We start from the raw sequence: 115343 nt of genomic DNA on the forward strand, positions 1-115343 counted from the left end.
TAGTTATCAAATAACTCTATCATAAAAATTTATTTCTATTTTAAAAGAGTATATAGATTAAAATAAAATGATATAAAAAAACTATCTTGAAAAAATAAATAATCTTCAAGATAGCTTTAAATTATTAAAAATAGAATATTTTATTATTTAGCGTCAGCAACTTTATCAGCTAATTTTTTTCCAACTTTGAATTTTACTACTTTTTTAGCATCTATTTTGATTGGTTTCCCAGTTGAAGGGTTTCTTCCTTCTCTAGCCGCTCTTTCTTTTACTTCAAAAGTTCCCCAACCTACAAATTGGATACTTTCACCTTTTACTAAAAATTCTTCTGCCGTTCCTAAAAAAGCGTTTACTAACTCTTCTGCCCTTTTCTTAGTTTCTCCAGTTGCTTTTGCATAAGCATCTACAAATTCTTTTTTTGACATCGCATCTCCTCCAGACATTTTTAATTACATTATTTATTATATGTTACCACATTTTACTCATTTGTCAAGTTATTTATTTAGCTAAGAATTGAAAAAAGTCTCAACTATGAAAAAAATATTCTGACAAATCTCTCCCTTTCTGACTGGAAATTTTTATATTTTAATCTTCCATAGCTTTATGAGTTTCAAAAATTCTCTCCATTGTTTTTTTGAATGTTGGAGAACCTACTAAATCATATTGCTTTTGTGTAGGTCTTTTACATACTGCCGCATAGTAAAACTCATGAATTTTATCTTTTCCTCCATGAATATCACGAAGTCCAGTTTCACCTAGCATTTCATTAAATTGTTTAATTCCTTTTTGTACTTCTGCTAAAGTATGTGTCATTTTCTTACCATCTTTTATGTAGCTTTCTTCCATAATTATAGATCCAATTGGCACACAGGCGGCTACTTCCTGACCATCTTTATTGTAAAATTCTGTCCATTCCTCCTCACTCATAAACAGCACACCTCTTTCATCTCTATAAGGTTCTGCCATTCCAAAAGCTGAAAATGCCAATAATCCCAATAAAATAAGTTTTTTCATTGCAAATCTCTCCTTTTTATAATTTTTTTAGTAATTTTAAAATAATTTTACTGTTCTTCTAAGGTAATTATACCACACGTTATACAAATTTCCAAATGCTCAGATTTAAATTCTATTAACAATTTTTCTATTTCCAGTAAGAATTAATCAATTCCAAAACAGGATCATCCCTATCTTCATTATAAACTATATAATCAATAAATATCTGCTCTACTTCCGTATTATTCTTCATATTAACTAAAAAATTATATATTACTAATTTCAACTTATTAGAAATTTCTTGTTTTAAACTCGCTTTAGCATATCGGACTGCAAAATTTTTTGCTTTTTCCACATCCAAAAATTCTAAATTATTAAAAATTTTTCGTGCTTTTATTTGGCTATCCTCATCAAAATTTGTAAGACAATGATTAATCAGTTTATCTGTTATTTCTATACTGTCATAAATTAAATCGTCAACTTTAGTTGCGTATTCTATAAGGCTAGGATATTTTTTTGATGAATTTGTATATTTATTTTCCCATTGCCTTTTATTTACAGTTCCTTCATTTATAATCATTGATCCCCAATTTTTCTCTTTTTCCTTTAAAAATGGCTGATATTTTATTGGAATATCTTCTTTTCTTATATTTGAACTTAAAAAGTTTAAAAAAATTTGATTATCTTCGCCATAATTTTGAGAATATTCACCCTTTATAATCAACAGGCACTTCAAAGGTTTTCCAAGCAAAGCCGCCGCACATGCCTTATGGTGTCCATCAATTACAAAATTTATAAAACCGCCAAAATTATACACAATCGCTCTTGGTTCATTATTATCTTCATTATTGAATTTATCAATATAATATTCTACTCTTTCTTCATTATAACAATCTGTTGTCTGTGTTGGATAAAGATAAACTGGCTGATTAAATACATAAGATGTGTCTGTATCACTGTCTTTTAAATATGCTAAACCTGTTGCTGGAGAATCCGTAAATTCATTTGGAACATTCCAGAAAAAATTTCCATTTCCATCAGTTGGATAACATTCCGCCTCTGCTATCAAATAAAATCCTGTTTCAAAAAGTTTTAATAATGACTCCATTGCTTTTATAGAATTTTCCAGTGAAATGAAATCAGTATTAATTTCTTTCTGTATTTCCATAAGTTCCTGACATTTTGCATTTTCTATTCCATAACCAGTTGCAAGTAAAGAATTGCTAGTAGGACAATATGGAGAATTTATTCGAACAAGAGGAATACCATTAAGTCTTATTTTAGTTGGGTAATAGCCGTCCGAAAAAAAAGTTTTAAGTTTCCCTGCACCATTTATATAAATCACTCTTGAATCTTTAATATTAATCATTTCAGATGTGTCAACTGCCATATCTAGCAGTTCAACTGACAATTTTTCCTCATTTTTTCCAGAAAACATAATTTATCACCTTTTTATTTCATTCTTGATTTTATTATACCCCAAAATAGTTTAAATTTCAAAATCTACCTTTACATTCTTTTTAAATAAAGCTATAATAATAAAATGATATTAAATTATGGAGGATTTTAAATGAAAAAAAAGATTTTTTTAATTTTACAATTTTTGTTACTTTCAGTTATTTTAAGTGCTGACAATGCTCAAACTTACAATAATTTTGAAAAATTTAATGTACGAATGTCAACTGCAACTTTACCCTTTACAACTGTTGTTAATGCTTCTAAAGACAAAGAAGCATACTTTGCACAGTTAAATGCTGGAAACTATTTAGCTTTTATTCCAACACGACTTGCTATTATTAATTACTATGAATTTTTTTCTGATGTGTTAAAAAAGGATTTTAAAGTTTATGAAACAAATAAAAAAGGGAAAATAAAATATTCAAGCGATGTAATTCGTTATGATGAAAATGATTTTTACTCCAATTATAAAAAAAATGTAAAAGCTGACAGAGCTGAATCAAAAAATAATTTAAACATAGTAGGAGGCGACACTAAACTAATAAGTCCAGATACTTACAAAATAACAAATTATGCAACAGATAGAGGATTTTTAGTAGTTATTCCAATGAATATGGCATTTTATGTAAAACAAATAAATGATAATAAATTTATCTGGTCGCTCACCAATGATTTCAAAAAAATAGAATACACTTTTACTCTTGAAAATAATAAATTAATAGTAAGAAATAATAAAAACCAGATTACTTTTACAATTTACAAAAAGGACAATTCATTATTTTTAGAAGAACCTAAAAATATATGGGAATACAGAGTTAATAAAGATTTATCTCAATTTGAATATTATAAAAATTCAAAACTTACTAGTACAGAAAAATATCAAATTACCAATTAATTTTTTTGTAATAAATATTTGATATTTACACAAAAATATTCAAAAAACTATTGCTAAAAATTCAAAAAAAATATACAATACAAGCATTACAGTACAATAAAATTAAATATAGAAGGAGAAAATATGAGATTATCAAGAGCATTTTTAAAAACATATAAGGAAGCACCAAAAGAGGCTCAAATTGTGAGCCACCAGCTTATGCTTAGAGCATTTATGATTAAGCAGCTTACGAGAGGGGTTTATACTTATTTACCATTTGGATATAGAGTTCTAAAAAAAATAGAAAATATTACAAGAGAAGAAATGGATAGAGCAGGAGCTCAGGAACTTCTTATGCCTGTACTGCAGCCTGCTTCACTTTGGGAAGAATCTGGGCGTTGGTTTGCCTATGGACCTGAACTTATGAGATTAAAAGATAGAAACGAAAGGGAATTTTCGCTTGGGCCTACTCATGAAGAAGTTATTACAGATGTTGTAAGAGATTCAATTTCATCGTATAAGGAACTGCCTTTTAACGTTTATCAGATTCAGACAAAATTTAGGGATGAAATGCGTCCAAGATTTGGGCTTATGCGTGGAAGAGAATTTGTAATGAAGGATGCTTACAGTTTTCATTTGACACAGGAATCACTTGACGAGGAATATTTGAATATGAAAGATACTTATTCTAGAATTTTGGAAAAAATGGGACTTAATTACAGGGCAGTCGAGGCTGATACTGGCTCTATTGGAGGTGATGCTTCACACGAATTTATGGTGCTTGCAGAAAGCGGAGAAGATGATATTTTATACAGCGACTCTTCAGATTATGCGGCAAACGTTGAAAAAGCAACAAGCATTATTGAATTAAAGGAAAGCTATGAAGAAAAACTTCCAAAAGAATTAGTTGAAACTCCAAATGCAAAAACAATTGAAGAGCTGGCTAATTTCTTGAATATCCCTAAAGAAAAAACTGTAAAGGCGGTAATGTTAAAAGAAGTTCTTGAAGATGGGGAAAAATTTGTACTGGCTCTAATTAGAGGAGATTTGGATGTAAATCCTATAAAATTAAAAAATGTAATTGGAGCTTCTACAGAACTTGAAATGATGAGCGAGGAAGAATGTGAAAAATTCGGACTGGTTGCTGGATATGCAGGCTCTTATGAGAAAAAAGAAGGCTTATACGTTGTAATTGACGAAACTGTAAAATATATAAGAAACTTTGCTTTAGGTGCTAATAAAGCTGATTATCACTATGTAAACGTAAATATTGAAGACTTGGCATACGACTTAGCTGCAGACATCAGAACTGCGAGAGCTGGAGATATTTCCCCTGATGGAAAAGGTATCCTAAAAATTGCACGTGGAATAGAAGTTGGGCATATTTTCAAACTTGGGGAAAAATATTCAAAAGCCTTAAATGCTACTGTTCTTGATGAAAATGGAAAACAGGCAGTTATGAAAATGGGATGTTACGGAATGGGAATGTCAAGAATCATTTCAGCCGCAATTGAACAGAACCACGATGAATACGGTATAATCTGGCCAAAAGCAATAGCCCCTTACCATGTTGATGTAGTAATTGCCAATATGAAAGATGAAACACAGGTAAATATAGGTGAAAAATTGTATAATGAACTAAATCAAAATAAAATTGAAGCAGTATTAGATGACAGAAATGAAAGAGCAGGATTCAAATTTAAAGATGCCGACTTAATCGGTTTTCCACTAAAAATAGTCGTTGGAAAAGGTGCAGCTGATGGAACTGTGGAAGTGAAAGATAGAAAAACTGGAGAAAGTACGGATGTGAAAGTTGAGGACGTTTTAAAGTTTGTGAATAATTTTATGGCTGAGTAAAAATCTTTGACACATAAATTCTATATCTAAGAAGAATGTACATTATGTGCAACAGATTAAAATACCTGTTTAAAAGGAAAAATATTAATTAGGATTGGGAGAAAGAAATGAAAATATTGAAAGAAAAGTTAAAAAACAGTTATATCTCTATTCTTGATTATTTCAATGAAGCATTTAAACTATTCTGGTATTTTATAAAAAAAGAAAAAAGGTGGATTTTTTTAATTTTTTCTATTTTACTGATTTCTGCAATGTTGGAAAATAAACTACAAACTGATGTGGAATTAGATTTAAAAGAAAATACTAAATATATATTTTATAATCATTTTTTAACATACCCACTATATGCAACATACTGGGTTTTATACAGAAAAATTATTTTTAAGCTGACTGATAAAAAAGAAAACTATAATATTTTAAAATCTTATATAAGAGCATTTATTACAGTAATTATAATTTCAATACCTATTTTAATTATAACGATATGCAATTTTTATATGAATTTTTTTCAATATAATTATTCTTATCTATTATTTCTATTAACCAGTCAAATATTATTAATTACACTAATTTTTACAGCCATTATGGTTTGTGTATTTATTTATTTCTTACAAGTTCATATGTCGAAAGATTTATCTTTGAGAAAAACATTGAAATACACTTTAAAAGTTTCCAAATCAAACAGATGGCGATATATAGTCTGTTTTTTAATTGAAAATATTGCTTTTGTTATTATAAAAGAAATAATTAAAATAGTAGTAGCGTTCTTTATAATTTGGTTGCATATAGACATTAAAAATATAGGAATGTTAGTATTTAAAGCATTTATAGAAAATTTTATCCCAGCTTTGTCCGCAATATATTCTATATCTTTAATATCAATTATTTTTGTAAATGTCGATTATCAAAAACAGAAAGAAAATATAAAATAAAAAATAGTTAGAGGTGCAAACAAAATGGAAAATATAAATTCTAAAAAAATAAAAAATATAGTATTTGATTTAGGAAATGTTTTAATAAATTTTGACAAAGATACGTATTTAGAAGAAAAATTACCTAAAGAAAAAAGAGAGGCATTTCATGAAAATGTAATTAATACAAAGGAATGGTTAATGCTTGACAGGGGAACTTTGACTTATCCTGAAGCCAAGAAAATTTTTAAGGAAAGAAGTCCACATTTGGCTGCTGAAATTGATAATTTTTTTGACAAGGACTTTTTTGAATTGTTAAAGCCTATAAAAGAAAATATTGAACTTCTTTACAAATTAAGAGATCATTATGAATACAAATTATATGTACTTTCAAATTTTCACAAGGACTCATACGAATATGTCTTTAAACACAACGATTTCTTTAAATTATTTGAAGGCTGCCTAGTTTCATGCTATTTCAAGCTTTTAAAGCCAGAAGAAAAAATTTATGACACTCTTCTTTATGAATTTGGATTAATTCCAGAAGAAACATTGTTTATTGATGATATAAAGGAAAATATTGAAGCTGCTGAAAATAAAGGAATCAGAGGACTTCATCTGCCAGATTACACTAAATTAGAAGCAGAGTTGAAAAATATTTTGAAAATTTAATAAATTTAAAAATCAGGGAGTTACCTCAAACATTAGATTTGAATAATTTTCTGATTTTTACTTTAAATTTCCTATTGACTTTGTGAAAAAATACACTATAATATTATTAAACAAATTTAAATTTTATAGGAGATGATTTTTATGACAAAGATTATTAATTCACCATCAAAATACATTCAAGGGAAAGATGAAATTGCCAATTTGGCAACTTATTACAAGTTACGTGGTGACAGCGGAGCATATCTTTTAGTAGATAAATTTATTTTTGATAATTTTAAGGATAAAATTGTTGAAAGTTTTGAAAAAGAAGGCGTAAACTACCATATCGAAGTTTTTGGCGGAGAATGTTCAAAAAATGAAATTAACCGAAATATTGATATTTTAAAAGAAAAAAAATGTGATGCAGTATTTGGAATCGGTGGAGGAAAAACTCTTGATGCGGCAAAAGCAGTATCGTATTACGAAAATATTCCTGTCTTCATCATTCCGACAATTGCTTCAACAGATGCACCATGCAGCGCTTTGTCAGTAATCTACACTCCAAATGGAGAATTTGAAGAATACCTGTTCTTAAAGGCAAATCCTGATATGGTAATAATGGATACCGATGTAATAGTAAATGCGCCTGCCAGACTTCTTGTTGCTGGAATTGGAGATGCACTTGCCACTTACTATGAAGCCAAAGCCTGTGTTGATTCAAATGCCTCTTCAATCGCTGGAGGAGGAATTACAAAAGCCGCTATTGCAATTGCAGAATTGTGTAAAAATACTCTGTTCCAAGATGGTTTAAAAGCTAAAATTGCGGTGGAAAATAAAGTAGTTACACAAGCTGTTGAAAATATAATCGAAGCAAATACTTATTTAAGTGGAATTGGATTTGAAAGTGGAGGACTTGCGGCAGCTCACGCTATTCACAACGGACTTACAATTCTCGAAGAAGGACACCATATGTATCATGGAGAAAAAGTTGCATTCGGAACAATTACGCAATTAGTTCTGGAAAACAGATGTCTGTGTGAAATCAAAAAAGTTGTAGAGTTCTGTAAGAGTGTAGGGCTTCCAACAACATTGGATGAATTGGGAATGGGAAGTGTTTCTAAAGAACGACTGTATGAAGTAGCAAAGGCAAGTACAGCCGAAGGTGAAACAATCCATAATATGCCATTCAAAGTTACTGCTGATGATGTTTTTGCAGCTATTTTAGTAGCAGATGAACTTGGTAAAAATTAATAACTAACAATAAAATATTTGATTTTTAATTTTTAAATTCACTTTTTCGTACGGAGCGTCGTTATGGCGCTCCATTATTTTTAGTTACTTATAAAAAAATAGGAAGCACCGTTTCTGATACTTCCTTACTTTTCCCAAAAAAACACTTTAAAGTTTTATTCAATTCCTAATTTATTTCTTCACATCGTAAATTAATTTTTCCCCATCACTATCCAGCACAACTGTACTATTTTCAGGTACTTCGTTGCTTAAAATCATTTTTGATAAGTTAGTTTCTATATCTTTTTGAACAAAACGTTTTAGAGGTCTTGCTCCGTAAGCTGGATCATAAGCCTCGTTTACGATGTAGTCCAGAGCTTTGTCTGTAAATTCAATTTTTATGTATTGTTCCTTTAATTTATCGTTTATTTCATCAAGGATAAGTGAGATAATATTTTTTACGCTTTCTTTTCCTAATGCTTTAAATACGATAATATCGTCAATTCTGTTCAAGAATTCTGGCTTAAATCTATGTTTCATTTCATTTAATACAGCTTCTTTTGTTGGCTCTGAAACTTGCGGATCTTCTAATATGATTTCACTTCCAATATTTGAAGTCATAATGATAATTGTGTTCTTAAAGTCTACAACTTTCCCTTTACCATCTGTAAGCCTTCCATCGTCAAGTAGCTGCAACAGAATATTAAATACATCTGGATGAGCCTTTTCAATTTCGTCAAACAGGATTACTGAATAAGGTTTTCTTCTTACAGCTTCTGTCAACTGACCACCTTCTTCGTATCCTACATACCCTGGAGGCGCTCCGATTAATCTTGTGGTGCTGAATTTATCCATGTATTCACTCATATCAATTCTAATAATATTGCTTTCATCGTCAAACAGGTTAAATGCAAGAGTTTTTGTCAAATAAGTCTTACCAACACCTGTTGGTCCTAAGAAAATGAATGAACCAATTGGACGGTTTGGATCTTTTAATCCAGCACGTGAACGAATTATTGTGTCACTTATTGTTGTGATTGCTTCATCTTGTCCGATTACTCTTTTCATCATCTGTTCTGCAAGATGTAAGATTTTTTCACGTTCTCCCTGTAATAATTTTGAAACTGGTATTCCAGTCCATTTTCCAACAATTTCTGCTATTTCTTCACTGTCAATTTCCTGTTTTAATAATTTATTTGCATCCGGATTTTGATTTTTGGCTTTTTCTTCTTCATCTGCCCTTTGTTTTTCCAGTGCTGGCAATTTACCGTATTGCAGTTCAGCCAGTTTGTTATAGTCATTTTTTCTTTGTGCATCAGCAATTTGAAGCTTAACTTTTTCAATTTCTGTATTAATATTTTGAATTTTTTCAACTTCCTGCTTTTCACTTTCCCATTGTGCCTTAAATGCAGCCTTTTTCTCATTAAGTTCTGCCAATTCTTTTTCCAATGTAACAAGTCTATCCTTAGAAGCCTGATCTTTTTCCTTCTCAAGTGCCACTTTTTCAATTTCAAGCTGCATAACACGTCTTGTAACTTCATCAAGTTCTGTCGGCATCGAATTAATTTCAGTCTTCACTTTTGCAGCCGCCTCGTCAATCAAATCAATCGCCTTATCTGGTAAAAATCTGTCATTTATATATCTGTCACTCATTGTAGCCGCAGTAACTATAGCATTGTCCGTAATTCTAATTCCATGGAAAATTTCAAATTTTTCTTTCAATCCACGTAAAATTGAAATTGTATCTTCCACAGTCGGCTCATCTACCATTACAGGCTGAAATCTACGCTCAAGCGCCGCATCCTTTTCAATATATTTTCTATATTCATCAATCGTAGTAGCCCCAATAACCTTTATTTCCCCACGTGCAAGCATTGGCTTCAAAAGGTTTCCAGCATCCATAGATCCCTCTGTTTTCCCTGCTCCCACAATATTATGTACTTCATCAATGAAAAGAATTATTCTTCCTTCACTTTTTTCAATTTCTTCTAGTACCGCTTTTAATCTTTCCTCAAATTCACCACGATATTTCGCTCCTGCAACCAAGGCACCCATATCAAGCGAGAAAATTGTCTTGTCCTTCAAATTTTCTGGCACATCGCCTTTTAGTATTCTTTGTGCAATCCCTTCTGCAATAGCTGTTTTCCCAACTCCAGGCTCACCAATCAGAATCGGATTATTTTTATTTCTTCTTGATAAAATCTGTATAGCCCGTCGGATTTCATTATCTCTTCCAATAATTGGATCAAGTTTACCTTTTCGAGCCAGTTCAACCAGATCTTTTCCAAATTTATCTAATGCTTCGTATGTACTTTCTGGATTATCTGTCATAATTTTTCTACCTCCTCTTACATTTTCAAGTACAGTTTCAAACTGTTTCTTATTTATTCCATAATCTTTTAAAAAGCTGTTATTATCATAACTTGCCAAAAACAAATGTTCTGTACTAATATAGCTGTCTCCCATTTTCTTTGCAATATCTCTTGCTCCAACGAGAACTCTATTTAATTCACTATTCGCTCTTGGCTCACTATTTCCGCCTTCAATCTTAGGAAAACTTTCCAGTTTGCTCTCAATTTTCCTAATCATATCAGTCGTATCAATCCCCATTTTCTTAAGCACACTAGGAATCAATCCATCCATCTGCCCCACAAGAGCAAGCAGCAAATGTTCCACCTTTATATCAGAATGTCTATATCTAATCGCAAAGTTATTAGCCTCTGAAATAGCCTCAATACTTTTTTGCGTAAAGTTCTGTTCCATACACATCACCTTCTTTTTTAGTTTAAATTATTTTTATTTATTAGCACTCTTCTTGTATGATTGCTAATAAATATAATATATCACTATTTAATATTTTTGTCAATCTTTTTTTGAAAATTTTTTTACATTTTTTTCAAAAAATTTATAATATACTTACCAAATACTGTAATTAAGGTATTCAGAAAATATAAAATATTTTTTAAAATTTATAATAATAAAAAAATTATAGCTGAATTACTAGCTATCTGAACTTTTTTGTATAGCAAATTATATAAATTTGCTTTATAATTGCTACATAGTATATTATATTTGAAAAAAGACGGTTTTATGCACAAATTAATTTACGAATTGATGATACCATCAAGAAAAATGCTGAACAGACATGTTCTGATATGGGATTTTCTTTATCAGCCGCTATAACAATCTATTTAAAAAAATTAGGTTCTGAAAAACGGATACCATTTGAAATAACCCCAGATCCATTTTATAGCAAACAAAATATGGAACGCCTAAATCAATCAATCCAAAATGTAAAAGAGGGAAAAACTACATTAAAAGAACACGAATTAATTGAGGTGGAATAGTGAAAAAAGTATGCTGCTGAAACATAGTAAGAATATCTATATTGGCAAACTCAGGACAAAAAAATTATAAGAAAAATAAATAATTTAATTAAAGATATAGACAGGAATGGGGATCATTGTACAGGAAAACCTGAACAATTATCTGGAAATCTTGCTGGATATTGGAGTGTCAGAATTGATGAAGCAAACCGAATTGTTTTTAAAATTGTAAATATACTCAAACCTATTTTAAATTAAACTGCTAAAATTATATAAATTTATGGTTTGAGTAAAATAGTCATAGCTTTTGAGTTTTGTTTTAAATAAGTTTTACTATGATACATTAGAAATATGGCAATGTGGTTCACATTATCGAGATAAATAAAAAATTTAGGAGCTTTAAAGGCTCCTTTTTTAATTATAGTTCTCTTTCACAACTTCCACAGCCTTAATAGCTGAAAGTGATACAATTATATCAGAAATATCAATTTTTTCATCCATATTCACAGTAAAAATTGCTGTATTCTCAGCTTGATTTTTATCTATTTGTGTTATTTTTATCAACTTCTGATTAAATACTTCGTATGTTGCCAAAAGACCTTTGGCATAATTTTGATTTTCCATGAATTTTACTTCAAATTTTAAAACTTTTATTTTTTTTACAATTTTAGGTTCAAATTTTTTAAATATCACTATTATTACAAGCATAAATACTATTGCTGGAATTGCTAAATTATAAAATCCCCATCCTATTCCAAGTCCTGCACAGCCTGTTGCCCATATTCCAGCGGCAGTTGTCATTCCTCCAACAGTTTCCCCCTTTTCTTTCATTATGCTTCCTGCACCTAGAAATCCTATTCCACTTACAACTTGAGAACCTAGTCTTCCCAAATCTGTTTTTATAACCCCAGATAATTTTAAATTTACGCTGGCAAGTTCCAGAATATTAAGTCTCAACTGATCCTGTACCATAGAAATAATTGCCGCTCCAAAACATACCAATATATGCGTTCTAAATCCTGCAGGTTTATTATCTTTTTCACGTGTATATCCAACAATTCCACCAAAAACAACTGCCAGCAGCAATCTAAGAGAAACAACTTCTACAGTTAGTTCATTTACAAAACTATTTTTAAAAAGTTCGTTCGTTATTTTTATAAAATCAATCATTATGTATCGTCTCCTTTTTATTTTTTAATAAAAATAATATTTGTAATATCAAACAGAAAATTAAACTCAATATCCAAAAAATTCTTCTCTTTTTTATTCTTTTTTGCGTCCTTTATATCTTTCTCATCCTTTAATTTACTCTGTGGCAGTTTATAAGAATATTTATTCCAATTTGACAATTCTCTGTCCGTCCCAATCTTATCTACAAAAAATCTAGGATTTTTTAAACTTAATTTTTTTAAATTAAATTTTCTCACTATTTCTTCTTTTGTCAAATGATATTTCATTTCATTTGAAGTTACATAAAAATATCCTGAATGTTTATTTACATATTCTTTCACTGCCAATTCATCTCCATTTGGTGGATTGCTAGCATAAGCTGGACTTTCTTCCATAATTTCATCAAAAGAATAAACATAACCTATCCATGCATCTCGATTTTTCATCAATCCTTTCACATACGCTCTTCCTGCATCATCCTGCTCTTCCCCGCCAAAATTAATATTAAATAATAAATCACTGCTCTTAACAATCGGATCAATTGTATTTGGAATCAATCTTCTATAAACTTTTTTATTGTGCAAGGATAAACTCATATTTTCAGTTATTGGAAATTTATAAAAATGCCAAATCGTAATCCACAATAAAATTACATTTATTCCTAAGAATACTTTTTTCATAATAATTTCTCCATTTCTAAAAAAATTTACTACTTTCAAAATCTAAAAAACTATTCTCAAATTTTTTATATCAAACTATTAAAATCAAATAATTTTCAAATCTACGCAAAATTTATAATTTCTATTTTTTAACAAAGTTTACTACAAAATAATTTTACCACATTTTTATAAATAATAAAGAAATAATTGTAAAACAAAAAAACTTGAATTTCGTAAATTTACTACTCTTCAAGTTTTTATCATAATTTATTTTTTATTAATTTTCTTCATTTTCAGTATATTCTTTTGCAACTTCATCAACTTTATATTCTTCAGCAATTTTGTTAATTAAGTTGTTTCTTTCTTCAATTGCCTTTTTATTTAATAATCCGTTAGCAATTTGTTGATAAGCACTATTTGGAGTTACGTTTCCTAATTTTGCTTTTTCATTTTCATAGATTTGTGTAATTTCTTCTTGAGTAACTTTTACATTTTTTCTTACTTCTAAATCTAAGTAATAATTTATGTATACACTGTCTTTGATAATTTCAAGATCTTTTTTATTTTGTTCCTGTTCTTCAAATTTCTCATCAGCCATTTTCTTACCAATTATTTTACCAACAATTATAGTTTTAATTACTTCAGGATTTCCTTTTGAGAATAATAATTCTTTCTTTGTAATTTCTACACTGTCACCCATTTCTTCAACCAATTTGTTCAATTCTTCTGCCTCTAATTCAGCAACTTGCTGATTTAACAAGTCTCTTTGAATAATTTCCCTTGCTTGAGAGAACGGAATATTTTGTGCATCAAAGCTAGCTTTATTGTCAGTATATAATTTTGTAACATCATTTTCGTTTACAGAAATTTTATCTTCAATTGCTTTTGCAACAAAGAATTTATGTTTTTCATTTTCAACGAAATAGTCAAACTCTTCCTGCTCTTCATCAGTAAATTTATATTTTTTAGCAGCTTCTAAAATAGCTTTATTAGTTAAAACCCTTTTTATTCCCTCGTTGTCTAATCCTTCTCTTTCTTCATCCGTTAAAGTTAATTTAATATCTTCAGCTTTCTTCTTTGCCATTTTTTCTCCTTAATTCTAATAATTTTTTATTTTTAGTTTTTTTTAACTTTTATTATTTTACACTATTTTCTAAAAAATTTCAAGGAATATTTTTAGTTTTAATACTTTTTTAGTATTAATTTATAAATACTCCCAAGTTATTTACTTAGTATTCTGCTCAAAAATTCCTTAGTTCTTTCATGCTTTGGATTTTCAAAGATATTTTCAGGCTTGTCATCTTCCACAATTACACCTTGATCCATAAACACAACTCGGCTCGAAACATCATGGGCAAAATCCATTTCATGCGTTACCACAATCATTGTAAGTCCACTTTTTGCCAAATCTTTCATTACTTTCAGAACTTCTCCAACCATTTCAGGATCTAGCGCTGATGTCGGCTCGTCAAACAGTAAAACTTCTGGCTGCATTGCCAATGCTCTCGCTATTGCCACCCGTTGCTTCTGACCGCCCGAAATTTGATTTGGCTTTGCATGAACAAAACGTTCCATTCCTACTTTTGCCAAAAATTCTTTTGCTATTTTTTCGGCTTCTTCACGTGATTTCTTTAAGACTTTCATTTGTCCAATTACACAGTTTTCCAGAACACTTAAATTATTAAACAAATTAAACTGCTGAAACACCATTCCTACTTTTTCCCGCAATGCCACAAGCGACACATCTCCTGCCATCGCATCTTTTCCATGAATTAAGACTTGTCCGCTAGTAGGCTTTTCAAGTAAGTTTATACATCTTAAAAGTGTTGATTTTCCACTTCCAGACGAACCAATTATACTTACAACTTCCTTTTCATAAACATCAAAGTTTACATCCTTTAAAACTGTTCTCTTTCCAAAATCTTTTCTAATATTTTTTATTTCAATAACTTTTTTACTCATTATTTCTCCTCCCCATTAGCATCATCCAAAAATTCAAAATGTTGAGGACCGTCAATTCGTTTTTCGATTTGTTTTAAGATTAATGATAATGTAAACGTTAAGAAGAAGTAAATCACACTTGTTATAATAAATACTTCATAATAACGTGAATAAGTTCCCACAACAGAATTTGAAATAAAGAACAGTTCAGTAACACTTATTACATTTAATACAGATGTATCTTTAATATTTACAATAAGCTCATTTCCAATCATTGGTAAAATATTTCTAAACATCTGTGGAAAAATGATACTTTGCATCAACTGAAAATTTGTCATTCCAATAGCTTTTGCCGCTTCAAACTGTCCGTTATCAATGGAATCAATTCCTCCACGTATAATTTCACTCATATATGCACCTGTATTTATTGATACAATAAACAGTGCCGCTACCATTGGTGACAGATTAATATGAAATACTTGTGATAATCCGTAATAAATTACCATTGACTGTACTATCATTGGGGTTCCTCTAAATACAGCAATATAAATTGAAGAAAGCCAGTTTAAAAATTTTAATCCAGTTTTTTTATACTTATGAGACTGTCCATCAATTTCTGCTTCTGAATACCTTAATAATGCAACCAGTAATCCAATGAAAAATCCAACTACTGTACCCGTAATTGAAATATACAGTGTTGAAACTGTACCTTTCACAAATGTCATCCAGTCATTTTTAATAAAAAATATTACCCATCCAAAAAATGAACGCGAGGCTTCATTTGGCTGATTTTGTATAGACTTTTCCATAATACGTTGACGTGCTTTAGGAGTTAAATCTTCATCTAATATTTTATTGATTTTTTCCTCCAGCTCTGTATTTCCTAATTTCATTCCAATAGCTACATTCACTTCTTCCGTATCGTATTTAAATCCTGTATTCTTATCAAATGAAATGAATTTTAAATTAGGATTTGAAAACTGAGCTGCCATAGCTCCAGGTCTTTCTGATATGTATCCGTCTATTTTCCCTGAATTTAATGCTACTATCATAGCTGGAAAACTTTCCATTGCAGTTTGCTTCTGTACGCCTTTCATCTGATCAATAACATCATAGTGAAGTGTGTTTAATTGCCCTGTAATTTTTGCTCCTGCAAAATCATTAATTGATTTGGCATTTGCATATTTTCCATTCTTTTTCACAACTACTACTAAATCTGATTCATAATATGGTTTTGAAAATGTCAGACTTTGACGTCTTTCGGGCGTTGCAGACATTCCCGCTATAACTAAATCAACTTTTCCAGAAGTCAGTGCAGGACCAAGCAATGCTTCCCATTTCGTTTTTACAATTACCAAATTTTTATTCAATTTTTTTGCAATAACTTTGGCTATTTCAACGTCATATCCGCCACAATAACCTCCATCAACTTTTACAGCACCATTTTTAGCATCATTTTGAAACCAGTTGAAAGGAGCATATCCACACTCCATCCCAACTTTTATATCATCACTATAGCCTGTTATGAAAGTTGCAACAAAAACTAATAATACTAATATTTTATTTTTTATTGTACTGAATTTCATATTTTATTATAATGCTCCTTTTTTTATTAAAGTTTCAGCTATTTGAATTGTGTTTGTAGCGGCGCCTTTTCTTATATTATCTGCCACAACCCACAAGTTAAGGGCATTATCTGCTGAAAAATCTCTTCTGATTCTTCCAACATAAACTTCATCGGTATCCTGAGCATTTATCGGCATTGGATAAACGTTGTCCTTGCCATCATTCTGCACTACAATTCCTTCTTTTTCTTCAAATGCACGAATTACATCTTCCAGTTCAAATGGTCTTTCTAATTCCACATTTACAGATACTGCATGCCCATATCTAACTGGCACTCTTACACAAGTTGCAGTTACTTTTAAATCTGGCAAATTCAATATTTTTCTAGTTTCATTGATCATTTTTTCTTCTTCTTTTGTATATCCATTATCTAAGAAAACATCAATATGCGGCAATGCATTAAATGCAATTTGATGAGGATACCCTTTTGAAGGCTCTCCTTTTAGATTAGCTTCCAAATCATCAAGTCCTCTCTGTCCAGAACCTGCCACGGCCTGATAAGTTGAGTAGATTACTCTTTTTAATCCATATTTTTCCTGTAAAACTTTTAATACAGGCATTACCTGAATTGTCGAACAGTTTGGATTTGCAATAATTCCTGGATGATTTTCTAGTGCTTCCGGATTTGCTTCAGGAACTATTAACGGAATATTTTCATCCATTCTCCAAGCACTGCTGTTATCTATAACAACTGCACCTTTTGCTTTAAATTTTGGAGCATATTCAAGCGATACTCCTCCACCAGCCGAAAATAAAGCCACATCAATATCATCAGCTATTGTGTCATCTTTTAGTTCAATAACAGTATATTCTGTTCCATTAAATTCAATTTTTTTACCAGCTGAATTTTTCGAAGCATAAAGGTATAATTTTTCTACTGGAAAGTTTCTTTCTTTCAGCACTTTTAAAAATGTTCTTCCAACAAGTCCAGTTGCTCCAATAATTGCTACTTTGTAATTTTTCATTATTTTTCCTCCTAAAAACTTTTTGATTAAGGCTTATCTACCTAAGAATTAATTATTTTATTATTAATTACCCTAAATCTAATGTATATATAATACACTATTCTCGCGTCTTTTTCAACATGAAAAATAAAATAATAAAAAATATGTATCTAAAAATACATATTTCTTAAATTTTATTAAACTTCTCTTATTCTCACACCGTATTTAAAGTATTTATTCCAGTATGTGTTTTCCAAAGTCGAAATTACAACTCCTTTTGAAGCTGATGCATTGATAAAAAGCGTATCTCCTAAATAAACTGCTGTATGATTATTTTTTTCCTCTGGTCTAAAAAACACAATATCTCCAGGTTTCAGATTTTCTTTTGAAACATGAGCTCCTACTTTTACTTGCTGTACGGTTTGTCTTGGAAGCTCGTATCCATAAACTTCACGATAAACTCTACGTGTTAATGCTGAGCAGTCCATTCCGTCTTCAGAATCTCCTCCAAGTGAGTATTTTGTACCTTTCCAGTTGCTGTATGACTTTAACAGCTGATTTTGCAGCTTTACTGTCTTTTTTTGACTAAAAGTTCCATTTAGCAGTATTTCCTGATGCTTTCTCTTTAATTCAGATAATTTTTGTAATACCAGCTGTGAATTTGGCATTGAACGGTCTACTAATTTATTTTCATCAAATAGCCTTGTAACTTTCAAATCATCTATTTTTTCATTCAAATCACTATGTTTATCAAGTTTTTTTTCAGGTTTTCTTACTGCATCTTCGCTTTTATTCGTTCTTCTTCTTTGTTCCGAACTATTACTTGAAGCAGAATAATCACTCTCTGCTTTTTCTTTCTTTCCTCCTACAATTTCAACAACAATATTTTCATTTCCTGCATTATTTTTAGGCGAAAAATCGTTATTGCTTCTTTCTCCTGTTTTTACTTTGCTTGCTTCATTTGTCTGTAAATTAGCGCATCCTACAGTCATCAGCATACATGCCATAGTAAACGTTGATTTTCTTACCATTTTTTCTCCTCTCTCAAAATTATTTTGAATCAATTATCAAATTTACAGGTCCGTCATTTTCAGAAACAATTCTCATATACTGTCCAAATTCCCCAGTTTCAAATCTAACTCCTGTCTGCTCCAGTTTTTTTACAAAAAGATTATAAATTTCCTGGGCTTCGTTAACTGCCGCCGAATCAGTATAGCTTGGTCTTCTTCCTTTTTTTGTATTTCCATAAATTGTAAAATTACTCACAATTAATAATTCTCCTCTTATATCTTTTACTGATAAATTCAGCTTACCATTCTCATCATCAAAAATTCTCAGATTAATCAGTTTATCAATACAAAAATCAATATCCTTTACAGAATCCCCGTTAGCAACTCCAATATACGCAACTATTCCCTTTTGAATTTTCCCTTTAAATTTATTGTTTACAAATATTTCTGCAAAATTTACTCTTTGAATTATTATTTTCATTTTTTCCCTTAATTTCTAAATTATAATTTTAATAGTATCTTCTTTCTTCTCCAATTGCAGTATCGAATCCATGTCCCGGATATACCCTCACATCTTCATCCAATGCTAACAATTTCTTTAACGATTTTCCCATCTGAATCGGATCGCTTGTAGGCAAATCTACCCTTCCATAGGTTCCAGCAAACATTGTGTCTCCAGAAATTAACGTCTTGTTAGCCCTGTCATAATAGCAAATATCCCCTCTGCTATGCCCTGGTGTTTCAATTATTTCAAAGTTAAATTCTGAGCAGTTTTCAAGAATTTTTCCTTCTTTTCCAACTTTATCATTTTCTTTTAATGTTACAATTTGAATATTTTCCTTATCTAATTCAAATTCTCCCTCTCTCCAGGCAAAAAGTGACAACTCTGAATTAAACAGGAATTCATATCCGCCTTCACTAACATAAACTGGCACTTTTTTGTATTCCAGCATTGTTGGAATACCCAATATGTGATCCCAGTGTCCGTGAGTCAAAAGAATCGCAATCAAATTCAGGTTATTTTCCTTAATGTAGCCAATAACTTCTGTCATTTTCTCCTCCCCAGGATCCACAACATAACAATAGTTCTCGTAAGAAATTACATAGCAGTTGCTTTGCGCTAAATTGTCATTCAAAAATCTCCTTATTTCCATTTTTTCTCCTTTTATTTTTTATCTGCTTTTTCAATTATTTTATATGTTATTCAAATTTTTTACACCTAATTAACAAAAGTAAAGAGTATTTGAATTAAAAATTTTTATTTAATTCTTTACTATATGCACATCCATTTGCGGATAAGGTATTTCAATTCCAGCCTTGTCAAACTCGGTCTTAATTTTTTCATTTAATTTTAACTTTAAAGCTAAATAATTTTCTGAACGTGTATAAACATAGATGTAGAAAATTATCGCAGACTCAGCTAATCGCCCAACTCCAATAATAGAAGCCTTTGAAGCCAAAATCATTTTTTTATTTTTATTTACACTTTTTTCAGATATTTCAGTATTTTGTATGTTCTCAGCAGTTTTACAACCTTCCTCCTCCATTTCCTTACTTGCCTTATCTTCAGCTTCTTTCATTTTTTCCCCAGAAAAAATTGTTGAAAAGAGATTGATTTTGCTTATTTCCTTTTTTTCTAAAATTGTATTCTGAATTTTTGCAAGCAAGTTATTCTTAATTTTAGTTTCTTCTACTTCATTCATCGTTTCAGCTTTCACTATTCTTTCCAAAACTTTTTTTACCTTCTGAATATCGCTCTTGTATGAGACACCGATTTCCAAATCAAGCCTACGTTCCCCATCTTGCTTAATATTCCGAATTTCCGTATTTGTAATTATTCCATTTGGAATTATCACAAGCTCATTTTGCGGATTCAACATTTTTGTATAAAAAAATTCAATTTTTTTGACTGTTCCAATATAATTATTATACTCAATTGTGTCTCCCACTCGAAATGGCTTAAACGTAAGAATTATAAGCCCGCCACAAAAATTACCCAACGTTTCCTTAAAAGCAATCCCTAAGACTATCCCAGCTGCCCCTAGAAAAGTTGTAATAGAAGATATATTAATTCCAAGAATACCGATAGAAGAATAAATCAGAATAAAATAATACAGAATAGAATAAATAGAAATCAAAAATGAAGCCACACTTTTATCAACATTTGACTTTTCCATTATAATTTTCAATATTTTTTCAATTCTAGTCTTAAATATTCCTCCAATTTTTATAATTAAAAAAATTATAAATAACCTGAATATATTAGTTTTCAAAAATTTGATTATGTTATCCAGTTCTAAAAATTTTTGTAAATCCTTCACAAATCCCTGTATGACAATATATAAAAATTATATAAATATCATACACTCCTTTCTTTAAATTTTATTTCCCTGCTTTAACTTAATACAGTTATTTTAAAATTATCCTATAAGATAACATAATTTTAAACTTTTTATTTTTAAAATTACTTTGATTGTACAGTAAAATGACTTAGAAATAAAATTATATCTCAGGAATACAAAATAAATTCTATTTTATAAAATTTTACCAGCTTTTATACTTTTAACTATAATTAAAATTTATAGTCTCTAAAAATGAGCTTAAATATTACTCGCAAGAGGTTAATCCAGGTTGTTAGGGATAAAGATATTAAGCATCCGAACAAGTCTATTCTAGTTAAACCTTAAACGCATTTGTTTTTAACAGATTTGATTTATTAAAAAATACAGTATGTATTTTGTTTCTAATAATTTGATTTCAAAAAAATTTGAATAAGCAATGAAAATTATTAAAGATTTCAGGTTTTTTTATTATAACACGTTTTTTTTATTCTGTCTATGAAATATTTCAATTTTTATTGTTTGTTAAGCAAAAATACAAATGTAATTGGTAAATTAAAAAATCCCATTAAAAGATACACTGCACTGAAACACACATGTGTCCTTTTGTATGATGGCAGTGGAAAAACTGGGTCTAAACCTATTATCAACAGCTGCAACACTTATTCTTAATTTTCCAAATTCTGCTTCATCTTCAAACATCAGTCTTACTTTCTTATTAAAATTTCCTATTTTTGCCTTCTGCACCAGATTAGAATTTTTTTTGGGCTTTTCAATGCTTCATTACCTGATTTGAAAATCTGCTTATACTAAACTCCATTTAAAAAAAAGAAATAAGATTCTATAATAATTAATTTGATAACCTTGTAAAAAAATTAAAGAGCAGAAAAAATTCTACTCTTTAGTTATTTATCTACAGTATTTTTTTATTATATCTAATTACCCTCTTTTTATTTTTTACTTTTTAGCAAAATACCCTAAATATTCAAATTTTTTTATACTTTCAGGAAAATATTCATCAGCAGTTATTTGAATTCTTTTTCCATCATCTAAAATTCTATATATAGTAGTTTCTGATAATTCTTTTATAGCTTTTTTTTCTGTTTTAGGTTCTGACAAAATATCTGCAACAATTACATCTACATCTGTCAACTCATTAACAACTTCATTTCTAGAATTACCTATACCTATTAAACCTGCTCCTTCTCCAACAATTAACGTTCTTAAATAATTTCTGATTTTTTCTGGTATATAAACATTATTTGCTTTATATGGAACTCGTTCGATTTCATAATTCAAAAATTTAATTTTTGAATTAATCATGCTATTTAAAATAAATTTTCTTAGATTCATTATAACTTCAGCTGCTTTTTCTTCTTTTTCCCCTTTTTTTAACTTGGAATTTTTGTTCCAAAATTCCATTGCTTCCTCAACTGTAAAGCTTTTATCTGTAGTTTCAGCTAAATGCAACATTATTAATTTTACATTTTCCTCATTTAATGTTTCTAATTCTTCCTTTGTGTAATCTAATCTGTATTTAAATGAATCTAAAATTTCGTTTGGAAATATTTCAGAAAAATTAAGTTTGTCTGCTTGACTTTTTTTACAAATTACTGCTCTTCTAAACTTTGTATCCAATATAAAATCAAGACATTGTTCTTTTATTACATGATTACCTTGTGATAATTGTTGTAATTTTTCTATTGTACTATCAGTATAAACTCCAGAAATGGATAACCTTAATCCAATATCCGACACATATTCCAAATTTTCTTTTTGAAGCATATCTACAAATTCATGTAAATACATTGGATCGTTAATATTTTCCAACTGTTCATGACCTACATAATAATCCTGCATTCCTATAACTTCTTCTATATGTCTTATAAAATCTCCTTTTTTCTCTGAAATATCTGTATAACTCTTCATTTGTTCGGCTACTATCGAAAGAAACGCTTTCCCTCTTTGAACTTTATCCCCCTGTGTTACATTAGGAAAATATTTGTTAGCATAAAGCATCATTTCTCTAACTTTATCAGGTTCTTTCCATCCAGGATATGTATTATATGAAATATACGCAATACCTTCTTCAGTCAAATTTTCATTACAAATCTTAATAATTTTTTCTTTCACATTATCAGGAACCCATGAAAATACACCATGAACAATAATATAATCAAATTTTCCAAAATCCTCATTTATATCCAAAATATTTTTTTCAATTAACTTAATGTTTTGTAATCCAATTTTTTCAATAACCTCATTTCCTTTTTTTACTTGTTCCGCTGTTAAATCAACTCCAATAAATTCAGCTTCAGGATTATACAATGCCTGTGATATAATATTTCCTCCAAATGATGACCCCAACTCCAAGACTCTAGCTTTTCTTGAGTCTTTTGGCGTTAATCCATACAAACGTCCATAAGCTTCTAGTAATGCTGGAGCTGTATAATGAAACGGGTTTGATTTATAAAGTAGTTCGTTATAGGTATTTTTATTTTCCATAATTTTTGTATAAGAATTTTTGAAACATGATTTATAATTTTATAAATGTAATTTCCAAAAATATTCTTAAAATATCTCCTTTCAATATTTTATTAATTTAAATTTTTATTTAACTTTTTTTATTTCGATATACTTGATATTCATGCTATGCTTGCTCAAGAACATTTCCTCAAATTCAGTTTTGATATTTTCATCCGATTTTTCTGAATTATGCAAATCTCTCGTATGATAGACAGTTTCATAATTGGCAAGCCTGTCCACCAATTCCAGGACATCTTCATAATACTGCTCATGATCGGTCTTGAAAAACAGCACTCCACCAGATTTCATTATAATGTCAAGCCTTGCAAACAAGCTTTCATTTATTACCCTTTTCTTCTCCTCGCCTTCCCAAGGATCAGGAAAATTGATGTAAACTCCTGCTATCTCATTTTCTCCAATAAAATCCAGTATGGTTTCTGCTCTTTTCCTTATAAACAGAATATTACTCAAATTTCTTTTTTTAGATTTTTTAGCTCCCAGAACAAGTCTTTTAAACCGTAATTCCAAAGCGATATAATTTCTATCTTTAAATTTTTGTGCATTTTTAACGGTAAAATTTCCACTTCCGCAACCAATTTCTAAATAAATATCATTATTGTTTTGAAAAAATTCATTCCATTTTCCACAGTATTCATCAACATCTTTATTATTATACATCAAATACTCAGGAAATTCAAGCATTTCATACATATATTTGTTATAATTTTTTTTTGGCTTTTCAAAAAAATATTTCCAAATTTCCTTTTCATTTATAATTTTACTTTTCTCAGCATTAATTTTTTTAAGTTCATCATTCACTTTCTTTATTTTATTTCTTCGTTCCTGTTCAGCTTCTGTAATCTTTATTTTTTGTCCATTTTTCCCAATAATTTCAATTTTATTATTATTCTCCATTTTCTAATTGCTTTCCTTAAACTTTTATTTTTATAATTGTTATATTTTTTACAATTTAGCTAATATATTTCGTTCAATATTTTATCAATCTCATTATTTTTTTCAAAAAACTCTCTTGTGTCAATATTTTCAGATTTTTTCAAATATTCAATAATTTCATCCTTATTTTTTACAATTTCCACAAATCCTAGTTCTTTGGCATCTTTTACTATTTCTTCTATATTCTGAAAATATTCACCAATAATTGGCTTTTTCCCATAATACAACGGCTCTAGAATAGAATGCCCTCCAATGTCAACAAGTGTCCCGCCAACAAAAACAAAATCTGCTAGCTGATAAAAATCTGTCAAGACTCCCATTTTATCAACTACAATTATTTTTTTCCAATCTTGAGTTTTAAAATTTATTTTTTCTTTTTCAATTTGTGTAATTAATGAATAATCATCTTTTGAAAACTTTTCCAAAATAATATTCTCAATTTCGCCAAGTCTCTCCAGATGTCTAGGAACTAGCACTAATTGATATTCATTATCAATATTTATCATCTTAAAGACCTCAAGCCAGATTTTTTCCTCATTAGGACGCGTACTTCCACACACGATTACTTTCTTATTTTTATTTATAATTGTATCAAAATAATATTTTTTCTGTTCGTTAGAAATTTTATTATATTTAATTGAATATTTTAAATTCTTGTAAACTTTAATTTTATTTTTATCAATTCCCAGCCTTTCATATCTTTCCTTGTCTGGAATACTTTGGACCATTATTTTCGTAGCACAATTTAATGTTTTTCTTATAAGCCATCCAAATTTTAAATACGACTTCAATTTCTTTTCGGTCAGCCTTCCATTTACGATAAATAATTGACCATTTTTTTGAGCAAAATAATACAAATTTGGCCAAATTTCAGTTTCCACAACTATTGTTTTTTCTATTTTATATTTTTTATAAATTTTTTTCATTGCAAAAAAATCATCAAGTGGAAAATAAAATATTTTTACATTTTTATCTTCAGAATATATTTTACTAACTGCAGAAAATCCAGTATCTGTCATAACAGAAAGTATCACCTTTTGATTTTTCTCACCTTTCCTGGCTTGTAATATTTTTTCAATTAATTCTTTTGATAAATTAAATTCTCCAACTGATGAGAAATGAACAAGTATTGCTTTTTCATTATTGTTTAGGAATTTGTTATTTTCCATTTTCTGAAACAGACGTGTTTTAAAAAAATTTAATAGTTTTTTATTGAAAATTGATAAAATCATTATTATAAAATATAACAAAACTCTTAATAAATTATATAAAATCATATTTTTCCTATCTGTAAATTTTATATTTTATGCAAAAAGACTATCTCTTAATGATTTTTCATTTAGAAATAGCCTTTCCATTAGTTTGTGAAGTAAAAATTATTTTCCTTCTGCTACGCTGTCAGCTAATTTTTTACCTACTTTAAACTTAACAACTTTTTTTGCAGGTATTTTAATTTCTTTTTTAGTTTGCGGATTAATTCCTGTTCTTGCTGCTCTTTCTTTTACTTCAAATGTTCCCCATCCAACAAATTGAACTGAATCTCCGTTTAATAAAGTTTTTTCAACTGTTTCTAAAAATTGGTTTACCAATTCTTCAGATCTTTTTTTAGTTTCTCCAGTTGCTTTTGCGTAAGCATCTACAAATTCTTTTTTTGACATATTAATCAAACCTCCAATTTTTTTCTTCTTGCAAATTACTAAACTATTATACACTATTTTAAATATTTGTCTAGTGTTTTTTTTAAAATTTTTCATTTTTTTCTATTTTTTTACATTTCTATGAATTTTCTAATTTAAAAAAAATACAAATTATGCTAATTTTTATACTTAAAAAAATTATATATATGGATAAAATAAGTTTTTGTTTTTGAATTAAATTTATATTATCGTATAATAATTTTTATAAAAATACAAATTAAGTATTCAAATAATTAATTATATTCAAAATTTCATTTTTTACTTCCTCAATATTTTTAGAAGTTGTATCCACTTCAATTGCGTTATCCGCTTTTTTTAATGGACTTTCTTTTCTTGTAGAATCAATTTCGTCCCTTTTCAAAATATTTTCATAAATTTCTTCAATTCTAACATTTTCGCCTTTTGCAACAAGTTCCTTGTATCGTCTATTTGCCCTTTCCTTCGCATCTGCCACCAAAAATATTTTTACATCTGCATTTGGAAAAACAACTGTTCCAATATCGCGTCCATCCAGAATAACATTTTTCGATTCTGAAAATTTTCTCTGTAAATCCACCATTTTCTCACGAACCTCACGTATCGCCGCAATATCAGATACATTTTCCGAAACAACAGGCTTTCTAATTTCCTCGCTTACATCAATATCATCCAAATAAAAGCCATTTTCTTTAATATCAATGTTCAAATTATCCAGCATTTTTATAATTTTGTCTAAATTACCCAAAATCCCATCATTTAAAGCCTTTAACGTAACAAGCCTATACATTGCCCCTGTATCAAGATAAACAAGTTCCAGATCCTCAGCAATCAATTTTGCGATGGTACTTTTCCCGCTTCCAGCAGGACCATCAATAGCAATTATCATATTTTCCTACTTTCTATTTTCTATTTTTACATTTTAATTATTTTAAAATTGAAAATTTTGACTATTTCACAAAAATAACGAGATTTTTCAACTTTAAATCAATTAGTTTTTATATTTAAAAACGAGTGACACCCAGTTATTTTTTTCTTTTCTGTCAATTTGTTCTAAATTATAATTCTCAGCCTTTTTCACAAATGTCTCTTCTTTTTCGCTCAAAATTCCAGAAAAAATAACAGTTGCACCTTTTTCTAGAGTTTTTTCTATATCTTCAAGCAATTTTTCCAAAACATCCACCAAAATATTTGACACAACTAAATCATATTTTTCTCTGACATCATCTACCAAATTTCCAATTATCACTTCAAAATTATCATTTATATCATTTTTAGAAAAATTTTCTAAAACCACATCTCGAACTTTTTCATCAATATCAATTCCAACAACTTTCTTAACCCCTAATTTTTTCCCAATTAACATTAAAATACCTGAACCACATCCTATATCCAGTAATTTCTTTTTACTTTTGCAATATTTTTCCAAAAACTCCACACACAACGATGTCGTTTCATGTGTACCTGTCCCAAAAGCAAGACCTGGATCAATTTCAATTACAATTTCATTATTTTCTTGTTCATACTTATCCCAACTTGGTTTTATAACAATATTGTCAGTTATGTTTACAGTGTGAAAATATTTTTTCCATTCATCTTGCCAGTCTTCGTCATTACATTTAGCTGTATAAATTTCATACATAAACTCTGCATCTGAGTTCTGAAATTCTTTTAAATTATTAAAAATAATATTTAATTTTGTATTTGCAAATCTATTGTCAACAATATATCCAATAATACTCCAAACCTCATTTTTTAGAGAAAAATTAGCATTATAATCAAGTACATTTTCAGAAAAATAATCAATAACTTCTATCTGTTTAATTCCAATTTCATCAAACATATTTACTAATTTTGTCTTCGTTTCTTCTAAATTATCTGAAAAATAATCTACTTTTACTTTTATCCATTTCATTTTTTTATTTTCCTTTTTTATATTTCGTCATATCCCATATTTAAACGTTTAATTGATACTGCCTTGCCAGTCTTTTCATTTACTTCCAGTTCAATACCATTAATTCTTAAATTTTCTTCACATACAGAGTATCTTGTTGGCATTCCATCCTTAAATCTTTGTATACTTTCCCTTCTATTCATTCCCAGAATACCATCATGTCCTCCAGTCATCCCTATATCTGAAATATAGGCAGTTCCTCCAGGTAAAATTCTCTCATCTGCCGTCTGTGTATGTGTATGTGTTCCGTAAACTGCCGACACTTTCCCAGACAGATTCCATCCCATTGCCTGCTTTTCTGAAGTAGCTTCTCCATGAAAATCAAGAATAATGATATCCGTTTCTTCCTTAATCTTCGGTAAAACTTCCTCTACTGCCAAAAATGGGCAAGCAATCGGAGGCATGAATACTTTGCATTGTGCATTTATAACTGCCACTTTCACTCCATTTTTTTCAACAATTGTATAACCGTTTCCTGGTGCTTCCTTCGTATAATTTATTGGTCTAATCAGATTTCTTTGCTCATTGATATAAGCGTAAATTTCCCTTTTATCCCAGCTATGATTTCCAAGAGTGATAACATCTGCTCCTCGCTCAAACATTTCCTTTGCAATCTTTACATTTATTCCAAATCCACCAGCTGAATTTTCTCCATTTACAATGATAAAGTCATAATTCTGTCTTCGTTTTTCCAAGTATTTAAACAATGTAGTTCTGCCTGGTTTACCGACAATATCACCAATTATTAAAAATTTCATGTAAAATCATCCCTTTGCATCTCAAATTTATCTAATATTTATTATACTACATATTATCATTTTTTTATAGTTTTTCTTAATTTATTTTTTCTATATTTTAATTTTTCAATTTTAATCTTATTTTATTATAAAAAGAGCCCCCAGAATAAAAATTATCTCAAAGATATTTTTAACGGATAAGCTCTCTTTTTAATTAGTTTTTATTTATTTTGCATATTCTACAGCTCTAGTTTCTCTAATAACCGTAACTTTTATCTGTCCTGGATATTGCATCTTTTCTTCAATTTCTTTTGCTACATCTCTAGCAAGTATCGTAGCTTTATCATCATCAATATTATCTGGATGAACAATTAATCTTAGTTCTCTACCAGCCTGAATCGCATACGAACTTTCAATTCCTTCATGGCTATTAGCAATTTCTTCCAATTGTTCCAGACGTTTTAAATAATTTGATAATGTTTCACGTCTTGCTCCTGGTCTTGATGCTGAAATAGAATCGGCCGCTTGTACTAATACAGCTTCTATGCTTAACTGCTCAACTTCATTATGGTGAGCTTCTACAGCATTTATTACAATTTCACTTTCTTTTGAAAATTTTCTTAAAAATTCTCCACCGTTTAAGGCGTGAGAACCTTCCTGCTCGTGTGAAAAGGCTTTTCCAATATCATGCAGCAATGCGGCTCTTTTAGCAATATCAACATTTGCTCCTATTTCTGCGGCTAAAGCTGATGCTATATGGGCTACTTCTATAGAATGCTGTAAAATATTTTGCCCGAAAGATGTTCTGAATTTCAAACGTCCAAATACTTTTAATACTTCACGTGGCAATGTTGGAATACCCACTTCTAAAATAGCCTGTTCTGCCGCGTCCAGAATGCTTTCGTCCACTTCATGCTGTGCTTTTACTACAACTTCCTCTATTTTTGTAGGATGAATTCGTCCGTCTGAAATCAATTTTTCAAGCGCAATTTTAGCTACCTCTCTTCTTACGCCATCAAAAGAAGACAGTACAACTGCTTCAGGGGTATCGTCGATTATTAAATCAACTCCCGTTGCAGCTTCAATAGCTCTTATATTTCTTCCTTCACGTCCAATAATTCTACCTTTCATTTCTTCATTTGGCAGCTGAATAACTGAAATTGTAGAATCTACAACATAATCTGAAGCCGCTTTTCCAATTGCAGTTGAAATAATCCTTTTGGAAATCCTGTCTTTATCCCTGTCCAAATTATGCTCATAATCTCTTATTAATACAGCTTTATCATGATCCAGTTCATTTTCCAGCTTGGTTAAAATGATTTTTCTTGCATCTTCCTGTGTCAGTTCTGAAATTCTTTCCAGCTCTTTTTCTTCATTTGCAATCATTTCTTCGAGTTCTTTTTCTCTTCGGAACAATTTTTCACGGTATTTCTCATTTTTAGCTTCTCTTTCTTCCAGCCGTTCCATTTTTGTTTCTAAAGTTTCTTCTTTTTTGGCAATTCTTTCTTCTTTTGTAGCAAGTTCTGATTTCATTTTCTTTATTTCGTCATCTGCTATTTTTTTCTCATTTAACAATTCTTCTTTTACTTTTAGTGTTTCTTCTTTTCTAAACGATTCAATTTCTCTTTCAACTTCTTTTTTTGATGTCTCAAGTCTTCTTTTAGCATCAACGATTTTTAATTCCAGTTCGTTCAAATCTCCGTATTTTTTCTTAAAAATTGAACTCCCAAAAAAATAAGCTATAAAAAAAGTTAAAAAAGAAAAAATAACAATCAACAAAACCGTTATTGATATGCTCATTTTTCTCCCTTCTTATTTTTTTTCAGCTACATTTGAAATCTTCCAAGTATTATCATCTGTTTTTTTCCATGTTAGTTTATAATAATTGCTTGCTGTGGCAAAATTAATTACCATTACGCTATTTGCCTTATTTTTAGATACGACATTAACATCGGAAAAAACAAATGTCAATCCAGAAAGATCGTATTCTTGCATTTTTTTTACAATAATATTATTTTTAAATGTAGGTAAAAAAACTTCTTTTAATTTATTATATTCATTTGAACTGGCAGCTTCCTTCAGCTCGTCTGTAACTTTCATTATTTGAGAGCTAATTGCATTAGCTTCAATTTGAGTTACTTTTTTTCCAGAGGCAGTTAGGCTGGTACAGCTCATAAGAATCAACAAAATAAATAGACATAAATATTTTTTCATATTTTCCTCCAAAAACTTCGTCATTTAATTTTAACATACTTTTTTCACATATTCAAGTTAGAAAAAATAAATTTTTTCTTTTTTCTTCCACTATTTTTTCTTATTTCTCCATCTCTTATGCTGCCACATGTACTGTTCTGGATACTCCCTGATAATTTCTTCAAATTCATGGTAAATTTTTTGCATATTATACTGCATTGTTTCCTTCAGCTTTGCCTGTTTTTCAATTTCAATAATTTTTTTATTCTTAACACGGATTACATCCCCGTCAAATATAGCATAAGCCAGCACTACCGGTATCTTATGTTTCATTGAAAGTAGCACAGGTCCTGCTACCCCTGTTGTTTCTCTTTCAAAAAAAGTTACATCCACATCTTTTCCATAATGATCTGAGGCAAGAGCAATAATTGATTTTTCATTTATGGCACTTCTTAGTGCATCACTATCATGCAATGGTAATGAATTAAGCCCTCCTTTTTCACGCCATTTTGACATCAAGTCATTTATTTTTCTATTTTTCTGATTTCTAAATACTGCATAAAACTTTCTAATGTCCCTCATTCTGCTTCCAGCTTCAAATCCCCCGAGGTGAAGCGAAACAATCAAAACAGCCTTTTCATTATTTTCACAAGCCTGTCTCATCAGCTCCTCATTTTCTACAACAGTATTTCCATCTCGTGTAACCTCTTCCAAAAAAATAGAAGTCATAATCATTTTTCCCATCGTCTTATATGATTCTTTTGCAATTTTCTCAATGTCTTTATCATTTTTTTCAGGAAAAGCATTTTTTATATTATCTATTGCCAGCATCCGTCTCTTTTTTATAAGGTAATATGCCGCTATCCCAAAACCTTCAAAAATTCTATACCTAGTTTTAAGAGAAAAAATTGACAAAATCTTTTTTAATAAAATAACAAAAAAGCCTGTTATTTCTTCACTTATTTTATATTTCATCCTATTTTTAAGCTCCTTAAAAATTTTTTCAAAAAAAGAGCATACATAAAATACGCTCTTCTATCCTAATTACTATTTTCTAATTCCTAATTTTTCAATTAATGATCTGTAATCATCAACATTTCTATTTTTAATGTAGTTTAATAGTCTTCTTCTTTTACCAACCATTTTTAATAATCCTACTCTTGAGTGAACATCTTTAGGATGTGTTTTCAAGTGTGCTGTTAAATGACTGATTCTATCTGTAAGAAGTGCAACTTGTACTTCAGCAGATCCTGTATCTTGAGCATTTTTTCCGTATGCTTCAATAATTTCTTTTTTTGGTTTTAATGCCATTGTATTTCCTCCTAATAATTATTATTTAAACCAAGAATATAGCGGCAAACTTATATTCATAGTATAAATTCAAGTGTTATTCTATCACATATTTCTCTATTTGTAAAGGCTTCCATCTTCATTTTTTCAAAAATTGCCTATTTTGCAAACGAAGCTGTTAATGAATCAAAGTCAACTGGCAACTCAAGCTTTTCTTCAACTTTACCATTGTTTATTTTTAAATTGTACGGAAATCCTTCAACTGCAAACCCACGTGCAATCGAACCGCTTTCATCATAGTAGGCTGGGAATGTGTATTCATTATCCTTTACATAAGTCCGTGTTTTCCCTAAATCAGTCTGGGAATTTGAAAATACTACAACTACGTTGATTTTATCCTTATTTGCATCATAAAATCTTTGAACTTCAGGCAGCTCTTCCTTACAATGTGGACACCATTCAGCAGCTACAATAAACAGCGTTTTTTTACCATTGTTCATTAATTTTTCGGCATTAACAGTTTTATTGCTGTTTAGCTCCTTTAATTCAAAGCTAGGTATCTTCCCTTTGCCATCCACATCAACACTAAATTCCTTTGAACCTCCGCAAGATACTGCAAATAACAGAAGTAACGACATCATTAAAATTATTTTTTTCATTTTCTCTCCTTAAATTTATTTTTTATTGCTTAAAACAATATTTTATCGTACAATTATACAATACTATTATTAGAATTCCCTATAAAAATATTTATTTTTACTTATCTAATCCAAGTGTTAAAATAGAGATAAGCTCTAAATTCTTTTCTCCATTCAGAACCCAGTTATTTCCCTGTTTTTCCAATATTACATCTATTGTTTTTTCACTATAGGATAGCTTATTTTCTTTAATTTTTTCATTGAAAAATTTAGTTGCTTCCTGAATAACTATTTTATTAACTTCTGCTTTTGAAGATATATTTGAAGATTTGTATTTTTCAGTAATCATATTATGAAATTCATTTCCAAAAATACTGTAATCAGGATATTTTATAGTTACATTTATTGTAGCCGTTTTATCTTTTGTTTCAACTTTGTTTATTTTGTAGGTAATTTTTTTAAATCCTTCAAGTACAATCCCAATTTCGGGAGTGTTCATCGATGCATCCCATTTTTTTATCTTGTTCATGTCTCCAGACTGAATGATTTTCATATGTTCTTCAAACATTCTTTTAGCGACGGCATCTTTTCCACAACTGATAGTCAGCAGAATCATGCTTAACAATAGTAAGACGTATTTTTTCATAAATTCTCTCCCTCTAGTTCATTAAGTAAGCATCAAAAATTTCTCCAATATCATAGCCATTTTCCTTAGCAACTTTAAAATAAAATTTTGATTTTTGCTTATTTTTTTGATTGTAGTAATAGACTCCTAGATTATAAAAGGCTGTTGTATTAAGTTTTGCAGCCGCTTTTAGATTCAGAATCCTTACCATTTTATCAGTTTCAGGATAATAAAGGCTCAGATCCACCATTGAATAATCATCTCCGCTGTTTGCAAGCCTCTCAAGTATTTTCTTAGCTTCCTTGCTTTGTTTTACCTGGTCTTCTTCAGCTTTCGCAGGATTTTTCTCCTTTTCCATATCTTCCAGAATATAGGCAAGTTTGTATCCAGCTGAAATTGAACCTAGCAAATATGCCTTGTTATAAATATTTCTTGCTTTTTTTATTTCCTTTTGAGTTTCGTACAGACGACCTAGATAGTTCATTGCATCAATATCATTCTTGTTTGCGGCTTTTTGATAAAATTCTTCAGCTTTTGCAAAATCCTTTAAGTTTTCGTAGATAAATCCTTTATATCCAAGAATTAAAACTTCATCTGAATTTGTATCTTCCAGTATTTTTAATGCAAGATCATAGTTCTTTTCACCTTTTACAAGTCTAGATGCAAGCTCAAATGCCGCAAGATAATATTTATTCTGTGAAAATATCTGATTATAAATTTGTACTGCCTCTTCTTCCTTATCATCATTTTCCAAAAGTTTTGCTTTTGCATACAGTGCTGGCGAATAATTTTCAGAAAGAAAGTCCTTTAGGATGTCGTATGCTTTTTCAGGATTTGAAACTTTTTCTAAAACTAATGTTCCTAGCTCCTTTTTTTCTTCGATTGAGATTGTTCCATCGTTTAATTTTTTATTTAATTCTTCTATACGTTTATAAAAATTCATTAGATTTTTATTATATTCATAGGAGTAAAGAGCATAAATTTCTCCAGCATCCTTACCTTTTTTTAAATATTCCTGCGCTTTTGTAAACTCCAGCTTATTTTCATAAATGTTTCCAATCATATAATACGCTTTTATATTCCCCTGCTTTGTAGCGCTTTCTAGTAAATCTAGAATTTGAGTTTCATCTCCGTTAGTCTGCTGCAGTAAAAGTGCCTGATAATATTCGGCAATACCCTTACTTTTTTTCATGTATTTATTAAAAAACATAGTTCCATTTTCAGCAAGGTAGGTATAGGCAAGTCCATAAACATCCTCATTCCCAGCTTTTGCTGAATCATTTATATTTTTCATTATATATTCATAATCCTTTTTTTCAAGGATTCCGATAAGTCCCTTTTCAAGTGCATCATAGCCGCTGTCTGTTTTTGAACAAGCCACTAAAAGTAACGATGCAAATAATATGTATATCCATTTTTTCATATTTTTATCACATTTCCTATTCGTAAAAAAATTGTCCCCCTCTTTTACTCCAACTCTGACAAATTCTGGAATACATTGATTTTAGCACTATTATCTTACTGTAGTTCCAATTTTTACCTCATCATTTATAATTACCAATTTGGTTTTTTTCTTTTCTGTAGTTGTTAAAAGCATTCCTTGCGACAATTCACCTTTTAACTCAACTGGATTTAAATTCAATACAGCCTGTGCTTTTTTCCCGACTAATTCCTGCTCATTCGGATACCATTTTGCAATCCCAGAAATAATCTGCCTCTTCTCTTTCCCTGTATTTACAATGAATTTTAATAATTTATCCGCATTTTCAATTTTCTCTACTTTTTCAATTTGAACGACTTTTATTTCAATTTTATTAAAATCATCTATTGTAATTGGATTTTCAATTTTCAAGTTTTCATTGTAGTCTTTTTTAGGCTCTTCTTCCAGCTCAATTCTCGGAAATAATGGAACTGCTTCATTCAATTTATTTCCAGCAGGATAGCTTTTCCATTCTCTTATGTCGTCCAGATGTAATTTTGTCACATCCTTGTCAAGTCCTAGCTGATTTATCATTTTTTGTGCAGTTTCAGGCATAAATGGCGAAATCAGCACTGCAATTTTGTAAAGTGAATCGACTAAGTTGTACATAACAGTTGATAGCCTGTCCTTTCGGCTTTCATCCTTTGAAAGTTTCCAAGGCTCGCATTCATCAATATATTTATTCATCCTTGAAATAAATTTCCAAATGTCTTTCAGCGCTTCAGAAAATTGATAATTATTTACATGCTTATCCAGATCAACCAATATATTTTTCCACAATTCCTTAATTTCAATATCAAAATTTTCTTCAGCTTCATTTAACATAACTTCTGAATTAAAATATTTCTTTTGCATTCCAATCGTTCTATTAAGTAAATTTCCCAAATCATTTGCCAAATCGGCATTTATTCTCTGAACCATTGCCTTTTTAGAATAATCGGCATCCTGCCCAAAAGTCGCCTCTCTCATCAGATAATATCTAAAAGCATCCAATCCGTATTTTTCAACTTCTTCCTCTGGATTAACAACATTTCCAAGTGATTTTGACATTTTTTCACCTTCTACAGTCCACCAGCCATGCGCCGCAATCGTATCAGGAAGCTTTATTCCAGCTGACATAAGCATCGCTGGCCAGATTATAGCATGGAATCTCAAAATATCCTTCCCAACAACATGATTTACAGTTCCATTCGTCCAGAACTTATCAAACTGCTCTGTATCAGTTGAAAACCCTGCTCCAGTAAGATAAATATTCAAAGCGTCAAACCATACATAGATTATGTGTCCTTCTTCAAGTTCCAGAGGTATTCCCCAGTCAAATGTAGTTCTTGAAATTGATAAATCTTGAAGCCCTTGCCTTATAAAGGCAATTACTTCATTTTTCTTACCTTCAGGCTTTATAAAATCAGGATTTTTTTCAATATGTTCCAATAACGCATTTTCATATTTGGATAACTTAAAAAAATACGAAGTTTCCTTTACATCAATAACTTCCTTTCCCATATACTTTCCATCAACAAGCTGATTTTCAGGAACAAAAGTTTCTTCAGAAACGCTGTATTTACCAACATACTCCCCTCTATAAATATCTCCCTTGTCATGAACCCTTTTTATTATTTCTCTTACAGTTTTCAAATGTCTTTCCTGCGTTGTTCTTAAAAAATCTGTATTTGAAATATTTAACTTTTCCCATAAAGTTGTGAAATTAAGAGACATTTTATCTACCCACTGCTGTGGTGTAAATCCGTTTTTTTCAGCTGCTTCCTGAATTTTCTGCCCGTGTTCATCAACTCCAGTCATAAAGCCAACTTCTTCCCCAGCTAATCTTTTGTATCTGGCTACAACGTCACAAATTATTGTTGTGTAAGCTGTTCCTACGTGTGGTGCCGCATTAGGATAGTAAATTGGCGTTGTTATGTAAAACGGTTTCGACATATTTTTTCCTCCTTCTGATTTTATAATTTATTTATGTCTGCAGTTTTATATTTTTAAAGTCATTATTTATGTAAAACTTTCTTCTTTAAATTCAATATTTTTACTTTTATTATATTTTTTATTATAAATTTCAAATGCCTTATTTCCAGCTTCATGTATCTTTTCCTTCACTAATTTTACTGAATCCTCTAAAGAAGTTTCCCGTGTCAAGTAAAATGGCTCTGCAACGTAATGAACACACTTTGCAAAAGGTATCGGTATTTCCAGCTTGTCCCACATATTCTTAAAAATCCACTTTTTACTGCAATAGGAACTGACTGGAACGATTGGCATTCCTGTTTTCTGCGCTATAAAAATCGCACCTGCCTTAGGCTCAAAAATAGGTCCTTTTGGTCCATCGATTGCAATTCCAAGAGCATAATTTTTTTTGGCATATTTCATAGCTTCCTTCAAACTTTTTATGTTATCCCTGTTTGATGAGCCTCGAATAAGCTCATTTCCTTCTCTTTTAAGAAGTTCAGCCAATATCTCGCCATCTTTTGATGCGCTCACAATAGATGCTTTTTTCTTAATAATTCTCGTTGCATTACATACTGTAAAAATTTTCCTATGCCAGAAAACAACAATATTCGGATTATTCATTTCTACTCCGTCAGCATAAAAATACTCCTTTCGTGTCATAAAGCTAAGTATTCTGTATACAATGTGAAGAATTGCACCTAAAAATTTATATTTGTTCATTTTTTCTCCCATTATTTTTAAATTGCACTCAAATCCCCGAATAAATTAAGAGTTCAGGATCAAGTAAAATAACATTTTTATATTTGCATTTTAAAATGTTTTGCTATTTCTGAAATTTTATTTTCTATCACTTTGTTAGTCTCATTTTTTCTATAATTGTCATCAAGTCTTGTACAAAGCATTGTTGCATAGCCAAACAAAAAATACCATATTTTATTTACAACATTTTTAGCCTCCTCTTCCTCTAAAGCAGGAAAACTTTCCAGCAGGTTCTCTTTCGTCAGAAGTTCCCTAAGTGTCACTTCATAAAGCTTTTCAAATCTTTCTGTTGTATCAAGAAAAATTGTCCTAAATAATTCCTTTTCTTCTCTAGCGAATATCACAAAACCAATTGCTCCACTCAATATTTTTCTTTCAGCATAATTTCCATATAAGTATTTTTTTAATTTTTCCTTACACTTATCTATAATTTCTTCCTTTAATTCATCCACTGTATTAAAGTTAAAATAGATAGGCGCTGTAGAGCATTTCAAGTAATTGGCTATTTTTCTGACACTTACATTTTGAAAGCCTTCTTTTTTCATTAACTCATATCCAGCCTCAATTATCACTTCTTTTGTAAACTTAAGCCTAGGCATTGCTTTCTCCTTTTCAGATTTTCATCTGTTCTATCCATTAATTTTTTCATAAATGCAAAATTTCCAGCCATCATGATTTTCTTCTGTCAAAGTTATCCATTTATCCAAATCTATCTTTGGAAAATAAGCATCTGCCTCAGTATCAGAAAAATCAACATGGCTCATATAAATCCTTTTTACAATTCCCATTTCAAGAGATTTTTTGTAAATCTCCCCTCCGCCAATAATAAAAATTTCTTCTGTCAAATCTTTATACTTTTCAATAACTTTTTGAAAATCGTCATAAAATTCCAGCTTCGTAGTTTCATTTTCATATTTTTTTTTATTTTCTTTAAATTTCTCATCTGTTTTAAAAAAATCCCTAGATAAAACTATATTTGTTCGGTTTGGTAAAGCCCTACCTATGCTTTTATAAGTATTTCTTCCCATAATAACCGTCTTTCCTGTCGTTATTTTCTTAAAGTTTTTTAAATCTTCAGGAATATGCCACAAAAGCTGATTATTTTTCCCAATTTCATTATTTTTCCCAACAGCGACTATTAAGCTAAACATCAACATCACCTTTCTGCTGTATCTTATTTTTTATACTAAAACTGCTCTAAAATCCAAATAAAAATTTAATTTGATTTCCACTTAGGTTTTAAAGAAGTTTTAGTATAAATTTTTGATTAAACCGCAACTTCAAATTTAATTACAGGATGGCTTTCATAATCTTCCAGCGTAATATCCTCGAATGTCAATTCATTAAATGGCTTGTCTGCAATCTTGATTTTTGGAAGTTTTAACGGCTCTCTTGTCAATTGCTCCTTTAGGCCTTCAATGTGATTTTCATAAATGTGAGCATCAATTATTGTGTGAGCAAATTCTCCAGCTTCATATCCGCATTCTTTTCCAATCATCATTGTAAGCAATGAGTAACAAGCTAGATTAAATGGTATCCCAAGTGCAATATCCCCACTTCTTTGAGTCAAGTGGCAGTTAAGTTTATTCCCAAGAACATTAAACGCAAAAGTATAATGGCATGGCGGCAACTTACTGATTGTTGCATTTCCTGGATTCCAAGCTAAAACTATCATTCTTCTTCCATTTTTGTGATTAGGATTTGTTTTCATCTCCTTCAGAGTGTCAATAATATACTGAATCTGGTCAAATACAAGCTGCCCATTTTCTTCTCTAGTTACCCAAGGATTATTCTCATCGGCAAAAACTTCTCCATCTAATGAAATTTCAGGTACAGGATATCTTCTCCAGAATCTTCCATAAGCCGTTTCCAGCCTTCCTTCCTCATCTGCCCAGGCATCCCATATTTTCGTCTTTTTTCGCAAGTTTTTAATATGCTCTTCTCCTGATAAATACCAGAACAGCTCGTGCAGCATTGAGTTAAAATACATTTTTTTTGTTGTCAAAAGGGGATAACCTTTGCCCAAATCTACTTTATATGAATAAGCAAAAGTAGAAATTGTATCAACTCCTGTCCTATTTTCTTTTTTTATTCCATTGTCAAGTACATACTTAACCATATCCAGATATTGTTTCATTTTATCTCCTAAATTTATTTAAATTAATATTCAAAATTATTCTGTCTCAAAGCCTCAAACAGAACAATCGCCACAGCATTGGACAAATTCAGCGAACGTCCAAGGGGAAGCATTGGAATCGTGATATTGTTTTCCTTGTATCTATTTAATATTTCTTCAGGTATCCCACGTGATTCAGGCCCAAACATTATATAATCGTTGTCATCAAATTTCACATCCGTGTATCTCTGTTTTATTTTTGTTGTTGCAAAATAGATTTTTGCATTACTGTTTTCGATGTTTTCCTGCCAGAAGTGTTCCCAGTTTTCCCATACGAAAAGCTGTACATCTTTCCAGTAGTCCAGTCCTGCACGTTTTATTTTCTTATCATCCAGTTCAAAACCGAGAGGTTTTATTAAATGTAATTTTGTGTTTGTTAAGACACAAGTTCTTCCTATATTTCCTGTATTTACGTGAATTTCTGGATTTAATAGAACTATGTTCATTTTATCTACCATTCTTTCTATTCAAGTTTATTTTACCATACAAATCTATTTATTTCATCAATTTTTTGTAATCTTCCAGTTTTATTCGGTTAGAAGTAATTTTATTTAATTTTTTGGTAATGTTATCTCCTCTATCAAAACCACCAAATCCTATTTTGGAATTAATATGAGTAATTGCTATGGCAAGTGCATCTGCGGCATCATCAGGCTTTGGAATTTCTTCCAATTTTAATATTAATTTTACCATTTCCTGAATTTGCTTTTTTTCAGCTCTACCATAACTTGCAATTCCCATTTTTACTTGAAGCGGAGTGTAACTGTATAAATTCAGCTTATTTTTCTGCCCTGCTAAAGTTATGACTCCACGAGCCTGTCCTACTTTTATTACCGTCTTCTGATTTTTAAAGAAAAATAAGTCTTCAATTGCCATATCTGTTGGCTTCCAAAGCTTTATAATATTTTCCAGTCCATCATAAATTTTTTCCAGCCTTACTGGCATATCCTCATCTTTATCCGTAAAAATACAGCCATAATCAAGTGGCACATATTTACCATTTTCATAATCTACAATGGCGTATCCCACTATTGCTGTACCGGGATCGACCCCTAAAATCCTCATGTTTCTCCTATTTATTTACTTTCTTATTTCTTTATTTTTTATTATATCACACCTAAAGGTTGTATGCAAGATTTCCGTATACGCTATTCAAAATATTTTTGTATATAGTTCCGAGTATAGTCAACATAGCTTCTTAAGTCAATATCATCATAATTGACAAAGTCTTTTACATTTGTTTCAACTTTTCTTATTTTGTATAAATTGCTGTTTATATCTCCAAAACCGTATTTTTCATAATACTTTTCCTGCTTCTGCATAACTGCCTTATACAGTCCTGTCTTTGAAAAATACAGCCGGTATTTCCTAAACTTAGACAGCACTTCGTCACTTTCAAACCTTATTTGCCCATTTTCGTCACAAGCATAAATATCTTCATAAACAGAGGCATACATAAAGAATATGTCTGGGTTTTTTGCAAAAATTTCCTCCACAGCTTCTAAGATTTCCTTTTTTTCCCAAAAATGCAATTTTAAAACTTCTGATATCCAGACATGATTTCTTGGCATAATTAACTTGCTGTAATAATATTCGTTGGTTCCTGTAACTTCATTGCCTATCCTGTATAAAAGAGAACTTTTATTTTTCAGGAAGTTATTGACATCCCTTATATCGAAAATATTTTTATATTGAACAGCTATCTTCTTTTTTATTTTATGCAGAATATTGCCATTTATATTTGTGATGAAAATATCATTTTCCGAAACCGCAACCATTTCTATATTTTCTTTTGCAAAAATTCTTTTTAACCGTTTTACAATACTTGTTTTATACCTGTTTAAGGTATGTTTTGCAAATGATGAATTTAAAAGCATGTCTCTTGGTATTTTTTTTATTATATTTTTGTCCTTTTCAATAAAAAGTTTGCTTTCAAGCAGCCATTCGTACAGATAATCTTTCTGAATTGATAATTTATATACCTTTTTTTGAAGATAATTGTCATAATCATCCATATTTACTTTTTTTGAATAGTTTATCCCAGACTGGCTGGCATTTGTAAATCCATTATCTAAAAGCAAGGTTATCAGCTTGTCGTTACTGTAATTCAAATACTTTATTTTCTTTTTAAGCTTCATATTGTTACTGTAACTTCCATTTGTAATTATATTCAAAAGGTTTTCCTTTTCATCCCAGTTACTTTTTTCTTTTATTATAAAATTGTACATTTTTTCTGTTGCCAGTACATCCTGCAGGCAATAGTCAATCACTTTATCCACAATTTCATCATATATATTTTTTTTAATTACGTAATTAAAATTGGCAAAATCCTGTTCCTCAATATTATCCCCGCAATTAAACTCAAATCCTTTTACACCTAGATTAAGGTTGTATTCGTAAGCCAGGTCATAAGAGTAAAATTCATGATTTTCACTTTTATATTCATCCTTTGGCATATTTCTTATTATTTTTATTTCACTATTTAATTTATTCCTGTTTACATTTGAATTTCTGTATTTTAAAAGGTTATTAATCACAATGTCATCAAATCCGTGTCCTGCATACGAAATTAAAACATTTTTAGAAATTATGTCAAATAAAAGTTTTTTCTGACGATTAAAATTATCCGAATCAATAATCAATATTTTATCATCATTTAACTTTTTTAACACAATACAGAAATAATTTGGAAAAACTTCAATATCAAATACATATTTATTTGACTTCTTCATATATTATTATCACCACTTTTCAGTTCTGCAAGTTACAAAAAGTACTTATCTCTTTTCAAATAAATCCTATCTCCCCTAATATTTACAATCTTCACAATCCCCTTAAATTCTCTTGCATTTGTGTTTTTATTTCTCACATATATCTTAAATTTCTGATTTTCTCTTACATTTGCCCCTTTACTGGCTTCCTTGCTTATATTTTCAAATTTTTTAAACGTATCAATTACTGTCATCCCATTTTTCAGCTTTCCATACTTCACATTTGAAACATTTATTCCGTAATAGTCCAGCACATACTCTATTTCCACAAAACAAACTATTTCCCGAATTTTTTCAGCCCTTGTATCTGAATCACTTTTTGTAGCCCAGAAAGACTCATTTTCTCTTTTGGATTCTATAAGATTCTTCAATTTATCAATTTCAGCTTTAGCCTTTTCCAAAGTAATCGCATCTTCAATCTCAAATCTTCCAATTTTAGTCCTCACAAGTCTTGTCATTGTGGCAAAAACTCCTAATTTTTCTCCAATATCGTAAACTAATGAACGGATATAGGTTCCACTGCTGACTTTTGCATAAAATGAAATTTTAATATTTTGAGCATATTCTGAATTTTTATCTGGATGCATTACCTTTATTTCTCTAATTTCTGATATTTCTACATTCCTTTCGGCTCTTTCCACTTCGATCCCTTTTCTTGCCAGATCATAAAGCTTCTGCCCTTCAATCTTTATTGCGGAATACATCGGCGGGACTTGCTTTATCTTGCCTTTGAAACTATTTACAGCCTGTATTATTTCAGAATCACTTATATTAATTTCAGAATCATATTTTGCAATAACTGTCCCTTCCAGGTCGTAAGTGTCTGTTTTGTATCCAAGCTCCATTTCTACATAATATTCCTTGTCTTTTTTCATTAAATTATCAGAAAATTTTGTAGCTTCATTAATCATAACAATCATAAGTCCCTCAGCCATTGGATCAAGGGTTCCAGCATGTCCTACTTTTTTAGCCTTTATCACTTTTTTCAAATGATTTATTGCCCCAAACGAACTTACTCCCTTGCTTTTATTTAAAAGAATAAGTCCATCCTTAGTAAAATTTTTTTCCATTTTACTCCCTTCCTTCCTACAATTGCTATAATTTATTTACATTATTGGTGAAATCAGTTTAAACACAGAGTTTCTGAGTCGTTTCATAAAAGTCACCTTTTTTAATCTTGCCTCATCGAACCTTTCACATGCTTCCAAATCCTCTATAAATTGTGTCTTCAAGTCCTTGCTAATATTTTCATTATAAAATACCGAATTTACCTCGTAATTTATTTCAAAGCTCCGCATATCAAAGTTACACGTTCCAAGTGTTGATATTTTTTCATCCACAATAATATTTTTACTGTGTAAAAATCCCGCTGTATAACGGTAAATCTCAATGCCTGCTTCAATTAATTCTGCAAAATAAGTTTCTGCTATCCAGTAAGGCATTTTCTTATCCGGCACTCCTGTAACCATTATCTTTATCTTCACTCCAGAAAGAGCCGCCATTTTCAGTTGTGAAATCAAATCATAATCAGGTACAAAATATGGACTTTGAATCAGCACTTCCTCCTTCGCCGTTGCAATCATTTTAGAATACAGATATTTCAAAGTTGTCCATTCGGTGTCAGGCCCGCTTGAGGAAACCTGCATCAGATATTTCAGTTTTTCTTGTTTATCTATTGGCTTTTGCTCTTCCAGTTCGTGAACTGCCTCTTTTTTTATATCTTCAATAAAATCGTCTTTCCCGCCGCTGTTTAGCCAATCTGTAACAAAAATTGCCAGATACTGCCCAATTATTTCTCCTGTAATCCGAATATTCGTATCCCTCCAGCTGTCAAACCTTTTTCCACCGTCTATATATTCCTGCCCTACATTCATACCGCCAGTATGTACTATATTATTGTCAATCAAAGCTATTTTTCTATGATTACGATAATTCATCTTGGAAATAAAAAATTTCACATCTAAAAACCATCTTATCTCAATTCCAGCGTTTCTAAGTTCCTTTTTATATTTTCTAGGCAATTTCCAAGTTCCCACTCCGTCAAAAAGCAGTTTTATTTTAACTCCTTCCTTAGCCTTTTTCAAAAGTGCATTTTTTATTCTTTCCCCAAGCTCATCAGCCTTCCAAATAAAATATTCCATATAAATGGTACTTTTTGCATTTTCTATATCACAAATAATCGAATCAAATGCCTCTTTCCCATGAAAAAACAATTTATACGAATCATTATTGGTCAAAAAGGTTCCTTCAGCCTTATACAGCATTTTTACAAGTTCACTTTGCTGACTGCCTAAATTAATATTTTTTATCATTGTATCAATCTGATTCCGTATTGTAGCTTTTATTTCAGTTTCACTCATTTTTTCGGTATTTCCGTCTACATTTTCAAGGCGATTGTAATAAAAAAAGTCCTGTGATCTAAAAATATCCGACACATCCCGCTGCATAAAATTAAAAATCCTTGAATACAGCTTTTTTTCTTCCCCCTTCATCTTCTTAGAAATTACCTTATTCCTTCTCCAGTTAATCCCAAACAAAAGATACAGAACCGCTCCACCAAGTGGAAATGTAAAAATTGTAAAAATCCAGGCAAGCATCGCATTCGGCGATTTATCCGACAAAAGCACCGATACTGTCAAAACAATAATTATCAAATAATGTAGCCTTTCAAACGGAATTATCCAGGTTGAAATAATTATAGCCAGTCCATGCAGCATATTATCTCCTTCATTTTTTATTTATTAAATTAATCTATCTTTTAGCATTATATCTATAATTTTATCACTTTTAACAAAGATTTTCAATCATTCTTATTGAACAAATTCTAAAAACACAACATAACGAATTAAAATTAAAAAGTACATACATTATGTAAAAAAAGCAGTTCATAATTTATTAAATTAGTTAATTTTCTTATGTTAAAAATTTAAATTCCAGCTGTTTTTCCATTCCTTCCATTCTTTCGGCGTTACTGTTGCCAAATCAAAATCTTTCATAAAATCATATGGATCTTCATATTTTTCAAGAGGTGTTATATCTATCAATTCTTTTGGTGCCACTTCATGGTCTATTTCTAAATCTATTCCATGATATAATGCTATTTTGGCATATATTATGACATACACATGTAAATAAAACTCATAATCTGGATTACAGTCATTTGAAAATTTTCTTGCCACTTTCTGTTCCATCATCCCGTCTATCGCTTTTTTCATCCCATCAATATTTTTCTCTGCCAGAGCCTTTAAAAATTCATAATGCAGTTCTCCGTATTTATAATAACTGTCTTTCAATGGTTTTTCCAAATATGCACCACATCTTTTTTTCACTTCTTCAAAATCTCCTCTTATTGCATGAAGAATTACACGAATTAAGAAAAATGATCCATAATCATTTTTTAAATATCCATATTTATTTTTTTCACTATCATAATCATCAGGCATTATCATATCCATATTATTTTTAAAAAATGTTATAAAATCAGGATTATTAGACATCAGCATTTCAAACATTTGAGAAGTCTGAGTGAATAACCTGCTATCTCTATCGCAACCTAATATTTGTAACTTTCCACCTATATAACAATTTAATCTGTGTTCTTTGATATTTTTTTCTATTAATAAATTTTTAGATGATAATTGTAAAAAACCTCTTGAAAGACTTTTCATACAAGAAAATTGATCCCCTTTTTTATTTTGTATATAATTCAAAGGTTCTTCACTTTCTTCTTTTGATATATTTGTTTTCTCTAATCTTTCCAAACCTCTTTGATATTTTAATTTTCCTGCTACTAAACTCATATTTTTATTCCTTTCTCATTAATTATTTATTTTGTATTTCTACAGGTATAAATATTAAATCCTCATTATTTTTATCAACACCAATCCATCCTATTTTTATTTTCAAAGATACCTTTTAATTTCAAATCAAATATCTTATACTAAACCCCATTTAAATAACTAATTTATTACAAACTTTTCCAATATAAAGATAAAAAACTAGTATTTCAAAATAATTAAAATATAATTTTTTCTTTTAATAAACCGACGGAGCTTTTATTTGTTCAGCTACGACTGTTTGACGACTGCAAGGAGGAGTTTCGGAGATGGACAAATAAAAGACGGAGTCTAGCCATGGTTGTAGGATTTGCGGCAATGAGCAATCCTACGAAAATAAAAAAGATAACTTCAAGTTTCCCTAAAGTCATCTGTTTCATTTAAAAATTATTCTCCAAAATAAGCTATTGCTTCAATTTCCACCAAAACTCCTTTTGGCAATTTGTCTACTGCAAAGGCTGATCTTGCTGGATATGGTTCAGTAAAGTATTCTGCATAAATGTTGTTTACTGCTCCGAAGTCGTTGATGTTGTCTAATAGTACAGTTGTTTTTATAACGTTTTTTGTTGTTAATCCGTTGTTTTCTAAGATTGCCTTCAAGTTTTCAAGAACTTGTCTTGCCTGTTCTTCTACTGTAACAGCTTCAATTTGCTGATTTTCAGGATTTATTGCGATTTGTCCTGAGATGTACAAAAAGTCGCCTGCTTTTCTAAAGGCTGAATATGGTCCAACTGCTTCTGGTATTTTTTTCATTTCTTCCTCCTAATTTTTCGTATTTTTTAAATTTTACAATTTTATTCTATCATATTTTTTCAATATCAAAAAGATTTTTCTTTCACTTTGCTTACTATTCCCAAAATTATTATTCTGGCGAATATCCAAAGTTTATAATGTATCTCCAACTTTCTCCCGGAACTTTTGCAAATCCAAAGTAAAGCGGAATTGACAAGGCTTTTACTCCAAGACCAAATTTATAGCTTTCCTTTTCTTCAGTTCCAAAGCTGTAGGCTTTTTGAGAAATGTTTGCCCTTGAGTAAGTTGTATCTAAATATACAAGTTTTGACAAATTATATTGAGCTTTTAGGCTTCCAATAAAAATACTGTTCCCACGAATTTTATCTGCTGGCATTCCAGCAAATTCCAATGAATTGTCAGCTGTTCGGATTCCTCCCATTTTTGGTCTGTAAGTTTCTGGAATATTGCTTCCATCTGTTGTCAAATAAGATACTCTTGGAGTAATTGTTATTTTTTCGCCAATCGGTATATTAATTTCTCCACCTGCATTTAATGAGTTAAATTTAGCCTCTTTTGAATTTGCCAAAGTATAATTTGAGAAAAAGTAAATACCTTTTGTTGCAAAATTAAGGCTGTCTCTTGTATCATAATTTAGCTTAGCTTCATAATATGGAAAGGCTTTTCTTACATTTTCAGCATTATTCTGATGTTTTGTCACATCTGAAATTTGATAGCCTCCACCAATTGAGAATAACAGATTTTTATACATTTCAAATCCAATTCCTGCTCCAATTTTGAATTTTCTGTTTTCAAAGCTGAAATATCCGTTATTGTATTTCTGATTTTTTATAATATCACGTTTGTATTCAAATTCGCTGTAAATCAAGGCTTTTGAATCTTTTCCAAGTTCCATAGTTGCCTTACCTCTTGCCCCATATTCATTTGCAACCGTTCCAGTTACTGAATATCTTACATTCGTATTATTTATAATTTTACTTCCCTGAAAGCCAACATTTACTGTTGCCAAGTCCTCGTTATTTATATTTCCTGAAAGTGTCAAATAGTCACTTGGTTTTTCTTGAACATTTATTACTAGATCATTGTCCTTCACTTCGTAGTAAACCGTTGTAAAATCACCATTCTGATAAATATTATTAATTATTTTCTCCATATCCAGCCTGCTTAAAACACCAAGTTTCTTAGGTAAAAATTTATCAAAATATTCTTTTTTATATTTTTTGTTCCCTTCTATTACAACTCCAGAAATATTATACTCATCCTTCCAAGTTCGTCTAAACTCTTTCCTTTTTTCTTCCAATTTTTCAAAAAGTTCAGGATTTGATAATTTTCTAATTTCATCTATATTTTCTCTTGCAATTTTCTCTCCAGCCGCAATAAGTTCTTTTACCTTTGAAAAATCATAAGACTCAAACTTTTCCAAATCTGGTTTCATATACAAGTCAAGCATACGAATTTGCCGTTCCACTTCCTGCCTTCCAGCAATTGTTGTCGAATCTGAAATTACATCAATCAAGTTCATTTTAGACTCGTCTCTTTTTGTAAATCCATCTCCTACATTCACTCCAATTGTATAATCAGCCCCAAGCACCTTCACATCCTGCACAGGTAAGTTCCGTGTAACTCCTCCGTCAATGTAAAGCCTTTTTCCATCTCGAATTGGCGCAAAAATTGACGGCAACGATAAACTTTCCCTAATTGCCGTCGCAATCGACCCCTTGTCAATCATAACTCCTTCTCCAGATTCCAGATCAGTCGCAACAGCCGCAAATTTTCTAGGAAATTTTCTAAAATCCTGTACTCTTAATGCTCCATAAAAAATTTCATTCAGCCTTTGGCTCGCAGTTTTCCCACCAACAACTCCACTAGGCAGTTTTGGCATAAAATTTTTCATTGGAATTACCGTACTATTTCTATCTTCAATTGAATTTCTTATAGCCCCCTTGTCCTTTCTCTCGATTTTATCGCTAAAAAGCCCCATCCAATCCATACTAATTGCAATTTCCTCAATTTCCTGCGGAGTATATCCGACGCTATACATTCCTGCAATAATGCTTCCCATACTCGTTCCAGTCGCATATTCCACAGGCACCTTCTCTTCATCCAGAACCTTCAATATCCCAATATGAGCAAGCCCTTTCGCTGTTCCCCCGCTAAGCACCAGCCCAATTCTCTTATTCTCCTGAGAAGTTATCTCTTTTTTATTTTCTAATTTTTTTTCTTTATTTAAAATATCCCTGTCCAATTCTATTTTAACTTCATTTTCCAAAACTTCTTTTTCGCTGTCTTTTTTACTTTCCATCAAATTTTGTTCATCTTTTTTTAGCACAAAATAATTTTCATCTCTTAAATTTTCAGAAATCCCAAAACTATTTACCAAAAGAAAAATAATTAAAAATAAAAATCTTTTTCTTTTTTCAGTCATCTACATTATCCTCCTTTTTCACTTATTTTTTATTAAACTTAATTTATAAAAATTTATCTATAATTCATTAATACAGCTCACTTTTTAATTAATTTTATATCAGATAATTGACCCTCTAGTCATTTTACTACAAAAAATTTTTATTTTTCTTATAAATTTACTAAATTTTTAAATAAATTTATAATATTTCAAACATCAAATTTTGTGTTTGAGTAATCTAAATCAACATAAAATTTGAAGTTAGTTTTTCATTCTATTTATTTTAAAACACTTATTACAGTATTTACTTTATAATTTGCATAAATATTTAATTTTCTAAGAAAATCTGTTAATTCCTCGTTTGTATTAAAGCGTGTTTCTAGCATATAACAAGTATCGCCTGAAATTCTATAATGATTTATAACATTTTTAGAATATTTTTCAACAAAATTCAAATAATTTTTGTGAGACATCTGAATCATTTTAACATGTATAAACTGATGTATAGACATTCCTAAAGCATTATAATTAATCTTTATTGTAAATACATCTATAACTCCTGATTCTTCAAGTTTTATAATCCGCTGTGAAATAGCAGGTGCTGACATATTCACAATTTGTGCTATTTCTTTGACTTTTATACGGCTATTTTTCTTTAATAAATCAACTATTGTCTTATCTACACTGTCCAATTTTTTCTCCTTCTTCTGAAAATAAAGTAATTTTTCATTTTTGCTTTTTTTAAATTATTCACGAACAAAAAAAATAGTGATACAATTATATCATAATTTAATTAAAAAATTAATTTTAAATATTATTGGAGGGATTTATGGAAGTAACACAAATAAGAAATGCAACTTTAAAATTAAATTATGGAGGAAAAACTTTTCTAATTGATCCAATGTTATCAAAGAAAGGTGAATTACCATCATTCGCACCACCAATAGCACCTATGCCAATGTCTGGAAATACTGCAAAAAATCCACTAGTGGAATTACCAATGTCAGTAAATGAAATTTTAAAAGGAGTTGATGCAGTGATTGTAACACATTTACATGCTGACCATTGGGATTTAGCAGCTATTCAAACTATTGATAAAAATATAACTTTGTTTTCTCAAAATGAGAACGATGAAAAAAAATTACGTGAACAAGGATTTAAAAATGTCTTTATCTTAGGAGAAAACATAAAATTTGGTGAAATTACAATGACTTATGTTGAAGGGCAACATGGGAGTACCCCTGAATTGCTTGAAATAGCTGGAAAATCCTGTGGGGTTATATTTCAGAATAAAAATGAAAAAACTCTTTATCTATCAGGCGATACTGTGTGGTTTAGTGAAGTTGAAAAAACATTAAAACAACATAAACCTGAAGTTGTCATTATTAATGCAGGAAACAATCAATTTATAGAAGGCGGTCCATTAATTATGGGAGCTGATGATGTTTTAAAAGTACATAAAACTTTACCTGAAGCACAACTTATGGCAACACATATGGAAGCTGTAAACCATGCATATCTGACACGTAAAGAATTAAAAAAATTTGCCATTAAGCATAATTTTTATGAAAAATTAAATATTCCTGAAGACGGAGAAACTTTAAAATACTAATACTATTCTTGATTTAAATAGCAAATATTTAATAAATTTTGAATTATATGCCAGATTAGCAAAAAATTAAAACTTTCTGTCCTTAGCATAGTTCTATTTTTTTATAGAATTTTAGTATTAAATTGTTTTGTTTAATAACAGTTTTTACTATTTTTATTATATTTTTTACAGGATTGCTCGTTGCCACAAATCCTTATCTTGCAGTAAAGAGCTATCCTGATAATTATAATTGTGAAAAGATTACTACGCAAATTCGCTTAATTCCAAAACTTCTGCTTTCAATCGCCAAACAGTTGTAGTTGAATAAATGAAAGTTTCGTTAGTCTACTAACATAAAAAAATTATACTTTAATTATTTAAAAATACTAAATTTTTATTCACCTCTGAAAAAAATTGAAATAATTTGATTATTTAAAAGGAGTTTAGCATTAACTATAACTCCAATATAAAATTTATAATATTTCAAACAGCTCTTCCAACTTTCTCACTTCATACTTTGGAACTATCCCAGTATTATTTACATTATTTCGTAAATTTACCCAGCAAGTATCAATTCCAGCGTTTTGTCCACCTTTTATATCAGCTCCTAATGAATCACCTATCATTATAACTTGAGATTTATCCATTATTTCAAAATAATTCATTGCATATTCAAATATTCGTTTATCAGGCTTATTTACACCAACTTCATCAGAAATGATAATTTTATCAATGTATTTTGCAATTTTTGAATTTTCTATTCGTGAATGCTGTACTTCCTTTATTCCGTTAGTTACAATTCCAACTTTGTATTTTGAATGTAAGTATTTACACAGTTTTTCAGCTGCTTCAAATGGAAAAATCCCTTCTCCCAGTTTTTTCAGGTAAAGCTCGCTCATTTTATACGGATTATATTTCAAATCAAACTCCTCAATTATTTTTTCAAATCTTACAACCTTTAATCTATCCTTATCCACAGCCCCTTTTTCCAAATCCTTCCACAACTGCAAATTCACATCTTTATATCTGTCTTTTATCTTTTCATAAATTTCTTCTTTTTTCGCATTACCTAATTCACTTTCCACAAAAAATCCCAATTCTTTGAAAGTGTTCCTAAATGCCGCTTCTTCTGTTTTAAGATAATCAAAAAGTGTGTCATCCAAGTCTATTAATACAAGTTTGTAACTCATTTTTCGCTCCTTTATTTAGAATTTTCTCAAACTATTTAAATTTTAGAAAATTTGTTATTTTTTTATTTGTGATAAATAATTAAAAATTTCAAAATACAATTAATTAACTTCAAAAAATCAAATTAAAAAACTAATATGATTTATAAAGTATACAACAAAAAGAAAAAAAGGGCAACATTTAAAATTAATAAAGCGAAGCATAAAAAATAGAAATAACTACTCTAAAAATTTGCTCTTAATTAAAACTTTTTTTTAAAAAGTTCTTACTATATCCCAAATTATTTTCTCCTTTACTTAGATATACAAATATGATAAGATTATATATAACTTAAAATAGGAGAGTGACATAATGAATTCAAATAAAATTTTTGAAAAATATACATTAAATAATGGAGTAGAGATTAAAAATAGACTTGTAGTGACCCCTATGACTCTATTTGTTGCCAATGAAGACGGAACTTTCTCAGAAGAAGATCTTAAATTTATGAGTAAACGTGGAGAAAATATAGGAATGTTCATAGTAGAAGCTACTTTAGTTGCTGATGGGGGAAAAGCTTTCACAAGACAGCCCGAAGCTATCAATGAAACACATTTGCCATCTTTAAGAAAAGTAGCAGAAATTCTACGTAATCAAGGTACAAAGGCAATTTTACAAATACATCATGGCGGAAGACTTGCCCTTCCAAATATAAATAAAAATGACATAATTGCTCCTAGCTATGATAGCGAAACAAAAGCAAGAGAAATAACTACTGATGAAATAGATAAACTTATACAGGCGTTTGGAAATGCTGCTGATTTAGCTATTCAGGCTGGATTTGACGGAGTGGAAATTCATGGTGCAAACAGATATCTTATCCAGCAGTTTTATTCAGGAATAACTAATAGAAGAACTGACGAATGGGGAGGAAATATAGAAAAAAGAATGAAATTTTCTTTAGCTGTTATAGATGAAGTAAATAAAGTTAAAAATAAACATAACGCTGACAAATTCATCATAGGATACCGTTTTTCACCTGAAGAGCCAGGAGAAAATGGTTTGACAATGGTTGAAACTTTCGCATTGATTGATGAACTTGTAAAAAAACCACTACAATATCTACACGTTTCACTTCCAGATTTTTATATAAATGCTTATCGTGGAGGAGATACTAAAAAACCTGCAATACAGCAGATTCATGATAGAATAAACGGAAAACTTCCATTAATTGGAGTGGGTAATCTATACAAAGGAGAACAGATAGCTAAAGCTCTTGATACAGGATGGGCAGAATTTACTGCTTTAGGAAAAACTGTCATTTTAAATCATAATATAGGAACTCTTATACTTGAAAAAAGAGAAAATGAAATTGAAACTGAACTGGATCTGGAAAAAGAGGATAAATACGATTTAGGTGAATTTTTATGGGAACGTGCAAAAGAAAAAAGCCCCTTGCTTCCTCCAATAAAAAATAAAAAATAACAATACAGTTTTATGTAAAATTATTTATAATAAGTGAACTGAAATAAAAAATGCTATTTTATTAGGAGCAGCCATGATTTTAATAGCTATAATCATAATTTTATATATTCTCTTTGGGAATATTAATAAAAAAAATGCTAATATTTCAAAATTAAATAAAAAACTTGAAGATCTAGATGAAAAAGAGCAGGAAAAAGAAAAACAGATAAAGAAACACCAATTAAAAGAGAAAATACGAAAATTAAAAAAAGAAATCCATGAAATCGAAAAAGAAATGTATGATGAAGAATTAGAAGTAGAAAGTCCTTATTTTAAAGATCTATGTGATCAAGCAGCAGATTTACAAATGGAACTATACGATTATGAATTTGAACTAGAATGGATTGATAAAAATTAGATCACAATCTTTTTAAAAAAAATCAATACAATTTATAATTTTGCAAAAAAATACGCCAAATTTATGGCGTATTTTATATTTTATAAGGAGATTAAATTCATATTTTTTATTATTCTTTCTCTTTCTGATACTGCGGTATTGTTTTCCCTGTCCATTTTTTAAATGCCCGATAAAAGGAAGAAGTTTCAGTATATCCAACCAGATAGGCTATTTCATCTATTGAAAGTTCCTTTGCTTCTAAATAGTTGAAGGTCATCATTTTTTGAATATCTTTTACCATCTGATTAAAACTGGTATTTTCTGCTGACAGATTTCTTTGAAGAGTCCTTCCACTTATCCCAAACTCTTCTGCTACATTTTCTAAGCCAAACTGTCCACTAGGAATAAGCTGAAAAAATTTCATATTTCTATTTTTCCCTTCTTCTTTTTATTGCCTTATACTGTTCCGGAAATGCAATTCCAAATAAAGTAATATAAACACTTATCATCATTGCAGGCGGATAAAATATACACGATATTATTAACCCAATTATTTTTATACTTATATCAACTTTTATCCATCTTATCATTGTTTTTAATGATTCCTGCAATTCTTTATCATGTTTATTCACCTTTTCTATCAGATACAACGAGATTATATTGCAGAATGTAACAGTCAGAACTATTACCCCATAAAATCCTTGCGCTACACTACTGTTATAATATGAAGTGACAAAAGAAGTCACATATGGAAAAAATGAGGAAAAGAAAAGTAGTACTACATTTACCCAGACAATTAACGGTGTAATATATTTTATTTTATGCCATTCATTATGCAGATTTACCCACATTGTTCCAAGCCAGAAAAATGAAAGCGTATATGCAAAAAAATCTACTCTCAGATTCCAAAGTGCTTTTAAAGTTGCTGTTTCAGGTTTTTTCAGTTCTAATATAAGAATTGTCATAATAATTGCAAGTACAGCATCCATAAAAGCTGCCAATCTTTCTTTATTCATAGTTAAACTCCATTCCATGATTTTATAATAATACAATTATATCATAAATCAGTAAGGAATTTAAATTTTTAGTTTTTCATATATAATCTTCTTCATTTTCTTATTTTTATTTCCTTATCTTCATGTAGTTATAATACTAAAATTTAAGATAAAAGTACAATACCGTTTATAAAATGTGCTATAATTAAAATGCATACTAGAAATAAAAATTATATGAGGTGATTTATATGATAGAATTGGAACAACTTAAACAGCTTATCGCGTTTGCAAAATATGGAACATTATCAAAAGCTGCTGAAGAATTGTATATTTCACAGCCTGCCCTTTCCCGTTCGATACAAAAGCTGGAAAAAACTTTAGGGATTGAACTTTTTGACAGGAAAAAAAATAAGATGGAATTAAATGAAAATGGAAAAACTGTTATCCAGTACGCAGAAAAAATATTGAATCTTGTAGATGAAATGGAAGAAAAAGTTAATAAAAATAATCAGGTTCAAAATAATTTTTCAATTGGTTCATGTGCTCCAGCTCCATTGTGGGATATGATTTCATTATTTGCAAGATTTTATCCTGAAAAATACATTCTTCATAAAATAGAAAATCATCTTCAGTTATTTGAAAAACTTAAAAATGACATTTATCAGATGATCATACTTTCTAAACCTATTGATAATTCTGAATTTTTCTGCATAAAATACAAAACTGAACAATTATTTTTATCAGTTCCTTTGCAGCATCCGCTGGCTAAAAAGAAGGAAATACATTTTTCAGATATTACAGATGACAGAATGCTCTTATTCAATCCAATCGGAATATGGAAGGATATAGTTTTAGAAAAAATGCCTAATATGAACTTCCTTATTCAAAGTGACAGGATTATTTATCAGGAATTAGCTGAAATGCAAAATTTACTGCATTTCCGTTCAAATTTCACACTTGAACGTGAAGACAATTTCAAAAATAATATTTCAATCCCAATTGCTGACAAGGAAGCAAAAATGACTTTCTACTGTGTCTGTAAGAAAAATATAAAAAATGAAATTGAGAAACTTTTTGATAGTTTTAGTAAAAATTCTTAAAAAATATGAGGGTGCATTTCCCTCATATCTTTATATACTCACATTTTCATCAGTTTATCATATAGCCGTTTTTTCTGAAAATCAAGAAAATTAAATTTTTGATTTCAAAACTCTTATTATAGTTTCCTTCCATTAAGCCATTTTACTATTTCTACATCATCATGGTTTAAAAATAAACTTTCCTTTTTATCAAGTTCAGATATTTTTCCCATATCCTCGCTGTTCAATTCAAAGTCAAATACATTAAAATTTTCTTCAATTCTGTCTTTTCTTGTTGATTTAGGTATTGCAACTATATTTCTCTGAATTAGCCATCTTAAAATTACCTGAGCCACAGATTTGTTGTATTTTTTACCAATTTCAGACAAAATTTCATTTGCAAATATTCCATTTTTTCCTTCTGCAAAAGGTCCCCATGATTCTATTTGAACCCCATATTCCTTCATTATTTCATTTGCTTTAACCTGCTGATTGAAAGGATGTGTTTCCACCTGATTTACAGCTGGCACTACTTCATTATTCATAATAAAATCAACCAGTCTGTCAGGATAGAAGTTACTTACACCAATTGCTTTTATTTTCCCTTCCTTATACAGCTCTGTCATCGCTCTCCAAGCTCCATATACATCATTAAATGGCTGATGTATCAGATATAAATCAATATATTCCAAATCCAATTTTTTTAAAGATGTTTCAAATGCCAATTTTGCCTTTTCATAATTTGCATCACTTACCCATAATTTTGTTGTAACAAAAATTTCTTCTCTAGGTATACCGCTTCTTTTTATAGCTCTTCCCACAGCTTCTTCGTTTCTGTAGGACGCAGCTGTATCAATTAATCTATATCCTGCTTTTAACGCATTGTAAACCGCTTCCTCACATTCTTTCATATCATCAATCTGAAATACTCCGAATCCTAATATAGGCATTTTTACTCCATTGTTTAAAGTTACGTATTTCATAATATTTCCTCCTAATTTTATATATCCGTTTTCTAAATTATAGTTACACTATCAATCTTCTTGAACATATTTTACAAAAAAATTTTCCTAAAGTACAATATCAATTTTGTAATCCACTATAACCAAAATGCATACTAAAGGAATGAAGCAGAAAAATAAATTAACGTTTAAACATCGTATCTTTTCCTCCTTCATCGCCTACTTTCTCTCTTCTTCCGTCAATTCTCTTATCACTTTAGCAGGAATCCCTCCTGCAATACTGTATTTTGGAATATCTTTCGTAACCACTACCCCAGCTGCTACAATAGAGCCTTTTCCGATGGTAACGCCAGATGTGACTGTAACATTTGCTCCAATCCATACATTATCTTCAATAATAATTGGCGCTGCAAACAGTTCAGCTCTTTTACTCACACAAATGTTATGATCCAATGTAGCTAGAACGACATTATGCCCTATTAAAACATTATCTCCTATTGCAATTCCCCCTTGATCCTGAAACTTGCACCCGGCATTTATAAACACATTTTTACCAAAAGTAATATTTTTTCCATAATCTGTATTAAACGGCGGAAAAAGAGCAAAACTTTTATCAACTTCTTTACCTGTAATTTTTGACATAAGCTCCACAATTTCCTGTGCCGAATTATATTTTGTATTAAGTTCAAGAGTAAGTTTCATAACATCTCTACTATTTTCCCTCATTTTTTCGATTTCTTCTTTTCCAATTTTAATTTTCTCTTTCATAAAAACCATCATCCCTTCACAATCTAAATTTCTTCCATCGTCAAATCCACAATATTCCCTTTCACTACTTCAATCAGCTTTTTTGTTTCCACTTCCATCTGTAATCCTCTTCTTCCAGCTGAAACCATTATTTTGTCAAATTTTTCAACTTCCTTGTCAAAAAAAGTCCTGAACAGTTTCTTCATTCCCACAGGAGAACATCCTCCTCGAATATATCCTGTTTCCTTCTCCAATTCTGATAATGGCAATAAATCAATATTTTTCTCCCCACAAGCCTTTGCTACCTTCTTTAAATCAAGATGAGCCTCTCCATGAATCACACAAACATACAAATTCTTACTTTTTCCCTTTAACACAATAGTCTTAAAAACCCTATCCGCCAATTCAGGCAACTTTTCAGCAACACCAAGCCCTCCGCTTTTATCCTCGCTCCACTCATAAGTATGAATAATATATGGAATTTTCTGTTTATCCAGCTGTCTTAATGCATTCGTCTTTACAATTTTTTCTTTCTTATGTTTCATTTTATACCCCCATAATCGTATTTTTCCTTATTTTCAGTATATCAAATTAATATTTTTCAGTCAATCAAAAAACAAGAAGTCAAATTACCCCTCTTGCTTTCGATATTTTTTTATTTAAAAAAAATCTATATTCAATAATTAAATATTAGTATCTATTCCCATACTTGTCTTTACAATAATAATTGCCATTAGCTTCTTCATAACATCTCACACCTTTTTCTCTTCACGCTTGATTTGTTTTCTTCCACTCTTTAGGACTAAGCAATTCACAACCCACAACAGAAAAAGCAACCATTATTAACAGCAATATTTTTAATAATTTATTCATACCAATTTCCTCCTTAGTCTACTCTATTTCCATACTTATCTTTACAATAATAATTGCCATTTGCTTTTTCATAACATTGAACCCCATTTTTTCTCATATCTTCACGTGCTTCTCTCCAACCTTTAGGGTCAAACAGTTCACAGCCCACAACAGAAAAAACAACCATTATTAACAGCAATATTTTTATCCCTTTTTTCATATACATTCCTCCTTATTTTCTTACTTAAATTGTACTTTATTTTTTTTAAAAAATCAAATTTTTTACTCTGACTTATAATTTTTATTTATTCAAGTTTATGAAATAGATTGTTGTTTATAAATATTTTTCTATAAATTTGCATATTTCTTCTTTTTTAAACATAATAAAATTATTTTATTAAAACTAAAATCAAGAAAAATTTTATTAAAATAAAAATTAAAATAAAAAAATATTAATCAAAATCATAAAATATTTGAATTTGTTTAGAATATTGACAAATATACATATATGTGATATAAATAACTGTCTAATAGAGACGCCCCATCTCTACATTTAGACTTCTTTCATACAAAAAAACGAGCACACGGCTCGTTTTTATTTTATAAACTGGCTTTTAATCAGGTAATTAATAAAAATTTTAAAATTTATTATAAATATTTAGGAGAATGAAATTATAAGATGAAAAGAGAAATAGCGATAATTGGAGGTGGCGCTTCAGGTTTTCTGACGGCGGTTACTGCAAAGAAAAACGGAAGGGATGTTGTCATTCTGGAAAGAAAGGACAGAGTTCTGAAAAAAGTGCTTACAACTGGAAATGGACGATGTAACTTGACAAATGTAAATGCTTCCAATAGAAATTATTTTGGAATTGAAAAAATGAAGCAGCCTATTGAGAAAATTTTAGAGAGTTTTACTTCACAAGATGCAATGAGATTTTTTGAAGATGAAGTCGGGATTATTTGTAATGAGGAAAATCGAGGGAAAGTTTATCCACTTAGCGGACAGGCCGCATCAATTGTGGATGGACTCAGATTTTATGCACAAAGTCTTGGAATAGAGATAATTACAGATTTTTATGTTACAAAAATTGAGAAGGAAATGTTTGATTTTAAGATAATTTCTGAAGATAAAAAACAAATAATTGCCAAAAAAGTAGTCATTGCAACTGGTGGAAAATCGTATCCTGAACTTGGTTCAAACGGAAGCGGCTATGAGCTGGCAAAGAGCTTTGGGCATACTATTACCGAATTAACGCCTGTTATTGTACAGCTAAAGGCAGAAAAAGAAAAAATTAAAGGTTTAAAAGGGATTAAGTCGGATGTGAAAATTACAGCTTTTGGAGAAAATGAAAGTGGAGAGAAAATAAAAATTTGTACTTATGATGGGGAACTGCTGTTTACTGATTTTGGCATTTCTGGAAATGTAGTTTTCAATATTTCGTATGTTTTTCCAATTTACAGAAACGTGGAATTTGAAATTGACTTTATGCCAAAATTTACTTATAATGAAATTTTTGAAATTTTGAAAAAACGTCGGACAATATTAAAGAATTTTACAATGGAACAATTTTTTAATGGAGTTGTCAATAAAAAGCTGGGACAATTTTTGACAAAGTCGGCAGGAATTGAAAAATTATCAAAAAGTATAAATGAACTGACAGACAACGAGATTCGTAAAATTTGTACAACTTTAAAAAAATATAGAATAAAAATTATTGATACCAATGGCTTTAAAGCGGCTCAAGTTACTGCTGGAGGGATTCCTCTAAGTGAAGTAAATCTGGAAAATCTGGAATCAAAAAAAGTTAAAAATCTTTATTTTGCTGGGGAAATACTGGATGTGTACGGTGAATGCGGCGGATTTAACTTACAATGGGCTTGGACTTCTGGATATTTTTTAGGAAAAAATCTTTAAAAATGGACTATATAACTTAATACTAAACCCCATTTAAATAACGAATTTATTACAAATTTTTCCAACAAAGGATAAGAACCTAGTATTTCAAAATAATTAAAATACAATTTTTTGTTTTTAATAAACCGACGGAGCTTTTATTTGTTCAGCTACGACTGTTTGACGACTGGAAGGAGGAGTTTCGGAGTTGGGCAAATAAAAGTCGTAGTCTAGCCATAGGTATTGCGTAGCAATCTTGCCACAATTTTAATTATTAGGATAAACCTTTACTGCAAGATGAGGATTTGCGGCAATGAGCAATCCTGCGAAAAAAAAAAGAAAAAACATAACAAAAATAGTATTTTATTTACTTGATAACAAGAAAATTTAACTCCCTTGCTAAAATAGATTTATAGCAAATTTACTATTTAAAATGAAAAATAATATTGCAAGCTTTTAAAAACAACTAAACTAAATTAAGGAGAAAAATGATTAGAATAAATAATATAAAAATGCCTGTAAAACACAGTGAAAATGATTTAAAAAAAACAGTTTTCAGACTTTACAAAATCAATGATAATGAAGTAAAGTCATTTGAAATCGCAGGACAGGCGATTGATGCCAGAAAAAAAGATAATGTTGTATTTGTTTATGCAGTGGATATTTCCTTCAACTTTGATGAGGAAACGGAAAAGAAAAGATTTGAAAATGTAAAAAATGTACGAAAAATTGAGAAAAAACCTTATTCTACGGAAAAAATTGAGAACTTTACAGAAACTGAAAATGTAAAACGCCCTGTTATTGTTGGAAGCGGACCTTCTGGAATTTTTGCTGGACTTGTGCTTGCCGAAGCTGGATTAAAGCCAATTATCATTGAGCAGGGAAAAAATGTAAATGAGCGTGAAAAGGATGTCTATAATTTTTTCAAAACTGGAAAACTTGATAAATATTCAAATGTACAGTTTGGAGAAGGAGGAGCTGGAACATTTTCAGATGGGAAACTAAACACGAATACAAATAATTTTCGGATTCAGAAGGTTTATGATGAATTAATTCTCGCTGGTGCTGATCCTAAAATAAATTATATGTCAAAGCCACACATTGGAACTGATAAATTAATTGAAATAATGCGTAAAATCAGGTATAAAATCGAAAGTCTTGGGGGAGAATACAGATTTAGCACAAAATTAACAAAAATAAATTATGAAAAATCTGATTCTGAAAATAACAAAATAAAAAGCATTTTAGTTGAAAATGTGAAAAATTCTGATGAAAATAAAATTTATGAAATTCCAACAAATATTTTAGTTCTCGCAATTGGACATAGCGCAAGGGATACTTTCTTTATGCTGAACGAAGAAAATGTTGCAATGGAACGAAAAACTTTTTCGGTAGGAGTCCGAATTGAGCATCTTCAAAGTATGATAAATTATTCGCAATATGGAAAATTTGCTGATAAATTGCCGGCCGCAGAATACAAATTAAATGTAAAGACAAGCAATGGACGTGGAGTTTATACGTTCTGCATGTGTCCTGGCGGTGTAGTTGTACCATCTTCAAGCGAGGAAGGCAGACTTGTCGTAAATGGAATGAGCTATTCACAAAGAGATTTGGAAAATGCAAACTCTGCAATTTTGGTAAATGTATTTCCTGAGGATTTTCCAGGAGAAAGCGTTCTGGCTGGAGTCGAATTTCAAAGAAAACTGGAAGAAAAAGCATTCGAGCTTGGTGGAAAAGATTACAAAGCCCCTATTCAGCTATTTGGCGATTTTGTAAATAATAAAATCTCAACAAAATTAGGAAAAGTAAAGCCAAGCTATCTGGCAGGCTACAAATTTGCAAACTTAAATGAAATTTTTCCACAATTCATAAACGATTCCATAAAAGAAGGAATTACCTTAATGGATAAAAAAATAAAAGGATTTGCCAGTTATGACGCAATTCTGTCAGGTGTGGAAAGCCGTAGTTCATCTCCAGTGAAAATTCCTAGAAATGAAAGATTTTTCTCAAATATCGAAGGACTTATGCCATGTGGGGAAGGTGCAGGGTATGCTGGCGGAATTATGTCAGCGGCAGTTGATGGAATAAAATGTGCAGAGTATGTGATTGAGTATTTTCTAGAAAATTTATTAAGCTAAAATTTTTGATTTTTACCATTAAATATGCTATAATTTCAACATCTTTAAGATATATTTCAAATAACTTCAAACTTGTAACAATTAAAAATCTATAGTTGTTTGAACGAGGGAGGAAATTATGTTTTGTACTTTAGTATGCTGTATGGATGGAAGATTTATTCATATTTTAAATGAATACATTAGAGGTAATTACAGATACACTTTTGTGGATACTATTACTGATGCGGGTGCTGTAAATAAAATAGTTAATGATGAGGATTATTTAAAAAGCATAGAAGATAAGGTTGTTTTAATTTCGGTTAATAAGCATAAATCTGATCATATTTTTGTGGCAGGGCATAGCGACTGCGCTGGTTGTCCTATTGATGATGAAACACAAAAGGGCTATATTCGGAAAGCTGCTGAGAAAATGCACAACGATTTACCTCATGAGGCTGTTACTGGGCTTTTTGTCCATGAAAATGGAGAAATTGAAGTTTTAGCAGATTACGACATTGATGATAATAATTAATTGAATTAATAAAAAAATAAAGGAACTGCTCTTAACTGGTAGTTCCTATTTTATTTAAAGAAATATTTTTAATATTATTTTTATTTGAAATTTAATAATAATGTTTAGCATTTAGCATTTTTTCAGCAATCTTGTAATTTGGCATATATCGTTCGACATAATTGTAAAAACCCTTTCCGTGATTTGGATACTTTAAATGTGTCAATTCATGTAAAACCACATATTCTATCTCAAAAGGTGTTCTTTTTATAAGCTCCGTATTAAGATTTATATATTTTTTTACATAATTGCACGAGCCCCATCTAGTCTTCATAGGCTTTATTGCGACTTTTTCCACATGCTCATCCAATATTTTCAGCCATTTTTCCATAAATTGAGGAAATAATTTTTTTGCATTTTCAAAATACCATTTTTCCATAACTTTTTTCTTTTCATCAATATTTTCAAAAATGTTTTCATTAACTGTTAAAGTTATATTCGGATCTTTTTCATTATTTATTAAATTCACGCCATTAAAGTTTCCTGTTTTCACAGTTAAACTGTATTCTTTTCCTAAAAATTTATGAATTTCTCCAGTTTTGTACTCAAAGCCCTTCTGTTTTTCCTTCACATCTTCAACTTTTTTCAAAACACTTTTTATCCAGCCTTCTTTAGAACGGATAAAATTTTCGATGTAATCACGATGTAAATTCATTGGCACAGAAATATAGATTTCCATATTGGGCTTTATCCGTAAATTTATATTTTTTACTTTTTTTCTGTGAACTTCATAACCTAAAATTTTTTCTGTTTTCATTTTTTACTTTATTTTCCTCTTACATTTATTTTTATTAAAGCTCTAACCTGTCTTCGACTTTATAAATACTTTTCTTGCGTTTTCCAGCACATCCTTCTGAAGCTTATAAGTAACCAGCTTTAATGCTTCCTCATAGGTACACCATTTAAAATCCTCAATTTCAAAAGTATCAATGGTAACCTCTTCATCTTGCGTAATTCCCATAAAAATTGTAACTTTCTTAATAGTTTTCTCATTTGGAATATATTTTATTTCTCTTTCAAAATCAGGAATTATTTTTATTCTTACATTTGTTTCTTCAAGAACTTCACGAATTGCTGTTTCTTCCTTAGTTTCATCCTTTTCGATATGCCCTTTTGGAAAGCCCCAGTTACCATTGTGCATTTTCACAAGCAGAATTTTTTCGGTATTTTCATTAAAAACAATTGCACCGCACGAATTTTCATACTCAAAGTTATCATTCAATTTGTAATGCTTGACAACATATTTTAACAATGCTTCTTTCTCGTTCTCAATTTCATCGCCAAGCACAAGCTCATACAATCTATTTTTTACTTCTCCAATCTCACGGTTACTAAATTTAAGATTTATCAAATCAATCCCTGTTATATCTAAATCATTAAACTGTGGTATTTTACCCTGTTTCTTTATATTTTCAATTTTTTCCCAAAAATTTTGTATAATTTGCTCGTTTTCTTTTTTTGTCCTAAGTCCTTTAGAATTTAAGTCTGCAGAAAATAAATTAAAAAGTCTTTTCAGATTTTTTTCTTCCATTTCAATAATCAATTTTTTCAATGTCTTGTCTGAAACATCTCCATAAATTAACATATGATTTTTTACAATTTTTTTTACTGAATTTATAAAATCGTTGGATGCCTTGAGCTGTTTTAACTCTTCTTCTGCGATTAATGCACTTTCCTTTTCATGTCCATAAAAATAAAAAATACCCTTCGCATCAATAATTTTTACATTTATTTTACCCAAATCGTGAAAAAGTGCCGCAAATCTAGTTACCAAATCATAATCACAAAGATGAATAACTTTTATAATATGATTAAACAAGTCGTCTGGATGATTGGGATTATTCTGATCAAAATTGTAAGCATAATAAAATTCGGGAATTATCATTTCTAAAACCCGTAATTTTTTCATTTCTATAAAAGCTTTTTTAACAAATTTTCCCATAAGAATTTTACTTAACTCGTCAAAAATTCTTTCTTTAGATATTTTAGTCAAAAATTTTCTTTTTTTGTAAATGGCTTCAGCTGTTTTTTTATCCAAATTAAATCCTAATTTTGAAATAAATCGAAAAGCTCTTAAAATTCTAAGAGCATCTTCTTCTATTCTCAGCTTTGGCTTCCCTACAAATCTTATCACTTTCCGTCTAATATCCTGCCTTCCCCCATACAAATCCACTATTCCAGTCTGTTCGCTGTAAGCGATAGAATTTATTGTAAAATCCCGTCTTGCCAAATCTTCTTCAATTGTTTTTACAAACTTAATTTCTTTTGGGTATCTGCTGTTGTAAACTCCTGTTTCTTTACGGAATTTTGCTATTTCATAACTTTTTCCATTAACATTTATCATAAGAATTCCAAAATGAGCTCCCATTTCTTTTGGGTTATAACCAGCAAAGATTCTTTTCAATTCTGAATATTCTATATCAGTTGCAAAATCATAATCGCCAGGATCTTTATTTAGAATTTTGTCTCTAACTGCTCCACCAACAAGAAATCCTGTTCCATTTTTATTCAGTTGTTCTAATATGAATTTTACATCATCATCCAAATCAAATCGCATTCCAAATATGTCCTTTCAATTATTTTTTCCGTACTTTTATAGAATATTTCATTTCCACATTTATTTTTATTTTGTAAATTAACTCTAAAATATTTAGTTTCATTTTTATTTTTAGTTTACTATACTCAAAAATTTTTTATTTTTTTCTTAATTTTGCAATATAAAACCCATCCAAATATTCATTTTTATATGAAATATAAATTCCCCCAAATTCATCTCTTATATTGTCAATATTTTCAGGAATCTCTACTTCCATAATTTCCAAATCCTCGTATTTTTCGAGAAAATACTGAATATTATTAGTATTCTCATTTTTAGAAAATGTACAAGTGCTGTAAACTATTTCTCCACCATTTTTCAAAGATTTATACGCACTTTCAAATATTTTTTTCTGAAGTTTCTTTAAATTTTTTATATCATTTGCCGTCAAATCATATATTTTTTCAGGCTTTTTCCGAAGAACTCCAAGTCCGCTACAAGGCATATCTAAAAGTATCTTATCAAACATTGTATCTAAATTCTCAATTTGTGTAGCGTCATTTAAGTTCACTTCAAGATTGCTGTAACCATATTTATTTTTAAGTTCATTCAATAATTTCACTTTATGCTCGTGAATATCAGTGGAAATCAGTTTTTTCGGATTAAACAGCTGTAAAATCGCAAGGGATTTTCCACCAGGAGCAGAGCAGGCATCAAGTACAGTTTCTCCATCTTTCACACCTAAATTTCTCACAGCCAGATAAGACGAAGCATCCTGAATCACAGCATCCCCATTCTTATAAATTTCCGTATCAAAAATATTCGCATTTGATAAATAATAAACTTCCCCAACAGAAAATAAGACATCCGTCTTAATATTCTTCAGCAATTCCTCAAATTTTTCTCTCGTAATTTTATTTTTATCAAATCTAACTGACAAATAACTTCTTTTTTTATAAGATTTAAGCATTTCCAAATAATCATCAGGATAATCAATTTTCATCTTATTCACAAACCATTGCGGATATGACAAAACAATACTTTCCCTGTTATCTTTTGGAATTTCCTCATCAAATTTTTCTTTATTTTTCAAGATTGTCTGTAAAGTCGCATTCACAAATCCAGCTTGATGTACATTCAAAATTTTTGCAATCTCTCCAGCCTCAAAAATAACTCCCGCATTATCTGATTCCATGAAAAACAATTGTGCAACTGAAATTCTCAAAAGCTGTTTTATCTTTCTCTTTTTCACATTCCTAACACTTTTCCCAATCAGATAGTCAATATAAATCAAATTTTTTATCACAACATTTATTACATTTGTAATAAACATTTTTTCTTTTTTTGTATAATTATTTTTAGAAAAATAGTAATTTAACTGGATATTACTGTATTTTCCGTTCTGAATTTCATCCAGTAAATTTACTATGTCTAATTTTATATTTTTTTTCTTTATCAATTTCTTCCTCTCTTATTAAAAAAAACTTTATTTCCATTCCCATTTTTCTATTTCCACATTTACATCTTTATCAGCAAAAACGATTATTCCGTTCGCATCTTTCTCAGGGAATATTCTTGATGAAAATACTTCCTGTCCGCCGTTAATAAATACTTCTACAGAAGAGCTATCTACAAACACAGTAAGTTCCAATTCCGAAATATCTCCAAGATAAACTTTTCTTAATCTTTTATCAGGTTGTTCACCTTTTGTTCTGTTTAGTACAAATTTTTTATCGTTATAATCAAATTTTAAAACTGTTTCACTGTTTTTATTAGTTCGTAATTTTAATCCAAAATCAGAATTAAAATCAGTAAATTTAGTTTTTAATTCATAAGTTGCTCCTGTTCCAACTTTCACTTCTCCAGTAACTTTTTCACTAAACTCAATTTTTTCTCCACGGATAATTTCCATTTCCTTTATAGGCACTTGATAAAGTTTTCCATCTATTACTTTAAGTTCTCTTGGTAAAGTTAGGCAGTGAAGCCATTCATTTTTTACAGTTGGAAAATCTTCTTCTTCTGGAATTCCCATCCAGCCTACAATAAGCCTTCTTCCTTTATCATCTTCCATTGACTGTGGTGCATAAAAGTCATTTCCTCTGTCAATTTCCACAAAGTCTGATAAAATTTCAAATTCAGGTTTTTCATAATCTAATTTTCCAAATAAATATCCTGTCTGATACTTGTTATTGTATAAATCTCCTTCTGGCTCCAAACCTTGTGGAGAAAAAACCAATAAATCCTTTATTTCTCCAGTTTTTTCATCTTTTAACTGAAAATAGTCAGGACATTCCCACATAAATCCAAAGTCTTTAATTTTTCCGTGATTTGCTCCTGCAATTTCTCCTTCAAATTTCCAATCTTTTATATTTTCTGAACTGTATAAAACTGCCTTTCCTTCCAAATTTTCACCTTGAATACCAATTACAGCATAAAATTTACCATCTTTTTTCCAGATTTTTGGATCCCTTATGTGCCGTGTATATCCATCTGGCTGATTTACAATGCTTGGCTCCCATCTCTCAAAATTTTCTCCGTCGCTTGAAACTGCTAGGCATTGGTAAGATTCCCTATTTCCTTCGGAATCTTTCACATTTCCTGTATAAAATAAATAAAGTTTGTCGTCATCCACAATAGCACTTCCAGAATAAACTCCATCCTTAGAATACCAGGTATCAGGACGCAAAGCTGTTTCCAGTCTTTCCCAGTTTAATAAATCACTGCTTACACTATGAGCCCAAGTTTTGTTTTTATGATTAGTTCCCAATGGATTCCATTGATAAAACATATGATATTTTCCATTAAACTGCGAAAATCCATTCGGATCGTTAATTAACCCCACAATTCCTTGAATATGATATTTTTGTCGCCAAAAATCTTTTTCAACAATTTCTTTTTTCTCTAAAATTGATTTTTCCTCATCTTCTCTAACTTTAGTAAAATCCATATTTCAAGCCACCTTTCATATCATCAGATTTTATTATCCATTTGTATTTTATTATTTATATTTTTCATTATGCTGTACTTCTTTAATATCAAACTTTATAAGAATTAAACATTTCAGAAAGTTGAATAAAATATCTCAATTTCAAACCAGTTTTACTATATTTTACCATATTTTATTACTTTTTCCAAATTTTCACAGCCTCATTTTCAAATTATTGCCATTTTTTTATAATTTTGAGCCTAAAAAATACTTTTTGATTTAAATTTGCACTTTATTTGAATTTATAGTATAATGTTGCATTACAAAAAAATTTATAGCGAGGTGAGTTATTTATGGTTAAAATTAACATGGATATGATTCAGACAATTGGTCTGGCAGTTATTTTATTGTTAATTGGAATGAAACTTAGAAAAAAAATCAAATTTTTTGAAAAATACTGTATTCCAGCGCCTGTTATTGGTGGTTTTCTATTTTCAATATTTGTTTTTATTTTAAGGCAGACAAATGTAGCTGAAATAAAATTTACTGATACATTGCAAAAATTCTTTATGGTTATGTTTTTTACAAGCGTAGGATTTAACGCAAGTTTAAAAGTATTGAAAAAAGGTGGAAAAAAAGTGCTTATTTTCCTATTTGTGGCAGCGGGATTATGTATTTTGCAAAATGCTGTTGCAGTTGGACTTTCAAAATTTGTAGGACTTCCGCCATTACTGGCACTAATGACAGGATCTACTCCAATGACTGGAGGACATGGAACATCTGCCGCTGTAGCTCCGACAATTGAAGCTCTCGGTCCTGCATACAAAGGAGCAAATGCTATTGCCATTGCTTCTGCAACTTTTGGTCTTATTGTAGGATCTGCTATGGGAGGACCTATCGCAAGCAGACTTATTAAAAAGCACAAATTATTGCCTGAACATTTTGTAAAAGACGGTATTCAGCATGGAGATGAAGATATTGATGAAGAAGTGTTAAAAAGACAAAAGCCTTATCTTGATGGTGAACGATTTTCAATGGCGTTTTTCTATATCTTAATTGCAATGGGAATTGGTTCATATTTATCAATATTTATTGATTATCTTATGAGCTTTACAAATTTTGAAGCACATTTCCCTGTTTACATTGGACCAATGATTGTTGCTGCAATTATTAGAAATTTATCAGACAATGTAAAGGCTATGAATGCTCCGACAAAAGAAATAAGCATTCTTGAAGATGTGGCACTTAGTCTATTTCTTTCAATGGCACTAATGACACTAAGATTATGGGAATTAATTGATTTGGCATTACCTGTAATTATTTTATTAATTGCACAAGTTATATTGATTTATTTCTATCTGAACTGGATAACATTTAAAGCAATGGGGTCTGATTACGATGCAGCAGTAATGGTTTCAGGACATTGTGGATTTGGACTTGGAGCAACTCCAAACGGAATTTCAAACATGAAAGCAGTTACAGAAAAATATATTTATTCAAAAATGGCATTTTTCGTAATTCCAATTGTCGGTTCACTATTTATCGACTTTGCCAATATCAGTATCATTACAATATTTACGCAGTTTTTTAAATAACTTGAAAAAAAGAAGAATAGCTTTTATTAGTTATCCTTCTTTTTTATTAATTTAACTATTATACTCAAAATCTAAAATATCTTTTCTAATATCCCTTATCAAGAATTTTACCAAATTATCGGATTCTGTTTGAATTAAAAGAAACAATCTTGCCAGTATTTTCCCAATAAAAACTTTTGTTATCTGATTCATTTCATTTAAAGCATGTTTTTTTAAAAAGTTTGTCAAATCATCTGCTTTATTTAAAATATCACTAATAGAAGTACTTGAAAATCGTCTATCTGAAATAAATCTTTCATAGATTGTCGAATTTTTGTCTACTCTAATTCCTTCCTTCTTCTCCACAGCCGTAGCTTTTGAAAACTGATCATAAATTTCAGCGTAAAGCATGTCGTTCGGACCTTCAAAGATAGTAAACGGTCTAAAATCAATTGCCACATTGCTCATCGGATGCCCAGCTTCAAATCCTTTTGCCCCCAATAACTTTTGCGCTGTTTTTGCAGCATTGTATGTGTACTCAGTAGCAAGGCTCTTTATAATATTTGCTTCCATAAGTTTGTCTGACACCGATTTTTCAGGATAAACATTATTGCAAGTGTAATCATACATAATTTTTGACACGCCGTAAGTTGTTTCTATTTCTTCCATCTCCCTTTTTACAAACGGAATATCAGCTTTGGCATATTTTTTTACATTTTTTACAATATATTCCATAATTCCATGAGTCATGCCAACCAGCTGCAACCTGCTTCGAATAAATATATTTTGAAATTCTCTAAGGCAATTTGCTTTACTTTCTGAAAGTTTTATTACGTATTTTGCAGGAATATGAGCATCTACATGATTTACAGCATATCTCACTGCTTTCAGCCCTTCTGAATTTAACACATCATAAGTTATATATTTTCTTGGAACTAAAATTAAGCTAATTACTTTTGAAAGTTTTCCTTCTTTCTTTTCCTTTGCCGCAATTAATAAAAAATCACTTTGAGAATTTCCTTGCCAATATTTATCAGCTTTAACATGAATTGTATTTTCATCAACATATTCATAGTAAGACTGCATTTCTTTTGCTATGGCAGATCCAGAAGTCTTAGGCTCTGTTATAGCCAGTCCTCCGCCTTCCCCATTAAATATCATTTCCAGACCTTTTTCAATCTGCTCCTTATTTCCATATTCAACAAGTGGCTGCAACACTAAAGCCCCTTCAATTCCTGTTCTAAGTGTGACTGGCACTCCATAGCCCCCAGCGATTCTCAATACTTCCTGAATTTCAAACTGGCTATCTTTTCTCCCGCCAACTTTTTCAAGAAGAAATGGCAGCAGTAATCCATGTTTTTTTATATTAAGCCATTTATTTTCTGATAAATATCCCATCAAATCTGTCTTTTCAATATTTCCATCCGAAAAAACATCATTAAACGCCTTTTTTATGTTATCCAAAAATTCTTCTGTATTCATTTTTAGCAAATTTCCATTTATCAAGTTTCTCATTTATGTCCTCCTAGTAAATAATTTTCAACAAAATACTTTGCTAATAAAATAATTTGTCTATATAACAACTGTTATTATAACATATATGAAAAAAAATAACAATTTATATCAAAATTATACTAAAAACACTTTTTTAATCTACGCAAAACTCAAAAATTCTTGTTATTTTATAAACAATTAAAAAGCAGTCAACATAACTTCACTGTTTATCGACTGCTTTCATTTTGCTTAAACTATTATCAACATTCTAACTTTTATTTTTTAATTTTATTTGTAGTTGTATCTTTTAAATTTACAGTTTTTGTAGTATTAGTGTTTATGTTTGTTGTAGAAGTTTTTGGTACTTTTGGTGCTTTTGACTTTCTGTTTGAAATTGCACCTTTGATACTTCTTCCTATGCTATTTCCTAATGATACTCCACTATCCATTATCATTCCCATGGTTCTTCCATCTTCACCTCCAATTACTCCACCTGCCTGTGCAAAAGTACAGCTAATACAACTAGAAGCAATGATTGATGTTAATAACAAAACTTTAAATTTAGATTTCATAATAAATCTCTCCTTTTTTACAGTAATTAATTTTCTCTTATTTTCAATAGTATAATACCACACATTTTTTATTATGTCAATACCATTTTATAAAAAATTTTAAAAAAACTTTTATTTTTATATAGTATTTAATTTACCGTATAAATATTGACTTTTTTTATTTTATTTGTTATAATTATATAAATAACAGATATTATGAGAAATATTTTTAAATTCTATAATTATTAATTTGATAGGTTTGTTAAAAAAATCAAATTTAATTTTTAAGTATTCATCTTAAAAGATTTTTGTAATTTTATTTATAAATATTATGATTATTAAATATTTTTTCTTATTTTATTTATATGTTTTTTTAACGTAAGGGCATCAGACGCCATGCCCTTACAACCCCGCTTTACGCAAAACTTTCTTATAAAGAAAAAATAAAACTCGCTTCGTTAAAACTACGCTCAGACAGTTATTTTTCCTTTAACGAAATTTTGCTTATTTAATATTTTTCAAATACAAAAGCCTAGAATTTAAATATAATAATCTTTATAATTTAGTATAGAATGTCGTGATTTTTTGGGAATGAAAACGATTAAACACATTTATGTGTTTCTTTCGCCCAAACCTTTATAACAAATATATTTTATAAAAAGGTAATTTTCATTTTAAACAGAATCTAGTATAAATAACCTGTCGGAGCATTTTTCTGTGCTGGCAAAACTGTCTGAGCATAGCGAGTTTTTTGTCAGTGCAGAAAAATGTCGTAGACTAGCCATAGGTTGTAGGATTTGCGGCAATGAGCAATCCTACGAAAAAAAATATAAGGAGTGATATTATATGAAAAACATTTTTAAAATTCTAATTTTAATTTTAGTTGGATTAAGTGTGGCTAGTTGTGAACTTTTTAGTCCTTCACGATGGGACAGGATAAACAGAGAAGATCAAGAAAGAGGTAGAGAATGTTATAGAACTAGTAGTGGATATTTTTATTGTGAAGATACAAAATAATTAAAAATAATGCAAGGAGTGATATTTTATGAAAAATATTTTTAAAATTCTGATTTTAATTTTAGTTGGATTAAGTGTAGCTAGTTGTGAACTTTTTAGTCCAAGTTATTGGAATCGAGTTGATCAAAGAATGGCAGAAAAAGGAACTGAATGTTATGAAAGATACGATGGAACCGTATATTGCAAGGATACAAAATAATTGAAAAAAGAAAAACTCCAGTCTAATAAAACTAGAGCTTTTTTTATTATAAACCAAGTACATCTTTCATTGTGTACAATCCTGCTTTTTTTCCAACAAGAAATTCTACAGCTTTAACTGCTCCGTCTGAAAACATTTTTCTTGATAATGCTTCGTGCTTTATTTCTATAATTTCGTCATTTTTTGCATAAATTACGGTATGTTCTCCGACTATATTTCCGCCACGTATAGCGTGAACTCCTATTTCCTTTTCAGTACGTTTACTGTGCCCTTCTCTTCCGTAAATTGTTCTATAGTCTTTTCCATCATTATCCAGATTTTCCTTGACAACTTCAAGTAAAGTATTTGCTGTACCGCTTGGTGCGTCAATTTTTCTGTTGTGATGCTTTTCAATTATTTCAATATCAAAATCCTTTAATAATTTTGTCGCAAAGGCTACAATTTCATTTACGATATTTACTCCAACTGAAGTATTTGTTGCTTTAATTATCGGTATTTGCTTTGAAGCTTCCTGAATTTTTGCAAGCTGTTCTTCTGAATGTCCAGTTGTAGCAATTAGAACTGGAACTTTTTTATCTATTCCCGCTTCAAGTACATCCTCCAGCAAACTGAAATGCGAAAAATCAATAATTGCATCAAAATCCACATCTTTTCCCTTCAGATTTTCAAAATCCCCATTTCCAAGCGGATCAACCAGCCCGGCAAATTCATTTTCAGAATTTATTACTGATTCCTTTACATACTGTGCCATAACTCCAGCACCATATACTATTATTTTCATATTTTCTCCTTGCAGTTATTAAAATTTTGTATAAATAGTTTTACTATAAAAGACCGAAAATCTCGGTCTTTTCTTATGATATTTCTATTATTTGCTTTAAATATGTTTTATTGCTAATTTTTATTCTGCACGAATTACTTCCATACGGTAACCATCTGGATCCGTTACGAAATAATAATGTCCAGGTTTACCAGGCAAGCCCATAAGATCTGTTGTCTTGTATCCCATTGCCTTATGTTTTTCATTATCTCCTTCCAAGTCGTCCGAAGCAATTGCCAGATGTGAAAAACCGTCACCAATTGTATATGGACCGTGACCGTAATTATAAGTCAGCTCAATTTCAAAACTTTCTCCCGGAAGAGTCAAATAAACAATAGTAAATTTATGTTCTGGAAAATCTTTACGTCGATCTTCCTTAAATCCAAATGCCTTTTCATAAAATTCAATAGATTTTTCTAAATTTTCTACACGTAAACAAGCGTGCAGCATATTTAACATAGCCATTTTAAATCTCCTTTAATCTTAATTTTTATAAAAACATTTATAAAAATGTTCTAACTGCTTCTTGAACCACCCATATCCAGTCTAAGATTTGGAAGTTTTCCTTTTATCACTTTTCTTTCGATTAATGATTCTGAAGCTCCTACTTTTGTCAATCTTTCTATAACTTCAATTATAAATTCATTATTTTCATCCACATCATAATCTGCAGGTACTCCTAAAAGCTCTCTTCCTTCTGGTGTTGAAACTGGAGTATTTATATATTTTATAAGCTGATTTGTGCTTGGATCGAATTTCACTGTTCCCCATACTAAGTCAATATTATCAGAAACTTTATCATTTGGTGCGATGGCTTCTACTGAATGTGCTACTTCTGAAAAGTTTCCATATTGATCTTCATATCCGATAGATGCTTCATAATTTTGATTTACATCAATTTCAGTAATATAATGCGAACCAATTCTTTCGTGTCTTATAATTTTTCTGTATTCGTGTCCGTTTTTAAATATTTTTATAACTACATTATCAATAACTCCGTTATTTGCAGCTAATCTTTCATAGGTATCATCACGAATTTCCCAATAAATGTATAATGTTGTAGGATTTTTTGGCATTAGGACAAGTTCATCTGTAAAATACGATGCTGGTAATGGAGCCTTGTCAAAGTAAATATCTTCGTGATTTGATTTACCGTCAAATTCTACACCTTTTGCAAATTTTGAACGGTTAATTTCAGTTTCTACGTATCTACGTCTTATTTGTTCTGACGAAATTTTTTCATAATTGAAATCTAAAGCTGTAAAAATTCTTCTATATTTTCTACCTAGATTTCCTACTAATTTTCTATCAGCAAAGTTTCTGTAAAAAGTTCTGCTTCTTTTAATAAAAAAGTATTTTATCAAAATTTTCTCAATAGTTTCCCTTTCGATAACTTCCCTTGAAATAAATCTTTCTAATTTTTTCAATTCTTTTTTATTTCTATTCCCAACTAATTTTTCATTAACATAATTTCTATAAAATGTTCTCGTTCTATTTTTTTTCAATTGCTCCATTCCCATTCCACCTTTACATTATTTTTTATTGTTAAATTTATTCAAATATTAGTTTAAAAATACAGATTTATCCTTTGATTATTCAGTTAAATAATCTTTTATTCTTTAAATTATTTTACTTCTTATTTATTTTAGTTAAATTAACTATTTTACTTAAACTAAAAAATGCTTAGGCAAGCGAAGATTAGTGCGTAGCAGTTTCGCCAAAATCTTCAGATATTATAATTTGAAAAATTGAAATAACTAATATTGCGAAAAAAAGGGGATGATAACTGTTCCCCTTTACTTCATAAAAAAGAAAAACAGATGAATTATATAAAAAATATTTAACTGAATACTCTATGATGAATCTTTTAATTTTTAGAGTTTAAATAAATTTATTATAATTAAATAATCAATTTTAAAATTAATTAACTATATTTTATACATATTATACCACATTTTTTAGAATTTCAAAATTTATTTCCTGCTTAAATTGTTTTGAATCCGTTTTTTTGAGCCTAAAATATCCTGATCTTCTTTTATTTTTTGTTTTTTTGCTCTTTCAATGGCAACTTCTCTTGCCATCCGTTCTGCTTCCGCCTTAGTTGCTTCAACGATATTTACTCCCAAAATAACAACTTTATCCTGACGGACTTCTAGAAAGCCCCCTTCCAGATAATATGTCATTTCCTTATTATCCTTTTCACGAACAAGCATTTCCCCAGCACCAATTGGTGTAATGTAGTTAATATGCTTTGCAAGTATTCCAATATCTCCGCCTTCTGTACGTAATTTTACAAATTCAACAGGCTTTTCAAAAACTAGCCTTTCTGGAGTTACTGCTTCCAAAATAAATTCCGTTGCCATAAAGCCTCCTTCCATTCCAAAGTATGCTTATTTTATCTAAACTTTCTTATTGGAAAACAGGGAAAACATCATCCCTGTTTTCATTACACATTATTTTAAATTACTCGCTCATCAATTCTCGTGCTTTTGCAACTGCATCTTCAATTGTTCCAACGTATAGGAATGCCTGTTCTGGCAAATCATCATGAAGTCCGTCCAGAATTTCTTTAAATCCACGTATTGTTTCTCTTAAAGGCACATATTTACCTTTCATTCCTGTAAACTGTTCTGCTACTGAGAAAGGCTGTGAAAAGAATCTTTGGATTTTTCTAGCACGATTTACTGTTAATTTATCATTTTCATCCAGCTCATCCATTCCTAGAATTGCGATAATATCTTGTAATTCCTTATATCTTTGTAATACTTTCTGAGTTTCTCTTGCAATTTTATAATGCTCATTCCCAACAATTTCAGGCTCAAGTATTCTTGAAGTTGAATCAAGCGGGTCTACTGCTGGATAAATTCCAAGTGATGCAATTTGTCTTGACAATACTGTTGTTGCATCCAAATGGGCAAATGTTGTTGCTGGTGCCGGATCTGTCAAGTCGTCTGCTGGCACGTATACAGCTTGTACTGATGTAATTGAACCTGTGCTTGTTGATGTTATTCTTTCCTGCAAGGCTCCCATTTCAGTTGCCAAGTTTGGCTGGTATCCTACGGCTGACGGCATTCTTCCAAGTAGAGCCGATACTTCTGATCCTGCCTGAGTAAATCTGAAGATGTTATCAATAAATAAAAGTACGTTTTGTCCTTCCTTATCTCTAAAATATTCCGCCATTGTAAGTGCTGTAAGTCCTACTCTTAATCTTGCTCCAGGTGGCTCATTCATTTGTCCATACACTAATGCTGTCTTATCAATAACTCCACTTTCTGTCATTTCGTTATATAAATCACGTCCCTCACGTGTACGCTCTCCAACTCCTGCAAATACAGAAAGTCCTCCATGCCCTTTCGCAATATTGTTAATTAATTCCTGAATTAATACTGTCTTTCCGACTCCTGCTCCTCCAAACAGTCCAATTTTTCCACCTTTTAAGTATGGAGCAAGTAAATCTACTACTTTTATTCCTGTTTCTAGTATTTCAGAATCTGTTCCTTGCTGTTCAAATGAGGGTGCATCCTTGTGGATAGATTCCCTTAACACATCTGCATCCAATTTTTCACCATCATCAACCGCTTCTCCAAGCACATTGAAAATTCTTCCTAATGTCGCTCTTCCAACTGGAACTTGAATCGGGTTACCAGTATCTACAACTTCCAGTCCACGTCTTAACCCTTCAGTTCCAGACATTGCAACTGCTCTTACAACATTGTTTCCGTTGTGGGCGTGAACCTCAGCTACTAATTTTTCTCCGTTTTCCTTATACACTTCAAGCGCATTATAAATATCAGGCAATTTTTTTTCAAATTTTACATCTATAACCGGCCCAATAACTTGCACTAATTTACCTTTATTCATTAGTTACCTTTAACCTCCTTCTTAGTTTATTCTCAAGTTCTTCAGTTTAAAAATAAATTACTGTACTCCTAAAGAACCGCCAATAATTTCTGTTAATTCCTGTGTTATTTTTCCTTGTCTTTCACGATTATACTGCACTTCCAAGTTTCTTATCATTTCAGCGGCATTATCATTAGCCTGTTTCATTGCCGACATTCTAGCTGAATGCTCACTTGCCGAATTTTCAAGTAACGACTGATATAATTTTATATTCAAAACTTGTGGAACAAACGAGTTCAACACTTCTTCCTCTGACGGATCAAACACATATTCCTTTGTTGGCAATCCTTCCTTTTTTTCTATTGGAAGCAATTTTTCCACCTGAATATTATACTCAACTGCTGATACAAATTTTGAATAAATCATATAGACTTCATCATAAAAATCGTTTAAATAAAACTGCACTACATCTTCACTGATTTTTTTACCAGTTTCAAACATTGTTTCCGGAATCATCTGTGTATACTCACTATCCACATTGATATCCCGATTTTTACAATATTCTTTTGCTTTTCTTCCAATTGTTACAACTGAAACATCTTTTCCTTCCTTCTCAAACTGCTTTCTCATGCTCTCAAGCCTTCTAAAAGTATTTGAGTTAAAGCTTCCACATAACCCACGATCTGATGTCATCACTATAATTCCGACTCTTCTAACTTCTGGCTTTCCATCAAAAATTACAAATTTATTTCCCTTAAGACTTGCAACTAAATTATCAAAAGCCTCATTTACAGCATATGCATAGTTTCTAGATTTTAGAGTTAAAACCTGAAATTTTTTAAATTTTGTAGAAGAAACAATATTCATTGCGTTTGTTATTTGGCTTGTATTTTTTACACTGTCAATACGTTCCTTTATTTCTTTCATATTTGCTGACATATCATTTCACCTGCTTTACCACACATATTCTTTTTTAAAGTTCGTTATAAATTCATCTAGTCTGCTTTTCATTTCATCGTCTAATTCTTTCTTCTCACGAATTTCAGTTAAAATTTCTGAATTATTTTTAAGTGCTTCTATCAGATCTTTTTCAAATGTTCTGACTTTTTCAGTTGGAACATCATCAAAATATCCATTTGTTACACAGTAAAACGAAATTACTTGTTCCTGAACTTTAAATGGAGTATATTGTGGCTGCTTTAATACTTCCATAATTTTAGATCCACGGTTAAGCTGATCTCTAGTTGCTTTATCCAAATCTGATCCAAACTGCGTAAATGCTAATAATTCATTGTATTGGGCAAGTTCCAGTTTTACTTTCGAAGCAACTTGTTTCATAGCCTTAATTTGTGCTGCTCCTCCAACCCTTGATACAGAAACTCCTGCATTTATCGCTGGTCTGAATCCTGAATTAAATAAATCTGTTTCCAAGAATATTTGTCCATCTGTTATTGAAATAACATTTGTCGGAATATATGCCGAAATATCCCCAGCCTGTGTTTCTACAATTGGAAGTGCTGTAATTGAACCTCCACCCAGTTTGTCGCTTAATTTTGCTGCTCTTTCAAGAAGTCTTGAGTGAAGATAGAAAACGTCTCCTGGATACGCTTCCCTTCCTGGCGGTCTTTTCAACAGTAATGACATTTCACGGTAAGCTACCGCATGTTTTGACAAATCATCATAAACTATTAGCACATCTTTTCCTTGATCCATAAAATATTCACCCATAGCAACCCCTGAATATGGTGCTAAATATTGAAGTGGTGCTGATTCTGAGGCAGTAGCTGCAACAATAATCGTATATTCCAATGCACCTGCCTCTTCAAGTTTTTTATAAATTTGTGCAACTGTAGATCTTTTCTGTCCAATTGCTACATAAACGCATATAACATCGTTATTTTTTTGATTTATAATAGAGTCAATCGCAATTGCCGTCTTACCTGTCTGTCTGTCTCCAATTATTAATTCCCTTTGTCCTTTTCCAATCGGAAACATTCCGTCTATTGCCTTTATTCCTGTCTGCATAGGCTGTGTAACAGGTTTTCTTGCGATAATTCCTGACGCCTGTCTCTCAATTGGCATGTATTTATCAGCTGTTATTGTCCCTTTTCCATCAATAGGATTTCCAAGCGCATCGACTACTCTTCCAAGCATCTCATTTCCAGCTGGAACTTCAGCTACTTTTCCCAATCCTTTTACTATACTTCCTTCTTTTATTCCTTGTGTCTTTCCAAAAATTACTGCTCCAATATTACTTTCTTCCAAGTTTAGTGCCATTCCGACTGTTCCATTTTCAAACTCCAAAAGCTCTCCTGCCATAGCGTCGCTTAATCCGTAGATTCTGGCAATTCCATCTCCCACTTCCAAGACCGTTCCAGTGTTGGAAATATCCAGTGAACTTTTGTAATTTTCAATTTCGCTTCGGATTATTTTACTTATTTCTTCTGGCTTGATTCTCAAAGAAAAGCACCTCCGTTTCTAAAAATTTTTCTTTATTTCCTCAATCTGATTTTTTATTGAACCGTTAATAACTTCATTTCCAATTTTTAAAATTCCTCCACCGATTATTTCCTTATCAACTTTAAGATTCAAAACGATTTTTTTACCATATTTGTTTTCAAGTTTTTTTATTAACTGTTCTCTTTGCGTTTCCGATAGCTCCTTTGCAAATATAGCGGTTATTGGAAGTTTATTGTTTTCTTCGTAGTAAAGTTTTAAAAAATATTCTTTTATATCACTGACAAGTGATAATCGCTGTTTTCTCACAATATATTTTACTATTCCAAGCGCTTCTTTTGTCACATGATTAAATGATTTTTCTAAAAATTTTTCTTTTTCTGGAAATTTTTTCAAAGGATCTTCCAAAATTTTTCTAAATTCCTCTTCTTCCTCGTAATTTTCCATAAGAATATTTAATACTTCCCTAACTTCATTTATACTGTCAGAAGATTTTGCTATATTGTAAATTGCCGATGCATATCTTTTTGCAATCTCATCATTAGCCATTCTAATCTCCTATCTCATTAATAAACTTGTTAATAGTTCCATCCTGTTTTTCGTCAATATTTTCTTTGATGATTTTTTCTGCAAGTTCAACTGCCATTTCCCCAACTTCCTTTTGAAGTTCAAATTTGGCATTTTGTCGCATTTTTTCAATGTCAGCTTCTGCTTTCATCATCATTCTTTCACGATTGCTCATAGCCTGCGATATAATCTGATCTTTTCTGTCATCCGCCTGTCTTTCAGCTTTTATCAAAATGTCATTAGCACGTCTTTTAGATTCTTTTTTCAGTTTTTCCATTAATTTTTTCTGTTCTTCCAGTTTTTCCTTTTCGTTCTCAACGATTTCCATTTCAGACAAAGCTAATTTTTTTCTGTCCTCAAGCACTTTACCAATTTTTTTTGAAAAAGCCCGTGAAAAAAAATAGATTAACACTATAAAGTTTATTATTTGAATAGCCATCGTAAAATCGATGTTTACTAATTTTGCTCCTTCATTCATTTTTTCTCCTTAATTTACATTAACCCTATTTTGTTTCTTTTTATTCTTACTTTATAATAACTTTCATAACAATATTATTTTATTTTTTCTGATTCTAAAAATACTGGATATTTTTTATTACCCTTTTAAGAAAATCAATAAGAAAGCTATTACCAACGCATAAATTGCTGATGACTCTGTAATCGCAAGCCCTGTGATTAATGTCTGCATAATGTCCTGTTTAGCTTCAGGCTGTCTTGACACTGCCTCTACTGCATAACCAGTTGCTATCCCTTGCCCTAATCCTGCTCCAATTCCTCCTACTGCTGCAATTCCCGCTCCTAATAAAGCTGCCGCTTGAACTATTCCTTCCATTCTTTAATCCTCCTAATTTATATTATTTTTATTTTTTTATTTTAAAAAACTATAATTTATTATAATTCTCTTATTTATACAAAATCTTAATTTCATTGACTTTGAACATATAAAAGAACTACAAATCTATTTTTATTCCTCTTCTCCCAACGCTTCACCGATATAAACTGATGAAAGTATTGTAAATACAAATGCCTGCACTATTCCAATGAATAAATCCAGATAAAGCTGTATTAACATCGGCCATCCAACCGAAAACGAAAAACTTCCCTTCAACATATTATTTGTCATTGACTGAAGCAATCCACGTCCAACAAGGCTATATAGCAGTCCTACAATTACAAGTCCTGCAAGCATATTTCCAAAAAGCCGCATTGAAGTATTTAACACTTTTGAAAAAATATCAACTACATTTAACGGAAACATAAACCACATTGGCTCAAATAGTGATTTTATATACCCTTTTAGACTTTTTTGCTTTATAGAAACTGCCAAAAAGACAACAATTACAACAAGTGATAATCCAATTGTAGTATTTGGATCTGCTGTCGGCGTTCTAAAAAACGGTTTTACCGTTCTAATCCCATTTTCCTTTACTGCCATCATAATAAATGGAAATAAGAAAGTACTTAAATTTGAAAACATTATAAATGCAAACAGTGCTGCAAAAAACGGTATATAAGTTTTTTTATGTTTTCCAAAAGTAGTCAAAAAAGTATTTTCAATAAAATGATAGTATTCTTCCATAACAATCTGCATTTTTCCAGGTTTTTCAACACTTATATTCTTTGTTCCAGCTCTTACAATAAATATAATTATAATCATAATTGCCCACGTATCAAGAACTGTCTGGCTTAACGAAAATTTAAAGTTCCCAAAAACAAAATTAAAATAATGCGGTGCTTCTACAACCGAACTTGGAGACTCAAATTTTACTGGTAAAAATGTAGAAATAATTGATAAAATCACATTTACAATAACCATCATAAGAAATAAGAATCCCAAAAATTTAAAAATTTTATTTTTCATTATCTCCCTCCTTTCTCTCAACTTTGAGCAAAGATTTAATATTCTTTGTTACATACAATTATTATACTCCAATTAAATTCATTTTGCAAATTTTATTAATATTGGGAAAAATTCTTTATTTAAGGGATTTTTAGAACATTTATCTATAAAAATAACAAATTATTTATATTACTTTTTACACGTTCTAATTCTTTTTACAAAAAAAATCAGTATCACCAAAGTCATAACAACTTCAATAATACTGATTTTTTCTAAATTCAGATACTAAAATTCCTGATTGCCATTATTAGAATAAGGTCCTTGTGCCAAGCTGTTTGTAGCATTTTTAGGATTTGTCAGTAATGATTTGTAGCTAAAGAATATACTTCCTTTTACTTCTGGGTAATTTCTGTTGAAATTCACCTGATTTATTAATTCTTTTGCATTTTGCCAATCATTAACTTTGTATGCGGCTTGTCCGATATAAAGGTCTGTTTGCGTTTGCCCTGCATATTTGCTCCACCATTTTACAAGCGTATTGTACTCAGCTGATTTATGCCCTTGATTCCAGTAAATTTGCGGTGCCACGTAATCTATCCAGCCTTTATTCATCCATAATAAAATATCTGCATATAAATCATCATAATTTTGAACTCCAGCTTTTGTTGCAGAACCTCTTGACGGATCAGTGGAAGCATTTCTCCATACTCCAAACGGACTTATTCCGAATTCTACATTCTTATTTTCTTTTTTTATAGAAGTATGCAATTTCTCAACTAATTTATTTACATTATCTCTTCTCCAGTCTCCAACTGATGCAAATTTACTTCCATATTTCTGATACTGTGCAGAATCTGGATATTCCTGATTTTTAACTTTGTATGGATAAAAATAATCGTCCATATGAACACCATCAACATCATAATTTTTCACAACTTCAACAATACTGTCTACAACATAATCATTAACTTCAGGAATTCCTGGATTTAAGTATAACTGCCCACCGTAAGACACTGTCCATTCAGGTTTTTTACGCCCAATATTGTCTTTTGACAATCTGTCCCTTGAACTTGATGTAGAAAGTCTGTATGGATTAAACCATGCGTGAAACTCGATTCCTCTTTTGTGCGCTTCTTCCACCATGAACTTTAACGGATCGTATCCAGGATTTATTCCTTGTGTTCCTGTCAAATACTCAGACCATGGCGAATATTTAGAGGGATAAAAAGCATCAGCTGTTGGCTTGATTTGTACAAATACAGCATTCATATTCCATTTTTTTACATTGTCAAGAATTGTTAAAAATTCTCTTTTCTGCTGCTCTACACTAAGCCCTTTCTTAGATGGCCAGTCAATATTGCTTACACTTGCTACCCATACTCCTCTTAATTCACTGTTTCTTGTTACTTTCTGATTATTAACTTTTGACGCATTTTGGTTGTTTCCCATTATAATATTAGAGGCATTCAATGTCGCCGCCGTTAAAACCGTAATTGCTAATAATGATATTTTTTTTAAAATTGATTTCACCAATATCTCCTTTCTGAATGTTAAATCTTCAATATCATTTTAGTACATTTTTCCTAAATTTTCAATACATTATCCTTATTTTTTTACATTTTTTCAATTTTTCTTATTCTTCTCCCAAAGTTGCCACCATAACCGCCTTAATCGTATGCATTCTATTTTCAGCCTCATCAAATACAACCGAATTTTTACTTCTGAACACTTCATCAGTAACTTCCATTTCCTTAATTCCGTACTTCTTTTCAATTTCCTGTGCAACTTTTGTATTCAAGTCATGAAATGCAGGAAGGCAATGCATAAACAAATAGTCCTCCTTTGCGTGTTTTACAAGCTCGCTATTTACCTGATAATATGAAAGTCTATTTATTCTCTCATCCCAGACATCGTAAGATTCTCCCATAGACACCCAGACATCCGTATAAATCACATCTGCATCCTTAACTCCACCAATTCGGTCATCGGTAAATGAAACACGCCCTCCATTTTCTTCAGCCAGTTTCAAGGCAGCTTCAGCCAGTTCCTTATCTGGAAAATATTCTTTCGGAGCAGCAATTGTAAAATCCATCCCAAATTTTGCCGCGCCAATCATAAGTGAACTTGCCATATTATTTTTTCCATCTCCAAGATACGCAAACTTAATTCCCTTCAAAGTTCCCTTTTTCTCTAAAATAGTCAAAAAATCCGCTAAAACCTGTGTCGGATGAAACTCGGTCGTAAGCCCGTTCCATACAGGTACTCCAGAATGTTTGGCCAATGCTTCTACCAAATTCTGTCCATATCCACGATACTCAATTCCATCATAAAATCTTCCCAAAACTTTTGCAGTATCCTCAATCGACTCCTTATCATTCATCTGAGAAGTAGAAGGCCCAATATAAGTAACATTCGCCCCCTGATCATAAGCCGCAACCTCAAAAGCACATCTAGTCCGTGTCGAAGTCTTTTCAAAAATCAATGCAATATTTTTACCAGTCAACTTTTTCTCTTCAGTCTTATTTTTCTTATCTTCCTTCAATTTTTTTGCTAAATTCAATAAATATTGTAATTCTTCTGTTGTAAAGTCTAATAATTTTAAAAACGAACGTCCTTTTAACATGCCTTTACCTCTTTTCTTAATTTTTATTTTTTATTCTAAAATACTCATCTAACACATTTTTTTCAATTTCCTTCAATTTTTGCACATTTTCAACAATTTTTTTATTCTCTCCAACATACCGAATCAATTTCATATTTTCATCAAAATAGTACCTCTTTTCAGAAATTTTTGATTTTCTGCTGTCAAAAACTTCTCCAACTTTCATATTATCTCTTTTATACCAGTCAGCGTTCACATAATACGGAACATTATATTTTTCAGTTTTATCAAAAATAAAATAAACTTTTCCATTTTTTACGTAATACTCCGTCGTTCCTCTCCAGGTTTCACCAAAATATTCAGTTATAATTTTCTTAACAATTCCATTTTGAAAATAATATCTTATAACACCACCCTCTATACTCTGTTCATCATCTTCAATTTCCTTCACAATATAATTCTTTATAGCATTAGTGCTTTTATAATCTTTCCTAATTTGAGCAATCTTACTTTCAACATTTACATTACCAAAACTTACCAAACTTACCAAAACAGCTATTATCACACTTTTTCTAAAAATTTTCATAAAATCTCCCCTTTAAATTATAATTTTTCATTTATTCAATATAATTTTACCTCAATAACTTCTAATTTACAATATTATTTAAAAAAAATTAAATTGTTTTTAAAACTTTGTCCAAAATTAAAATTGCCTCATCAATTTCTTCCTTTCTCACATTAAATGGCGGAAAAAATCTCACAACGTTATTTCCAGCTCCAACTAACAGCAGACCACTTTCCAATGCTTTTAAAACAACATCTTTTCCCAAGACTCTGCTTTCGTCAAATTTTATTCCCAAAAGCAGACCTTTCCCACGAATTTCCTCAATAAAATTATATTTCCCCTTCAATTCTTCCAATTTTTTAAGAGAATACTTCCCTTTTTCCACAACATCCTTTTCAACCAGTTTATTGTCAATCAATTCATGCAAAACAGCATTTGCAACAGCACAGACTAGCGGATTCCCTCCATAAGTTGAACCATGATCTCCAGGCTCTAAAACATCGTTTGCCTTACCCTTTGTAAGAGATGCTCCAATTGGAACACCGCCACCAAGCGACTTTGCCACAGTGACAATATCTGGAATAATCTCAAAATTTTCATAAGCAAACAATTTTCCAGTTCTTCCCATTCCGCATTGAATTTCATCAAAAATTACAAGTGCGTTATATTTTTCACTCAGTTCCTTTATTGCCTGCATAAATTGAGGCGTTGCACTTTCCAGCCCACTTTCCCCTTGAATCGGCTCCAAAATTATGGCTGCTGTTTTCTCGCTCACTTTTGCCTTCAAATCTTTCACATCATTAAAATTACATTGTGCAACATTGGAAATCAAAGGCTCAAAAGGTTTCTGATATTTAGGCTGTCCTGTTACTGCCAATGCCCCTGTTGAACGTCCATGAAATGAATTTTTCATATAAATTATTTCAGTTTTGTCAATAATTTTATTTCCATTTTCATCATACGATAAATTATTACCGTATTTGCGAGCAATTTTTATTGCCAGTTCAATTGCTTCTGTTCCGCTGTTAGTAAAAAATACTTTCTCCATCGCACTGTTTTGTGTAAGTTTTTTTGCCAGCTCTAATTGAGGCTCGCTGTAATAAAGATTTGAAATATGTATCAATTTTTTACTTTGTTCAGTCAAAGCATTTATAATTACTGGACTTGCATGCCCCAGACAGTTTACCGATATTCCCGATACAAAATCTAAATATTCATTCCCTTCATTGTCGTAAATATATGTTCCTTTTCCTTTTTCAAATATTTTATTATAACGATTATACACATTTAATAACATTTTTCTTCATTCCCTTCTAAAATTTAATTTATTTTTTTATTAAAGTTCCAGCTCCCTCCTCTGTAAACAGCTCCAATAATAATGAATGTTCCAGCTTCCCATTTAAAATAACTACATTTTCCACACCATTTTCAATCGCATCTAGGCAAGTCGTAACTTTTGGCAGCATTCCACCACTAATAATTTCTCGTTCAATTAAATCGTTCACTTTTTTCACATCAATTTCATCAATAAGCGTCTGCTTATTATTATAATCAAGTAAAATTCCATCAACATCTGTCAAAAATACCAATCTATCTGCCTGTAATTTCCCAGCAATCGCGCCTGCCACATAATCGGCATTAATATTGTATGTCTGACCATTCTTGTCAACTCCGATAGACGAAATCACAGGAATCACATCATTTGGCTCCAGCAATTTTATTACTTCCGTATTAATTTCCTTAATTTCTCCAACAAACCCAATATCAATCTTCTCTCCATCAACTTCAGCAAACTTCTTCTCAACAAACACCATATTCCCGTCTTTTCCACTAAGTCCAGCAGCTTTTCCGCCATATTTATTAATATCCGCAACAATTCCTTTATTTACTTTCCCAGAAAGCACCATTTCCACAATCTCCACAGTTTCCTCATCAGTTACACGATTTCCATCAATAAATTTGCTCTCTTTTCCAATTTTTTGAAGCATTTCATTAATCTCAGGTCCGCCACCATGCACAATCACAGGATTTATCCCAACATATTTCATAAGAACTATATCTTGAATAAACTGCTCCCGTGCAGCAGGATTGACCATCGCACTTCCACCATATTTAATCACAATCGTTTTATTATGATACTTTTTTATAAATGGTAACGCTTTTACTAAAATTTTTGCTTTATCTAAATTTGAAATCATATTTTCCCTTTCTTTTTATCAAAATTTTCTCATTTCTTTAATTTTTTAAAAAAATTAACCATCTAAAAAAATCTAACAGACAAATAATTCTCAAAATTATAAAAATTATTAAGTATGGTACTCCGCATTTATTTTCACATAATCATAACTCAAGTCACATCCCCACGCAGTCGAAGAAAACTCTCCATCATTCAGTTCAATCAAAATTTCAACTTTCTCATTTTTCAAAATTTTAACAGCCTTTTCGTTGTCAAATTCTATTCCCATGCCATTTTTTGCAACTTGGACTCCTTTTTGTAAAGCATTAGTATCATTTCCGAGAAAAATATTTATTTTATCAACAATAAGTTCTGCTTCAGAATAACCTACAGCACAAAGGATTCTTCCCCAGTTTGGATCTTCCCCAAATACAGCCGCTTTGAAAAGGCTTGAAGTTATTACTGATTTTGCAACTTTTTGTGCGTCTTTTTTACTTTTTGCCCCAGTTACAGTAACTTCAATTAATTTTGTCGCCCCTTCCCCGTCTTTTGCAATCAGCTTTGCCAGCTCCTGATTCACAAAATAAAGCGCCTCTTTAAATTTGCTGTATCCTTCAGAATTTTCATCTACAATTTTTTTATTTTCAGAAGCCCCATTAGCAATAACACAAGCCATATCATTTGTACTTGTATCTCCGTCAACTGAAATCATATTAAATGTGCTGTCTGTGATTTCGGAAAATATTTTTTGCAGCAACGATTTTTCAATATTTACATCTGTTACTGTAAAAGCCAGCATTGTAGCCATATTTGGATGTATCATCCCAGAACCTTTTGCCATTCCCGCAACTGTTACTGTTTTTCCATCTATTTCAATTTCTGCACAAATTTGTTTTGTAAAAGTATCTGTTGTCATAATCGCTGCCGCTGCGTCATTTCCTCCATCTTTCGATATTTCTTTACAAATTTTACTAATTCCAGTTTCTATCTTTTTCATATCCAGCTGAACTCCAATAATTCCAGTAGACTGCACTAAAATCTCCTCTTTTTTGAGTCCCAGCTCATTTGCTGCAAATTCCGTCATTTTTTTAGCATTTTCAAGTCCAGTTTCTCCAGTACACGAGTTAGCATTCCCGCTATTTACAATAATCGCCTGTGTATTTCCATTTTTTATATTTTCCATATTTAAAATAATCGGAGCCGCTTTTACAAGATTTTTTGTAAACACTGCAGCCGAAACTGCCTTTTTCCCGCTATAAATCAATGCCAGGTCTTTTTTCCCGCTTTTTTTCAACTGTGCCGATATTCCTGCCGCCTTTATCCCTTTAACATTAGTAATTGTCCCATCTTTTATTATTTTCATAAAAATCACTCCTTTTAAAAATTAAATATACATTGATAAAAATTCCAGCCCCATATTTTCTTCAAGCTCAAACATAATATTCATACTTTGAACAGCTTGCCCCCCTGCACCTTTTATGAGGTTGTCAATCGCAGAAATTACAATAATATTTCCAGTTTTTGAGTCATAACGGACACCAATTTCACAAACATTGCTATTTTTCACATTTTTTATCTCTGGCAAATTTTCAGTAACCCTTATAAAATACTCATTTTTATAAAAATCATTATAAATTTCATAAATTTTTTCTTCTGTCAAGCTTTCCTTCCATTTTTCATTCACTTCCAGATAAATTGTTGAAAGAATTCCCCTATTTATTGGTAATAAATGTGGAGTAAACACTACATTCATATCGTTTTCTGATAATTTATCCATTTCCTGCTTTATTTCAGGCGTATGTCTATGCTTTAAGACTCCATAAGCCTTAAAACTTTCATTTACTTCTGTAAAAATCGTATCTATTTTGACACTTCTCCCTGCTCCTGAAACTCCAGATTTTGAATCAATTATTATTTTATCCGTTTTTACAACTTTATTTTTTAAAAGCGGCGCCGCTCCCAGTATCGCCGATGTCGGATAACACCCGGGACAGGCAACAACTTGACTTTCCTTTATTCTTCCCCTATTCAGCTCAGGCAAGCCATAAACTGCACTCTGATTAATTTCAGGAAACTCATGCTTAACATCATACCATTTTTCATAAGTTTCCGAGTCATCCAGCCTGAAATCTGCTCCCAAGTCAAAAACTTTTACATTATTTTCGAGCGCCTTCTTAGTTATCTTTTCCGACAATCCATGCGGCAATGCCAAAAACAGCACATCAATTTTTCCAAAATTTTCCTCAGCCTCTTCCTGCGAAATCAATTTCTTCTCAAAATATTTTTTATAATTTGCATACACTTCGCCCATATTCTCTCCAGCATTTGAATACGAAGAAATAAATTCAATCTCCACTTCTTTATGATTATTCAATATCCATACAAGCTGCTGCCCAGCATACCCAGTCGCTCCAATAACTCCAACTTTTATCATAATTACCATCTCCCTGCATTTTTTTATAAAAAAAAGCCCTTTTTACAGGCTCTAAATAAAATTATACAAATTGTATATAAAAACAAAGAGCCAACAACCCAAAGGTCATTGGCAAAAGTAAAATTTTTATGTAAAACAGGAATCCATTATAAAAATGATTATACACCATCTGACAAGGGTTTATAATTTAATTGTGTAAATTTATTATCCCTTATCCTTCTTATCATTTTCATAATCTTTTCCTCCTATCATTTTAATTTGTTTTTTGATAAATCTATTATAGCAGAAAAATAATCTAAAATCAATATATCAAATATATAAGTTTTAAATGTTATCATTAATAAAATTAATCTTTTAGCTTTTATAATCTTTTATTTTACAATTTCAAAATCAACTAGTATTGGCAAATGATCTGAAAGCTGAGTTTGTATAACTTCATAACTTTTTACTTTTATTTCCTTTGAACAAAGTATAAAGTCAAGTTCCCGCTTTGGATTCCAGCTCGGAAAAGTTGGATCTTTCCTTATGTTTATATTTTGCAGGTTAGAAGCCTGTAAAAACATTTCAATTTCCTCTTCTCCCCAGAACACATTAAAATCTCCAGCGACTATAACTGGCTTTTTGCAGTTTTTCACAAAATTGTAAAGCTGTACAATCTGTTTCTGTCTCGTTTTTCCACCAAGTGCCAAATGAACTAGAAACACCACAATATCTTCCGTTTCCACCTCAATAATTAATTTTTTCATTCCAATATCCAGATAATGAAATTCTTCCCGTAAAACAGGTTTTTTAGAAAGTATCGCATTTCCTTGCTTTCTTACCATTGGAAATTTCATATAGTTGGAATCTTCCTCATATTTGTACTGATAAACATTATTATTTCTAGTAATTCTTCCAAGAAGTGTAGCCTGATTTTTGCTATACATTCTAAATGAACCAAGATCAACTTCTACAAGTCCCACAATGTCAGGCTTATATTTATTAATAAATTTCCCAATCCGATAAACATGCCTTACAGAACGTCCCAAATACCCTCGCATATGTTTAAACGGCTGATTCAAATATTTTCCAGTCCCGTATCGAATATTATACAAAAGAAATTTCATTTCTCCTCACTTCTCTTTCCCATATTTACAAAATTATATTATAAATTCAAACCTCTTTATAACAATTCCAGTTTAAAACAAAAGTGGAAAACTAGACTCCGTCTATAGGCAATCCATTGCTTTTTTCACATCTTTAATCCAATTTTTAAGTTGAGTGATTAATACTGAATATTTATTTTTTTACTATCCCAACTCCATCTCCAAACGGAAGCAGTACAAAATTATACTCTTCATTTAGCTTTTCTATAAACTCTTTGAGCCTTTTTGCAATTGTCTTATATCTTTTTGGAATTTCTTCCTTATCTGTTGCAACCAGTCCACGAAACATTAGATTATCAATAAAAATAATTCCATTTTCATTGAGAAGTTCATAGCTCATTTCAAAAAACTTCAAATACTGACCTTTTGACGCATCAATAAAAATAAAATCATATTTCACATTCTTATCAAGTTTCGGAATTTCTTCCAAAGCATCTCCAAAAATCATCTTATTCTTTTCAAATAATCCAAGTTTCTCAAAATTTTCCACAGCTTTTCCATAACGAATTTCATCAATTTCCATTGTTGTCAAAAACCCGCTATTTTCATTAGCGATTTGTGCCAAAAATAGCCCCGAATAGCCTGTCGCTGTACCAATTTCCAAAATATTTCGAGCCTTTATATTTCTAGCAGTAAAAATCATATAATTTAGCACTTCATCTGTAATAATCGGCACATTTTCATCTAAACTTTCGTTTTTTATATCCTGTATAATTTCATTCCTTATTTTAAACAAATTCTGTGCATATTTCGATGATTCTATAAAATTTTCTATCATAAATTTTCCTTTTTTCTTTTATTGTATATTGACATTCATTTAAAACTAAACCTCCAAAATTTTAGCGGCATGTCTGTAATCTTTGAGTCAAATTTTAAACTATCTTTGCTATAATCTAAATTATTTTAGAAAAACCAAACAATTTATTCCCCTTTTTTAAAAATATACATTTTATTTATTCACTTATAAGAAGCCTTTCCTCCCCTTTGCTAAGAACAGTTCCTAATAAATCCTGTATTTTAATAAAGAATAGCATTTTTGTGTTAAATCTAAAATTCCAGTTTCCAACTTTAATTTTTTATATTTTTAATTTAATATTTACAGCATTTCCCCCATTTTAAAAATAGGCAGCATAACTGAAAATACAATAAGCCCAATAATTACTCCGATAAAAATTATCGAAAGCGGCTCAAACATTTTTAAAAACCATTTTATTTTCTCGCTAACTTTTTCGTAATAAATTTCATTCAAATTAAAAAATGATATTTTCATTTCGCCGGTCTTTTCTCCAATTGCAAGGAAACTTACGTATTCATTATCAAAAAAAGTCGTATTTTTAAAGGATTTTTGAATACTCTCACCCTTTTCTATTTTCAAAATAATTTTTTTCAGTTCCTCATTTAAAATATAACTTTTGGAATTTGTACACATTTTTAAGGATTGAATCAATGGAACATTGGCATCTGTCAGAGAGTACATATTTCTTGTAAAATTCAATATGCAAATATTTTTATACATTTGCCCAATCAGTTTCATTTCTAAAAAAATTTTTTCAAAATTCTTTTCATTTTTTCCTTTCCAATTTTTTAATCCAAAAAATAAAAAAATTATGGCAATTAAAAGAAAAATACCATATTTATCCGTTATTTTACTAATATTTATAACAATTTGCGTAACTTCTGGCAATTCCTGACCAATATCAGAATAAATTACCACAAATTTAGGCACTACAAATTTTAACAGTATGAATACAATAATTAACGCTGTAATTATAACTGTTACTGGATAAATGCTCAAATTTTTCACATCTTTTTTTATTTTCTGATTAAACTCGTACTTTTCATACAGATTCTTAAAAACTATTTCCAAATTTCCAGTTTCTTCCCCAATTTTAATCATTTCCATAAATTCCTTATTTGCAGTAATCTTTGAAAAAGCCCTATGAAGAGAAACTCCCTTTTCAATTTGCTGTTTTGTACCAATTATCTTACTTTTCAAATCTCCACTATAATTCTGTGCAACAATTTCAAGTGTATCAATTAGTGAAATTTTACCATTTAATAAATAATATACACTTTTAGTAAATGATAACAATTCCTTTTCATTAATTCCACTTTTATTATTCTTTGCAATATTTATCATTTTAATTAATCCCCCCTTGATTAATTACAATCAATCATTATTTTTTACTGTTTTCCAACGCGATTTTTCCCAATGCAATCGATCCGATAAATCCAGCTTCATCCCCAAGTCCTGGATAAACAACATAATCTTCAATTTTTTCTAAAATTTCCTCTTTTTGAACATAACCGTTTAAAAATTCCAGTACATATTTTCTAATTAATGGAAACAATTGCTGCTGTTTCATAACTCCCCCACCCATAATTATTTTTTGTGGAGATAAAATTAAAGTGTAGTTTACAACAGCCTGAGCCAAGTAATATGCTTCCATGTCCCAAACTTCATCCCTATCGGCAAGTTCAAATCCTTTCTTACCCCATCTGTCCTCTATTGCAGGCCCTGCCGCCATTCCTTCCATACAGTCCTTATGGAAAGGGCATCTTCCTTCAAATTTATCGTCTTTATGTCTTTTCAAGAATATGTGTCCCATTTCAGGATGAGTCAATCCTTGAAGCATTTTACCATCAACAACTGCTCCAGCCCCAATTCCAGTTCCAACAGTAATATACATAACATTTTTCAAATTTTCTCCAGCACCCCACCAGCTTTCCGCAAGCGCCGCTCCATTTACATCAGTATCAAATTCCATTGGAACATCATAATGTTTTTTCAACTCTCCTATCAAATCATAATCGCTCCAGTAAGGCTTTGGAGTTTTTGTAATATATCCGTAAGTTTTAGAGCCTTTTACAGGATCAATCGGTCCAAAGCTCCCAACACCCATTACATCAAATTCCTTGTCTTTAAAATATTCAATAACTTGTGCCATTGTTTCTTCAGGAGTTGTAGTTGGAATACTTACTCTGTCAATGATTTTTCCGTCTTCAGTTCCCAATCCACATATAAATTTTGTTCCCCCAGCTTCAACTGCCGCAATAATTGCCATAATTTCACTTCCTTTTCTTTTTAAATTTTTATTTGTATTTTTTTATTTTAAAACACCTTTAAATTAAAGGACATTTCATTTTTATATATTTTTTAATATATTGTCATTATCCTTGTAAAATTCTATTATTTCATCTTGCGTTGCTGTAGCCGTTCCTATTTTTGCCACTACAATTCCAGATGCCATATTTGCAATTACCCCAGCCTCATACAAATCCGCTCCAGCACATATCGAAAGTAAAAATGTCGATATAAATGTATCTCCAGCCCCTGTAACATCATAAACTTCCCTTGCCACAGTCGGTATCCTCTTATGTTTTGTTCTAAACAGCGAAACTCCCTCTTCACTTCGAGTAAGCACAACGCTGTCCAGTTTTAAATCATCCTTTAACTGAGCCATTTTTTCAGCAATTTCTTCCTCGCTCGTAAATTTTTTCATTCCAAAATAATCCAAAATTTCTTTTCTATTTGGAGTCATTGAAGTTGCTCCAACATAATTTTTAAAATTCTGCGGTTTTGGATCAACCATTACTTTTTTATTATGTTTTTTTGCTACTTCTATAATTCTTTCTGATAAATGTTTTGTAAGCAACCCTTTATTGTAATCAGAAATCAATACTGCATCAATATTTTCAATATTTTTTTCAAAATTTTCCAAAAGTTGATTTTGAATATCTTCTGAAATATCAGTATCTTTTTCCCAATCCAATCTAAGTAACTGTTGGCCTTGTGACAAAACTCTGCTTTTAATAATTGTTGGACGTGTTTCATCCTTCACAATTCCAGCAGGATTCACATTTTTATCTTCAAGCTCCTTTATAAATTTTTCTCCATTTGCATCATTACCAATTACTCCGTAAACAAAAACTTTTGCTTCAAGCGAAGTCAAGTTATTTGCTACATTTGAAGCTCCTCCTAATACAAATCTTTCCTCTTCAATATTCACAATTGGAACAGGCGCTTCAGGAGAAATTCTGTTAACCTTCCCAATTAGATACTCATCTAGCATCATATCACCAATTACAGCTATTCTGACACTACTAAATTTTTTTATTATTTCTTCAAGCCTTTGAATTGAAATCATCTTTATCCTTTCCTTAAATTCAAATTCATTAATTTACTGTTTTAAATTATAATTTTAATTTTAGTATTTATTTAATATTATACTACATATTTTGGAAATTTTCAGTATAATTTGTAAAGTTTTTCATTTGAACTGAAAAAAGTTTAAAATGATTATTTTTTAATTAAGTTTTATCTTGAATTACTGCCTCAATTTCAATATAAATATCCCGCATTTCCCTATTAGTACGTCGATACTTAAACAGCGGACCAATTATAGGAATTTTTGATAGTACTGGGACTCTTCTTATGGTTTCCTTGCTCACATCCTGCTTTAATCCTCCAATAAAAGTTGAGCCGCCGTTATTCAACGTAATTGTTGTTTTTGTCTGATTCTTTTGTTTAGCTCCAGAAGATGCGTTATAGCTTGAAGTCAGCTTAAAGTTGCTTATTTCTGTATCAATTTTAAGCAGAATTTTCTTTATTCCATTAATTTTTCTAATTTCAGGATTTATCCTAAAGACTATACCTGCTTCAGAAAAAATTGGCTCTACATATTCTGTATCTTTCTTTGTAGTCTTTTTTTCTCCAACAAGCACTTCCTCCGTAACCTTTAATTCCCCTTCCTCATTTTCCATAATCATAAGTGTCGGCATTGCTTCTATCCGTATATCTCCATTTTCCTTCAACAAATTAAAATCTATTCCTAAAAATCGTCCTCCTTTTGAAAAAATTGACGCAATCGAAACTTCTCCATTTAAAAATTTTGCCACCAGATTATCTTTAGTCGCATTAGAATTATTACTATTTATGCTCCAGTCAATTCCAAGCCGCTCAAACAGATTTGAACTTGTATCAATTATAGTTCCCTTTATTATAATCTGCTCCTTTTCCTTATCCAGCGACTTTATAATCCTTTTCATCTCCTCAACTTTACTCTCATCTCCACTAAAAATTACTTTATTGTCAATTCCAATAACTTCAAATCCAAAAAATCCATTAAGTGCCTCGGTAATATCCTTTACATTTCTGTATTCCAAGTCAACTTCTCCAGTTTTCTTTTTAACTTCCTTTACAGTCTGCTGTACATTATTCTGATTCTGTCCCTGACTCTTATTTTCCTCTTTTTTAGTTACAGGATTATTATCTTTATTATCCTTTTTATTACTGTTTTTCTTCTTATTATCACTATTTTCCTTTTTTTCAGCCTGCACTTTCTTCGGAACTTCATAAATAAATATTTTTTTAGCATTTTCCACATCGCTCTTATTCACATAATCAGCCGCTTTCGCTCCAAAAACATTACTCAAAGCAAGCAAAAAAGCCAAAAAGCAAACAATTAACAATCTGTAACTTCTCTTTTTTTTCAAAATTTTAATCCCCACTTTCAAATATATGATTTATGCAATTTTCCCTTTATTTTCAGCATTAATTTTCTTTTTGTCTATAACTTTCTCTATAAAACCAAGCGAAATTTTAAATCCATCGCTTGTGAGTTCCATAAACATTTTGGAAGTATCAATATATTTTCTGCTTTTATTCACAAAATAAATAAATTTTCCAAAATCATTAAGGCTTCCATACATCGTAAAATGAATATATTTAAGCCTATATCCATTGCGTTCCCACACATTTTCCGATTTTGAGATTTCCTTCATTTTAAGCCCGCTGTCATGCGAAAACACATAAATCATCTTTTTAAATTCAGATTCATTTTTTATTGACAAAAACGATAATCTTTGAGTCAATGCCAATATTTGATTGTATTCGCCTATAATTCTTTCACGTTCTGACTTTTTCTCCTCCACTACATCTACAATCTTACTTTCCAGATTCCTTTTATTCTCAATCAAAATCTTTCTATTATTCAAAACTTCCTTATATTTCCCATACTTTTTGTTAATACTTATCAGCATAAAAACAACTCCTGCCACAAGTATTAATATCTTCAAATTTAATTTTATCATCTTATTTCTTCCTATATATCTTTATTCTATTAAAAAGTTTAATCACACAGTAAAACTTAAACATTTTTGACCGTTTGGCTTAAACTATTTAATACTTATCAATTTAAAATGGTTCAAGTACATACTCAAAAACCGTTGCAGTGTCATTATCCTTCAAATACCCCAATTCAGAGCTTGGATATTTTCTCAAAATATTATTCTCAAATTTTTCAAAATTACTAAAATTTTCCATCTCCCCCTGTACAGTCCACTTTGTATTCTCATAATTAATTTTCGTATAACCAATACCATTTTTACTATTTTCAACTAAAAATTTTATAACCGAATAATATTCTCTCCTTTTTATCGCTCCATCAATTTCACGAAGTGTGGCAAGCTCCTTTGAATAATCTGGAATTTCCTCAGCCTTTTTCTTCAAATAATCCTTTTCTAGCGATTTTATCTCCTTCTGAATGATTTCATTTTCAACAGTTTTTTTCTGAAGTGGAATTGAATTATAAATCCAAAAATACGCAATGATACAAATTCCAGCAATAACAACATCAGAAAATTTTATATTTTTTACGCTCTCTTTATCAAAAATTGCCGTTTTCTTCATAAAATCAGGACTATCCGAAAGTTCAGCCCCTGCAAATATAACTTTTACATCATTTTCTCCACTTCCAACAACTATCATATCTCCAAAATCAAAGTTTTCAACATCATCCACATCCTCAGTTTTCAGCTCAATTTTTTCCACTTCAGCAATTTTCTCATCCACAATTAAAATTCTAAGGCTATTTTCTTCCCCAATCTGCAAAATCTCTATTCTATCACTTTTATTCCCTGACTTTACACCATTATCAAAAATTCCTTGATTATCGCTACTCTCTTCATTTATATCAATTTCCTCTATTTCACCAAAATTCCTATCGATATCTAATTTTTCAATAACTCCTGTTTCCTGAATACCTTCAAAATTTCCTATCACATTCTGAAAATTTTCTTCATTTTTCAAAAAATTATTTTCATTTTCAAAATTTTCATTCTGATTTATTTCAAAATTTCCGTCCCTATAGTAATTATAAACAGCGTCAAAATCTATTTTCAGCTCCGAAATTATCACAGAATATTTTTTCAAGCAATTTTTTACTTTATTAATCTCCCTTTTATCCAAATAAATATCTAAAAATTGATTTTCCAAATGATTTATAACCAATTTTCTATTCACCAAACTAATCTTTTTCTTAAAAATTTCCGAAATATCTTCCAAATTTAGAGACTTTTTCTCTAACTTTTCAACATTATTTTCTTTTTTATCAGATTTTTCCACATTTTCTCCAAAATTACTAAATAAAAAATATGAAAAATGTAAAATTACAGTCGCTTTCATGTTTTTTTCAATCTGATTTTCCTCAAAAAACGACTCTAAAGCCATTTCAAGCTCCTGATTTTCAAAAAAATATATTTCTTCGTTAAAATATATATAAATTTTATTTTTTCTTCTTATATATATTTTTATTTTTTCTTCCATCACTCCCCCTTTAATATTTTATCTTATTTCTAAGTATTCCATTTTGAACAGTTCTATAAAAAACCTGATTCCAAAACCCTCATTTCCACTTCTAGTGAACTTAATCTCCTAAATTCTACCTTTTCCTGAAACAATATCTCTTCATTCAAAATTTTCCTTGCAAAAACAACTTTCAATTCACTATAAACCTTATTTTCTTCAAGTGGTAATGAATATTCATTATCACTGCTGTCCCTTATTGACTTAACCTTGTAATTCCCAATACTTTCAATATCTTTTGCTAAAAAAATCAAATTTTTTATCTCAACAGCTTGTCCATTTTTTTTAAGAATACTGTCAAAATACCGTTCCTTCTTATTTATCGAAAATCTATTCCCATCAAATAAAATCCCTTTATTCAAAATTCGTTCTACATTCTGATTTTCCTTCTGTATCAAAAAATTCTTCTCAACTTTATTTTCCTTTTGGCTTTTCAAAAACACCATTTCCTTTTTCTGTCGCACATAGTAAGCAAAATTAATTGAAAACGCTGAAATTATTGACAAAATTACCAAAACATAAACAAGGCTAGCTCCCTCATTTCTTTTTTTTATATTCTTATTTTTTCCCCCAAGTTTTATATTTTTCAATAACCTAAAATATCTATTCCCCATTATCCAAAACCTCAATTTAAATTCTCACAGCCCTAACACTATCATTTTTATGACTATTTAACTTAATAATCAGTACTTCTCCCACTTTCTCAAACTTTGCCTCACGAAATTTTCCAACTTCAGCTCTACTTCCAAACTTTTTCAAATTTTCCGCATCAGAAATATACAATTTTCCTTTATCAAATTCAATTTTGTAAAATAGCTCATTCAATTTAAAAACTATTTGATTTTCTTTAACAAAAATATTATTATTCTCTCCTTCATAAGAAAATCCTTGAATATCTCTATTCTTTATATCCAAAACAATTTTATCCATCGAAAAATACATTTTCTCATACATTTTCTGATTATCCTTCTTTGCCTTTTCCACAATAACCACACGTTTTAAGAACACAGAAATTACGAATACAAGAACAGAAAATATAAACATACTTATTAATATTTCGACTAATAAATATCCTTCTCTTTTTTTCATTTATTTTCCTCCTACAAACTAATTTTTTAACTGCTTTCATCAATATTTGGAAAATAATAATCCTTTATTTTATCAATATTTATTTCAAAAATATATTCCTTCTGTCCAAACTCATTCATAAAATACCCATCCGCCTTCTTTATTTCCAAATTTATTTTATCTTCCTGAAACTTTCCCTTTTTATCTAGTTTTTGTTCCAATTTTTTCAAAAATTGATATTTTTTCTCAATTGCAAATCTATTATAAAAATCATCTACTTTTGAAATCTCATATTTTCCGATAAAATTTACAATTTCATCATATTTTTTTGCCTTTAATATTTCAACCATATTTTCAATGTTTACATTTTTTTCATTTAAATTATCAACTTTAATATCCGTTTTAAATGTCTGTAAAAATAAATTTGCAACTGGTACAATGATAACTGTTACAAAAAACATCGAAATTAAACTCTCAATTAACGTTTCTCCCCTATTCCTTCTCATATTTTCCCCAACTTTTATTTGCCAAAAATCTCAAAAATTACATAACTTACGATGATAAACGGTGCAAATGGAATATATTCATACTTTTTCCACTTTTTCAAAAATAAAAATAAAAAAGCAACTATTCCAGAAAAAATATACAAAATCATATAAAAATTTATAATCTTCTCCACTCCAAAATATCCCAAAATACCACCAATTCCCATCATCAGTTTCACATCCCCAAAGCCTATCAGCGTTTTTCCGAAATAATCTTCTAAAATATAAAGCACTATCATCGGCATTGAATAAGCACAAATTCCCATATAATAACCTTCTAAATTAATATTTTGAATTGCTAATATCAATCCTAATGCAAGTAAAATGACAAAACTTTCTTCAGGAATAATCCTTTTTTTCAAATCAATCCAGATAATTCTAAAAAAAATACAATATTTCACAATTTCAATCACAATATTCATTATTTCCTAATTTCTTCTCCTGCAAAAGCCTTACTTCCTGCAGATACTTTGGCAAAAACCTCTCCATCCTGATAAACTACATTTCCTTCAATATTTCCAATCTTAAATTTCCCATTGTTATCCAGCCCAATTCCAAGTTTATTTAGATTTCCATGCTCTGTTAAAATATCCTGTAAATTCTTAGGTGCATCTCCACCATGATCAATACTCCAAGAAGTTGTAGTATTATTAAGTTCCGCAACTGCTCCAATTACCTTGCTTCTATTCGCCTTATTCAAATACTTACCAACTTGTGGCACTGCAATTGCCGATATTATCGTAATAATCGCTACTACCAGTATTACCTCTACGAGCGTAAACCCTTTTTCCCTTTCCTTTAATCCTTTGTTTTCTTCCCTTCTTTTCATTTTTTCAATTTTGCTCTTTTCTTTTTTTGAAACCTTATCCATAATTACCCACCTCTTTTTATTAATTTTTATTTAATAATTTATACTATATTTTTAAATAAAAGTCAATATATAAATTAAATTATTTTAAAAATTAATTAATTTTTTATAAATTTTAGTTTTTACACAAAAAAAGACTGTACTTAGAAATTTACTTCCAAGCCAGCCTTTTCGCATTTACATATTATATTTTTTAATCTCTATCTATTATAATGATAACCTGAATATTCACAACGATTTCTTTCATCACATGTTTTTCTGTTCCCCACAGTATTCGGCACATCGGCACATCCAACAATAAATAACACAAATACTACTGAAATAATTAAAAGTTTAGTAATATTTTTAATAAATTTTCTATCATTTTTTCTGATATAATAAAATTAATCTGCCGTGCATTCTGTGATTTCTCCAGTCGAATCCCTTTTACAAAATGGTCTTTTATCGTAACATTCATATCCTCTATCTCTATGATAATCACAAGTATACCCTCTTTTCGCCTTCCCTCTCTGATATTTTGCCCATTCTTTTGGACTAAACAATTCACATGCAGTTATACTCAACATTAAAGAACCTAAGAACAACACTCTGAGTACATTTTTCATACCAAATTCCTCCTAAATTTCACAAATTTTTGTATTTTTTTCTTTTATTACAGTATAACTTATGTTTTTGATATTCCAATTTTATTTTCCTTATTCATTTTTTTTTTTTTTTTTGATTAGAAATTTATTATAAAAAAAGACTGTACTTAGAAATTTACTTCCAAATCAGCCTTTTCGCATTCACATATTACATTTTTTAATCTCTATTATAGAGATAAGGTATGTATTTACAACGGTTCTTTTCATCGCATGTTTTTCTATATCCCGCAGTATTACATCCAATAACAAATAAAGTAAACATTACTGCGATAACCAAAAATTTAATAATGCCTTTCATAAAAGTCTCCTTCCATTTTTTATCAATAATACAATATTTTTAATTATAAGGTTTTGAACTGCATTCTAAAACTTCTCGACTAGAATCTTTTAAGCAATATGGTCTCTTATACCTACATTCTATTTCATCAGTCCAAATATTCTTATGACACACTTCTCCTTTCATATTTTCCTCTCTATTCAACCTTGCCCATTCCTTTGGACTAAATAATTTACATGCAGCTATAATCAACATAAAAAAACCTAAGAATAACACTCTGAATAAATTTTTCAAAATTTTTCCTAAATTTCATAAAATTTTATATTATGCCATGTATTTTTAATATTTTCATTTTAGTTTTCTTATTTATTTTTTATTTAATTTTTCATAAAAGAGTGAACTTAAGAATAAATTGTAAATCCTATTTTTATATCAAAAATTTAAAATATAATTCATAACGAATAAAAATTAAAACTCTCATTTTATTTTAATGTTTTGATAATACTATATTGTTAAAAATATAAATAGCATTCAATATTTCAAAATTTAAAAAAGAGATTAAAAGTTTTATAAAGATAAATATTTTATAATAAAGGCTGTGAATAATAAAATATTGTAATAAATATAATCTTGTAAATACTAAATTCAAAGGATTAAAAGTAGAAAATTATAGCAATTTTTCGTTAAGTGTGCTATATATAAAAAAATAATAGAATAAAAGGAGATGATTATTAATGAAACAGATAAATGGAAAAAGAGCTGTTTTGGAAAATGGAGTTTTAAGAAAAGAAATAAAATTTGGATTTTCATGGGGAGCATTTTTTTTAGGTTTTATATATCCGTTAATTAAAGGGGATTATATGGTGGCCGGAATTTCTTTTGTCGTAATTGGTATAACAGGGATAATATATTTTCCATTGATATTTGTTCTATCAATGGTATTTGGTTTTATATATAATAAAATGTATGTTAGAAGGCTTATTAAACAAGGATGGCATCCATTTACAGAAGAAGATGCGCAGGTTTTGAAAAAGAATGGAATACTTTTTAATGAGAAAAATAAATCCTATGGAAGCAATGAAGAAAGGATGATAGAAGAAGCAGAAAATTTTAAAAAACAAGAGTCTGGAAAAATAGAAGTTATTGAATTTAAAAAAAATAACAATGATAATGATTTTTATGATACAAATAATGCAAATATTGATAGTTCTTTTAATGGAAATCCTAATAATACGGAAATGAATCATAAAAATCGCACAATACAGAAATTTGTTGCAAGATCAATTGGTGGAGGGCTTGTTTCACTCATCTTAGGAGTTTTCACGGCAAATATTGTTCTAATTCTTTTAGGAGCTGGACTGACAGGTGGAGGAGCCTTTTTGGCTATAAAAAATAAGGATAAAATAAAATGGAAATAAGAAAATATTTAATTAAATCTGAAAATTACAGAAACACAATAAAAAAACTTTTTATTCTCTCTCTGTTTTTAACAGCATTTATGAGGTATAATAAAAATGAACCGTTCACAGAAAGTGAGAAAAAATATGAAAAAAAAGAAAAAATGGAGCAATTAAAATTATTTTGTGAAGAGAATCGTTGTGTCCTGCTGGAGATGGAAGAGAGTGAAAGATAATGAGATTACTAGTTGTAGAAGATGAAAAGAAGTTGAACGAACTTATTACAAAAAAGCTTAAAAAGGAATATTATGGAGTTGACAGCTGTTTTGACGGAGAAGAGGCAATCAGATATGTGGAAGGAACTGAATATGATGCGGTAATTTTGGATATTATGCTTCCAAAACTTGACGGATTTGAAGTGATTAAAAGAATAAGGGCAAAGAAAAATAAAGTTCCAATACTGCTTTTAACTGCAAGAGATAATATAGATGATAAAGTGAAAGGGCTAGATTATGGAGCAGACGACTATCTTGTAAAGCCTTTTATCTTTGAAGAACTTATGGCCCGTATCCGTGTACTTTTAAGACGGAATTCCGGAAATGCCGATAATATAGTTACAATAGCTAATCTTAAGGTTGACCTTGATGCTAAAACAGTTTTTAGAGATGATTTATTAATAAAACTATCAGGTAGAGAATATTCGATTTTGGAATATTTGATACGAAATAAAGGAAAAATTTTATCAAGAGAAAGAATAGAAGACCATATATGGAATTATGACTATGAAGGTGGAACCAACGTTATAGATGTTTACATCAGATATTTGAGGAAAAAGATTGATGACAGCTATACTCCAAAACTTATTCATACCATTCGTGGATTGGGTTATGTCCTGAGGGTCGATAATGAAAATGAATAAACTTTCTATAAAGTCCAAAATAACTTTCTGGTATATCGGTCTTATGATAAGTCTTATAGTCATATTTCTTATAACAATAATTTATATTAGTGAAAATCTTGTACGGGCAAACGCTTATAAAAATTTGAAAAGTTCTGTAGTTTCGGCATTCGACGAAATTGAAGTTTATGATGGTGAACTTACTATTGACAATGATTTTATTATTTTTAATAATAATGTTCATTTGTCGGTTTATGATGATGAAACAGGATTTATTTATGGGGATATTCCATTGGATTTTGAATATGATGAAACTTTTTCCGATAAAAATGATGTAAGAATTATAAAACATAAAAATAAAAAATGGTATATTTTTGACAGCAAAAAGAATTTTTCAGGCTACGGCATTATTCATATTCGTGGAATTGCTCCTGCAACAGAAGTGGAAAATATTATTGAAACAATTGTTTTAATTTCTCTGATTGTATTACCATTTTTCTTGTTATTTTCAGCAATAAGTGGATACTTTATAACAAAAAAAGCATTTAAACCTATAGAAAAAATAAGGGGAGCTGCGGAGAAAATTAATGAGGGAAATGATTTGACACAAAGAATTAATATTGGAGAAGGAAATGATGAAATTTATACTTTGGCAAATACCTTTGATACAATGTTTGACAGACTGCAAAGTTCCTTTGAAAGAGAAGCACAGTTTACATCAGATGTTTCACACGAGCTGCGAACACCTGTGTCAATTATAATTTCCGAATGTGAATACGGTCTTGAAAATCTCACTTCAATAGAAAATGCCAGAAATACAATTTCTTCTGTGCTTGATGAAACTAAAAAGATGTCAAAATTAATCTCACAGCTTCTGACTTTATCGAGAATGGACAGAGGAAATCAGAAACTTAATTTTGATAAAATAAATATAAGTGAAATGGCACATCTTATTGCTGACAGTCAGCAACATAATGCAGACAGTAAAAATATAAAAATTTATTCTGAAATAGAGGAAGACATTTTTATTGTTGGCGATGAGACGATGATTATGAGAATTTTTGTAAATTTAATTTCAAATGCGATTAACTATGGTTGTGAAAATGGAAATATATGGATAAAACTGTCACAGGATAAAGATTTTGCAATATGTAAAATTATTGATGATGGAATCGGTATAGAAAAAGAAAATATACCTAAAATATGGGGACGATTTTATCAGGTGGAAAGTTCCAGAACAACAGAAAATATAGGGCTTGGATTATCAATGGTAAAATGGATTATAGAGGCACATAACGGAGAGATTTATGTGGAAAGTGAAATTGGAAAAGGAAGTTCGTTTGTATTTAAGTTGAAAAAGGAGGGAAAATGAAAAAAAATTTTTTGAAAAAATTACTTATAGTATTTTTTATTACAGTAATGGGAGTCCCTGCAAATGGAAATTCAGCTAAAGAGACTAAAACAGTAAGAGTTCTGAATGTTGATGTAAAAATTTCGATTGCACAGGCAAAGCAGCTTGCGTTAGACCATTCAAAAGTGGCAAAAAATACTGCAAAAATGACTAAAATTCGTCTGGATAAGGAAAATAAGAAATTTATATATGAAATAGAATTTTATACAGAACGGAAAAAATATAAATATAACATTGATGCGAATACAGGAAAAGTTCTGAGTTACAGCCAAAAAGACCGAGTATCGGCTTCAACGACAATAAGAGATGATGGTAAAATCATTAATACAAATGGCAGTGATACAGAAATAAGAAAAACACCAAAATATATTGGAATAGAAAAAGCAAAAGAAATAGCAGTTGCACGGATTACTGGTGCAAAAAAAATCAATGTTACAAATATTCAGCTGGATAGTGAAAAAGGAAGAAAGATTTATGAAGGAAGAATAGTGTATAAAAATACAGAATACAAATTCGACATTGATGCTATAACAGGTGAAGTAATAAAATGGGAAGTAAATGAAAATTAGTAAAGTAAAATATCCTCTAAAGTTTAAACTAAAAAAATAAACCGAAGAGGATATTTTTGGTTAAAAATTATGCTTTGTAAAGTTTTTCGTAATTAAATTTATTTTTAAGTTGTTTAAGAGTATAATCAAATATGAATAAAGGTGGAATAAATACGATAGTTAATGTTATTATTGGCATATTTTGAAGATAAAATATTTTTTCAACTATAATCATAAAAGGCTTGTATAGAAATATCGAAACAAGATTAAATGTCGAATGTAATAAAATTATCCACCAGATCGGATTGGGTTTTAACCGCACATTTCCGAAAAAGATACCTGATATTGTTGTGTATATAAATTTAATTGGATTCAAATGAAGTATTCCAAAAATTACAGCCTGAATTAAATTGGCATATTTTGTCTTTTTCTTTAAAAATTGAAGTATTAGTCCTCTCAATAAAAGCTCTTCCCCAATAGGGTAAAATACTAGGAATTTAAGCAGTTCATTAACTTCAAAAGACTGTTTTGAATAATCGGCAAGAATTATCTTTTTTGATAACAAAGAACTTAAAACGGTAAGTAAAATTATTACAGATGTTATAATTAATGCTGAGTAGCAGGCTGTATTCAATATCAGCAGTCCCAATTCTTTCATTTTAGATTTATTAATATTTTTTTCCATTCTGATTGTTCTTCCTTTCATGAATTGTTTTTATAAAATATTCTATCATTAGAATATTAAAATAAAATGAGAGATATTTTATTTTGTAGTAAAGTAACTTTTAGCCATTTTTAAAGATTTTATTTGAGAAAAACCTTTTTCTGTTATATAATGTATTTAAACAACTTTAAAATCAAATTTTTACTTTATGTTGCATATATGAAAGGAAATAAAATGAAAAAAATTATTGTTATACTGGCATTTATATTTTTTAATTTAAGTTTCTCTGCGGAAAAGACTGAAAAAATTATGTGCTATATTCCTAAAGAGCTAAAAACAAACAGTAAAGCAAGATTAATTTATGAAGATACAGAAAAATATAAAGATGAGGAAATACCGCCTGAAGTGGCAAATCCTGAAATTGTTAAAGCATTAAAGGAAAGAAGGCTTGTCGTATTTCAAATGAGGTGTAAATATGATGGTGATATGTACCGTTATATAACAGCTTCAGACTATGCAGTTGAATATCTTACAAAACAGACAATAAATAAAGAAGAAGGAGACTATTATTTACTGGAACTTCCGACAAATAAGGCACTCGCTTTTCAGGATATGTTATTTATTGGAGATTTTATAGACAATTCAATCAGTACAAATGATGAACTTTTTCAAATTCTCTATATGATAAATGTTCAGTTTCTGGAAATAAGACAGCAGGAACTGGAAGAGGAAGGGTTGAAAGTAGTTTACTAAATTTTCTCAATTTTTTCATTTTTGCAGGGATTATTCATTTTTTATATCCCTGCATCTAATATGATTTATAGCTATTTAACAAAAAATCACAATCAAATTAATGACCGTGATTATATTTTCAAATTTTTTACATTTTCTATATCTTTAAATCCTATTTGTTTTAAGATTCTCATATCTGTTTTATATAATCTTAAATTTCTATCTTCATAAAATCTAAAAACAATATCTTCAAATCTTGTATTTTCTATGTATTTATTCTCAAAAAAGAAAGGGAGCGAGGCTTCTTTCAACTTGTAATAATTTATAAAAACCAATTTCTCTAATGCTTTTTCTTCATTTTCAACAATCATTCCACGCTTTTTAAAAAGTTCTAACTGCTCCGTAATTTCTAAATACTCCTTACTCATAGTTGCTCCTATAATAAATAAAAGCCCTACACCAACTATAAAAAGTTTGTAGGGGGTTTGATATGTTTAATTGTATCCTATTTTTATATAATTGTCAATAAAATATTAAAAAAATCGAAATCATATTACAAATTTTATTATCAAAAAAATAAAATAACCGACAATACGTATTTACTGTTTTCACTCGTATTCCTTACAATATAATTTTATCTCTTTGAAAAAAAGTAAAAATTCTCATTTTATTTTAATCTATATTACATATCATAAAATTGAAAAATGACTGATTAATTAGTGTTTGAATAAGGAGGAAAAATGAAAAAAATATTTTTTGGAAGCCTGTATTTTATTCATCTGCTCTGTTTTAATATTCTGGTACTATTTTTTCTGGCTGTATTAGAAGTATCAGTTTTAAGTAATTTGAAAATGATTGGAGGTATATACTCGGACAATCTTATATTAATTTTGCTTAATATATTTTTATCATATTTTTATGAAAAAGCAGGAATAGGAAAAAAGGCTTTGATACTTTTAGCAATAATTGGTGTAATATTAAAAATACTAATATTTTTAATATCGTATAAATATTTAGTTTCATCAGCAGGAGATGAAGAATTTTTACCAACTTATTATGCTTATTTTGCCATAGGTTTATTGGATGTAATATTTCTTGTGGGGCTTGGTGTAAATTTATTGATAGGAAGGAAAAAACAGCATGATAAAAATTAAAAAATTGACAGGATTTATGATTTTTCTACTTTTTGGAATAATATTTATTTCCTGTGGAAAATCTTCAAAAAAAGATATAATAGACAAGGGATATATATTAGAAGTAGGTGTATCCAATGAGATTGACAGGGAATTTGCCGGAAAAATGGAGCATTCTCCCACTTATACTATTTTCAAAGCGACTGAATATAAGGACAATGATATTATGGTGCAGAATCTCAAAAATGGAACAGTTAAAGCAATCCTTTCGCCTATGCTGTCGTTAGGAAATTCTGATTACGGCTATTATCCTGTCTATGTGGATAACAAAAATTATGAAACTGTATATCTCATATACAGAAAGGATACTCCCGATTTTTTGAAAAACAGCTTTGAAAAAGGGGATAGCTTTATGTTAAATAATATGGAAAAATATTCTAAAGAAAAATATAAAGAAAGATTTTCATTTTTTAGTAATATTGAAGATTTTGAGAAAAAAATAATGGCTAATGAATGGGCTCTTGTAAATATTGCAGGGCTTGAACTTAAAAACAGTAAAATTTCAATAAAACTTGATAAAGGAAATGTTTTTATAACAGGAAAAAATGGGAAAAAATATTTGGGAAAATATTCCCTGAAAAATCACAGGATTTCTTTTGAAATAGATAATTTGAACAATCTGTTGAAAAAAGAGAGTGAACTGAGCGACAGTGATAAAGATTTTTTATATGATTTAAGTAATGCCGATGTAATAACGTTTATGGATAATGAGCAAACTCTTTTTATCGGAGTTCCCGAGAGTAATCTTATATTTAAAAAAATAAATAAAAAGTAAAAAACTCTAATGTTCTTTTAATCTAAAAAATATACAGTATAATCAAATAATAGAAATCATAAAAAAATAAAATTTTTAGGAGGAATAATTATGAAAATAAATTTAAAGAAACTATTTGTTATAGCAGTTATTGGGACAGGTTTATTTATATCACAGCCTGCACAGGCATTTTATTATGATATGTCAGACAGTTTTAACTATACAAACAATGTGATAAATAGTACAAGAAATTATTTACTTGGTAGTGAAGTAATAAGCCACATTAAAAAAGGAGATTATTCTTCAAAGAAAAAATCAAATTCTAAAAAAACAACTACAAAAACAACGGGAAGTTCAGCAACTTCAACTACAGTCCCAAAAACAACAAAAGCAAATATTACTTTTAAATCGGACGGAAATACAAGAGGACTTGATTATTTTGTTAATAACTATCCGTCAAAACAGAGAGGGGAAGCAAGAACATATCTGAAAAAAATTCAGGATTCTTTCCCGCAGGTAGCACGTTCAGTAGGAATACCTACAAATGACCTGTCTTCAGGATTGGCAGCTGCAATAGCAGGAGCATATATGGCATATAACAATGTAAGTCTGAATGATAGTTATATGAAACCTATGCAAAATCAGTTAAAAACAGTGCTTCAAGGTGTAGATGACTTTGATAAAATGAGTAACAGTGATAAAAAATATATTTACGATCAATTGGTAATAATAGGAATGACTTTAACCATAAATCAGTACCAAAATCAGCAAAACCCAAATGCAAAAGTTACCGCTCAGTTAAGAAATGCAGGTAAACAGGTGCTTGAGGGACTTCTTGGAGTAAGTGCAAGCAAAGTGAAAATAACGGCATCAGGGCTTTCTTTTTAAAATAAATAATTACAAAAATAAGAAGTTTTATTATAGTATATAGTGATAATAAAAAACAAAAAAAATGAAAATATATAATTCAATTCGGGAGGAATAATTATGAAAATAAATTTGAAAAAACTATTTGTTACAGCAGTTATTGGGGCAGGTTTATTTGTATCACAGCCTGCACAGGCATTTATGGGATACTGGTATGATTATAACAGTGACTGGATTCAGCAGGATATAATGAGAAGAACTTTTGAGAATCATAATAGAGTTTTTGGTAATAATACAAATAACGACAGTTCAAGTGGAAAAAGTTCAAGCTCTAAGAGTACAGGAAGCAGTAAAAGTAAATCATCATCCCAAACATCGTCTAAACCAAAACCGGCAAAAAAAGCCAAAATTACTTTTAAATCGGACGGAAATACAAGAGGACTTGATTATCTTGTTAACAGATATCCTTCAAAACAAAGAGGAGAAGCGAGAACATACCTGAAACAGATGCAGGATTCATTCCCACAGGTAGCACGTTCAGTAGGAATGCCTACAAATGATTTGTCGACAGGAATGGCAGCTGTAATAGCGGGAGCATACATGGCTTATAATAATGTTAGCTTAAATGACAGTTATATGAAACCTATGGCAAAACAGTTTAAGGAAGCATTGGAAAGTGTATCGGAATTTGATAAAATGAGCGATAGTGATAAAAAATATGTTTATGATCAAATGGTAATAATAGGAATGACTTTAGCTGTAAATCAGTCCCAAAATCAGCAAAATCCAAATGCAAAAGTTACCGCTCAATTAAGAAGAGCGGGAAAAGAAGTACTTGAGGGAGTTCTTAAAGTAAATGCAAGCAAAGTGAAAATAACATCATCAGGGCTTGTTTATTAAATAAAAAGAATAGTTTTATATTCACAAAATACAATAAGGGGTTCAGTTCATTTACCCCTTATTAACAGAAAAGAAAAATTAGGAGTGAAAATGGATAAAAAAGTTATATTTTCTAAAGGGATAAATTCTTTTACACTGCATATTCTGGCAATGACATTTATGGTGGCAGATCATCTGTGGAATATATTTTTTCCTAATCAGATATGGTTAAATATGCTTGGAAGACTTGCATTTCCGATTTTTGCCTTTATGCTTACAGAGGGATTTTACAGGACAAAAAACAGAAAAAAATATTTAATTCGTATCTTTATTTTTGCGGCTATTTCGGAAATTCCGTTCAATCTTTTTGCAAGTCTGGCATTAAAAGGAGAAATAATGGTATTTTATCCATATAACAATGTATTATGGACTTTCGGAATTGCCTTATGTGGAATGAATTTACTGGAAAAAACGGAAAAATCAAAAAATCTGAATAAAATAATAAAATTTTTTGTAAAAGCTGCCATAAGTATTTTAACCATCGTAATTGCACATTTTGCAAGAAGTGATTATTTAGGATATGGGATTGCAATTATTCTGATATTCTATTTTTTCAGGGGGAAAGATTACAAAAACATAATATTTCAGGCTGTATTAATGGTGTTTCTAAACGTATTTATTATGCCTGGACTTGAATTTCCGTTTAACATTTTTGGAAATGAAATATTTATAAAAACACAGATATTTGCGATATTTTCATTGCCGATAATATGGCTTTATAATGGGAAACAAGGTATTCATAACAGATTTACAAAATATATGTTTTATTTCTTTTATCCATTACACCTTTTACTAATAGTGGCGATTTATGTTTCTTTTATGATATATCTGATTTCTTTGATAGGTAAGAATTATGGAAATTAAATGAAGTCAATATTTACAAAGCAAAAGTTTAAGAAGAACTGTTAAGAAAATAAAAAACATAAAAAATTCTATATCCATTGGGGAAGTGATAAAATTGAAAAAAATTTTAATAATAGCTATGATAGTTTTTGTTGTTTTTAGCTGCAATAAGAAACAGGAACAAAATAAAACAAAAAAAGGTAATAATGTTGATATAAGCCAGAGTGATAAAAACAAAACTGAAGAAAATAAAGAAAAAGTAGAAAAAGATAGTTCTGAAATAGAAAAACAGAAGGAAGTTTCATCAGAAGAAGTTATAAAAAAAGCGGAAGAGGAATTTTTAAAGGACAGCAAAAATCTTGAGAAATACCGTAATTATGTAACTGTGGCATTTTATCAAAACCGTGAATTTAAAAGAACAAAGGAAATTACAGAAATATTTTTAAAAAATGCTCCTGATTATTCCTATGGTTACAGAGTGATGGCAGATATTCTCTTTTATGAAAAAAAATATAAGGAAAGTGCTGAATATTATGAAAAAGCAATAGGTATTTTAAAACATGGTAAACAGAGTTATGCGGAATACAAGGATATTAAAGTATTAAATAATGTACTTTCAGAAATAATTGAAAAAAATTTGATACAGGCTTACAGATTGTCAGGAAATAATGAAAAAGCAGTAGAAACTTTTATAATTAACCAAAAATTTCTAAAAGAAAACTATAATCCCCTTTTGTATAACATAGCTTTAGAAAATGTCAAAAAGGATAATGAAATGTTAAAATCTACTAATAGTAAGAAATATGAGGAAAACAAGAAAAAATTATCTGATTTAAATTAACAGTAAAATAAAAAAATTACAGGAGGAACAGTTATGAAAGCAAAATTTATGAAAAAAATATTTCTTTTAAGTATTTTAGCACTGGGACTTGGAATTTCAGGACAAGCTCATGCTGATTATAGCGATATGTTTAAAAATGAAATAATGCAGGAACTTTTAAATACAACTTCATCTTCACAAGGTAAATCTTATGGAAAATCATCGCTCACTTTTACACAGGACGGAAGTACCGATGGACTGGAAACATTGGTTGCAACTTATCCAAAAAGCCAGCAAAAGGAAATAAGGGCATCATTAAAACAGCTGTATGATTCTTTCCCACAGGTAGCCCATTCTGTAGGAATACCGACAAATGATCTGTCTTCGGGAGTAGCGGCTGTAATAGCAGGAGCATACATGGCATATAACAATGTCAGTCTTAATGACGACTATGTGAAACCTATGGCAAATCAGTTCAAGGCTCATCTTGAAAACAGCGGATTTTTTGACGGAATGAGCAACAGGGAGAAAAAAAGTATGTACGACCAGATGGTTATGGTTGGAATGACTTTAGCTGTGGGACAGTCCTTAAATCAGAGCAATCCTAATTCACAGACTACAGCTCAATTAAGGGAGGCAGGAAAACAAATACTTGAAGCTATTTTAAAAGTGGATGCTGACAGAGTCCGTATAACAGCTCAAGGAATATCTTATTAATACGGAGGGGACTGAAATGAATTCAATTATTGCATTAGTATATCTTTCAGTTGCTGTTATATTAATCGTTTTTGGTGTGAAACAAATAAAAAACAGAAAAAATCTTCGTAAAATTAATCAAAAACAGGAAGATGAGGTTAAAGAGAAAATAAAACTTGGAATTTTATCAGCTGATACAGTTTACCGTGAAAGAACAGAAACAGGAAGAGTATTTTATGAA

General features: G+C 30.1%; 120 protein-coding genes and 1 pseudogene (1 of these 121 running past the window's edge). 31 read left to right on the forward strand and 90 right to left on the reverse strand.

What is annotated here, in order from left to right:
• Positions 1-143 precede the first annotated feature (143 nt).
• The 3 genes from FVE77_RS08810 to FVE77_RS08820 form a co-directional block, all read right to left on the reverse strand.
• A complete protein-coding gene (locus FVE77_RS08810; protein ID WP_026747049.1) occupies positions 144-425 on the reverse strand; it encodes an HU family DNA-binding protein in 282 nt (93 codons plus the stop codon).
• Between the two features lie 160 nt (positions 426-585).
• Positions 586-1014, reverse strand: coding sequence for a hypothetical protein (locus FVE77_RS08815; RefSeq protein ID WP_006803552.1), 429 nt, complete (start codon positions 1012-1014; stop codon positions 586-588).
• 127 nt (positions 1015-1141) lie between these two features.
• Positions 1142-2431, reverse strand: coding sequence for a hypothetical protein (locus tag FVE77_RS08820; protein ID WP_026747048.1), 1290 nt, complete (start codon positions 2429-2431; stop codon positions 1142-1144).
• A gap of 132 nt (positions 2432-2563) precedes the next feature.
• Here FVE77_RS08820 and FVE77_RS08825 point away from each other — a divergent pair, with 132 nt between their 5' ends.
• The 5 genes from FVE77_RS08825 to FVE77_RS08845 all read left to right on the forward strand — a co-directional run bounded on the left by FVE77_RS08825 (position 2564) and on the right by FVE77_RS08845 (position 7995).
• The gene (locus FVE77_RS08825) at positions 2564-3346 is read left to right on the forward strand and encodes a hypothetical protein (protein ID WP_006803550.1); all 783 of its coding nucleotides are present in this window, start codon (positions 2564-2566) and stop codon (positions 3344-3346) included.
• Positions 3347-3469: 123 nt separating this feature from the next.
• Positions 3470-5182, forward strand: coding sequence for a proline--tRNA ligase (locus FVE77_RS08830; RefSeq protein ID WP_026747047.1), 1713 nt, complete (start codon positions 3470-3472; stop codon positions 5180-5182).
• Between the two features lie 107 nt (positions 5183-5289).
• Positions 5290-6114, forward strand: a complete 825-nt coding sequence (locus tag FVE77_RS08835) for a hypothetical protein (RefSeq protein WP_026747046.1) — start codon at positions 5290-5292, stop codon at positions 6112-6114.
• Between the two features lie 24 nt (positions 6115-6138).
• Positions 6139-6765, forward strand: a complete 627-nt coding sequence (locus FVE77_RS08840) for an HAD family hydrolase (protein ID WP_026747045.1) — start codon at positions 6139-6141, stop codon at positions 6763-6765.
• Positions 6766-6906: 141 nt separating this feature from the next.
• Positions 6907-7995 carry a glycerol dehydrogenase gene (locus FVE77_RS08845; protein WP_026747044.1) on the forward strand — a complete coding sequence of 363 codons (1089 nt, stop codon included), beginning with the start codon at positions 6907-6909 and terminating at the stop codon, positions 7993-7995.
• Between the two features lie 171 nt (positions 7996-8166).
• Here the strand turns inward: FVE77_RS08845 and clpB are convergent, their stop codons facing one another.
• Positions 8167-10737 (reverse strand): ATP-dependent chaperone ClpB, encoded by a 2571-nt coding sequence (gene clpB, locus FVE77_RS08850; RefSeq protein WP_026747043.1) that lies wholly within the window; start codon positions 10735-10737, stop codon positions 8167-8169.
• A gap of 335 nt (positions 10738-11072) precedes the next feature.
• Here clpB and FVE77_RS08855 point away from each other — a divergent pair, with 335 nt between their 5' ends.
• Both FVE77_RS08855 and FVE77_RS08860 read left to right on the forward strand, forming a co-directional pair.
• Positions 11073-11321, forward strand: a complete 249-nt coding sequence (locus tag FVE77_RS08855; RefSeq protein WP_026747042.1) for a type II toxin-antitoxin system RelB/DinJ family antitoxin — start codon at positions 11073-11075, stop codon at positions 11319-11321.
• Between the two features lie 30 nt (positions 11322-11351).
• Positions 11352-11558: pseudogene (locus FVE77_RS08860) on the forward strand (Txe/YoeB family addiction module toxin); the annotation flags it as partial.
• A 156-nt stretch (positions 11559-11714) separates the two neighbouring features.
• Here the strand turns inward: FVE77_RS08860 and FVE77_RS08865 are convergent.
• From FVE77_RS08865 to FVE77_RS09050, 38 genes are all read right to left on the reverse strand, one after another.
• Entirely contained in the window at positions 11715-12470 is a 756-nt protein-coding gene (locus tag FVE77_RS08865; protein ID WP_026747041.1) for an MgtC/SapB family protein, read from the reverse strand.
• Between the two features lie 17 nt (positions 12471-12487).
• Positions 12488-13150: a hypothetical protein gene (locus FVE77_RS08870; protein ID WP_026747040.1), complete on the reverse strand. Its 663-nt coding sequence runs from the start codon at positions 13148-13150 to the stop codon at positions 12488-12490.
• Positions 13151-13406: 256 nt separating this feature from the next.
• Positions 13407-14213 carry a hypothetical protein gene (locus tag FVE77_RS08875; RefSeq protein WP_026747039.1) on the reverse strand — a complete coding sequence of 269 codons (807 nt, stop codon included), beginning with the start codon at positions 14211-14213 and terminating at the stop codon, positions 13407-13409.
• Between the two features lie 137 nt (positions 14214-14350).
• Positions 14351-15091 carry an amino acid ABC transporter ATP-binding protein gene (locus FVE77_RS08880; protein ID WP_026747038.1) on the reverse strand — a complete coding sequence of 247 codons (741 nt, stop codon included), beginning with the start codon at positions 15089-15091 and terminating at the stop codon, positions 14351-14353.
• Positions 15091-16656 (reverse strand): ABC transporter substrate-binding protein/permease, encoded by a 1566-nt coding sequence (locus FVE77_RS08885; protein ID WP_026747037.1) that lies wholly within the window; start codon positions 16654-16656, stop codon positions 15091-15093. The genes FVE77_RS08880 and FVE77_RS08885 overlap by 1 nt, the downstream gene beginning before the upstream one ends.
• A gap of 6 nt (positions 16657-16662) precedes the next feature.
• Positions 16663-17661, reverse strand: coding sequence for an aspartate-semialdehyde dehydrogenase (locus FVE77_RS08890; RefSeq protein ID WP_026747036.1), 999 nt, complete (start codon positions 17659-17661; stop codon positions 16663-16665).
• Between the two features lie 176 nt (positions 17662-17837).
• Entirely contained in the window at positions 17838-18671 is an 834-nt protein-coding gene (locus FVE77_RS08895; RefSeq protein WP_036088243.1) for an NlpC/P60 family protein, read from the reverse strand.
• A 19-nt stretch (positions 18672-18690) separates the two neighbouring features.
• Positions 18691-19131, reverse strand: a complete 441-nt coding sequence (gene dtd, locus FVE77_RS08900) for a D-aminoacyl-tRNA deacylase (RefSeq protein ID WP_026747034.1) — start codon at positions 19129-19131, stop codon at positions 18691-18693.
• Between the two features lie 28 nt (positions 19132-19159).
• The gene (locus FVE77_RS08905; RefSeq protein ID WP_026747033.1) at positions 19160-19804 is read right to left on the reverse strand and encodes an MBL fold metallo-hydrolase; all 645 of its coding nucleotides are present in this window, start codon (positions 19802-19804) and stop codon (positions 19160-19162) included.
• 108 nt (positions 19805-19912) lie between these two features.
• Positions 19913-20839 (reverse strand): mechanosensitive ion channel family protein, encoded by a 927-nt coding sequence (locus FVE77_RS08910; RefSeq protein WP_232052912.1) that lies wholly within the window; start codon positions 20837-20839, stop codon positions 19913-19915.
• Positions 20840-21946: 1107 nt separating this feature from the next.
• Positions 21947-23494 (reverse strand): class I SAM-dependent methyltransferase, encoded by a 1548-nt coding sequence (locus tag FVE77_RS08915; RefSeq protein WP_026747030.1) that lies wholly within the window; start codon positions 23492-23494, stop codon positions 21947-21949.
• Between the two features lie 105 nt (positions 23495-23599).
• Positions 23600-24430, reverse strand: coding sequence for a tRNA (guanosine(46)-N7)-methyltransferase TrmB (gene trmB, locus FVE77_RS08920; RefSeq protein WP_081690348.1), 831 nt, complete (start codon positions 24428-24430; stop codon positions 23600-23602).
• Positions 24431-24489: 59 nt separating this feature from the next.
• Positions 24490-25638, reverse strand: a complete 1149-nt coding sequence (locus tag FVE77_RS08925; RefSeq protein ID WP_232052913.1) for a 3-deoxy-D-manno-octulosonic acid transferase — start codon at positions 25636-25638, stop codon at positions 24490-24492.
• 207 nt (positions 25639-25845) lie between these two features.
• Positions 25846-26127: an HU family DNA-binding protein gene (locus FVE77_RS08930; RefSeq protein WP_026747027.1), complete on the reverse strand. Its 282-nt coding sequence runs from the start codon at positions 26125-26127 to the stop codon at positions 25846-25848.
• A 256-nt stretch (positions 26128-26383) separates the two neighbouring features.
• Complete coding sequence (gene cmk, locus FVE77_RS08935; RefSeq protein WP_026747026.1) at positions 26384-27031, reverse strand: (d)CMP kinase; 648 nt, start codon at positions 27029-27031, stop codon at positions 26384-26386.
• A 102-nt stretch (positions 27032-27133) separates the two neighbouring features.
• Positions 27134-28057, reverse strand: coding sequence for a 50S ribosomal protein L11 methyltransferase (gene prmA, locus FVE77_RS08940; protein WP_026747025.1), 924 nt, complete (start codon positions 28055-28057; stop codon positions 27134-27136).
• Between the two features lie 17 nt (positions 28058-28074).
• Entirely contained in the window at positions 28075-28854 is a 780-nt protein-coding gene (locus FVE77_RS08945) for a TIGR00282 family metallophosphoesterase (RefSeq protein ID WP_026747024.1), read from the reverse strand.
• A gap of 204 nt (positions 28855-29058) precedes the next feature.
• Complete coding sequence (gene rny, locus FVE77_RS08950; RefSeq protein WP_026747023.1) at positions 29059-30633, reverse strand: ribonuclease Y; 1575 nt, start codon at positions 30631-30633, stop codon at positions 29059-29061.
• 12 nt (positions 30634-30645) lie between these two features.
• Positions 30646-31047, reverse strand: coding sequence for a hypothetical protein (locus FVE77_RS08955; protein WP_026747022.1), 402 nt, complete (start codon positions 31045-31047; stop codon positions 30646-30648).
• A 90-nt stretch (positions 31048-31137) separates the two neighbouring features.
• Complete coding sequence (locus FVE77_RS08960) at positions 31138-32001, reverse strand: lysophospholipid acyltransferase family protein (RefSeq protein WP_006803519.1); 864 nt, start codon at positions 31999-32001, stop codon at positions 31138-31140.
• Between the two features lie 72 nt (positions 32002-32073).
• Positions 32074-32337 carry a 30S ribosomal protein S15 gene (gene rpsO, locus FVE77_RS08965; RefSeq protein WP_021743041.1) on the reverse strand — a complete coding sequence of 88 codons (264 nt, stop codon included), beginning with the start codon at positions 32335-32337 and terminating at the stop codon, positions 32074-32076.
• Positions 32338-32474: 137 nt separating this feature from the next.
• On the reverse strand, positions 32475-32975 hold the full coding sequence (locus FVE77_RS08970; protein WP_006803517.1) for a TlpA family protein disulfide reductase: 501 nt from the start codon (positions 32973-32975) through the stop codon (positions 32475-32477).
• Positions 32976-33072: 97 nt separating this feature from the next.
• Complete coding sequence (locus FVE77_RS08975; protein ID WP_026747021.1) at positions 33073-33600, reverse strand: hypothetical protein; 528 nt, start codon at positions 33598-33600, stop codon at positions 33073-33075.
• Between the two features lie 13 nt (positions 33601-33613).
• The gene (locus FVE77_RS08980) at positions 33614-35002 is read right to left on the reverse strand and encodes an SEL1-like repeat protein (protein WP_026747020.1); all 1389 of its coding nucleotides are present in this window, start codon (positions 35000-35002) and stop codon (positions 33614-33616) included.
• Positions 35003-35092: 90 nt separating this feature from the next.
• The gene (gene metG, locus FVE77_RS08985) at positions 35093-36994 is read right to left on the reverse strand and encodes a methionine--tRNA ligase (RefSeq protein WP_026747019.1); all 1902 of its coding nucleotides are present in this window, start codon (positions 36992-36994) and stop codon (positions 35093-35095) included.
• Positions 36995-37060: 66 nt separating this feature from the next.
• Positions 37061-37735 (reverse strand): lysophospholipid acyltransferase family protein, encoded by a 675-nt coding sequence (locus FVE77_RS08990; RefSeq protein WP_036088238.1) that lies wholly within the window; start codon positions 37733-37735, stop codon positions 37061-37063.
• A 77-nt stretch (positions 37736-37812) separates the two neighbouring features.
• Entirely contained in the window at positions 37813-38373 is a 561-nt protein-coding gene (locus FVE77_RS08995; protein ID WP_026747018.1) for a TetR/AcrR family transcriptional regulator, read from the reverse strand.
• 30 nt (positions 38374-38403) lie between these two features.
• Positions 38404-38925: a dihydrofolate reductase gene (locus FVE77_RS09000; protein ID WP_026747017.1), complete on the reverse strand. Its 522-nt coding sequence runs from the start codon at positions 38923-38925 to the stop codon at positions 38404-38406.
• Between the two features lie 116 nt (positions 38926-39041).
• Positions 39042-39911, reverse strand: coding sequence for a thymidylate synthase (gene thyA, locus FVE77_RS09005; RefSeq protein WP_026747016.1), 870 nt, complete (start codon positions 39909-39911; stop codon positions 39042-39044).
• 23 nt (positions 39912-39934) lie between these two features.
• Positions 39935-40396: a tRNA (cytidine(34)-2'-O)-methyltransferase gene (locus tag FVE77_RS09010; RefSeq protein ID WP_026747015.1), complete on the reverse strand. Its 462-nt coding sequence runs from the start codon at positions 40394-40396 to the stop codon at positions 39935-39937.
• A 49-nt stretch (positions 40397-40445) separates the two neighbouring features.
• Positions 40446-41015 carry a crossover junction endodeoxyribonuclease RuvC gene (gene ruvC, locus FVE77_RS09015; RefSeq protein ID WP_006803505.1) on the reverse strand — a complete coding sequence of 190 codons (570 nt, stop codon included), beginning with the start codon at positions 41013-41015 and terminating at the stop codon, positions 40446-40448.
• An 83-nt stretch (positions 41016-41098) separates the two neighbouring features.
• Complete coding sequence (locus FVE77_RS09020) at positions 41099-42682, reverse strand: hypothetical protein (protein ID WP_026747014.1); 1584 nt, start codon at positions 42680-42682, stop codon at positions 41099-41101.
• A gap of 32 nt (positions 42683-42714) precedes the next feature.
• Positions 42715-43791, reverse strand: a complete 1077-nt coding sequence (truB, locus tag FVE77_RS09025; RefSeq protein WP_026747013.1) for a tRNA pseudouridine(55) synthase TruB — start codon at positions 43789-43791, stop codon at positions 42715-42717.
• 36 nt (positions 43792-43827) lie between these two features.
• Entirely contained in the window at positions 43828-45438 is a 1611-nt protein-coding gene (cls, locus tag FVE77_RS09030; RefSeq protein ID WP_026747012.1) for a cardiolipin synthase, read from the reverse strand.
• A gap of 201 nt (positions 45439-45639) precedes the next feature.
• Positions 45640-46521, reverse strand: a complete 882-nt coding sequence (locus FVE77_RS09035; protein WP_036088281.1) for an Imm49 family immunity protein — start codon at positions 46519-46521, stop codon at positions 45640-45642.
• 423 nt (positions 46522-46944) lie between these two features.
• Entirely contained in the window at positions 46945-47310 is a 366-nt protein-coding gene (locus tag FVE77_RS09040; protein WP_006803498.1) for a Rid family detoxifying hydrolase, read from the reverse strand.
• A 109-nt stretch (positions 47311-47419) separates the two neighbouring features.
• Positions 47420-49735: a patatin-like phospholipase family protein gene (locus tag FVE77_RS09045; protein WP_026747011.1), complete on the reverse strand. Its 2316-nt coding sequence runs from the start codon at positions 49733-49735 to the stop codon at positions 47420-47422.
• Between the two features lie 257 nt (positions 49736-49992).
• Positions 49993-50406, reverse strand: coding sequence for an Lrp/AsnC family transcriptional regulator (locus tag FVE77_RS09050; protein WP_026747010.1), 414 nt, complete (start codon positions 50404-50406; stop codon positions 49993-49995).
• A 137-nt stretch (positions 50407-50543) separates the two neighbouring features.
• Here FVE77_RS09050 and FVE77_RS09055 point away from each other — a divergent pair, with 137 nt between their 5' ends.
• On the forward strand, positions 50544-51326 hold the full coding sequence (locus FVE77_RS09055; protein ID WP_026747009.1) for an MBL fold metallo-hydrolase: 783 nt from the start codon (positions 50544-50546) through the stop codon (positions 51324-51326).
• A gap of 452 nt (positions 51327-51778) precedes the next feature.
• Here FVE77_RS09055 and FVE77_RS09060 read toward each other — a convergent pair whose 3' ends face one another.
• Complete coding sequence (locus FVE77_RS09060; protein ID WP_026747008.1) at positions 51779-52495, reverse strand: YjjG family noncanonical pyrimidine nucleotidase; 717 nt, start codon at positions 52493-52495, stop codon at positions 51779-51781.
• 349 nt (positions 52496-52844) lie between these two features.
• Here FVE77_RS09060 and FVE77_RS09065 point away from each other — a divergent pair, with 349 nt between their 5' ends.
• The gene (locus FVE77_RS09065; protein ID WP_026747007.1) at positions 52845-53957 is read left to right on the forward strand and encodes an NADH-dependent flavin oxidoreductase; all 1113 of its coding nucleotides are present in this window, start codon (positions 52845-52847) and stop codon (positions 53955-53957) included.
• A 73-nt stretch (positions 53958-54030) separates the two neighbouring features.
• The gene (locus FVE77_RS09070; protein ID WP_036088233.1) at positions 54031-54354 is read left to right on the forward strand and encodes a hypothetical protein; all 324 of its coding nucleotides are present in this window, start codon (positions 54031-54033) and stop codon (positions 54352-54354) included.
• 109 nt (positions 54355-54463) lie between these two features.
• On the opposite strand, the gene FVE77_RS09075 is transcribed toward FVE77_RS09070, so the two are convergent.
• Together FVE77_RS09075 and FVE77_RS09080 are read right to left on the reverse strand one after the other, a co-directional pair.
• Positions 54464-54757, reverse strand: a complete 294-nt coding sequence (locus tag FVE77_RS09075; protein ID WP_006803484.1) for a helix-turn-helix domain-containing protein — start codon at positions 54755-54757, stop codon at positions 54464-54466.
• Positions 54758-54761: 4 nt separating this feature from the next.
• Complete coding sequence (locus FVE77_RS09080; RefSeq protein ID WP_026747005.1) at positions 54762-55349, reverse strand: TMEM175 family protein; 588 nt, start codon at positions 55347-55349, stop codon at positions 54762-54764.
• A 227-nt stretch (positions 55350-55576) separates the two neighbouring features.
• Here FVE77_RS09080 and FVE77_RS09085 point away from each other — a divergent pair, with 227 nt between their 5' ends.
• Positions 55577-56428, forward strand: coding sequence for a LysR family transcriptional regulator (locus FVE77_RS09085; RefSeq protein WP_026747004.1), 852 nt, complete (start codon positions 55577-55579; stop codon positions 56426-56428).
• Positions 56429-56544: 116 nt separating this feature from the next.
• Here FVE77_RS09085 and FVE77_RS09090 read toward each other — a convergent pair whose 3' ends face one another.
• The 4 genes from FVE77_RS09090 to FVE77_RS09110 form a co-directional block, all read right to left on the reverse strand.
• Positions 56545-57390 carry an aldo/keto reductase gene (locus tag FVE77_RS09090; protein WP_026747003.1) on the reverse strand — a complete coding sequence of 282 codons (846 nt, stop codon included), beginning with the start codon at positions 57388-57390 and terminating at the stop codon, positions 56545-56547.
• Positions 57391-57588: 198 nt separating this feature from the next.
• Entirely contained in the window at positions 57589-58137 is a 549-nt protein-coding gene (locus tag FVE77_RS09095; protein WP_026747002.1) for a sugar O-acetyltransferase, read from the reverse strand.
• 23 nt (positions 58138-58160) lie between these two features.
• On the reverse strand, positions 58161-58661 hold the full coding sequence (ybaK, locus tag FVE77_RS09100) for a Cys-tRNA(Pro) deacylase (RefSeq protein WP_026747001.1): 501 nt from the start codon (positions 58659-58661) through the stop codon (positions 58161-58163).
• Positions 58662-59002: 341 nt separating this feature from the next.
• Positions 59003-59188, reverse strand: coding sequence for a hypothetical protein (locus tag FVE77_RS09110; RefSeq protein ID WP_026747000.1), 186 nt, complete (start codon positions 59186-59188; stop codon positions 59003-59005).
• 459 nt (positions 59189-59647) lie between these two features.
• Here FVE77_RS09110 and FVE77_RS09115 point away from each other — a divergent pair, with 459 nt between their 5' ends.
• The 3 genes from FVE77_RS09115 to FVE77_RS09125 all read left to right on the forward strand — a co-directional run bounded on the left by FVE77_RS09115 (position 59648) and on the right by FVE77_RS09125 (position 63511).
• Positions 59648-60883, forward strand: coding sequence for a BaiN/RdsA family NAD(P)/FAD-dependent oxidoreductase (locus FVE77_RS09115; RefSeq protein ID WP_026746999.1), 1236 nt, complete (start codon positions 59648-59650; stop codon positions 60881-60883).
• Positions 60884-61350: 467 nt separating this feature from the next.
• Complete coding sequence (locus FVE77_RS09120; protein WP_026746998.1) at positions 61351-63000, forward strand: NAD(P)/FAD-dependent oxidoreductase; 1650 nt, start codon at positions 61351-61353, stop codon at positions 62998-63000.
• Between the two features lie 118 nt (positions 63001-63118).
• Complete coding sequence (locus FVE77_RS09125; RefSeq protein WP_036088230.1) at positions 63119-63511, forward strand: carbonic anhydrase; 393 nt, start codon at positions 63119-63121, stop codon at positions 63509-63511.
• A 91-nt stretch (positions 63512-63602) separates the two neighbouring features.
• Here the strand turns inward: FVE77_RS09125 and FVE77_RS09130 are convergent, their stop codons facing one another.
• From FVE77_RS09130 to FVE77_RS09145, 4 genes are all read right to left on the reverse strand, one after another.
• Positions 63603-64307, reverse strand: coding sequence for a M48 family metallopeptidase (locus FVE77_RS09130; RefSeq protein WP_026746996.1), 705 nt, complete (start codon positions 64305-64307; stop codon positions 63603-63605).
• Positions 64308-64349: 42 nt separating this feature from the next.
• On the reverse strand, positions 64350-66107 hold the full coding sequence (locus tag FVE77_RS09135) for an NUDIX domain-containing protein (protein ID WP_036088227.1): 1758 nt from the start codon (positions 66105-66107) through the stop codon (positions 64350-64352).
• Positions 66108-66243: 136 nt separating this feature from the next.
• Positions 66244-67545, reverse strand: a complete 1302-nt coding sequence (rsmB, locus tag FVE77_RS09140; protein WP_026746995.1) for a 16S rRNA (cytosine(967)-C(5))-methyltransferase RsmB — start codon at positions 67543-67545, stop codon at positions 66244-66246.
• A gap of 27 nt (positions 67546-67572) precedes the next feature.
• Complete coding sequence (locus tag FVE77_RS09145; RefSeq protein ID WP_026746994.1) at positions 67573-69033, reverse strand: glycoside hydrolase family 32 protein; 1461 nt, start codon at positions 69031-69033, stop codon at positions 67573-67575.
• Between the two features lie 332 nt (positions 69034-69365).
• Here FVE77_RS09145 and gltS point away from each other — a divergent pair, with 332 nt between their 5' ends.
• Complete coding sequence (gene gltS / locus FVE77_RS09150) at positions 69366-70607, forward strand: sodium/glutamate symporter (protein WP_006803467.1); 1242 nt, start codon at positions 69366-69368, stop codon at positions 70605-70607.
• Positions 70608-70658: 51 nt separating this feature from the next.
• Here the strand turns inward: gltS and FVE77_RS09155 are convergent, their stop codons facing one another.
• Both FVE77_RS09155 and FVE77_RS09160 read right to left on the reverse strand, forming a co-directional pair.
• Positions 70659-72101, reverse strand: a complete 1443-nt coding sequence (locus FVE77_RS09155; RefSeq protein WP_026746993.1) for an acyl-CoA dehydrogenase family protein — start codon at positions 72099-72101, stop codon at positions 70659-70661.
• Between the two features lie 254 nt (positions 72102-72355).
• On the reverse strand, positions 72356-72652 hold the full coding sequence (locus tag FVE77_RS09160) for a hypothetical protein (protein WP_026746992.1): 297 nt from the start codon (positions 72650-72652) through the stop codon (positions 72356-72358).
• Positions 72653-73477: 825 nt separating this feature from the next.
• Between FVE77_RS09160 and FVE77_RS12500 the strand changes: the two genes are divergently transcribed.
• Together FVE77_RS12500 and FVE77_RS12690 are read left to right on the forward strand one after the other, a co-directional pair.
• Complete coding sequence (locus FVE77_RS12500; protein ID WP_154669761.1) at positions 73478-73648, forward strand: hypothetical protein; 171 nt, start codon at positions 73478-73480, stop codon at positions 73646-73648.
• Between the two features lie 28 nt (positions 73649-73676).
• Positions 73677-73847 carry a hypothetical protein gene (locus FVE77_RS12690; RefSeq protein ID WP_026746990.1) on the forward strand — a complete coding sequence of 57 codons (171 nt, stop codon included), beginning with the start codon at positions 73677-73679 and terminating at the stop codon, positions 73845-73847.
• A gap of 46 nt (positions 73848-73893) precedes the next feature.
• Here FVE77_RS12690 and dapB read toward each other — a convergent pair whose 3' ends face one another.
• The 33 genes from dapB to FVE77_RS09325 all read right to left on the reverse strand — a co-directional run bounded on the left by dapB (position 73894) and on the right by FVE77_RS09325 (position 103595).
• Positions 73894-74628: a 4-hydroxy-tetrahydrodipicolinate reductase gene (gene dapB / locus FVE77_RS09165; RefSeq protein WP_026746989.1), complete on the reverse strand. Its 735-nt coding sequence runs from the start codon at positions 74626-74628 to the stop codon at positions 73894-73896.
• 120 nt (positions 74629-74748) lie between these two features.
• Positions 74749-75132, reverse strand: a complete 384-nt coding sequence (gene gloA / locus FVE77_RS09170; RefSeq protein ID WP_006803462.1) for a lactoylglutathione lyase — start codon at positions 75130-75132, stop codon at positions 74749-74751.
• Between the two features lie 50 nt (positions 75133-75182).
• Positions 75183-76181, reverse strand: a complete 999-nt coding sequence (locus FVE77_RS09175; protein ID WP_026746988.1) for a DUF4912 domain-containing protein — start codon at positions 76179-76181, stop codon at positions 75183-75185.
• Positions 76182-76640: 459 nt separating this feature from the next.
• On the reverse strand, positions 76641-77030 hold the full coding sequence (atpC, locus tag FVE77_RS09180) for an ATP synthase F1 subunit epsilon (RefSeq protein WP_026746987.1): 390 nt from the start codon (positions 77028-77030) through the stop codon (positions 76641-76643).
• Positions 77031-77130: 100 nt separating this feature from the next.
• A complete protein-coding gene (atpD, locus tag FVE77_RS09185) occupies positions 77131-78528 on the reverse strand; it encodes a F0F1 ATP synthase subunit beta (protein WP_006803459.1) in 1398 nt (465 codons plus the stop codon).
• Positions 78529-78585: 57 nt separating this feature from the next.
• Positions 78586-79446, reverse strand: coding sequence for an ATP synthase F1 subunit gamma (atpG, locus tag FVE77_RS09190; RefSeq protein ID WP_026746986.1), 861 nt, complete (start codon positions 79444-79446; stop codon positions 78586-78588).
• A 15-nt stretch (positions 79447-79461) separates the two neighbouring features.
• On the reverse strand, positions 79462-80967 hold the full coding sequence (atpA, locus tag FVE77_RS09195; protein ID WP_026746985.1) for a F0F1 ATP synthase subunit alpha: 1506 nt from the start codon (positions 80965-80967) through the stop codon (positions 79462-79464).
• An 18-nt stretch (positions 80968-80985) separates the two neighbouring features.
• Positions 80986-81513 carry an ATP synthase F1 subunit delta gene (gene atpH, locus FVE77_RS09200; protein WP_006803456.1) on the reverse strand — a complete coding sequence of 176 codons (528 nt, stop codon included), beginning with the start codon at positions 81511-81513 and terminating at the stop codon, positions 80986-80988.
• A 1-nt stretch (position 81514) separates the two neighbouring features.
• Positions 81515-82009, reverse strand: a complete 495-nt coding sequence (gene atpF, locus FVE77_RS09205) for a F0F1 ATP synthase subunit B (RefSeq protein ID WP_006803455.1) — start codon at positions 82007-82009, stop codon at positions 81515-81517.
• Positions 82010-82126: 117 nt separating this feature from the next.
• On the reverse strand, positions 82127-82363 hold the full coding sequence (gene atpE, locus FVE77_RS09210; RefSeq protein WP_006803454.1) for an ATP synthase F0 subunit C: 237 nt from the start codon (positions 82361-82363) through the stop codon (positions 82127-82129).
• A gap of 132 nt (positions 82364-82495) precedes the next feature.
• Entirely contained in the window at positions 82496-83392 is an 897-nt protein-coding gene (gene atpB, locus FVE77_RS09215; RefSeq protein WP_006803453.1) for a F0F1 ATP synthase subunit A, read from the reverse strand.
• Positions 83393-83656: 264 nt separating this feature from the next.
• Positions 83657-84901 carry a glycoside hydrolase family 10 protein gene (locus FVE77_RS09220; protein ID WP_026746984.1) on the reverse strand — a complete coding sequence of 415 codons (1245 nt, stop codon included), beginning with the start codon at positions 84899-84901 and terminating at the stop codon, positions 83657-83659.
• A gap of 103 nt (positions 84902-85004) precedes the next feature.
• Positions 85005-85994 (reverse strand): ornithine carbamoyltransferase, encoded by a 990-nt coding sequence (argF, locus tag FVE77_RS09225; RefSeq protein WP_026746983.1) that lies wholly within the window; start codon positions 85992-85994, stop codon positions 85005-85007.
• Positions 85995-86010: 16 nt separating this feature from the next.
• Positions 86011-86559 (reverse strand): hypothetical protein, encoded by a 549-nt coding sequence (locus FVE77_RS09230; RefSeq protein WP_026746982.1) that lies wholly within the window; start codon positions 86557-86559, stop codon positions 86011-86013.
• Between the two features lie 88 nt (positions 86560-86647).
• A complete protein-coding gene (locus FVE77_RS09235) occupies positions 86648-87835 on the reverse strand; it encodes an aspartate aminotransferase family protein (RefSeq protein WP_026746981.1) in 1188 nt (395 codons plus the stop codon).
• A gap of 28 nt (positions 87836-87863) precedes the next feature.
• A complete protein-coding gene (gene argB, locus FVE77_RS09240) occupies positions 87864-88736 on the reverse strand; it encodes an acetylglutamate kinase (RefSeq protein WP_026746980.1) in 873 nt (290 codons plus the stop codon).
• A gap of 108 nt (positions 88737-88844) precedes the next feature.
• The gene (gene argJ, locus FVE77_RS09245; protein ID WP_026746979.1) at positions 88845-90077 is read right to left on the reverse strand and encodes a bifunctional glutamate N-acetyltransferase/amino-acid acetyltransferase ArgJ; all 1233 of its coding nucleotides are present in this window, start codon (positions 90075-90077) and stop codon (positions 88845-88847) included.
• Positions 90078-90098: 21 nt separating this feature from the next.
• Entirely contained in the window at positions 90099-91148 is a 1050-nt protein-coding gene (gene argC / locus FVE77_RS09250) for an N-acetyl-gamma-glutamyl-phosphate reductase (protein WP_026746978.1), read from the reverse strand.
• 371 nt (positions 91149-91519) lie between these two features.
• On the reverse strand, positions 91520-92254 hold the full coding sequence (locus FVE77_RS09255) for an endonuclease/exonuclease/phosphatase family protein (RefSeq protein ID WP_026746977.1): 735 nt from the start codon (positions 92252-92254) through the stop codon (positions 91520-91522).
• Positions 92255-92426: 172 nt separating this feature from the next.
• Positions 92427-93071: an O-methyltransferase gene (locus FVE77_RS09260; protein ID WP_026746976.1), complete on the reverse strand. Its 645-nt coding sequence runs from the start codon at positions 93069-93071 to the stop codon at positions 92427-92429.
• A gap of 318 nt (positions 93072-93389) precedes the next feature.
• Positions 93390-94433 (reverse strand): type II secretion system F family protein, encoded by a 1044-nt coding sequence (locus FVE77_RS09265; protein ID WP_026746975.1) that lies wholly within the window; start codon positions 94431-94433, stop codon positions 93390-93392.
• A 37-nt stretch (positions 94434-94470) separates the two neighbouring features.
• On the reverse strand, positions 94471-95358 hold the full coding sequence (locus tag FVE77_RS09270) for an ROK family protein (protein ID WP_026746974.1): 888 nt from the start codon (positions 95356-95358) through the stop codon (positions 94471-94473).
• An 81-nt stretch (positions 95359-95439) separates the two neighbouring features.
• Positions 95440-96441: a D-glycero-beta-D-manno-heptose-7-phosphate kinase gene (gene rfaE1, locus FVE77_RS09275; RefSeq protein ID WP_026746973.1), complete on the reverse strand. Its 1002-nt coding sequence runs from the start codon at positions 96439-96441 to the stop codon at positions 95440-95442.
• 163 nt (positions 96442-96604) lie between these two features.
• Complete coding sequence (locus FVE77_RS09280; RefSeq protein WP_026746972.1) at positions 96605-97789, reverse strand: type II secretion system protein GspD; 1185 nt, start codon at positions 97787-97789, stop codon at positions 96605-96607.
• A 30-nt stretch (positions 97790-97819) separates the two neighbouring features.
• Positions 97820-98386 carry a hypothetical protein gene (locus tag FVE77_RS09285; RefSeq protein WP_026746971.1) on the reverse strand — a complete coding sequence of 189 codons (567 nt, stop codon included), beginning with the start codon at positions 98384-98386 and terminating at the stop codon, positions 97820-97822.
• 103 nt (positions 98387-98489) lie between these two features.
• Positions 98490-99899, reverse strand: coding sequence for a hypothetical protein (locus tag FVE77_RS09290; protein ID WP_026746970.1), 1410 nt, complete (start codon positions 99897-99899; stop codon positions 98490-98492).
• A gap of 53 nt (positions 99900-99952) precedes the next feature.
• Positions 99953-100528 (reverse strand): hypothetical protein, encoded by a 576-nt coding sequence (locus FVE77_RS09295; RefSeq protein WP_232052914.1) that lies wholly within the window; start codon positions 100526-100528, stop codon positions 99953-99955.
• Positions 100529-100568: 40 nt separating this feature from the next.
• The gene (locus FVE77_RS09300) at positions 100569-101027 is read right to left on the reverse strand and encodes a prepilin-type N-terminal cleavage/methylation domain-containing protein (protein ID WP_026746968.1); all 459 of its coding nucleotides are present in this window, start codon (positions 101025-101027) and stop codon (positions 100569-100571) included.
• A 26-nt stretch (positions 101028-101053) separates the two neighbouring features.
• Positions 101054-101512, reverse strand: a complete 459-nt coding sequence (locus FVE77_RS09305) for a type IV pilus modification PilV family protein (protein WP_026746967.1) — start codon at positions 101510-101512, stop codon at positions 101054-101056.
• Between the two features lie 14 nt (positions 101513-101526).
• Positions 101527-101973 carry a prepilin peptidase gene (locus tag FVE77_RS09310; RefSeq protein ID WP_026746966.1) on the reverse strand — a complete coding sequence of 149 codons (447 nt, stop codon included), beginning with the start codon at positions 101971-101973 and terminating at the stop codon, positions 101527-101529.
• On the reverse strand, positions 101973-102422 hold the full coding sequence (locus FVE77_RS09315) for a prepilin-type N-terminal cleavage/methylation domain-containing protein (RefSeq protein WP_026746965.1): 450 nt from the start codon (positions 102420-102422) through the stop codon (positions 101973-101975). The genes FVE77_RS09310 and FVE77_RS09315 overlap by 1 nt, the downstream gene beginning before the upstream one ends.
• A 380-nt stretch (positions 102423-102802) precedes the next feature.
• Entirely contained in the window at positions 102803-103024 is a 222-nt protein-coding gene (locus tag FVE77_RS09320; RefSeq protein ID WP_036088222.1) for a hypothetical protein, read from the reverse strand.
• A gap of 376 nt (positions 103025-103400) precedes the next feature.
• A complete protein-coding gene (locus FVE77_RS09325) occupies positions 103401-103595 on the reverse strand; it encodes a hypothetical protein (protein ID WP_146967919.1) in 195 nt (64 codons plus the stop codon).
• 479 nt (positions 103596-104074) lie between these two features.
• Between FVE77_RS09325 and FVE77_RS09330 the strand changes: the two genes are divergently transcribed.
• From FVE77_RS09330 to FVE77_RS09350, 5 genes are read left to right on the forward strand one after another with little or no spacing between them, the layout of a single operon-like run.
• Positions 104075-104758 carry a DUF2628 domain-containing protein gene (locus FVE77_RS09330; protein WP_026746963.1) on the forward strand — a complete coding sequence of 228 codons (684 nt, stop codon included), beginning with the start codon at positions 104075-104077 and terminating at the stop codon, positions 104756-104758.
• Complete coding sequence (locus FVE77_RS09335; RefSeq protein WP_026746962.1) at positions 104749-104973, forward strand: hypothetical protein; 225 nt, start codon at positions 104749-104751, stop codon at positions 104971-104973. The genes FVE77_RS09330 and FVE77_RS09335 overlap by 10 nt, the downstream gene beginning before the upstream one ends.
• Positions 104973-105656: a response regulator transcription factor gene (locus FVE77_RS09340; RefSeq protein WP_026746961.1), complete on the forward strand. Its 684-nt coding sequence runs from the start codon at positions 104973-104975 to the stop codon at positions 105654-105656. Before FVE77_RS09335 ends, FVE77_RS09340 begins: the two co-directional genes overlap by 1 nt.
• Positions 105643-107007, forward strand: a complete 1365-nt coding sequence (locus FVE77_RS09345) for a sensor histidine kinase (RefSeq protein WP_026746960.1) — start codon at positions 105643-105645, stop codon at positions 107005-107007. The genes FVE77_RS09340 and FVE77_RS09345 overlap by 14 nt, the downstream gene beginning before the upstream one ends.
• Positions 107004-107615 (forward strand): PepSY domain-containing protein, encoded by a 612-nt coding sequence (locus FVE77_RS09350; RefSeq protein ID WP_026746959.1) that lies wholly within the window; start codon positions 107004-107006, stop codon positions 107613-107615. The genes FVE77_RS09345 and FVE77_RS09350 overlap by 4 nt, the downstream gene beginning before the upstream one ends.
• 67 nt (positions 107616-107682) lie before the next feature.
• Here FVE77_RS09350 and FVE77_RS09355 read toward each other — a convergent pair whose 3' ends face one another.
• Complete coding sequence (locus tag FVE77_RS09355) at positions 107683-108279, reverse strand: CPBP family intramembrane glutamic endopeptidase (RefSeq protein ID WP_026746958.1); 597 nt, start codon at positions 108277-108279, stop codon at positions 107683-107685.
• A 213-nt stretch (positions 108280-108492) separates the two neighbouring features.
• On the opposite strand from FVE77_RS09355, the gene FVE77_RS09360 reads away from it, so the two are divergent.
• Complete coding sequence (locus FVE77_RS09360) at positions 108493-109011, forward strand: hypothetical protein (RefSeq protein WP_026746957.1); 519 nt, start codon at positions 108493-108495, stop codon at positions 109009-109011.
• Positions 109012-109121: 110 nt separating this feature from the next.
• Here FVE77_RS09360 and FVE77_RS09365 read toward each other — a convergent pair whose 3' ends face one another.
• Entirely contained in the window at positions 109122-109418 is a 297-nt protein-coding gene (locus tag FVE77_RS09365; protein WP_051254526.1) for an Abi family protein, read from the reverse strand.
• Positions 109419-109730: 312 nt separating this feature from the next.
• On the opposite strand from FVE77_RS09365, the gene FVE77_RS09370 reads away from it, so the two are divergent.
• From FVE77_RS09370 to FVE77_RS09405, 8 genes are all read left to right on the forward strand, one after another.
• Positions 109731-110144 (forward strand): hypothetical protein, encoded by a 414-nt coding sequence (locus FVE77_RS09370; protein ID WP_026746956.1) that lies wholly within the window; start codon positions 109731-109733, stop codon positions 110142-110144.
• Positions 110131-110958, forward strand: a complete 828-nt coding sequence (locus FVE77_RS09375; protein ID WP_026746955.1) for a hypothetical protein — start codon at positions 110131-110133, stop codon at positions 110956-110958. The genes FVE77_RS09370 and FVE77_RS09375 overlap by 14 nt, the downstream gene beginning before the upstream one ends.
• A gap of 90 nt (positions 110959-111048) precedes the next feature.
• A complete protein-coding gene (locus FVE77_RS09380) occupies positions 111049-111825 on the forward strand; it encodes a DUF6683 family protein (RefSeq protein ID WP_026746954.1) in 777 nt (258 codons plus the stop codon).
• A 99-nt stretch (positions 111826-111924) separates the two neighbouring features.
• Complete coding sequence (locus FVE77_RS09385; protein WP_026746953.1) at positions 111925-112704, forward strand: DUF6683 family protein; 780 nt, start codon at positions 111925-111927, stop codon at positions 112702-112704.
• 90 nt (positions 112705-112794) lie between these two features.
• On the forward strand, positions 112795-113607 hold the full coding sequence (locus FVE77_RS09390) for a TraX family protein (protein WP_026746952.1): 813 nt from the start codon (positions 112795-112797) through the stop codon (positions 113605-113607).
• Positions 113608-113692: 85 nt separating this feature from the next.
• Positions 113693-114427, forward strand: coding sequence for a tetratricopeptide repeat protein (locus FVE77_RS09395; protein ID WP_232052915.1), 735 nt, complete (start codon positions 113693-113695; stop codon positions 114425-114427).
• 33 nt (positions 114428-114460) lie between these two features.
• Positions 114461-115123 carry a DUF6683 family protein gene (locus FVE77_RS09400; protein ID WP_026746950.1) on the forward strand — a complete coding sequence of 221 codons (663 nt, stop codon included), beginning with the start codon at positions 114461-114463 and terminating at the stop codon, positions 115121-115123.
• A gap of 16 nt (positions 115124-115139) precedes the next feature.
• A protein-coding gene (locus FVE77_RS09405; RefSeq protein WP_026746949.1) for a hypothetical protein crosses the window boundary here: on the forward strand, positions 115140-115343 show its 5' portion. The gene runs 564 nt beyond the window's last position; only the first 204 of its 768 coding nucleotides appear in the window; it begins with the start codon at positions 115140-115142; the stop codon falls past the right edge of the window.

Source organism: Leptotrichia hofstadii (genome assembly GCF_007990525.1).
GTDB lineage: Bacteria > Fusobacteriota > Fusobacteriia > Fusobacteriales > Leptotrichiaceae > Leptotrichia > Leptotrichia hofstadii.

Coding starts and splice junctions, on each gene's coding strand:
- FVE77_RS08810 (WP_026747049.1), bottom strand. CDS start 425: ATGTCAAAAAAAGAATTTGTAGATGCTTATGCAAAAGCAACTGGAGAA.
- FVE77_RS08815 (WP_006803552.1), bottom strand. CDS start 1,014: ATGAAAAAACTTATTTTATTGGGATTATTGGCATTTTCAGCTTTTGGA.
- FVE77_RS08820 (WP_026747048.1), bottom strand. CDS start 2,431: ATGTTTTCTGGAAAAAATGAGGAAAAATTGTCAGTTGAACTGCTAGAT.
- FVE77_RS08825 (WP_006803550.1), top strand. CDS start 2,564: ATGAAAAAAAAGATTTTTTTAATTTTACAATTTTTGTTACTTTCAGTT.
- FVE77_RS08830 (WP_026747047.1), top strand. CDS start 3,470: ATGAGATTATCAAGAGCATTTTTAAAAACATATAAGGAAGCACCAAAA.
- FVE77_RS08835 (WP_026747046.1), top strand. CDS start 5,290: ATGAAAATATTGAAAGAAAAGTTAAAAAACAGTTATATCTCTATTCTT.
- FVE77_RS08840 (WP_026747045.1), top strand. CDS start 6,139: ATGGAAAATATAAATTCTAAAAAAATAAAAAATATAGTATTTGATTTA.
- FVE77_RS08845 (WP_026747044.1), top strand. CDS start 6,907: ATGACAAAGATTATTAATTCACCATCAAAATACATTCAAGGGAAAGAT.
- clpB (WP_026747043.1), bottom strand. CDS start 10,737: ATGGAACAGAACTTTACGCAAAAAAGTATTGAGGCTATTTCAGAGGCT.
- FVE77_RS08865 (WP_026747041.1), bottom strand. CDS start 12,470: ATGATTGATTTTATAAAAATAACGAACGAACTTTTTAAAAATAGTTTT.
- FVE77_RS08870 (WP_026747040.1), bottom strand. CDS start 13,150: ATGAAAAAAGTATTCTTAGGAATAAATGTAATTTTATTGTGGATTACG.
- FVE77_RS08875 (WP_026747039.1), bottom strand. CDS start 14,213: ATGGCAAAGAAGAAAGCTGAAGATATTAAATTAACTTTAACGGATGAA.
- FVE77_RS08880 (WP_026747038.1), bottom strand. CDS start 15,091: ATGAGTAAAAAAGTTATTGAAATAAAAAATATTAGAAAAGATTTTGGA.
- FVE77_RS08885 (WP_026747037.1), bottom strand. CDS start 16,656: ATGAAATTCAGTACAATAAAAAATAAAATATTAGTATTATTAGTTTTT.
- FVE77_RS08890 (WP_026747036.1), bottom strand. CDS start 17,661: ATGAAAAATTACAAAGTAGCAATTATTGGAGCAACTGGACTTGTTGGA.
- FVE77_RS08895 (WP_036088243.1), bottom strand. CDS start 18,671: ATGGTAAGAAAATCAACGTTTACTATGGCATGTATGCTGATGACTGTA.
- dtd (WP_026747034.1), bottom strand. CDS start 19,131: ATGAAAATAATAATTCAAAGAGTAAATTTTGCAGAAATATTTGTAAAC.
- FVE77_RS08905 (WP_026747033.1), bottom strand. CDS start 19,804: ATGGAAATAAGGAGATTTTTGAATGACAATTTAGCGCAAAGCAACTGC.
- FVE77_RS08915 (WP_026747030.1), bottom strand. CDS start 23,494: ATGGAAAATAAAAATACCTATAACGAACTACTTTATAAATCAAACCCG.
- trmB (WP_081690348.1), bottom strand. CDS start 24,430: ATGGAGAATAATAATAAAATTGAAATTATTGGGAAAAATGGACAAAAA.
- FVE77_RS08925 (WP_232052913.1), bottom strand. CDS start 25,638: ATGGAAAATAACAAATTCCTAAACAATAATGAAAAAGCAATACTTGTT.
- FVE77_RS08930 (WP_026747027.1), bottom strand. CDS start 26,127: ATGTCAAAAAAAGAATTTGTAGATGCTTACGCAAAAGCAACTGGAGAA.
- cmk (WP_026747026.1), bottom strand. CDS start 27,031: ATGATAATTGCTATTGATGGTCCTGCTGGAAGCGGGAAAAGTACCATC.
- prmA (WP_026747025.1), bottom strand. CDS start 28,057: ATGAAATGGATAAAAGTAAAAGTAGATTATTTTTCAGATAATTTAGAA.
- FVE77_RS08945 (WP_026747024.1), bottom strand. CDS start 28,854: ATGAAATTTTTAATAATTGGTGATATTGTCGGTAAACCAGGCAGAACT.
- rny (WP_026747023.1), bottom strand. CDS start 30,633: ATGAGCATATCAATAACGGTTTTGTTGATTGTTATTTTTTCTTTTTTA.
- FVE77_RS08955 (WP_026747022.1), bottom strand. CDS start 31,047: ATGAAAAAATATTTATGTCTATTTATTTTGTTGATTCTTATGAGCTGT.
- FVE77_RS08960 (WP_006803519.1), bottom strand. CDS start 32,001: ATGAAATATAAAATAAGTGAAGAAATAACAGGCTTTTTTGTTATTTTA.
- rpsO (WP_021743041.1), bottom strand. CDS start 32,337: ATGGCATTAAAACCAAAAAAAGAAATTATTGAAGCATACGGAAAAAAT.
- FVE77_RS08970 (WP_006803517.1), bottom strand. CDS start 32,975: ATGAAAAAAATAATTTTAATGATGTCGTTACTTCTGTTATTTGCAGTA.
- FVE77_RS08975 (WP_026747021.1), bottom strand. CDS start 33,600: ATGAAAAAATACGTCTTACTATTGTTAAGCATGATTCTGCTGACTATC.
- FVE77_RS08980 (WP_026747020.1), bottom strand. CDS start 35,002: ATGAAAAAATGGATATACATATTATTTGCATCGTTACTTTTAGTGGCT.
- metG (WP_026747019.1), bottom strand. CDS start 36,994: ATGTCGAAACCGTTTTACATAACAACGCCAATTTACTATCCTAATGCG.
- FVE77_RS08990 (WP_036088238.1), bottom strand. CDS start 37,735: ATGAACAAATATAAATTTTTAGGTGCAATTCTTCACATTGTATACAGA.
- FVE77_RS08995 (WP_026747018.1), bottom strand. CDS start 38,373: ATGCCTAGGCTTAAGTTTACAAAAGAAGTGATAATTGAGGCTGGATAT.
- FVE77_RS09000 (WP_026747017.1), bottom strand. CDS start 38,925: ATGTTTAGCTTAATAGTCGCTGTTGGGAAAAATAATGAAATTGGGAAA.
- thyA (WP_026747016.1), bottom strand. CDS start 39,911: ATGAAACAATATCTGGATATGGTTAAGTATGTACTTGACAATGGAATA.
- FVE77_RS09010 (WP_026747015.1), bottom strand. CDS start 40,396: ATGAACATAGTTCTATTAAATCCAGAAATTCACGTAAATACAGGAAAT.
- ruvC (WP_006803505.1), bottom strand. CDS start 41,015: ATGAGGATTTTAGGGGTCGATCCCGGTACAGCAATAGTGGGATACGCC.
- FVE77_RS09020 (WP_026747014.1), bottom strand. CDS start 42,682: ATGAAGAAGTCAAATAAATATGTATTTGATATTGAAGTTTTTCCAAAT.
- truB (WP_026747013.1), bottom strand. CDS start 43,791: ATGGAAAAAAATTTTACTAAGGATGGACTTATTCTTTTAAATAAAAGC.
- cls (WP_026747012.1), bottom strand. CDS start 45,438: ATGCTGCATGGACTGGCTATAATTATTTCAACCTGGATAATTCCGTTT.
- FVE77_RS09035 (WP_036088281.1), bottom strand. CDS start 46,521: ATGAGTTTAGTAGCAGGAAAATTAAAATATCAAAGAGGTTTGGAAAGA.
- FVE77_RS09040 (WP_006803498.1), bottom strand. CDS start 47,310: ATGAAAAAAATACCAGAAGCAGTTGGACCATATTCAGCCTTTAGAAAA.
- FVE77_RS09045 (WP_026747011.1), bottom strand. CDS start 49,735: ATGACTGAAAAAAGAAAAAGATTTTTATTTTTAATTATTTTTCTTTTG.
- FVE77_RS09055 (WP_026747009.1), top strand. CDS start 50,544: ATGGAAGTAACACAAATAAGAAATGCAACTTTAAAATTAAATTATGGA.
- FVE77_RS09060 (WP_026747008.1), bottom strand. CDS start 52,495: ATGAGTTACAAACTTGTATTAATAGACTTGGATGACACACTTTTTGAT.
- FVE77_RS09065 (WP_026747007.1), top strand. CDS start 52,845: ATGAATTCAAATAAAATTTTTGAAAAATATACATTAAATAATGGAGTA.
- FVE77_RS09070 (WP_036088233.1), top strand. CDS start 54,031: ATGATTTTAATAGCTATAATCATAATTTTATATATTCTCTTTGGGAAT.
- FVE77_RS09075 (WP_006803484.1), bottom strand. CDS start 54,757: ATGAAATTTTTTCAGCTTATTCCTAGTGGACAGTTTGGCTTAGAAAAT.
- FVE77_RS09080 (WP_026747005.1), bottom strand. CDS start 55,349: ATGAATAAAGAAAGATTGGCAGCTTTTATGGATGCTGTACTTGCAATT.
- FVE77_RS09085 (WP_026747004.1), top strand. CDS start 55,577: ATGATAGAATTGGAACAACTTAAACAGCTTATCGCGTTTGCAAAATAT.
- FVE77_RS09090 (WP_026747003.1), bottom strand. CDS start 57,390: ATGAAATACGTAACTTTAAACAATGGAGTAAAAATGCCTATATTAGGA.
- FVE77_RS09095 (WP_026747002.1), bottom strand. CDS start 58,137: ATGAAAGAGAAAATTAAAATTGGAAAAGAAGAAATCGAAAAAATGAGG.
- ybaK (WP_026747001.1), bottom strand. CDS start 58,661: ATGAAACATAAGAAAGAAAAAATTGTAAAGACGAATGCATTAAGACAG.
- FVE77_RS09110 (WP_026747000.1), bottom strand. CDS start 59,188: ATGAAAAAAGGGATAAAAATATTGCTGTTAATAATGGTTGTTTTTTCT.
- FVE77_RS09115 (WP_026746999.1), top strand. CDS start 59,648: ATGAAAAGAGAAATAGCGATAATTGGAGGTGGCGCTTCAGGTTTTCTG.
- FVE77_RS09120 (WP_026746998.1), top strand. CDS start 61,351: ATGATTAGAATAAATAATATAAAAATGCCTGTAAAACACAGTGAAAAT.
- FVE77_RS09125 (WP_036088230.1), top strand. CDS start 63,119: ATGTTTTGTACTTTAGTATGCTGTATGGATGGAAGATTTATTCATATT.
- FVE77_RS09130 (WP_026746996.1), bottom strand. CDS start 64,307: ATGAAAACAGAAAAAATTTTAGGTTATGAAGTTCACAGAAAAAAAGTA.
- FVE77_RS09135 (WP_036088227.1), bottom strand. CDS start 66,107: ATGCGATTTGATTTGGATGATGATGTAAAATTCATATTAGAACAACTG.
- FVE77_RS09145 (WP_026746994.1), bottom strand. CDS start 69,033: ATGGATTTTACTAAAGTTAGAGAAGATGAGGAAAAATCAATTTTAGAG.
- gltS (WP_006803467.1), top strand. CDS start 69,366: ATGGTTAAAATTAACATGGATATGATTCAGACAATTGGTCTGGCAGTT.
- FVE77_RS09155 (WP_026746993.1), bottom strand. CDS start 72,101: ATGAGAAACTTGATAAATGGAAATTTGCTAAAAATGAATACAGAAGAA.
- FVE77_RS09160 (WP_026746992.1), bottom strand. CDS start 72,652: ATGAAATCTAAATTTAAAGTTTTGTTATTAACATCAATCATTGCTTCT.
- FVE77_RS12500 (WP_154669761.1), top strand. CDS start 73,478: ATGAAAAACATTTTTAAAATTCTAATTTTAATTTTAGTTGGATTAAGT.
- FVE77_RS12690 (WP_026746990.1), top strand. CDS start 73,677: ATGAAAAATATTTTTAAAATTCTGATTTTAATTTTAGTTGGATTAAGT.
- dapB (WP_026746989.1), bottom strand. CDS start 74,628: ATGAAAATAATAGTATATGGTGCTGGAGTTATGGCACAGTATGTAAAG.
- gloA (WP_006803462.1), bottom strand. CDS start 75,132: ATGGCTATGTTAAATATGCTGCACGCTTGTTTACGTGTAGAAAATTTA.
- FVE77_RS09175 (WP_026746988.1), bottom strand. CDS start 76,181: ATGGAGCAATTGAAAAAAAATAGAACGAGAACATTTTATAGAAATTAT.
- atpC (WP_026746987.1), bottom strand. CDS start 77,030: ATGGCAACGGAATTTATTTTGGAAGCAGTAACTCCAGAAAGGCTAGTT.
- atpD (WP_006803459.1), bottom strand. CDS start 78,528: ATGAATAAAGGTAAATTAGTGCAAGTTATTGGGCCGGTTATAGATGTA.
- atpG (WP_026746986.1), bottom strand. CDS start 79,446: ATGTCAGCAAATATGAAAGAAATAAAGGAACGTATTGACAGTGTAAAA.
- atpH (WP_006803456.1), bottom strand. CDS start 81,513: ATGGCTAATGATGAGATTGCAAAAAGATATGCATCGGCAATTTACAAT.
- atpF (WP_006803455.1), bottom strand. CDS start 82,009: ATGAATGAAGGAGCAAAATTAGTAAACATCGATTTTACGATGGCTATT.
- atpE (WP_006803454.1), bottom strand. CDS start 82,363: ATGGAAGGAATAGTTCAAGCGGCAGCTTTATTAGGAGCGGGAATTGCA.
- atpB (WP_006803453.1), bottom strand. CDS start 83,392: ATGAAAAATAAAATTTTTAAATTTTTGGGATTCTTATTTCTTATGATG.
- argF (WP_026746983.1), bottom strand. CDS start 85,994: ATGTTAAAAGGACGTTCGTTTTTAAAATTATTAGACTTTACAACAGAA.
- FVE77_RS09230 (WP_026746982.1), bottom strand. CDS start 86,559: ATGAAAATTTTTAGAAAAAGTGTGATAATAGCTGTTTTGGTAAGTTTG.
- FVE77_RS09235 (WP_026746981.1), bottom strand. CDS start 87,835: ATGTTATTAAATGTGTATAATCGTTATAATAAAATATTTGAAAAAGGA.
- argB (WP_026746980.1), bottom strand. CDS start 88,736: ATGATTTCAAATTTAGATAAAGCAAAAATTTTAGTAAAAGCGTTACCA.
- argJ (WP_026746979.1), bottom strand. CDS start 90,077: ATGAAAATAATAAAAGATGGGACAATTACTAATGTTAAAGGGATAAAG.
- argC (WP_026746978.1), bottom strand. CDS start 91,148: ATGATAAAAGTTGGAGTTATTGGAGCGACTGGGTATGCTGGGCAGCAG.
- FVE77_RS09255 (WP_026746977.1), bottom strand. CDS start 92,254: ATGAAATTTCTTTTGTATAATATTCGATACGGGACTGGAAAATATTTG.
- FVE77_RS09260 (WP_026746976.1), bottom strand. CDS start 93,071: ATGATAGAAAATTTTATAGAATCATCGAAATATGCACAGAATTTGTTT.
- FVE77_RS09265 (WP_026746975.1), bottom strand. CDS start 94,433: ATGATAAATATTGCAAAGAATAATAAAAGTGGAATTAATGAAAAGGAA.
- FVE77_RS09270 (WP_026746974.1), bottom strand. CDS start 95,358: ATGGCAATTATTGCGGCAGTTGAAGCTGGGGGAACAAAATTTATATGT.
- rfaE1 (WP_026746973.1), bottom strand. CDS start 96,441: ATGATTTCAATTCAAAGGCTTGAAGAAATAATAAAAAAATTTAGTAGT.
- FVE77_RS09285 (WP_026746971.1), bottom strand. CDS start 98,386: ATGATAAAATTAAATTTGAAGATATTAATACTTGTGGCAGGAGTTGTT.
- FVE77_RS09290 (WP_026746970.1), bottom strand. CDS start 99,899: ATGGAAGAAAAAATAAAAATATATATAAGAAGAAAAAATAAAATTTAT.
- FVE77_RS09300 (WP_026746968.1), bottom strand. CDS start 101,027: ATGAAAAAAAGAGAAGGATATTTATTAGTCGAAATATTAATAAGTATG.
- FVE77_RS09305 (WP_026746967.1), bottom strand. CDS start 101,512: ATGAGAAGGAATAGGGGAGAAACGTTAATTGAGAGTTTAATTTCGATG.
- FVE77_RS09310 (WP_026746966.1), bottom strand. CDS start 101,973: ATGAATATTGTGATTGAAATTGTGAAATATTGTATTTTTTTTAGAATT.
- FVE77_RS09315 (WP_026746965.1), bottom strand. CDS start 102,422: ATGGATAAGGTTTCAAAAAAAGAAAAGAGCAAAATTGAAAAAATGAAA.
- FVE77_RS09320 (WP_036088222.1), bottom strand. CDS start 103,024: ATGAAAAATGTACTCAGAGTGTTGTTCTTAGGTTCTTTAATGTTGAGT.
- FVE77_RS09325 (WP_146967919.1), bottom strand. CDS start 103,595: ATGTTGATTATAGCTGCATGTAAATTATTTAGTCCAAAGGAATGGGCA.
- FVE77_RS09330 (WP_026746963.1), top strand. CDS start 104,075: ATGAAACAGATAAATGGAAAAAGAGCTGTTTTGGAAAATGGAGTTTTA.
- FVE77_RS09335 (WP_026746962.1), top strand. CDS start 104,749: ATGGAAATAAGAAAATATTTAATTAAATCTGAAAATTACAGAAACACA.
- FVE77_RS09340 (WP_026746961.1), top strand. CDS start 104,973: ATGAGATTACTAGTTGTAGAAGATGAAAAGAAGTTGAACGAACTTATT.
- FVE77_RS09345 (WP_026746960.1), top strand. CDS start 105,643: ATGAAAATGAATAAACTTTCTATAAAGTCCAAAATAACTTTCTGGTAT.
- FVE77_RS09350 (WP_026746959.1), top strand. CDS start 107,004: ATGAAAAAAAATTTTTTGAAAAAATTACTTATAGTATTTTTTATTACA.
- FVE77_RS09355 (WP_026746958.1), bottom strand. CDS start 108,279: ATGGAAAAAAATATTAATAAATCTAAAATGAAAGAATTGGGACTGCTG.
- FVE77_RS09360 (WP_026746957.1), top strand. CDS start 108,493: ATGAAAAAAATTATTGTTATACTGGCATTTATATTTTTTAATTTAAGT.
- FVE77_RS09365 (WP_051254526.1), bottom strand. CDS start 109,418: ATGAGTAAGGAGTATTTAGAAATTACGGAGCAGTTAGAACTTTTTAAA.
- FVE77_RS09370 (WP_026746956.1), top strand. CDS start 109,731: ATGAAAAAAATATTTTTTGGAAGCCTGTATTTTATTCATCTGCTCTGT.
- FVE77_RS09375 (WP_026746955.1), top strand. CDS start 110,131: ATGATAAAAATTAAAAAATTGACAGGATTTATGATTTTTCTACTTTTT.
- FVE77_RS09380 (WP_026746954.1), top strand. CDS start 111,049: ATGAAAATAAATTTAAAGAAACTATTTGTTATAGCAGTTATTGGGACA.
- FVE77_RS09385 (WP_026746953.1), top strand. CDS start 111,925: ATGAAAATAAATTTGAAAAAACTATTTGTTACAGCAGTTATTGGGGCA.
- FVE77_RS09390 (WP_026746952.1), top strand. CDS start 112,795: ATGGATAAAAAAGTTATATTTTCTAAAGGGATAAATTCTTTTACACTG.
- FVE77_RS09400 (WP_026746950.1), top strand. CDS start 114,461: ATGAAAGCAAAATTTATGAAAAAAATATTTCTTTTAAGTATTTTAGCA.